The following is a 112,870-nucleotide window of genomic DNA, read 5'->3' as shown; positions in this document are numbered from 1 at the left end:
GCCGGACCTTTCTCACGGGCTCAACTGCGCTCGCCGCAGCCGCTGCGGGCGCGCCCGGCCCTGTCTTGGCCGGCGATCTCGATGTCGTCGTCATCGGCGCAGGCGCAGCCGGAATCGCAGCCGCACGCGAACTGAAAGCGGCGGGACGCCAGGTCGTGATCATCGAGGCCCGCAACCGGGTCGGTGGCCGTGCCTTCACCGACACCTCGCTTGGCGCCGCCTACGACGCCGGCGCGATGTTCATCCACTGGGCGGAGCGAAATCCCTGGGTGAAGATCGCCGCCGATCTCGGTATCCCGACGCCGAATGAATCCTGGGGCGGCGGCTTCCAGGTTTTCGCCAACGGGCAACCGATGTCGGATGCCGAGCGGGTCAAACGGCGCGGTGCCTTCAGGCAAATCGACCGCAAGCTCGAAACCGTCGATATCTCGAAGCGCGATCTCTCGGTTGCCGAGCTGCTCGGAGACCTCGGCCCGGATATGACGCCCGTCGCCACCTCCGGGTTGCTGCTCTCGATCGGGGAGGAATCCGATCGCATCTCGGCGCGCGACTACCAACGCCTGTGGAGCGGCGACGATTTCGTCGTCCCTTCGGGCTACGGCAATCTTGTCGCGCGCCATGGCGAAGGGCTCGATATCCGCCTTGGCGAACCGGTCGAAGCCATTCGCTGGGACGGGCCCGGCGTCGAGATCACGACGCGCTCGGGAACGCTGAAGGCACGCGCCTGCATCGTCACCGTGCCGGTCGGCGTTCTGAAGGCCGGCGACATTCGCTTCACGCCTGCACTGCCTGCCCGAACCCGCGACGCCCTGAATGGAATCGGCATGGGCGCCCTCACCAAGATCGCGCTCAAGGTCGAGGGTGATCGCTTCGGCATCAAGCCCGGCATGAGCTATCTTGAAGCCGGTTCACCCAAGGCGATGATGAATGTCGACCTCTTCCCGGACGACAAGGACATCGTCATCGCCTATTGCGGCGGGGACTATGCGCGCGACCTTTCCCGCGCGGGAACCGCCGCCGCACGGGATCATGTGACCGAGCTTTTGGCCAAGATGGTCGGCGCGAGCTTTCGCAAGGCCGTCACCGGCGTGTCATTCCCCGCCTGGTGGACCGATCCGTTCTCGCATGGCTCCTATTCGGTATGCCGCCCCGGCTTCGAGGCGGCCCGGGACAGGCTTGCCGAGCCGATCGGCGGTCGCATCTGGATCGCGGGCGAGGCGACGGCCGGCGGCGGTGCGATGACGGTCGGCGGCGCGACCTTGGCGGGGCGGGCGGCGGCGGCGGCCGTGGCGCGGCTGAAGGCTTAGCGTCCCAGTTCCAGCTCCCAGTTCTGCCCCACCAGATCCTGCCCGAAGGAATGGTGCGCCTCCTCGGCGATGAGCCTGAAGCCGGCGGCAAGATAGATACCACGCGCAGCGTGCAGGATATCATTGGTCCACAGGATCATGCGCCGATAACCAGCCGATTGCGCGAAGCCGACCGCCTCCTGCACCAGCGCCTTGCCGAGGCCGAGCCCCTGCCCGCGTTTCTCGACCAGCACGAGCCGAAGTTTGGCGACCTCGTCCGACTCTCGAACTACGAAGGCCGAGCCCACGGGCATCCCGTCCAGCTCCGCAATGAAGCAGCGCTCCTTGCCAGGCACGAAGTCCCGCAGGAATTTCGCCGCGATCTCCGCGACCAGCGCTTCGAAGCTGATGTCCCAGCCGTAGTCTTCCGCATAGAGCCGGCCATGCGCCGATATCACCCAACCGATATCGCCGGGTCTGTGCTCGCGGATGAGCGGTTGCCACTTCCGCTCGCAGGCTCCAGACAATAGCCGCTCGGCGGTTCCCAGCGCCTCGACCAGATCCGCCTGTTCAGCCTGTCCGAGCCGCGCCAGAATCGAGTCGGCCTGGTCGCGCGACGCTTCATCCAGCGGCCGAAAGGCGTCATGCCCCTCTCGCGTCAGCAGCAGGTGCGAAGCCCGCCCGTCGTCGGGAGAACGCTCGCGTCTCAGCCAGCCGGCAGCAGCAAAGCCCTTGAGGATGCGGGAGAGATAGGCGGGATCGAGGGCAAGCTCGCGTGCCAGCTCGCTTGCGAGCCAATCGTCACGTTGAGCCAACTCATAGAGCACGCGCGACTCGACCAACGCGAAACCGGAGCCGTGCAGGCTGCCACCAAGTGCTCCAATCCAGCGCGTGTGGAAGCGGTTGAAGCGTCGGATCGCAGCGATCGCGGGGCTGTCTTTGGCGGCCATGATGATCTCCGGGGATCAGGGTCGCGCCAATTAGTGGACAGAGTCAATTAAATTGAATCATGGCGGCCAGGAGTTCCTTGACCACTCCTTAACCGGGCTCTGGCCCAATGAAGCGCTCATCCATCTCCTGTGCAGGCGCCGACGCATGCAGGTCGATCTTCTGGCCGGAACAGCCTATGGCGCAGCCGTGATGCCACGCCGCCAACCCACCATTCTGGTCTTCGATTCCGGGCTCGGCGGCCTGACAGTGCTAGCCGAAACCACGCGCGCCCGCCCGGACGCGCGCATCGTCTACGCCGCCGATGACGCCGGCTTCCCCTATGGCCGGCTCAGCGAGGCGGAACTCGTCGACCGCGTCCTGCAGGTCATGGAGCGGCTGATCGCGCGCTGTCATCCTGATCTTGTGGTGATCGCCTGCAACACCGCCTCGACTCTGGTGCTGCCGGCGCTGCGCGCCCGCTTTACCATCCCCTTCGTCGGCACCGTCCCGGCGATCAAGCCAGCAGCCGAGACCACCCGCAGCGGCCTGATCTCGGTCCTGGCGACGCCTGGAACCGTCGCCCGCGACTATACGCGCGGCCTGATCGAGGCCTATGCGGCGCGCTGCGAGGTCACGCTGGTCGGCTCGACCGGCCTCGCCGGCCTCGCCGAAGCCGCGCTCAAGGGTGAAACGGTCGACGACGCGGCAATCCTTGCGGAACTCGAACCCTGCTTCGTCGAACGCGACAGCGTACGGACCGACGTGATCACCCTCTCCTGCACGCATTATCCACTGCTGCTCGAACGCATGCGCCGGGTGGCACCGTGGTCCGTCAGCTGGATCGATCCTGCCCCGGCCATCGCCCGGCGGATTTCCCAATTACTGGGCCCTGCGGCGCCCCCACCGTTCAGCGCGGCTGGCGACGCACCGGCGATCTTCACGAGCGGGGCCTGCATCAGCGGACCGCTGCGCATTGCCCTCGCGGGCTACGGGCTGTCCCAGGTCCTGATCGAGCCATTTCCACTGATGAACTGAGCAGCGATCCCCAGGCATAGCCCCAAGGGATTTGACTTGCGGGGGCTCCTGCGCCTATAGGGCTCTCGTCGCGCGGGTCCATCAGGGCCCGCGTGGCTTTTTCCGCACCCGTGATCCGCTCGTCGAGAGCCGGATCTGTCGCCCTGGAAACGGGGACAGGAGGGCGCGGTCCTCAACTCGCGAACCTAGAGGACACGCGATATGTCGAAGCGTCATGAGGCGAAATACAAGATTGACCGCCGCCTCGGTCAGAACATCTGGGGCCGCCCGAAGTCCCCGGTCAACCGTCGTGAATACGGCCCCGGCCAGCACGGCCAGCGCCGCAAGGGCAAGCCGTCGGACTTCGGCACGCAGCTGCGCGCCAAGCAGAAGCTGAAGGGCTATTACGGCTCGATCTCCGAGAAGCAGTTCCGTCGTTACTACGCCGAGGCGATCCGCCTGAAAGGCGACTCGGGTGAGAACCTCGTCGGCCTGCTCGAGCGCCGTCTCGACGCGGTGATCTACCGCGCCAAGTTCGTCCCGACGGTGTTTGCTGCTCGCCAGTTCGTCAACCACGGCCACGTCACGGTCAACGGCAAGCGCGTCAACATCGCGTCCTACCAGGTCAAGCCGGGTGACGTGATTGCGGTGAAGGAATCCTCCCGCCAGCTCGCCATCGTGATCGAATCGGCTGCGCTCGCCGAGCGCGACGTGCCGGACTACATCGATGCCGACCACACCAAGTTCTCGGCCACCTACACCCGCACCCCGACCCTGTCGGACGTGCCTTACGCGGTGCAGATGGAACCGAACCTGGTCATCGAGTTCTACTCGCGCTGATCCTGCATTGCAGGCTCGGGCTGCGAAGCTCCGATCGGAATCAGAAAAGGGCGGCTCTTCGGAGCCGCCCTTTTCATTTCGAGCCCTCGGCAGGTGCGTCCCGCGGCCTGCCCAGACGGGCGCGCACGACGCATGTACTGGGTCTTGCGCGTACCGGTCAGACGTCTTCCCCAAGCAACGCCTTCACTCCGATGGGATATCGATACCGCCCCACGCCGGATGTCCGGCGGGGCTCCGGGTCCAGAAGGCGATGTCATTGAACTGGATGGTCTGCGAGACATCGGGCAAAGCATCGCGATAGATGCCGAAGCGCGGCTGCGCGTCGATGACCGGCTTGCCTGCCTTCGTCATGCCGTAGCGCGGATATCCGAGTACGCCGCGATAGGCTGGGCAGGCGCGCCCATCGAGCCAGAGCTGCAGATGGCTCTCACCGGCCTTCTGGCTCGGCCGTATCGAAACATTGACCCGGTGCCAATGGCCCGGGGCGATTGGCCAGTCGCCACAGAAATGGACCTGCCCGACGCTGTCGCCACATGTCTCGGTGCCAGCACTCTTCGCGCGGAAGACCGGAGTCTTGCCGTCCGAATCCACCTCGATCTTGAAAAGCGGATTGCCGGGATCGCAGATCTCTTCTCCGCCCCTGCCCTTCTCGTAGCGCGGATCGATATTCTGCTTGATCTGCTGGATGACGGTGCGGTTCTTTCGTGTCAGCCACGGGGCCTCGACACGGAACTGAAAGCTGTACCAGGTCGTGGTATCGAAGCGGATGAGCTCGCGCGTCATCTGGATCTCGGCGCGCTCCGTCGCCGAAGAGCCAGGATCGGGATCATAGGCATCGCCCGGCTTGACGGTAACGCTGAGGACGCGCCCGCCATCTCCGGCCCCCCGTTCGCCGACGCATCGGATACGATCGGCACGAACGGATTTGTCCAGCAGCGACGAGATCTTCCAGTCCTCGGCCGCGATGCAGGCTGTCTCGAAATCCGCCTGGAACGCCGGAACGACTTCCTCCGCACGACCAAAGCCTGGGCAGAACAAGGACAGGGACGTCAACCCGGCCGAGGCAAGAACGCGAAGAACCACGGCGTCTCTCATGCGTTGCCCCAAACCCCAGACCCCGCATGGAAGCTATCTCAACCTTGCGCGGGATCAACATGTTTGATCCCGCGGTATTGAAGCGGAGGAGCTAATACAGGCTCCGGTTCAGCGTTGCAGGATTGGCCGCAAGGCCTGAGCAAAACAGCAAAAGGGGCGGCCCGCAGGAGCCGCCCCTCTATGAAGCACGCCCAGATGGCTGCGGCGCTGCCGGATGATCCTTCGTCAGAGATGCGACCCGACCTCGTCGCGAAAGAAATAGCAGCCCAGCCCGACGCAGCCGATCAGGATCGAAAGACCATACGGGCCGAACAGGCAGAGTATGAAAACGAAGGCGATGAAAATCCTCATCAGCCAGTTTGACGATTGAGCCTTCATGAGACGCCCCTCTCACGAGATTTACTGAGAGGACCCTAGGCGCTCAAAAATGAACTCAATTTGAAGGATTATGGTAAACTCCCGTTTTTCATGACCGCGGTCGCCTCAACCTTCGCAATCCAGCTCTTCCGCATCGTCACCCGGACCGCCCCCACCGGCAGCAGCACAGAAAAAGGCGGCTCCGAGGAGCCGCCTGGTGAAGGCGATCGCGCTGCGATCAGTTGTTGTCGTCGTCGCTATGGTAGCGGCCGCGACGCGAGCCGCGATCGTCACCGTCGCGATCCCGGCCGCCGCGTCGATCCTGCCAGCGATCGCGCATGTTCTCCCCCATCCGCTCCATGCGGGCGCGCCCCTCGGAGAATGCTTCGCGCACAGCCCGGCGCGCCACCGTCTTCTGTTCGTCGCTCAAGGTAGACCAGAGCGGACGAACGGCATCCGCGAGCTCCTTGCTGCGCGTGGCACGTGCGGCCTGACGGCTGGCCATCGCGTCCAGGCGCTCCATGATATCGGCGTGGCGGAAATTCTCGCGCTGCTCGCGCATGGCCGCAAAGCCCTGACGACGCTGCTCCATGCCCTTCTTCACCGTGTTCTCGACCGCATCGAACAACGGGACCTGCTCGGGCTTGAGCTTCATATCGGCGCGCAATTTGGCAAAGCGCTCGTTCATGCGTGTCTGCGCGCGTTCGAGCCGCTCCTTCATGCGGGCTTCCATCTGCTCGGTGCGGCGCTGGTCGCGCTGGTCGGTACGCTCCTGCTGCGTCATGTCACGCGAGGATCCGGAGCCGCCGGCAGGTGGAACCGGCTGCGGCTGCGCGACCGCGAACGTCGCAGCCAGGGCGGCTGCCGACGAAGCTGCGATAAGTGCGATGCGTTTCATCCTGGGTCTCCGTTTGTCGTATCGACAAGGTCAGGTCGCTGGCGGGTCTCGAAGCCGGTTCGCGATCATGGCAAGGCTGACCTCGCGCCCCTGACCCTGCGATGGCGCAAGCATGAAAAGATCGTAATGTAGCGATGACGCGCCAGCGAGCGCGAAGTTCCCCCACGCCCCCCGGTGTCATTCCCTCGTGATGCGCAACCTGATCACCGATGTTCGCGGCCTGCTCGTCGGGCAAGCCCAGGATATTGCCGCAGCGACCGGCGTCACCGTCGCCCTGTTTGACCGCCCCACCGTAGCCTCGGTGGCCATTCTCGGCGGCGCTCCCGGCACCCGCGATACCGCATTGCTGGAACCGGAAATGACTGTCGAGCATGTTGACGCCATCGTCCTCTCCGGCGGTTCCGCCTGGGGGCTGGCCGCAGCCGACGGGGTCATGGCGACGCTCGCCGCAAACGGTCGCGGCTTCCCCGTCGGCGGCATGCGCGTGCCGATCGTGCCGCAGGCGATCCTGTTCGATCTCCTGAATGGCGGCGACAAGGGCTGGGCCAAGGGCAATGGCGCAGAGGCCCCTTATCGGGCGCTGGCGCGGGCGGCAGCAGAGAATGTCGGCACTGAGTTTTTTCTCGGAAGCGCCGGCGCTGGCTACGGTGCGACCACCGCTACGCTCAAGGGGGGGCTCGGCTCGGCCAGCGCGCGCGCCGCCACCGGTCAGATCGTGGGCGCGCTCGTCGCCGTCAACGCCGTTGGCAGTGCCACGATCGGCGACGGGCCTTGCTTCTGGGCCGCCCCCTATGAGCAAGCGAGTGAGTTCGGCGGCCTCGGCTGGCCTTCCATGATCTCGCCCGATGATCTCGGACTGCGCTTCAAGGGCGGGGCCGGACAGAACACCACGATCGCACTCGTCGCGACCGACGCGGCACTGACCAAATCGCAGGCGAAGCGGCTGGCGCTTGCGGCGCATGATGGCTTGGCCCGGGCGCTCAGGCCGGTCCATGCGCCGCTCGACGGGGACGTCGTCTTTGCCGCGGCAACCGGTCATAGCGGCGCGCCGTCCGATGCCTTCGCCCTGGCAGAACTCTGCGCGACCGCCGCCGACGTCCTCGCTCGAGCCGTCGCGCGCGGCGTCCACGCTGCAACCGCCCTTCCCTTTGCCGGAGCCAAGCCCGCCTGGCGCGACAGGTTCGGGACCTGAGGCCCGGTCCGCTCCAGCGGCGTTTGCCACCTGGAAAGGGAAGATTCTGCATCATCCACGTGTCGTTGCACGGCCCTATCTTCGTTGACCGCGAGCAAGATCGCCGGCATCGCACGGGATGTGATCTCATCCGTGCAGACGGTCAGTGCCGCCGCCCAGCAAATGATGAGCGGCGCCACACAGGTCGCCGAACGCTCGAAGGCCGCCTCGGCCTCCTCGCTTCACACCTCTTCGAACGTGATCGCCCTGACACAGGCGACCAGCGAGCTTGCGGCCTCGATCAGGGAAAATAGACAAGCAGGTTGCCGAGACCACGCGTATCGTCGGCTCAACCACGACAAACGCGCAGACGGTGCTGACGACGGTCAATGAGCTTTCGACGAAGGCCGACAATGTCGGCACCATCGTCGGCATGATCTCGACGATTGCGGCGCAGACAAACCTGCTGGCCCTCAATGCCGCGATCGAGGCCGCTCGCTTCGGTCATTCCAGCAGTGGCTTTGCGGTCGTGGCCCAGGAGGTCAAGGCGCTGGCCCACCAGACCTCGCTGGCAACAGACGATATCCAGCGCCAGATCGAAGCGATCCGCAACTCGAGCGGTGAAGCCGTCCGCGCCATCGACACGATGAACACGACCATCGGCTCGCTCAATGAGATTTCGGCGGCAGTCGCGACCGTCGTCGAACAGCAGAACGCAGCCACCTCGGGGATTGCCCGCAACATCGAGGCTGCAGCACACGAGACTATCGCGGCCTCCGGCAATATCGAATTCGTCAGCAAGGTGGCCGCGGAAACCGGTCAGGCAGCGGCCTTCATAGCCGAATCCGCCGACAGGCTGGCCGCCCAATCCGCGCATCTCGGTACCGAGGTCGCGCAGTTCCTGGGCCGGATCCGGGCAACCTGATTCTGACGCATGCGCAGCCGCAGGACCCGGGCTCGTGCTCCTCAGGCTTCGCCTGCGTCGAACGCCGCGTGGTAGCGGACTTCACCCGCCGGTAGCGGGCCGCCAAAGCCAAGCACCAGGAAATACTCCTGCGGCACATCGGCAAGCCAGAGTCGGGGGTCCGCAGCGAAACCGAAGCGACCATAATAACCCGGCGCCCCCAGCAGGACGCAGCCCTTCGCACCGGCCGTCTTCAGCCTGTCGAGCCCCGCGCGCGCCAGAGCCTCCCCTATGCCTCTCCCCTGCATGTCCGGCCGAACAGCCAGAGGCCCGAGACCAAACCAGCCAAGCTCCTGCCCGCCGATCATGACCGGGGAGAAGGCGACATGGCCGAGCAGGGCGTCGCCATCGGAGGCGACAAGGGACAAGGCCAGCATACCGCCACGGCGCAAGCCATCGACGATCGCGGCCTCCGTCTGGTTGCTGTGGGAAACGTCCTTGAAGGCGTCGGTAATGAGCGCCTGGATTGTGGGAATGTCAGCGGGCTGCTCATCGCGGATGATCATGTTGCGTCCTCGGTTCTCGCGAGAGCGGGAGGGCCCATGACGGGCCCTCCCCTTGGTCTCACCGGTTGTCGGCCTGAGACCTCACTGCGAGCCGGCCCTGTCGCGAGATGCGATAGGGCCGCCCCTGCCTCGATTCGATCATCCGCTTGCGCCTGAGGCTCCCGAAAAGCTCGAGCGTGCAGTTGGTCAACACGTAGCCCTCATGGGTGAAGCAGTCGACATGGTGGATGCGGCCATCATCGCCGCGATGGTGACGGATATGCCCGCCCTGGGCCAGCACGTGCAGCACGCGCTGCTCGCCCCTGGAGATATTCATGTTTGTAGAGCCTGTGCATGAAACCATGACAAGCGCCTGAGCCCGATGCAGGCATCGAATGCTGCATTTCAGACCCGGCGCTGCATCACGTTCCGCCGAAGCGAAACGTCACCGGGTTCCCGCACTCTCAAACATGACATTCTCCAACACGTTCATTTCCGCGCGCATAGGCGCGGGAGGACGGGCGTTTAGAGCACGCTCCTCCTAACGTCAACCGGCGCCAGGACCGTTTCCCGCCTGCGCCGAATGCGCTATGGGACCCGCATGTCGACAGATGCATTTCTCCAGCGGTTCGGTGCGCCCGGCTCGCCTCAGCCCGATCCCGTTGCCGCGGCGCAAAGCGCGATGCGCAACGCCCTGCCCAAGCGCTTCTACGAAACCGCTGGTGTGCTCGAACGCGACGGGCTCTTCCATGTCGGGCTCGATGGCCGGACGGCCCGGACCCCGGCCCGGAATCCCTTGGCCATCACCTCGCGCCCGGTCGCCGAGGCACTCGCCGCGGAATGGCAGGCGCAGGGCGAGCGGATCGACCCCGCCGTCATGCCGCTGACACGACTGGTCAATTCCGCGCTCGATGGCGTGTCCGACCAGCATGAAGCCGTGCGCGCCGAGATCGTACGCTATGCCGGCAGCGACGCGCTCTGCTATCGCGCCAGCGAACCGGACAATCTGGTCGAGCGCCAGCGTGATGTCTGGGACCCGATCATCGCCGGCACCGAGGCCGCCCTCGACGCACGCTTCACCCTCACTGAGGGCGTGATGTTTGCCGCGCAACCGGCCGGCTTGCTCGACGCCGTCGCCCGGCGTGTTGCCGATCTCTCCGCGCCTCTGGCGCTCGCCGGAGCGCATAATGTGATGACACTTTCAGGCTCGGCCATTCTCATGCTGGCCCTCGCCGACGGACGGCTGGACGAAGAGCAGGCATGGACTGCCGCCCATCTCGACGAGGACTATCAGATCGAGATCTGGGGACAGGATGAGGACGCCGCCGCCAGGCGAACGATCCGCCGCCAGGAATTCGCGGCGGCCGTGCTTCTGCTCCAACACGGATAGCGCAAGCCCGAACGAACGGCTGATGGACAGCATGGCCTTCGCCCCTTAAGCCGGAACGCAGGCGTTCTGACCGGCGACGGGGCATTTCCATGAAGGACATTCTCGAGCAGCTTGAATCCCGCCGCGAGGGCGCGCGCAAGGGTGGCGGCGACAGGCGCATCGAGGCGCAGCACAAGCGCGGCAAGCTGACCGCTCGCGAGCGTATCGAACTCCTGCTCGATCACGGCTCCTTCGAAGAATTCGACATGTTCGTGCAGCACCGCTGCGTCGATTTCGGCATGGAGAAGGGTGAGAAGATCCCGGGTGACGGCGTCGTCACTGGCTGGGGCACCGTCAATGGGCGCACCGTCTTCGTCTTCTCCAAGGACTTCACCGTCTTCGGCGGCTCGCTCTCCGAAACACATGCCCAGAAGATCACCAAGATCCAGGACATGGCGCTGAAGATGCGGGCCCCGATCGTCGGCCTGTTCGACGCGGGCGGCGCCCGCATCCAGGAAGGCGTCGCGGCGCTCGGCGGCTATGGCGAGGTCTTCAAGCGCAATGTCACGGCCTCGGGCGTCATTCCCCAGATCTCGGTGATCATGGGCCCCTGCGCTGGCGGCGACGTCTATTCCCCGGCGATGACCGACTTCATCTTCATGGTCCGCGACACCAGCTACATGTTCGTCACCGGCCCGGAGGTGGTGAAGACCGTCACCAACGAGACCGTCACGTCCGAGGAGCTGGGCGGGGCCAAGGTCCACACCTCGAAATCCTCGGTGGCCGACGGCTCCTTCGAGAACGATGTCGAGGCACTGCTGCAGGTGCGCCGGCTGATCGACTTCCTGCCGGCCAACAACACGGTCGGCGTCCCGGAATGGCCGAGTTTCGACGTGCCGGACCGTGTCGACATGAGCCTCGACACGCTCGTACCCGACAATCCGAACAAACCCTATGACATCAAGGAACTGATCCTGAAGACGCTCGATGAGGGCGACTTCTTCGAAATCCAGGCGGCCTATGCCGGCAATATCGTCACCGGATTCGGCCGCATCGAGGGCCGCACCGTCGGCGTCGTCGCCAACCAGCCCATGGTGCTCGCCGGCGTGCTCGATTCCGATGCCAGCCGCAAGGCGGCCCGCTTCGTGCGCTATTGCGACGCCTTCGAGATCCCGATCGTCACCTTCGTCGACGTGCCGGGCTTCCTGCCGGGCACGGCGCAGGAATATGGCGGGCTGATCAAGCACGGCGCCAAGCTGCTCTTCGCCTATAGCGAATGCACGGTACCGCTGGTCACGGTCATCACCCGCAAGGCATTCGGCGGCGCCTATGACGTGATGGCCTCAAAACATATCGGCGCCGACGTCAACTATGCCTGGCCGACGGCGCAGATCGCGGTGATGGGCGCCAAGGGCGCGGTGGAGATCATCTTCCGCGGCGGCGATGCCGAGACCATCGCACGCCAGACCAAGGAATATGAGGACCGCTTCATGTCGCCCTTCGTCGCCGCCGAGCGCGGTTATGTCGACGAGGTGATCATGCCGCACTCGACCCGTCGCCGGATCGCCCGGGCCCTGGCCATGCTCAGAACCAAAAACGTCGAGCGGCCCTGGCGCAAGCACGACAATATTCCGCTGTGAGCTGACGCGAGCTACTGCCAGCGCCTGAATACCGCGCTCGCATTCACCCCGCCAAAGCCGAAACCGTTCGAGATGGCATGCTCCATCTGGAGCGGGCGGGCCTCCTTAGCCACGAGATCGAGCCCCGCCGCATCCTCGTCCGGATTGTCGAGATTGAGCGTCGGCGGCGCGATCTGGTCGCGCAGCGCCAGGATGGTGAAGATCGCTTCCAGGCCGCCGGCCGCGCCGAGCAGGTGCCCCGTCGCCGATTTGGTGGCGCTGATCGCGATGCTGCGCTCCGAACCGAAAAGCGCTCTGATTGCCGCCAATTCGCCTCGGTCGCCGACCGGCGTCGAGGTCGAGTGCGCATTGAGATGACGGATATCGTGCGGCTGCAGGCCGGCCTGTTTCAGGGCGATCTCCATGGCGCGCCGCGCGCCCGAACCATCTTCCGGGCCTGAGGTGATGTGATAGGCATCGGCACTGGTGCCATAGCCAGTGATCTCGGCCAGCGGCGCAGCCCCTCGCGCCTGCGCATGCTCCAGGGCCTCGATCACCAGCATGCCGGCGCCCTCGCCCATGACGAAACCGTCGCGGTCCCGGTCGAAGGGGCGTGAGGCACGCTCGGGCTCGTCATTGAAGCCGGTCGAGAGCGCACGCGCCGCGGCAAAGCCACCAAGCGCGACAAGATCGATGCAGGCCTCGGCGCCGCCGCAGAGCGCGATATCGGCCTCTCCCGCCCGGATCAGCCGCGCCGCATCGCCGATCGCCTGCACGCCAGCGGCGCAGGCCGTGACCGGCGCACCGATCGGCCCCTTGAAGCCGTGGTCGATCGAGACATGACCAGCCGCAAGATTGACCAGGAAGGACGGGATCGTGAAGGGCGAAAGCCGTCGCACACCGCGCGTATCGGTGATGCGCACCGCTTCGGCGATCGCGGGAAAGCCGCCAATGCCGGAGGCGATGACCGTCGCGGTGCGCTCCCGCTGCACGTCATCGGTCGGCGCCCAGCCGGCCTGCTCCAGCGCCTCCTTCGCCGCCACCAGCGCGAACTGAATGAAGCGATCCATCTTGCGCTGGTCCTTGGGAGCAATAGCGCTGTCGGGATCGAAGCCCCCCTCAGCGTCCTCCGCCTTCGTCGGCACGGCACCGGCAACCTTGGCCGGCAGGGTCTCGACAATGCTGTCGGGCAGGCGCCGCAGCCCGGAACGGCCGGCGAGCAGCCGCGACCACGTCAGTTCGGTTCCACAGCCCAGGGGCGAGACAACGCCCATACCGGTTACAACGACGCGGCGCATCGGCAGATCCTATTCGATGTGAGAGGGACAGAGCGGTCGCAAACCTCTCTGCGCGGCAATGTGCCGGCGCATCTGTTCGCTGGCTCGCGGACCGGGAATGAGAGCGACATTATCGGACGTGATCGGCGTCGCGCTGGCGGCATCGACCAGGATCGGTTCGAGCGGCTGGCCGGAAACGCGCCCTGCCAGCAGCACGGACACGCCCTCGGGGGCGAGATGCCGGTTGCCCCAGGCGAGCATTGCCGCAATCACCGGGAAGAAGTCCCGCCCCTTGGCGGTCAGCAGGTACTCATATCGCTTTGGCCGCTCGCGATAGAGCCGCCGCTCGAACAGGCCGCTCTGCGTGAGATGCTTGAGACGGCGAGCCAGCATATTGGGCGCAATGCCGAGACTCGCCTGAAACTCGTCGAAGCGCGTGAGCCCACGGAACGCATCGCGCAGGATCAGGAGGCTCCACCATTCGCAGACGGTTTCGACCGTCCGCGCGCAGGGGCATTCGGAGAGTGAAGCGGGCCTGGATTGCATGCTCACTCCGGCTAGACCAGTTACTATCATTTTGCAAGTAACGGATCGAACCGGAGTACGGGGTCTCTCTCGCTGGGGTGCTATCCCGGGGTTCGGAACGCCTCATCCGTCCAGTCGAGCAGCTTGCCCAGAAAGCGCGAGGCCGCCGGCATGAAGAAGCTGCCATGATGGTAGAACGGGTCGAGCGTGGTCACGATCATGCGCCCGGCCCCACCGCCAACATGACGGTGGTCGTAGAGGATCGAGCCGCCCTTGCCCTGAGGGTCGCCATCCGGCGTGATGTCCACCAGTGAGGTCGCCCCCGGCGGTGGCGTCAGCAGGCCGTGATAGTGCCAGACCAGCTCCTTCATCCCGACATGGCGAAAAAGTTCGTGATCGGGCGCGACGATGCGGTGGCCGGGATCGGCACCCTGCTCCAGCCACCACCAGAAATTGGTCGGACGGAACTCCCATGAGACGCCGGGCGCCCATTGCTGGGCGCTGTTCTCGCCAAGCACGATCAGGGTGCCGCCACCGGCCAGATAGTCGAGGAGGATCGGGCGCTTGCCCCGCAGAACGCCCGGATGAATGCGATCCGCCACCATCAGGGCGTCGCAGCCGGCAAGGTCGGCCGCAGCCAGTTCAGGCGCGTAGATCGTCCGGTCGAAGCGACCACCGAGCCGCTGACCATAGATTGCTTCCTGGTGGTAATAGGTTCCGCCGTCCAGCACCGCGAGTGTCATGCTGCCTCCGATGGCTTGGCGATCCAGTCGAACAGTTGCGGCATGATCCGCTCCGAGCTGTTGCCCGAGCCGAAATAGCCCCACAAATCCGCGCCGGCATGGACCAGCAACCGCCCTCCCACCGCCGGCCGGCAATCGAAATCGACCGGAGACCGGCTCGGTCCCAGGCTGTTGATGATGCGCGCACCGGGCGGTGGCGGGTTGGAACCGCGCCCATAGAAGCCCGCCACGCCGCGCCGCTTCGAGAGATCCGCAGGATCGACGCCGGCCCAGACCGGGTGCTCCGCCTCTCGGTTGACCGCGAGATCGTCGACCCGATAGCCGGGGATCGGCTGGAACCGCGAGAGTTCGGCCAGGAAAGGGTGCCCGATATGGCCGCAGACGACGATCGTGCCGCCACCGGCCAGGAAGGCTTCAAGCTGTCCCCGGCGCGAGGCAAGATAGCGCTGGTCCGAATGCAATCCGAGCAGCAGGCCGCGCGTGCGGGAAAGCGCGGTCCGTTCGAGATCGTAGAACGGCACGAGGTCGATTCGCGGGCCGAGCGCGAGATCCGTGATCAGGGCCTGGGCACCGGTCTCGCTCTGCTCGCAATCAAGGAGGATGGCGTCGATCACGGTTTGAACGCCATCGGATCGATGAGGTCGCGGCGCATGTCGATGGTCTTCTGCAACATGCCGGCCTCGATCATGAAGGATTGATCGGCTTCAAGGTTCTTCACATCGGCATCGGTCATGGCGAGCGTGAAATCATACCAGGGCAGTTGCTTGCGCGCGTCCTCGACCGAGATCTTCTGGTCCTCGGCCGCGATCTTCAGGGCTTCCTCGGGATCGGTCTTCATGAACGCGAGTGCCTTGCCGTGAGCTGCGAGATAGGCCTGCACTAGGTCCGGATGGTCCCGGAGAAAAGCTGTTCGCACAGCAATCACCGAGGTCGGAGCGATCAGCCCCTCGCCGCTCGCCAGGATGCGCCCGCCAGCAGCTTCGACCTGCAGGGCATTGGCGCCGGCCAGCGTGGCCGCATCAACCTTGCCCGCCAGAAGGGCTGCCCGCGCCGCCGGGATATCCATGTTGAGATACTCGACATCGCCGAGCTTCATGCCATTGGCGGCCAGCGCCGCGGCCAGGAGCTGGTTCAGCGTCGTCCCCTTGGGGCCGCCCACGCTCTTGCCCTTCAGATCCTTGACCGAAGCAGGGCCGTTCGCCGTCGTCATCACGAAGAAGGCCTTGGGCGAACGCGAATAGGCGGCAATCACCTTGAGGTCGATGCCGTTCGCCCGCCCGAGAATGGCCGAGGTCCCGCCCAGTACGCTGGCAATGTCGACCGCACCGGCGGCAAGCGCCTGGATCTGCGCCGCGCCCGAGGTGATCTCGGGATTCTCGACCTTGTTGATGCCCGCCGCCGCAAAAGCTTCCTCGAGAAAGCCCTTCTTGCGCATGACAATGGAGGGAACGTTGAAGGGTGACGCCACATAAGTAACGCGCACGCTCGATGGCTTGTCGGCAGCATGGACCGAGATCGCAGGTGCAGCCGCAACGATGACCGCAAGGGCGATCAGCTTCAGAAGTTTCACGACACAATCTCCTTCTGTAAGGGATGCCTGCTCGTTTCGAGCAGGCGCTCGAGCACGGCACGGCGATGGGCGAGCAGCGCGGGATCCGTAGGGTCTCGCGGGTAGGGAAGATCGACCCGGCGCAAACCGACGAGCCGGCCCACCGACAATTCGGCAATGGCCTCGCCAAGCAGAACCGCCTCCTCGACGTCATGGGTGACGAAGACGACGGTCGGCCGGCGCTTACGCCAGATTTCGACGAGCTCCTGCTGCATGGTGCGGCGTGTGAAGGCGTCGAGCGCGCCAAAGGGCTCGTCCATGAGCAAAAGGTCCGGTTCGAGGACGAGCGCGCGGGCAATCGCAACCCGCTGCGCCATGCCGCCCGAGAGCTGCTCGGGCGTTGCCTCTGCAAATCCCGAAAGCCCGACGAGGGCCAACGCTTCGCCGACGCGCTGATCGATGACCTCTTGCGGGATGCGGCCGCGGAGCCCGAACCCGGCGTTGCGCGCGACGCTGAGCCACGGCATCAGCCGCGGCTCCTGGAAGACATAGCCGATGCGCGGGCGCCCGCCGCCAGCAAAACTCAATGTGCCGGACGTCGGCTCGGCAAGCCCGGCCAGGATACGCAGCAACGTGGTCTTGCCGCAGCCGCTGCGCCCCACGATCGCTGTGAAGCTGCCGCGCGGCAGATCGAGATCGACGCCTTCGAGAGCGGCGACGCTGCGCCCCGCCACCGAATAGTTCATACCGAGATTGCGGGCCTCAAACACGGCCGAGCTCCAGATGGGAGCGCAGCCACGGCGCGCTGCGGCGGATCGCGGCCCGGGCCAGGGCATCGGCGATCAGCCCGAGCACGCCGATGACAAAGACCCCGACGAGAACAATGTCGGTGCGCGCAAGATTCTGGGCGTCGATGATCATGTAGCCGAGCCCCGAGCTCGACGCGATCAGCTCGGCTCCGACCAGAGCCCGCCAACTGTAGCCGAGCCCGATCCGCAGACCGACGACGAGGGCCGGAAGCGAGGCTGGAAGAACGATCCGACGCAGAATTTCCGAGCTGTTCAGGCCGCAAGCCCGGCCGACCTCGACGAGCTTCGGATCCGCCTGGGCAATCCCCCCAAGGGCTCCCAGGAAGATCGGAAAGAAGCAAGAGAGCACGATCACACCGATCTTCTGCACTTCGCCGATACCGAGCCACAGGATCAGCAGCGGCAGCAGCGCAAGCGGCGGAACCTGGCGCAGGAATTCGAGCGCCGGCTCGACCAGCGCGCGCAACCGCGGCAGCAGACCGAACAGCAGAGCCAGGGGCAAGGCAGTGGCGACGGAAAGGCCATAGCCGAGGATCACGCGCTGCAAGCTGATCGCCACATGCCTGACAAGGGAGCCATCGGCGATGAGTTGACGTCCCGCCTCCATGACCGCGACCGGCCCAGGCAGCAGGAAGGGCGAAACGAGACCGAGCGCACTGGCTACAGACCAGAGCAGTCCCAACAGCAAGAATATGGGCAGTCCTTTTGACACGGCTACTACGATTGTTTCAGAGCAAGGCGGCGGCGCCCGCGCGACTGACTAGCATTGTTTCGTAGCGCATCAACAATATTACGATATTTATCACGCGAATATTTATTATAATTATTCTAATGAGAAGAATACGCTTTCGACAAGCGACACAGAACGGCGCGCATGCTTTGCAGATCGGAATAACTGCGCGTTTGACGAGCATCTTCGTCCCAAAGCCCGCTTCACCGGGCCTCCCGGCCCGCGACCCCGGACATGACTCCTGGGAGATAATCGTCTAAGGCGGCGCTCGCCCCCAAGAGATTTCCCGCTCTCGATGCTGTTCAATTCCTTCGTCTTCCTGCTCGGCTTCTTGCCGCTTGCACTCGCCCTGCACTGGCTGGTCGAGCGTTTTCAGCCAAGCCTGCGGCTGCCTGTTCTGGCGCTCCTGTCCTTTGTCTTCTACGGCTATTGGGACTGGCGCTTCGTCCCGCTGCTGGCTTTCTCGATCCTGCTCAACTGGTGGATCGCCGAAGCCTTCCTGAAGACCAAGCGAAGCGGCCTGATTTCGCTGGCGATCGCACTCAACCTCGCCGTGCTGGCGCTGTTCAAATACTTCAATTTTTTCGCTGAGTTCGCAGGCATGGTTCCGGGATTACCCGTCCCCAAGCTTGATCTGGCGCTTCCGCTCGGCATCTCCTTCTTTACCTTCCACCATGTGATGTACCTGACGGATCTCAGGCGCGGCGAGGCCCCGCGCTACGATCTGGTGCGCTATGCGCTCTACATCGCCTTCTTCCCGCAGGTCCTGGCCGGACCGCTGGTGCGCTGGCGCGAGATCATGCATCAGTTCGACGAACGACCCTATTTGCGATCCGACGCGGCCGAACGCATCGCACGTGGGCTGATGCTCCTGACTGCCGGTCTCGCCAAGAAGGTGCTGCTCGGCGACCCGCTGGCCGAATACGCCAACCCCGTCTTCGCCGCGGCAGCTGCCGGACAGGTCGTTTCAGTAGCCGAGGCCTGGCAAGGCACACTTGCCTTCACCTTCCAGATCTATTTCGACTTCTCCGGCTATACCGACATGGCGCTCGGCCTGGCCCTTCTCTTCGGCATCGTGCTGCCGCAGAATTTCGATGTGCCCTATCGCAGCATCAGCATCCAGGATTTCTGGCGGCGCTGGCACATGACGCTGTCGCGCTTCCTCCGCGACTACCTCTACATCTGGATGGGCGGCTCGCGCCGGGGACTGCCGACCCAGATCTGGGCGCTCTTCGCCACCATGGCGCTTGGTGGCCTCTGGCATGGCGCCGGCCTCACCTTCATCGCCTGGGGCGTCGCCCATGGCGTGGCCCTGATCATCTGCCTGCTCTGGCGCCGTGCCAAGCTGCCGATGCCGGCGCTGCTCGGCTGGGCCCTGACCCTGCTCTTTGTGACGCTGTGCTGGGTCTTGTTCCGCGCCTCCTCCTTCCCGGCGGCGCTGACGATCTACAAGGGCCTCTTCGGCTTCGCGCCCTTCGGCTCCGGCTTCAAATGGCGCGCTTTGCTGCCCGCAGCCGCCTTTGCGATGCTCGGCCCGACCGCATGGGCCCTGGTGCACCGGCTGCCGCCGGCGCGGTGGATCGCCGTGCTGATGGCAGTGCTCTTCGTGCTTGTGTTGTTCAAGATCGGCGACGACGCCAATTATGAATTCATCTACTTCCAGTTCTGAACGGCTCAGCGCCGAGGCCAACCCGGCCGCAGGAATGCGCTGGCAGCGGTTTATCCGCGTCTCTCTGACTGCGGGAGGCCTCTTGCTAGCCGCCTTCTTCGCCGCAGCCATCCTGATCGACCCCTATGACAGCGGGCGCTCACCACTGTCATTGAAGCAGGGCGTTCGCCCGCAGGGACCGCGCACAGCCGCCGCCAGCCGCGGCCGCGACCCTGCATTTTCGGGAGCGATATTCGGCAATTCCCATATCCAACTGGTCAAACCCGACCTGCTGAAAACGCTGACTGGAATCCCCTTCGTCTCGCTGATCGCCCCCGCGACAGGCCCCAAGGAGACGCTGGTGCTGATCGACTGGTACCTGCGCCATAGGCAAGAACCGGCCAAGGCTCTGGTCATCAGCGTCGACCACACCTGGTGCACGCCCGACCCGGCCATGCCCGTCAGCAAACCCTTCCCGTTCTGGCTCTTCAGCCGCAATTTCGCGGAGTATCTCTTCGGATTGATGCGCTACGACGTCGTCGAAGAACTGCCACGCCGCATCCGATATGAGATCAGGAACGCACCGAAACGCGCTAGCCCGGATGGATACTGGGACTATGAGGCTGGCTATGTCGGCCTGGGATATGTCGAAAAGCCCGAGCTTCGACGCAGGTTGCTCGAGCACCAGGATATGAGTGGTGGTAACGAGACCGGACCTTTCCCGGCGGCCACCGCGCTCGCTGCTCTTCTTGAGGCAGAATCAAAGGGCGCTCCCGTGGTGCTGGTGCGTCCGCCGCTCCATATTACCGCGCTGCCGGCACCTGGCAGTCCCGAAGGGCGCGCCGAGGCGGCCTGCCGGGCCGCTTTCCAGGCGCTAGCCGACGAACGCCCTGCAACGAAGCTTGTCGATCTGCGTCGCGACACGCCCCTGATCCGTGAGCCTTCCAATTTCTTCGACCATAGCCATTACCGTCAGATTGTCGCCCGCGAGGTCGAAACGAGCATTGCGGCAGCGCTCACGTCTCTGCGATAAGCTTGGCAAAGATGCCCGGAGAACGACGGATTTCATTTTTATGACAACGACTTCGCGAGATTGGTTGAAACTGCATCGATCGCGATTGTTACTGTCTCTCTCCCTCGCTATAAGGGCGCCAAATCGGCGGCCCGACTAAGGCAGAGTCGGTAGGCACGCCGGAAACAGACACTCAGAGAGCGCGCCTATGTCGAAACAGATCATCCTGGACGCCGACTACCGACCCTCCGACTCCGAACCCTTCATGAACGAGCGTCAGCGCGAATATTTTCGCAGCAAGCTGCTCGCCTGGAAGGAGGAGATCCTCAAGGAAGCCAAGGAGACGCTGGTCACCTTGCAGAGCGAAAGCGAGAATCACCCCGATATCGCCGATCGCGCCTCATCCGAGACCGATCGCGCGATCGAGCTGCGCGCTCGCGACCGTCAACGTAAGCTGATCGCCAAGATCGAAGCTGCGATCGCACGGATCGACGAGGGCAACTACGGCTATTGCGAGGAGACCGGCGAGCCGATCTCGCTCAAGCGCCTCGAGGCCCGGCCGATCGCAACCCTTTCGCTGGAGGCGCAGGAGCGTCACGAGCGCAACGAACGTGTTTTCCGCGACGACTGAACCTTTTCCGCCATCCACAGTCTGAAGAGAGCCTTTCGCCGCCGGCGAAAGGCTTTTTTGTTGGAATGGAGGAAACCCCGCGCGGGAGGCGCGGGGTTTCACTGGATGCCAGCCATAAAAGCTGGGGGAGCGTGGCTGGCATCCAGGACAGGGGCTTGCCTCGGGAGGAAGCAGCCCGCCGGCCAGGGAGGGAAAGGCGGGGAGCGTACCTCGCCTGGCCGGGTTTCTCGAAGGGCCGTCAGAAGGGCAGCAGGATATCCATGACCTGCTGGCCGTAGCGCGGCTGCTGGACATCGGTGATCTGACCGCGGCCTCCGTAGGCGATACGCGCCTGGGCAATCTTGCTGGAATCGATCGTGTTGTCGGATTCGATGTCCTCGGGCCGGATCACACCGGCGACGATCAGCTCGCGCACCTCGAAATTGACCCGGATCTCCTGCTTGCCTTCGATAACGAGATTGCCGTTCGGCAGGGTCTGGGTCACCACGGCAGCGACATTGGTGGCAAGCTGCTCGGCGCGGCGGACCGAGCCCGAGCCTTCACTCGACCCCTCGGAATCGAGCTTGAGCAGTTCGCCTGCGCTGGAGCCGTCCGGCAGGAACTTGTCGAGCTTGTTCTCGAACCCCATGATCCTCGCTGCGCCGAAATCCTCGCCGTTCTTGCGGCTGCGCTTGGTGGTGTTGTCGAGCTGGGCCCGGTCGGTGACCTTGACCTTGACCGTGACGAGGTCCCCGACCATGCGGGCGCGCTGGTCCTTGAAGAAGGCGCGCGAGCCTGTGCGCCACAGCGAGTTCGGCGCGAAGGAGGCATGTTCGACTGCCGGCATCGGCATCTGCACGGGCTTGTAGCCCTTCACCGCGGTCGGATCCTCGATCGGCGAGAGCGCTGGTGCCTGGCCAACATTGGCGAGCCGGTCGGCAGCGCCGCAGGCGCCGAGCGCGAGACCGAGCGCAAGGATGCTCGAGAACCTGAGAAGCTTGGCCTGGGACATGATGATATTCCGCATCTTCGTGACTACTGCGCGTTGGCGACGCGGCCAATACCGGCCGATTTGACCGTGATCCGGCCGGGACCGCTGACCGTGCCCTGCAACACACGCTTGGATTGGGGATTGGTGACGCTGACGACATCGCCCTTCGCGCCAGCCTCTCCGGCGCGCCCACGCATGGTGAGAAGCAGGCCCGGCGCCTCGTAGACGATGGTGACGAGATCGCCGCGGCCGACGATCTCCTCGCGCTGCACATCGCCATTGCGCAGTGGCATTCCGGCCATCAGCGCACGTCGCGCAACCTTGTCGACCGCTCCCTTCATCTCGGCGATCAGCTCCCCCCCCTGGCCTTCACGCGGGCGCCGCTCGACAATCACGTCTGCGGCGGTCAGCGTCTCGCCGCGGGCAATCGCGCGGAGCGGAACCACGACTTCCGTCGTTTCGACCAGATGCCCCGAGATCCGCACCGGCTTCAGGCGCAGCGCGGCGCTACCGGGCACCGTCAGCAAAGCCTGGAGGCGACGCGACCGGGCGTCATAGCTCAGATCGACCACCGTCATGGCGCCCGTCAGTTCGGGCTCGACCGCAATCGAAGGCGTGCCCCCGTCCACGGCCAGCGCAAAGATGCGGCTATCGACACCGAAGCGTTCCAGCAGCCCGGTCTTCACCGCACCCTCGACATCGGAGGCCATGACGCGGCGAGCCGCGCGGGTAACGACGACCTGCGCGATGCCCTGGCTGTCGATATCGCTGGCCTCGCGGATGACGCCGCCATTTTTCGCGGCTTCGATGATGCGGGCGGCCTGGATCGTGCCGGTCTCGCCGAGCACCGGCGCCCGAAAGGCCGGCATGGCGGCGTCCTGCGGGGAAAGGCCGGCGATCAGATCGCCGAAGGTGACGAGGTCGCGCGACAGCGTGAGTTCGTTGCGCAACTGCATCCGGCGAAGGGCCGGGGCCGGATGCGCCTTTTCCGCCGGCAAGGCGGCCGTCGCGACAGACGCGGCCTGGTGCGGCTGAGCCGCCAGCGCAGATCCAGCGAAGAGCAGGGAAACAAGAAGGCTGGAGGAGCGGATCATGAGCATGGTCCTCACCCTCGGAACATCTGGGTCGTCGCCGACAGCATCTGGTCGGCGGCGGTGATGACCTTGGAATTCATTTCATAGGCACGCTGGGCCGAGATCAGCGACGACAGCTCGATGACGGCCTGCACATTGCCTTCTTCGAGCGAATACTGCTGGAGCGTGCCGAACCCCTCCGCCCCGCCGACGCCATCGATCGCCTGGCCCGAGGCAGCCGTCTCGATGAAGAGGTTGTCGCCGAGCGACTCAAGTCCGACCTTGTTGATGAAGCGGGCAAGTTGGATCTGCCCGATCTGCTGTGGCGCGGTCTGGCCGGGGAGCCTGACTTCGACCGTGCCCTGCGCGTTGATGCTGACGCTGGTCGCGTTGTTCGGGATCGTGATGCCCGGCTCGACCTGATAGCCGTCGCGGGTGACGAGTTGCCCCTGCGAGTCGAGATCGAACGAGCCGTCGCGGGAATAGGCGGTCCGTCCATCCGGCATGCGGATACGGAAGAAGCCCTCGCCCTTGACCGCGAGATCGTATTCCTTCTCGGTCGACGTCATGTTGCCCTGCGTCATCACGCGACCGGTCGAAACCGTCTTGACGCCCGAGCCGATGAAGGTCCCCGCCGGCACCTGCGTGTTCTGATCGGAGGTGGCGGAACCGGCCCGACGAAAGTTCTCGTAGAGGAGATCCTGAAAGTGGACGCGCTGGCGCTTGTAGCCAGTGGTGCGCACGTTGGCGATGTTGTTGGAGATGACCTGAACGTTGAGTTCCTGGGCCATCATGCCGGTCGCGGCGGTCTGAAGGGCGCGCATTGTGCTGGCTCCTTTTCCTGTCAGGCCTGCTGGTCAGCGAGGCGCGAGATCGCCCGGCTGCGCAATTCGTCGGATTTCGACATCAGGTTCGCCATGCTCTGGTAGGAGCGCTGGACCTCCATCAGCCGCGTCATCTCGATCACCGCCTTGACATTGGATGTCTCGACCGCGCCGGGCTCGAGGCGGGCCAGTGGCCCGGCCGGCTGAGCCGGAGCGGTCGAAGCGAAGAGATTGGTGCCGTCGCTGCTCAATGCAGCCGGATTGGCGAAACGCACCTGGCGGAGCTTGCCGCGCGTGCCGAGATTGGTCGACACAGTGCCGTCCGTAGCGATGCTGGCGCCGGTTTCGGTATCGCCGAACTGGATCGGGCCGCCCTCTCCCAGGACCGGCTGGCCACCCTGGGTGACGAGCTGGCCGCGGCCATTGATGGAGAGCGAACCGGCGCGCGTATAGCGCTCGCCCTGCGGGGTCTGCACCACGAGGAAATTGTCGCCGCGCAACGCCACATCGAGCGGATTGCCGGTGCGCTCGATCACGCCCTGAGACAGATCGACCGGGGTGCCCTTGTCGATGACATAGGAGAGCTTGCGGTCAGGCGCCTTGAAGCCCTCGGCACTCGCCTGGGGCATGAGAAACTCATTGAAGCGCGCCGAACGCGCCTTGAAGCCGTTCGTGCCGACATTCGCCACGTTATTGGCGATAACATCCAGCTCACGCGCCAGAGCCATCTGGCGCGACAGGCCGACGAGAAGCATGTTCTCCACGGCGGTAACTCCCGATCATGTCCCGCGAAAGCCTCGACGCTCCCCAGCGCAGCCTTCGCAGATCAGTCACCGCAACCCCCGTGCCAACGTGGTTAACTGATATCATCGCTTTGAAATATAAGAGATATTATTCAACCCGGACTGCGCCACCCGCTCGGCAACAGCGTGTCGACGGGCAGAAACGACCGGGCAAAAACTGCCGTCCTTAACGAGACGTTAACCCTGTTTCGGCAGATTTGCAGGAGTGAGCCGCCCAGAATGGAGCCGCGCTCCGGTACCCGGGCAGACAGGTATGGCCAAGAAGACCAAGAGCAGCGACGACGAGGCCGCAGACGGCGCCGGCGCGCCGAAGGCGGGCAAGAAGAAGCTCGTGATGATCGTCGGTGGCGTTGTGCTGCTGGCCGCTCTCGGTGGCGGTGGCTGGTTTTTCCTGAAGAAGCCTTCACCAGAGCAGCTTGCGGCAGCGGAAGCGGCCAAGAACGTCAAGAAGCCGGCAACCTTCGTCGAAATGAAGGACATGATGATCGGCATTTCAAGCGGCGGCCAGCAGGACCGCCAGCCGATCATGAAGATCAAGGTCGTGCTCGAGATCGCGGATGCCAAGGCCTCCGAGGAGATCAAGCCGCTGCTGCCGCGTGTCGAGGATGCCTTTCAGGTCTTCATGCGCGAGCTGCGCCCCGCCGATCTCGACGGCTCCGCCGGAATTTACCGGCTGAAGGAAGAGCTTCTGCGTCGCGTGAACGTCACCGTCTATCCGGCCAAGGTCGAAGCGGTGCTGTTCAAGGAACTGCTGGTCCAGTGAGCCGGCCTCTCCGATCCCTGACCATCAGCCGAGCGTCCCATGGCCGATAGCGAACTTGAACAGACCGGCGGCCTTCCCAAGGACCAGCCTCTGACGCCGGAGAACATGGCGGCGGAATGGGCCACCATGCCGGACACCGTCGAGGAGGAAGGCGAGGCCGAAGGCGGTACCGACCGCCTGATGAGCCAAGACGAAATCGACACGATGCTAGGTTTCTCGGCTGGAGACGACAAGGACAGTCGCAACGGCATCCAGGCGATCGTCGAATCCGGCTCGGTATCCTATGAACGCCTGCCGATGCTCGAAATCATCTTCGAGCGTCTGGTTCGGCTGCTCTCGACCAGCTTGCGCAACTTCTTCACCGACAACGTCGAGGTGTCCCTCGAGAGCATCCGCTCCGTGCGCTTCGGCGACTACATCAACTCGATCTCTCTGCCCGCCATGCTCTCGGTCTTCAAGGCAGAGGAATGGGACAATTTCGGCCTGATCACGATCGAGTCCTCCCTGATCTACTCGGTGCTGGACACGATGCTCGGCGGCAAGCGCGGGCAGCCTGCCCCGCGGGTCGACGGGCGTCCCTTCACGTCGATCGAATTCAATCTGCTGAAGCGGGTGATCGCGCTCGTCCTGAGCGATGCCGAAGCGGCATTCCAGCCGCTCTCGCCGGTGAATTTCAAGGTCGACCGGATCGAGTCCAATCCGCGCTTCGTCTCGATCTCGCGCCCGGCCAACGCAGCGATCCGGGTCGAACTGCGCTTCGACATGGAGGGGCGCGGCGGCTCGCTGCACATCCTCCTGCCCTATGCGACGATCGAGCCGATCCGTGAACTGCTCCTCGAGAGCTTCATGGGTGAGAAGCTCGGCCGCGACCCGATCTGGGAAAACCACCTCGCAACCGAGGTCTGGCAGACTGACGTCGCGGTGAAATGCGTGCTCCACGAAACCCAGATGCCATTGAAGCGCGTGATGAAGCTCGAGATCGGCGACACGCTGATGTTCGACGCGCGCCCGGATTCAGTGGTTTCGCTGCGCTGCGGGGACTTCATGGTCAGCGAAGGTCGCATCGGGCGCGTCGACGACAAGATCGCCGTCCAGGTCGTCAGCCCGCTACGCCGCTCCAAGACCACGATCGCAGCCTTCGACAGCGCCACAAGCCATCTCGGCTCGCCGATCTGACGCCCGGGGACAACGCCATGACGATTACCCTCATCGCCGATGCGCTGGTCGCCAGCCTCCTCGTCGCCACCATCATCACCTGCTATGTCCTGTCCAAGCGAATCGAGCGGCTCAAGGCGGATGAAGGCGCGATGCGACAGACCATCGGCGCCCTGATCTCCGCCACCGACACGGCCGAGCGCGCCATCGCCGGCCTGAAACTGACGCTCGGCGACTGCGACCGGACGCTGGCCGAGAGACTGCGTACGGCCGAGCGTTATGCCGCCGATCTCGCGGCCCAGGTCGAGGCCGGTCAGGACGTCATGGAACGCATCGCCCAGATCGTCAGCGCCGCCACGCTGGTTGCGCCCAAGGCCGCAGATGCTGTGCCCGAGGTTGCCGAAGAACCGACCGTCTCGCGCCTGACGAATGCCGCGCACGCCGCCGCCGCGATCCGGGCCCGCGCCGCCAAGCGGCTGGAAGGTCAGGCGGCGTGATCGAGAGGCCCCGCCTCATCCCGGCAGTGATCCTCGGCGCCATGGGCCTCCTGGCGCTGAAGCTGATCGCCTGGACGTCGGAGCCTTATCCCGCCAAGGGGCCTGCCAGCGCGCAGGCGCTTGCGAAGACCCAGCCCGCCGCACAGCCTCTCAAGACGGAACCCGAAGTCTGGGGCCTCGCCAAGGTCATAGCCCGCGCACACGCTCCCGATACGTTCCTCGATCCCGAAACCACCGGCACGATCGAGAAGCCCAAGGCCAAGCCGGAGGAAGAGGCGAAGGCCGAGGCTGCACGCGCGGCCAACCCGAACAACAAGGCCGATGTCCTCAATGGCACCGCCAGGACCACCTCGCCTGCCGAGCGCGCGATACTGGAGCGACTCGGCGAGCGGCGCGAGGAGATCGAGGCGCGCATGCGCGAATTGGAGATGCGCGAGCGCCTGCTCGACACGGCAGAGAAGAAACTCGACGGCCGCGTCGGTGACCTGAAGCAGCTCGAGGACAAGGTCGACGGCCCCAAGGCCAAACAGGCCGAGGAAGAGAGCAAGGCGATCAAGAACCTCGTCATCATGTACGAGACCATGAAGCCGAAGGACGCCGCAAAGGTCTTCGACCGTCTGAACCTCAGCGTGCTGGTTCCCGTGGTCCAGCAGATGAATCCGCGCAAAATGTCGGATGTGCTCGCTGCAATGTCACCGGATGCTGCGGAGAAGCTGACCGTTGCCTTGGCTACCCCGGCGCGCGCGCCCAGCCTCCCGCGTCTTGCCGCCGAATCAGCGCCCCTGTCGGGCAACGAGCTGCCCGCCGTCGCGCTGCCGCAGCGACGCTGACCCTCGCGCGTCCTTAACCCGCCATTATCCTTGACGCCTTACCGTCGATAGCGCTCGGGCTGCCGTCTTGCGGTCGTGCCGGGCACTGGTGTCGCGTTGCGTGAGTGTACCGGTTTGCGTTTCCCGCGTTCTCTTGCCTTTGGTGTCGGACTGGCCGCGCTTGGCGTTGCCGCCAGCCTGTCCATGCCCGCGCTTGGGGCAACGGCGACCTTGCAGGGTGCCGCCATGCCGCCCGGCTTCGGGCGCCTGTCGCTGACGTTCGACGAGCCGATGCCAGTGCGCGTCAGGGTCGCCAATGGCGTCCTGGTCGTTGCCTTCGGCGGCCCCGTGAAGATCGACGTCAACAAGATCGCCAAGGAACTCCCGGACTATGTCTCGATCGCGCGGATCGACCCTGATGGCCGCGGCATGCGCTTTGCTCTCGCTCGCCCCTACAAGGCGAACCTGATCGAGGCCGGCGACAAGGCCTTCATCGACCTGCTGCCGGAGACCTGGAAGGGCGTGATGCCCGGCCCTCCGCCCGAGGTCATCGCCGCTTTGGCCGAGCGTGTCCGGTTGGCGGAGGCCCGCGCTCGCGAGATCGACCGCCGCCCACCAACTGCCCCCAAGCCTCTCCTGCTGACCAGCGCCAAGCTGCCGACACTCGAGCGCCTGATCTTCCAGGCGCCCTCCGACACCAAGCTGGCGCATGAGCTTGTCGACGGCACGCTCAGGCTCACCTTCGACCAATCGCTCACGGTGGAGCCCTCCGCGATCCGGTCGGCCCTGCCAGAACGGGTCGGGTTCGTCTCGACCGAGACCGGTGCGGAGAATACCCAGCTCGACCTTTCCCTGCCCAAGGACTGGCAGGCTCGCAGCTTCCGCGACGACGACCGCCTCGTCGTCGATCTGCTGCCGCCGGCCAAGGCCGGCGTGCTCAGCCTGACGGGGCTCCCGGCGAGTGCCGCCGATCAGCCGGACAAGCCGCCCGCCCCTGCCGTCAAGCCGGCAGCTGCAAGCGAGGCACCGGCACCACAGCAAGCTGCTCCAGTCGCCAAGCCAGCCGCAGAGCCTACCGCGCCGGCCATCGACCCGACGCCTCAGCTCGTGAAGATCCAGTCATCGGCGGGCCCGGATGGCAGCCGCATCGATTTCCGCTTCCCGCGCCCGACCGGGGCTGCGGCCTTCGTCGATGCCGGCCTGGTGACTCTCGTCTTCGACACCCGCGACACGATCGACCCCGCGAGCTTTCGGCAGATGCTTCCGGAGCTGATCGAGGAAGCCGTTGTCACGCGCGAAGGCAAGGCCACGCTGGTCCGGCTGCGCCTGTCCAACCAGCAGTTGGTGCGCTTCAGCGATGACGGCACCGGCTGGACGCTCGGCTTCGGTGAGCAGGCAGGCAAGCCGACGAACCCTGTCGCCCCTGCACGCACGGTCGATGAGCGCGGCCAGACGATCCTCGCCATTCCCCTGCCCGGCATGACCGGCGTGCATTGGATCGAGGGCGGGACCGCGGGCATGCCCATGGCCATCGCAACCGCGCTGGGGCCAACGCGGGCTGTGACCAAGCCCTATCGCTTCGTCGAGTTTGGGTTGATGCAGACCGCCCATGGCCTCGCCATCATGCCGCGCTCCGACGACATCGTCGTCCGCGCCGGCACCGAGCAAGCGCTGATCGGGCGCGCCGGCGGCCTGACCGTCACCCTCGATCTTCCGCAGAGCGAGGAAGACAAGACGAAGACGCCGGTCGCGGCGCCCCCGCCCCTGCTGAGCCCGGAGCTCTGGGCGAAGCTGCGCGTTGCAGCCGTCCGTGAACGTGCGCGTGAGCTGCTGCGCGATGTCGCCGACGCCTCGCGCAGCCGCAAATCCGAAGCACGGCTGGCTCTCGCCCGCTTCTATGCCGCAAACGGGTTGATGCCGGAGGCCGCGGGGCCTCTCCAGGCGATGCTGGCCGACGATGCCGCCATGCGCGGCAATCGCGAGGCTCTGTTCCTGAAGGGTGTGATCGCGGCGAAGATGCACCGTAACCCCGAGGCTCTCGCTTCCTTCGAGGCCGGCCCGCTCAAGGAAGATGCCGAGGCGGGGCTCTGGCGCGCATTGATCGAACAGCGGCTCGGGCGCCAGGCCCAGGCGCTTGCCGGTTTCCGGCGCGCCGAGGCGACGCTCGACGGCTACCCGGATGATCTGCAGGTGCAGTTCCGCCCGGCGATGGCGCGCGCAGCCATGGCCATGCAGGATATGACGACGGCCGAGCGCCAGATCGAGCGGCTCTCGGAATTGCCGCGCGATCTTGTGGACAAGGAGGAGCTCGCACTCCTTCGCGCCATGCTCGATGATGTCAGCGGTCGCCCAGAGGCCGCGCTGAACGGCTACAAGCCGCTATTCGAGGCCGCCAGCAGGCCAGTCGCAGCGGAGGCGCAACTGCGTGCCATCCGGCTGGTGCAGACCGAGAAACGCCAGGACATTTCGCCTGATGAGGCGACCCGCAGGCTCGAGACGGTGTCGATCATCTGGCGCGGCGGCGAGATCGAGATCGAGGCTTTGTCCGAGCTCGGCCGGCTCTATACCGCGCAGCACCGTTGGCGTGACGCCTTCCAGATCGCGCGCCGCGCCAACAACAACTACCCCGACAATCCGCTGACGCGCCGCCTTCACGATGAAACGGCCCAGCGCTTCGCCGAGATCTTCAGCAATCGCGACGCAGCGCAGGAACAATTGCCGCGCATCGAAGCGCTGGCCCTGTTCTACGACTTCAAGGAATTCCTGCCGATCGGCCGGCGCGGCGACGAAATCGCCCGCCTTCTCGCCGACCGGCTGGTGGAACTCGACCTGCTCGACCAGGCGAGCGAGATTCTGCGCTATCAGATGCAGGCCCGCCTGACCGGCGCCGCGCGGTCGACGATGGCTGCACGCCTTGCGATGATCGCGCTGATGAACGGCAAGCCAGCCGAAGCGCTGCAGGCGATCTCCTCGACGCGGCTGATCGAACTGCCGGGAGACGTCAAGCGGGCGCGGCTCCTGCTCGAGGCGAAGGCCCTCTCCGATCTCTCGCGCACCGACCAGGCGCTCGAGATGCTCGAAATCGAGCGCGGTCCGGAAGTCGACCGGCTGCGCTCGGATATTTACTGGACGGGCCGCCGCTGGCGCGACGCTGGCGAAGCGCATGAACGCATTTTGGGCGAAAGCTGGCGCGGTAACGCGCCGCTGAACGAGCGTGAGCGCGCCGACGTGATGCGCGCCGCCGTCTCCTATGTGATGTCGAACGAGGCTCTGTCGCTCGACCGGCTGCGCACGAAATTCGCCGCCAAGATGGCCGAGAGCACGGATGCTCGCACCTTCGCCTTCGCGACCGGGGCCAACCGTGCCAATGCCGCCGATATACGCGAGATGGCGCGCGCCGTTTCCGGTGCCGACAACCTGTCGGAGTTCATGAGGGCCTATCGCGAGCGCTATCCGGCCTATTCAAGCGCTGTGCGCAGCCGGCCCAAAGCCGAGCCCGAACAGGCAGCACCACCCAGCTCGACCGGCGCCGAGGCGAGCCCGGGCGCAGCGCCAGGCCGCGGTTGACCGCTACGTTCCGTAACTCTTGATCAGCGATCCCGTGACGAGGCCCCAGCCGTCCACCAGGACGAAGAAGATCAGCTTGAACGGCAGCGCGACCGTCACCGGCGGCAACATCATCATGCCGACGGACATCAGGATCGAGGCCACGACGAGATCGATGATGAGGAATGGCACGAACAGCAGGAAGCCGATTTCAAACGCCCGGCGCAGCTCCGAGATCATGAACGCCGGCACGAGAATCTGGATCTGGATATCTTCCGGCTGCGTCGGGCGGGGCTCCCGCGACATCTCGATGAACAGCATCAGGTCCTTCTCGCGGACATGCTTGAGCATGAACGCCTTGAAGGGCACGACGCCGCGACTATAGGCCTCCTGGGGCTGGATCTGCCCGGCAACCAGCGGCTCGACCGAGACGCGATAGGCTTCGCGCAATGTCGGCGCCATCACGAAGCCGGTGAGGAACAGCGCCAGCCCGACGATCACGGCGTTGGGCGGCGCGGTCTGCGTGCCGATGGCCGAGCGCAGCAGGGACAGCACGACCGCGATCCGCGTGAACGACGTCACCATGATCAGGATAGACGGCGCCAGGGAGAGCACCGTGATGACGGCGATGAGTTGCAGCGCCCGTTCGGCGACGCCCCCACCCTGCCCGAGATCAAGCGAAAGCGTTTGCGCCCGAGCCGGCTCGCAGAGCGCAAGCGCGACCATCGCGCCGGCACAAGCGACGCGGCAACCGCGACGCCATCTCGCATCCGTCAGGGTCAGGATCACGCAAAGCCGCCATCAAAGCCCGACTCAACCGATCGGGCGAGACGACGCTAGGGCGCCCATGTCCGCCAGGGCAACCAAGCCGGCGGCATCAGGATCGTCGCAGCCCGACAATCCTGTTGATCACGCCCGTCCGGTCAGGACTTCGACTTCGGATCACGCCCGAGCAGTCGCGCGAACTCGGCTTCGATCGCATCGACCGAGAACGGATCGATCTGAATGGGCTTCTCCTCCGGCTTCGATTCGGCCTTCGGCTCTTCGGCGGCGGGAACAGAGGACGGCTCAGGCTTTGGCTCGGCCTCGGTCTCTGACTCGGCGATCTCTGCCTCGGCCTCCGTATCGGCCTCGTCCTCACTGACCTCCAGAGCGTCGTCCTCGTCCTTTGCCGAAAGCCTCTCCCCAAGCTCCGCCGGTGTCGGTTCGGGATGCATGACCGGTGCAGGCTCAGGCAGCTTGGCGGCTTCGGGAGGCTCGCGGAAGGGAGCGGGCTTCGGTTCGACGGCGGGCACCGGTGGCGTCACCACGTCCGAGGGCTTGGGCTTCAGGCCCAGGGCCATTTCGAGTTCGGCAGCGACATCCGGCGGCACGCCGACGGGCCGCCCGAAGACCGGCGGAGGGGCAGTCGGAACCGGAGCGAGAACCGGCGCGGCTGCTGCGGGCTTCGGCTCTTCAGGCTTGACCGGCGCAGGCGGCGTCACCGGCAGAACGACGTCCGGAACCGGGGTCGCCGGCGCCTGGGACGACCGGACAGCCGAATGCGGACGCTTCAGCGCCTCCTCGAGCTGACGGGCCATATCGTCAAGCTCATCGGAACTCACGCTTGGCGCGGGAGCCTGATTGCGCCCGAAATTCGGAGCCTGTGAGGCCACAATCGCAGCTCCTGCCGCGAGACCGGCCATGCCAGCCGCTGCAGCGCCTGCCGGTGCCACAGCCGGTTCGACGCGCGAAACAGGCCCAGGGGTACGATGCGGCAGCGGCGGCAGGCTATCCGGCTGCGGGGCGGCCGGCTGCGGCGGCGGAGAGGCGCGACGCGTTTCCTCCTGCAGATCGGCGCGAAGAGCCTCGAAACCGAGCGCCGGGTCGATCGCCAGAGGGCGTTCAAAGACCGGGGCCTCGGCCTGCGCCGGTACCGCAATCCGTCCGCCGCTGCTGCCGCGCACGATATTGGTCTCGACCACCACGTCGGACGCGCCGCCGATCATCACCAGATGCTCGACATTGTCGCGYCGGATCAGCACGAGCTGGCGCTGCCGGTCGAGGTCATGGATATCGACCACCCCGAGGCGCGGTTGCCGGGCGCGGCCACCGCCCTGCCCTCCTATCCTGAGTCGCCCGCCGGTGATGCGCCGCAGCAGGAAGGCGAAGAGCGCCACCAGAATCAGGACGATAGCGAATGCAATGATCCAGCGGAGGCCGGTCGAGAGTTCGAAGCCAAACAACGTCTGCAAGGTTTGCCTCATGTGCGACGGCGACAGCCCTTGGCGGACCGCAATTCCACCCAAGGTTCAACACGTTGGCTATAGCATAACGCCCGCAATTTCGGGAAACAGGGTTAGCATTTGGTTAATTTGGTTCACCGGATTCGTGAATCTTAACGCGAAATTAACCAAGCACCCGGCAATATTTTCCCAGTGGATCGACTGTCAGGACGGAATCGCTCCGCGGCTCCGATCACGGCCATCCCCTGAGAAAACGGGACAAACTCCATGTCTGGCAATGCCTTAGGCGCTGGCGGAAACCTGATGCAGGCGTTGAAGACGCGTATGCACTGGCACCAGTCCCGGCAAAAAGTGCTGTCCGAGAATGTCGCCAACGCCGACAGCCCCGGATTCCGCCCGATGGATCTCAAGGCGCCGGCCATCGGCACGGCTTCGTCCGGCGTCTCGCTGGCCCAGACCTCTGCCGGCCATATGGCCCCCTCCGGACAGCGCAATGGATTCGATACCGCCAAGGCACCCCGCTTCGAGGTCACTCCCAACGGCAACGGCGTCAATCTCGAGGACGAGATGATGAAGGTGGCCCAGAACCAGTCCGACTATCAGCTCGCCGCCTCGCTCTACAGCAAGGGCCTCGGACTGATGAAGATCGCGATCGGTAAGGGCCGCTAAGGCAGCGGACGCAGGAGCAGCAGCCTCATGGATCTTCTCAAGAGCATCGCGGTGGCGACATCGGGCCTGCGCAGCCAGTCCGGCCGCATGCGGATCATCGCCGAGAACCTGGCCAACGCCGATTCGGGACCGGATCGCGCCGGCGTCGATCCCTACCGCCGCAAGATTCCGACGTTCCAGCGGCGGGTCGACCGTGAGCTCGAAGCCCAGGTCGTCGATCTCGGCCGCGTCCAGCGTGACCAAAGCGCCTTCCGGACGAAATTCGAGCCCGGCAACCCCGCAGCCGACGCCACCGGCAATGTCAGCATGCCGAACGTGAACTCGCTGGTCGAGACCATGGACATGCGCGAGGCACAGCGCAGCTRCGAGGCCAATCTCAACCTGATCTCCTCCACGCGCCGGATGATCCAGCGCACCATCGACATCCTGCGCGTCTGATCGGCGCCAGCGGAACGGAACCTCGCACCATGGCCACATCCAGCTTCGCCGCCGGCGCTTACGCCTCGACGCAGGGTCTCGGCGCCGGCAACCTGATGCGCAAGCCGCTCGGTGCGGCCGCCGGCGCCAGCGCGGGCATGCCGGATTTCTCCTCGCTGATCGGCAAGGCGCTGGAAGCAACCGCCGATGCCGGCCGCAAGAGCGACATCCAGACCGCAAGCGTGGCCGCCGGCCGCTCCGATATCGTCGATGTCGTCACGGCCGTCGCGGAAAGCGAGGCCGCGATCGAAACGCTGGTTGCGGTTCGCGACCGCGTGATTGCAGCGTATGAGGAAATCATGCGGATGCCGGTCTGATTCCCGGCTCGATCAGGACGCAAACCATGACCTCAGGCGCCATCCTCGACGTCGCGCGCGACGGCATCGTCGTCTTCCTCAAGGCCGGCGGCCCGCTGATGATGGTCGCGCTCGGGGTCGGCCTCGCCGTCTCGCTCGTCCAGGCCCTGACGCAGATTCAGGAGCAGACCCTGATCTTCGTCCCCAAGATCGTTGCGGTCTTTGCCGCCATGATGCTGTTTCTGCCGTTCATGGGCGATGCGCTTGCAGGCTATATGGGGCGGGTCGCCGTCCGAATCGCCACGGGCGAATGAACCTTACGCTGCCGCGACCGGCTCTGGGGCTGCCGCAGTGGCGTCCCGAGTGGCGCAGGGGCCCAGCCGGCACGATGCAGATCGCGATCCTGCCCGAGATCGGCGCGCTCTTCGTGCTCGTCTTCGCGCGTGTCGGCACCCTCGTGATGCTGATGCCCGGCATCGGCGAACGCTTCATCTTCTCACGCGCGCGTCTGTCGCTGGCCTTCTTCATCGCATTGATGATCGTCCCCATGGCGCGCACGATCATCACCCCGCCCGGCGACATGCCTGCGCTGGTCGGCCTTCTCATCAGCGAACTCCTGATCGGACTGACCATCGGGCTCAGCGTGCGCCTTGTGATGGCCTGCCTGCAGAGCGCCGGCGCGATCGTGGCCCAGACCATGGGCCTGGGTTTCGCGATGACGGTCGATCCGACCGGAGGCATGCAGAACCCGTCGATCGGCAACTTTCTGACGATGCTCGGCATCACGCTGATCCTGGTCACCGACCTCCATCACGTCGCCATCGCGGCGATTCATGAAAGCTATCGGCTCCTGCCGCCTGGCGGCTTTCCGGATGTCGGAGACATGATGACCCTGGCGATCCGTGCGGCGACGCAGGGCTTCGCCCTCGCCGTTCAGATTTCCGCGCCCTTCATCGTCTTCGGTCTGCTCTTCAATCTCGGGCTCGGCGTGCTGGCGCGGATGATGCCGCAGCTTCAGGTCTTCTTCCTCGCCGTGCCGGCCTCGATCCTCGGCGGCATGCTCGTGCTGCTCGCCGTCGTCGGCGTGATGATGGGCGTCTTCCTCGAGGATCTCGGCAACTTCCTTCGCCAGTTCACCGGCAACTGAGGAGCGGCGATGTCAGAGGACGCCGACAACGAGGACAGGACAGAAGACCCGACCCAGCGAAAGCTGGACCAGGCGATCGAGAAGGGCGACATCGCCCGCTCGCAGGAGATCGGCACCTTCTTCGTCCTTTGCGGTTTCACACTGGCGCTGCTGGTCGGAGCCGGCTGGTCGGCGAGCAGTGCGGCGCTTTCCCTGCGCTCCTTCCTGATGAACGCGCATCAGGTGCCTTCCAGCGGCGAGGCCTTCTTCAACGTCACCAAGCAGGGCGTGATGACGGGCTTCATGGCGCTCGGCCTGCCCTTCGCCTTCATCCTCTGCGCCGGGCTTGCCGGTGCGCTGATCCAGCACAAGCCGCTCTGGACCTTCGAGCCGCTGATGCCGAAATTCAGCCGGATCTCGCTGATGGCTGGGGCCAAGCGGATCTTTGGCAAGGAGGCCTGGGTCAATTTCGCCAAGGGCCTCGCCAAGATCCTGCTGATCGGCACCGCCGTCGGCCTGACGCTCTGGAAGGAGCACGACCGGCTCGAGAGCTTCGCGCAGATGAGTGTCGCCGCGATGCTGCCGGCGACGCTGTCGCTGACGATCAAGCTGATGGCGAGCGTGCTCGCGCTCTTTGCAGTGATCGCGATCGGCGACTTCGTCTATCAGCGCTTCAGCTGGTACCAGCGTCAGCGCATGACCAAGCAGGAGCTCAAGGAGGAGTTCAAGAACTCCGAAGGTAATCCCGAGGTCAAGGCGAAGCTGCGGCAGATCCGCGCGCAGCGGGTCAGGAAACGCATGATGGCCGCGGTGCCCAAGGCGACCGTGATCATCACCAACCCGACCCACTTCGCCGTCGCGCTGCAATACGAGCAGGGCATGGGCGCCCCGCTCTGCCTCGCCAAGGGCGTCGACGCGCTTGCCCTGAAGATCCGCGAGGTCGCGGGGGAGCATCGCGTGCCGATCGTCGAGAACCCGCCGCTGGCCCGCGCGCTCTATGCGACGGTCGATATCGACGAAGAAATTCCTGTCGAACACTATCAGGCCGTCGCCGAAGTCATCGGTTACGTCTTGCGCCTGAAGGGTAGGCGCGCCTAACTCGCAATCTGCGCGACCTGCGCGCTAAGCCCCTCGCTGGCGGCGAGGAGGCGTGAAACGGGACGGACCAGCCGCATGAGCGGAACCACGGCGACAACCGCGATCGATCGCTCCGACAAGCCAGGCCGTATCGGCCTGATCCTGCTTGTCGCCGGCTTGCTCGTCGGAGCCGCGATCGCGCTCGGCTTCATCGCCAATGAATGGGCGCAGCCGCTGATCCTGGGCCTGCTGGCCCTGCTTTCAGTGATCGGTGTCTTCGGCCTCTTTGCCTTTTCTATTGGCCTTGTTCAATTTTCGGGCCGCGCAGCGCGCAATGACCTGACCAAAGCCATCGTCGACAGCGCCGATGACGGCGTCGTCGTCACCGAGGGCGAGAACCGCATCGTCTACGCCAACGAAACCTATCTGGCGCTCGCCGGAGCCCGCGGAGCCAGCGACATCAAGCCGGTCGAACGCCTGTTTACCGGCCGCCCGGAGGTCTCGGAAGCGATCTACCGTTTGGCGACCGCCGCGCGCGAAGGCCGCCGGCTGGCGGAGGAAGTCCGGCTCGAGCCCGCCCTCAACGGTCGCGACACGGTCGGTTGGTATCGAATCCGGGTATCCCCCGTGCGCCGCGAGGGCAAGGCCGCCATGCTCTGGAGCGTCTCGGACGTGACGCCCGAGCGTGAGCGTCAGGAGAACGCCTTCCAGGAACTCCAGCACGCGATCGACTATCTCGATCACGCACCGGCCGGCTTCCTCTCGATCGACGCCGATGGCGAAGTGCCCTATCTCAATGCCACGCTCTCGGGCTGGCTCGACTATGACCTCGCCCGCTTCGGCTCGGGCGGACTGCATCTCGACGACATCGCAACCTCGAACGCGGCTGCCCTGATCCAGGCCATTCGCGGGCAGCCCGGCGATGTCCGCGTCGAGGTCCTCGATGTCGATCTGCGCCGGCGCAATGGCACGACCCTGCCGGTCAGGCTGCATCATCAGGTTGCCTTCGGCAGCGACAGCCGCGCTGGCCCCTCACGCACGCTCGTGCTCAACCGGACGACCGGCGAAGCCGGGTCCGACGGGCGCAGCGATGCCGAAGTGCGCTTTGCCCGCTTCTTCCACTCGACACCGATGGCGATCGCGACTGTCGACCGCAACGGCGCGATCCTGCGCTCCAACGCCGCCTTCACCCGGCTGACGCAGCAGGGCCGCCAGCCCGCGACAATCCAGGATCTCGTCGCGCCCGGCAGCCTCGACGAGGCGCTCGCAGCGACCATGGCCGGCAGCAGCGACATCGCCCCGCTCGATGCCAATCTCTCGGGCGAGGACGGACGTTCGGCCAAACTCTATCTCTCTCCGGTCGCAGCGACCGAGGACAGCGATGGTGAGCGCGCCATCGTCTATGCGCTGGAGACCACCTCCGAGCGCAAGCTCAAGGACAATATCGACCAGGCCCAGAAGATGCAGGCTGTCGGCCAGCTCGCCGGCGGCATCGCGCACGATTTCAACAACGTGCTGCAGGTCATCATCAACGCGTCCGAGTTCCTGCTCGCCAGCCACAAGCCGACCGACCCGTCCTTCCCGGACATCATGCAGATCAAGCAGAACGCCTACCGGGCGGCCTCGCTGGTCCGGCAGCTGCTCGCCTTCTCGCGCCGCCAGACGCTGCGCCCGCAGGTGCTCGAGCTCGGCGACGTGCTCTCCGATCTCTCGTTGATGCTGAAGCGCGTCGTCGCCGACAAGGTCTCGCTCGACATTCGCCAGGGCCGCGACCTCTGGTCGGTCAAGGCCGATCTCGGTCAGCTCGAACAGGTCATCGTCAATCTCGCGGTCAATGCGCGCGATGCCATGCAGGACGGCGGCAAGCTGCAGGTCCGCACGCGCAACGTCGCAGCGGAAGAATGCGCCGGGTTCGGCCATCAGGCCCTGCCCACCGCGGACTATGTCATGCTCGAAGTCGAAGACAGCGGCACCGGCATCCCGGCCGAACATCTCGACAAGATCTTCGAGCCCTTCTTCACCACCAAGGAGGTCGGCAAGGGCACGGGGCTCGGCCTTTCCATGGTCTATGGCATCGTCAAGCAGACCGGTGGCTTCGTCTTCGTCGATTCGACCCTCGGCAAGGGCACGACCTTCCGCATCTTCCTGCCTCGTCACGTGCCGACGGAAGAGGAGATCGCCGCCGACAACGCTGCCAAGGAAGCGCCCAAGAAGGTCGCAGCCGATCATACCGGCGCCGGCGTCATCCTGCTGGTCGAAGACGAGGACGCGGTGCGTGCGCTCAATGCCCGCATGCTGATCTCGCGCGGCTATACCGTGCACGAAGCGGCCTCGGGCGTGGAGGCGCTCGATATCTTCCTCAAGCATGACGGCAAGATCGACCTCGTCGTCTCCGACGTGGTCATGCCCGAGATGGACGGCCCGACCCTGCTTGGCGAGCTACGTCAGCGCAACCCGGCCACCAAGGTCGTCTTCGTCTCCGGCTACGCGGAGGAGGCCTTCCGCAAGAACCTGCCGGAAGGCGAGCAGTTCCACTTCCTGCCCAAGCCTTTCACGATGAAGCAGCTGGTCGAGACAGTGAAGGCCGCGATGAGCTGAGGCGCGAGGCCGCGCAGGTAGCGAGGCGCGGCGTCCACGAACGATGCGGGCAGCGCGATGTCGGACGGGAACTCACGCAGATACCTGATCCTGCTTCTCGCCCAGACCCTGTGTGCGATCGTCGTGCTCGCCAATGTGCGGGGCATTTTCCTCCTGCTGATCGACAATATCGGAACGATCATGACTGCCACTCGCGGCAGCGCGTTGCAGACCGCGCTCGCGGTCCTGATCGGCCAGGCCTGCTACTGGTGGCGCCTGCGTCATGTGACCATCCCCGCCACCTATGGCGGCCTGGTGATCGGCCACTTCGTCTCCTTCGCAGCCCGGATCGGCTTCATCTTCGGCGGCGCTCTGTTCTCGCTCTATTATCTCCGGCACGTCCCGGAGCTCGATCTTGGCTATCTCGATCTGAGCTGGCGCGGGGCGCTCCTCATCGCCGTCATCTTCGCGCTCTACTGCTACACCCTGGAGCTGGAGCGGCTCGGCAACGCGATGCAGATCCGGGCCATGCAAGCGAAGGGCGACAGCCGGGCTTGAACAGCTCTGCAGGGAGGCGATGAATGAGAACAAAAAAAGAACTTGAAGACAGGAACAAACCGTGACCATATTTGCTCACGGCGCACATTGAGAAGTGATCGCGCCCCTGCCATAAGGAGCGCACGTTGTGAATCAGGCAAATCTCCGGCTCGTGGAAGGCTCTTCGATGGACAAGGCTAAGGCGCTCGATGCGGCGCTCTCGCAGATCGAACGGGCTTTCGGCAAGGGCTCGATCATGCGCCTGGGCAAGAACCAGCAGGCGATCGAGATCGAGACCATCTCGACCGGCTCGCTCGGGCTCGATATCGCGCTCGGCGTCGGCGGCCTCCCCAGGGGCCGCGTCATCGAAATCTACGGACCAGAATCCTCCGGCAAGACCACGCTTGCGCTCCACACCATTGCCGAAGCCCAGAAGAAGGGCGGCGTTTGCGCCTTCGTCGATGCCGAGCACGCACTCGATCCGGTCTATGCCCGCAAGCTCGGCGTCAATCTCGACGACCTCCTGATCTCGCAGCCCGATACCGGCGAGCAGGCGCTCGAGATCACCGACACCCTGGTTCGCTCCGGCGCCATCGACGTGCTGGTGGTCGACTCCGTTGCGGCCCTCACGCCCCGCGCCGAGATCGAAGGCGAGATGGGCGATGTCCAGCCCGGCCTCCAGGCGCGCCTGATGAGCCAGGCCTTGCGCAAGCTCACCGCGTCGATCTCGCGCTCGAACTGCATGGTCATCTTCATCAACCAGATCCGCATGAAGATCGGCGTGATGTATGGCTCGCCCGAGACCACGACCGGCGGCAACGCCCTGAAATTCTACGCCTCCGTGCGCCTCGACATTCGCCGCGTCTCGACGCTGAAAGAGCGCGACGAGGCCACCGGCAACCAGGTCCGCGTCAAGGTCGTCAAGAACAAGGTGGCGCCGCCCTTCAAGCAGGTCGAGTTCGACATCATGTTCGGCGAGGGCATCTCGAAGGTTGGCGAACTGATCGACCTCGGCGTCAAGGCCGGGATGGTCGAGAAGGCCGGAGCCTGGTTCTCCTTCGACAGCCAGCGCCTCGGCCAGGGCCGCGAGAACGCCAAATCCTTCCTCAAGGCCAATCCGGACGTTGCGGCGCGCATCGAGGCCACGATCCGGCAGAATTCAGGCCTCGTTGCCGATCGCATCCTCGATGAGGCGACACCGACCGACGATGATCTCGACGAGGGCGACGCCTGAGCCTTATCTCCGCGCCAGCGGCAGGGTATTTTTGGCGGGCGGCCCTTCGGGGCCGCCCGTTTCTTTTATGCGCCAAGGCCTTGTCACGGGAATTCTGGACAGGTGCAAAGCCGCTGACTAGAACCGATCCCAACCAGCAGGCCCGCCCGGCCACCCATCCTGAAGCAGAGTTCGAATTGCGATGAGCGGCGTCAACGAAATCAGGTCCACCTTCCTCGATTATTTCAAGGCGAACGGCCATGAGGTGGTGCCATCGAGCCCGCTCGTGCCACGCAACGACCCGACGCTGATGTTCGCCAATTCAGGCATGGTGCAGTTCAAGAACGTCTTCACCGGACAGGAAAAGCGCTCCTACCAGCGCGCCACGTCGGCGCAGAAATGCGTGCGCGCCGGCGGCAAGCACAATGACCTCGACAATGTCGGCTACACCGCGCGCCACCACACCTTCTTCGAGATGCTGGGGAACTTCTCCTTCGGCGACTACTTCAAGGAGCAGGCGATCACCCACGCTTGGACGCTGGTCACGCGCGAGTTCGGCCTGCCCAAGGAAAAGCTGACCGTCACGGTCTATTCCGAGGATGACGAGGCGCACGCGCTCTGGAAGAAGATCGCCGGACTTTCGGATTCGAAGATCATCCGGATTCCGACCTCGGACAATTTCTGGCGCATGGGCGACACCGGCCCCTGCGGCCCCTGCTCCGAGATCTTCTACGACCATGGCGACCATATCCCCGGCGGCCCTCCAGGCTCGCCCGATGAGGACGGCGACCGCTTCRTCGARATCTGGAACCTCGTGTTCATGCAGTATGAGGAGGCCGCCGGCGGCATCCGCACCAATCTGCCGCGGCCCTCGATCGACACCGGCATGGGGCTGGAACGTGTCGCCGCCGTGCTTCAAGGCACGCATGACAATTACGAGATCGACCTCTTCGCGACCCTGATCCGCGCCATCGCGGACATGACATCGGTCTCGTCCGACGGACCGATGAAGGCGAGCCATCGTGTCATCGCCGACCACCTGCGCTGCTCTGCCTTCCTGATCGCCGACGGTGTTCTGCCCTCGAATGAAGGCCGCGGCTATGTCCTGCGCCGCATCATGCGTCGCGGCATGCGCCATGCCCAGCTGCTCGGCGCCAAGGAGCCGTTGCTTCACCGGCTCGTGCCGGTCCTGACCCGCGAGATGGGCCAGGCCTATCCCGAACTGCTGCGTGCAGAGGCCCTGATCACCGAGACCTTGAAGCTCGAGGAGACCCGTTTCCGCACCACGCTGGCACGCGGCCTCTCGATTCTCGACGACGCTGCCAAGGATCTCGGCGCCGGCCAGAAGCTGAAGGGCGATGTCGCCTTCACGCTCTACGATACCTATGGCTTCCCGCTCGACCTGACCCAGGATGCGCTCCGCGCCCGCGATATCGGCGTCGATCTCGACGGGTTCGACGCGGCGATGCAGCAGCAGAAGGCGAAGGCGCGCGCCGCCTGGTCCGGCACCGGCGAGGCTGCGACAGAAAAGCTCTGGTTCCCGCTGCGCGACCGCGTCGGCGCCACCGAGTTCCTCGGCTACGACACCGAGACGGCCGAGGGCGTTGTCACCGGACTGATCCGCGACAATGCGGAAGTCGAGAGCCTGAAGGCCGGCGACACCGGTTTCGTCGTGCTCAACCAGACCCCGTTCTATGGCGAGTCCGGCGGCCAGGTTGGCGATACCGGCACAATCACCGGGGCGGGCTTCGCCGCACAAGTTTCGGATGTGCAGAAGAAGCTCGGCGACATCTTCGCCCACGCGGTCAAGGTCACTTCGGGCGAAATCAAGCTCGGCACACCGGCTGAGCTTACAGTCGATCATGCGCGCCGGAGCACGATTCGCGCCAACCACTCCGCGACCCACCTGCTGCATGAGGCGCTCCGGCTCGTCCTTGGCGATCATGTCGCCCAGAAGGGCTCGCTGGTCTCGCCTGAGCGGCTCCGTTTCGATTTCTCGCACCCCAAGCCGATCTCCGAGGCGGAGCTGGCCCAGGTCGAGGATATCGCCAACGCAGCCGTGCTGCGGAACGAGCCGGTGGCGACCCACCTGATGAGCGTCGACGAAGCCATCGCTTCGGGGGCCCGCGCCTTGTTCGGTGAAAAATACGGCGATGAGGTCCGTGTCGTCTCGATGGGGACGACCGAGGCCGGCAAGGCCTTCTCGGTCGAGCTCTGCGGCGGCACCCATGTTTCGCGCACCGGCGATATCGGCATCGTCAGCATCGCCGGCGAAAGCGCGGTGGCAGCTGGCGTGCGCCGTCTCGAGGCGGTGACCGGCACGGAAGCCCGGCGTCAGCTCAACACCGATGCCAGGCGTCTGCGCGACCTCGCCAGCCTGCTCAAGGTCCCCGCGGCCGAAGCCGAGGCACGGCTCGCCGCCCTGGTCGAGGAGCGCCGCAAACTGGACCGCGAACTCACCGAGGCGCGCAAGAAGCTCGCCATGGGCGGCGGCGGCAGCGCCGAGGATCCGATCCTCGAGATTTCCGGCGCCAAGCTCCTGGCCCGCGCCGTCACCGGCGTCGAGATGAAGGATCTGAAGAGCCTCGCCGACGAAGCCAAGTCTCGCGTCGGCTCGGGCGTCGTCGCCATTGTCGGCGTCGCGGAGGACGGCAAGGCCGGCGTCGTCGTCGGTGTTACCGAGGATCTGACCTCGCGCTTCGACGCGGTGGCGCTGGTGCGCGCCGCCTCCGAGCAGCTCGGCGGCAAGGGCGGTGGCGGGCGCCGCGACATGGCGCAGGCCGGTGGCCCGGACGGCTCCAAGGCGCAGGCTGCGCTCGACGCCGTCGCAGCCGCGATGAGCTGACCGGGTTCGGACGACGGAGAAGACGGGGTGCAGTATCGTCTCGCCGCCACCATTGCTCTTGCCCTGGTGGCAGCGAGCGCCTCAGGCTTTGCCCAGCAGGTGCGCCCCCGCCCCGCCGCACCGGCCCAGCCCGTCCAGCCAACCCTGTCGGCCTCGCGTAGCGCGATGGCCGGCTCCATGTTGACGGTGTTCGCCAGCAAGGCGCCGGCACAATCACAGCTCGCCATCGCGCGCCCCAGCGATCCTGCTGAAGCGGCCATCGTCTCGGTCATTCTCGGCGCCGTGTCCGCAACCGCGATCACGACGCCCGGCGAGCCCGGCAGCTATGAACTCCGCCTCGTTCGCCAGGATTCCGGCAAGCCCGAGATCCTGGCCAGGCAGCCCCTGGCAACCACATCCCCTTCGGCGACCTTGTCGGCGCCGGACCGCGCCAAGGCCAAGACAAGCATCCCGGTTCGCGGGATCGGTCCCAATGGCGAGCGCGATCGCGTCGTCATCACGGCGCCTGATGCAGCCGTGGACGCGGCAGGCCCATCCTTCTATCCGGCAGAGAATGTCGAAGCGCTGCTGGAAGCACCGGACAAGCCGGGCAGCTATGAACTTCGCTATGTCATGAACGCACCGCTGAGCGGCCAGCGTATCCTCGCTCGCCGCCCCCTCACGATCGAGTAGCGATCATCCCGGCCGCGTGCCCAGGCATCGCGATCGGCGTTCTCAAGGCGAGCGATAGCGCGGAGCTCTCCGAGACGGCTCCGCAGTGAGTTTGCTGGTCATCCCGCAGAGCCCGCCCAACCGAGCGACCAGGTTCCCTTCGTCGAGGACGGATGTCGGCCGCAGCACGTGCGGATCACCCCGCTGACGTTACGCCAGCGGCTGACCTGGTCTGCACGGCACGACACGCTGTGTCGTCGCATGCACCTTGGCCTCGACAGCAAAAAGCGCCCGGATCGGGATCCGGGCGCTTCAACTCATTCACTCAGGATCGCAGAGCTCAGGCAGACATCGCCTTGCGCATGTTCTCGCTGACCTTCTCGAGGAAGCCGGTGGTCGAGAGGAACTTCTGGTCGGGACCGACCAGCAGCGCCAGATCCTTGGTCATGTCGCCAGCCTCGACAGTGTCGACCGTGACCTTCTCGAGCAGCGTCGCGAACTTGGCGAGTTCGGCATTGTTGTCGAGCTTGGCGCGGTGGCTGAGGCCACGCGTCCAGGCAAAGATCGAGGCGATCGAGTTGGTCGAGGTCTCCCTGCCCTTCTGATGCTCGCGATAATGGCGCGTCACCGTGCCGTGCGCGGCTTCAGCCTCGACGGTCTTGCCATCCGGCGTCATCAGCACCGAGGTCATCAGGCCGAGCGAACCAAAACCCTGGGCCACGGTGTCGGACTGCACGTCGCCATCGTAGTTCTTGCAGGCCCAGACATAGCCGCCCGACCACTTCATCGCCGAAGCGACCATGTCGTCGATCAGACGGTGCTCATAGGTGATTCCGAGCTTGTCGAATTCGGCCTTGAACTCGGCCTGGTAGATCTCCTCGAAGATATCCTTGAAGCGGCCGTCATAGGTCTTGAGGATGGTGTTCTTGGTCGAGAGATAGACCGGGTACTTGCGGATCAGGCCGTAGTTCAGCGAAGCGCGTGCGAAATCCCTGATCGAATCGTCGAGATTGTACATCGCCATGGCGACGCCGGCGTCCGGAGCCTTGAAGACCTCCTTCTCGATCACGGCGCCATCATCTCCGACGAACTTGATCGAGAGCGTGCCCTTGCCGGGGAACTTGAAATCGGTGGCGCGGTACTGGTCGCCATAGGCGTGGCGGCCGATGACGATCGGCTGCGTCCAGCCCGGYACGAGGCGCGGCACGTTCTTGCAGATGATCGGCTCGCGGAAGATCACGCCGCCGAGAATGTTGCGGATCGTGCCATTCGGCGACTTCCACATCTGCTTGAGATTGAACTCCTTCACCCGGCCCTCGTCCGGGGTGATGGTGGCGCACTTCACCGCGACGCCATGCTTCTTGGTGGCGTTGGCGGCATCGATCGTGACCTGGTCATTGGTCGCGTCGCGGTTCTCGACGGACAGGTCGTAATAATCCAGCTCGAGGTCGAGATAGGGGAAGATCAGCGTGTCTTTGATCTTCTGCCAGATGATGCGGGTCATCTCGTCGCCGTCCATGTCGACGACGGGATTGGCGACCTTGATCTTGCTCATGTGATTTCGACCCCTGCTGCTGGCCAGTCTGGAACGTTTCCGGGCTGCAGCCATAGCTCCGCAGCCCGCCCGCGCGCTTCCTAGCGGGTTACGTGCCACTGGGGAAGCACGGCTTTTGGCCGAGTTGCCCAAGCCTCATGCCGCACTGCCTTCATGCTGCACTGCCGCAAAAACTGCACCTTCCCGTTCTAACTTCGATTTGAGATCGCCGCCGAGGAAGAATGCCGACTTTGTATCACCATCGCTGCAGTATTCGTGCTGGCCGGTCCATCGGGGCTCGGGCCGGCATCGTTGCCCTCCTGCTCGTCACGGGCTGGGCGGCGAAGGCCAATGACGACGGTGCCTACAGCCCGCGCTTCCCCATTCCCAAACCTATCCTCACCCACGAAGTGCCTGACGACGCGGTCGAACCACAGGCTCAAGAGGCGCAGGACGATCTGGACGCCGTGCCGTTCGATCCGGCTCTGAGCGCGCGCGCAAACTGGCCCGCCACGCCGAAGGCCAACCGGCAGTTGCCTAGGGAAATCCCGCTCAGCGTCATTCGCCAGGGCTTTTCGACACGTGGCCCGACAGGGTCTGCGCCCGAACGGAGCGTCGGCCTCCAGCTCGGCGCCGACACGTTCTCGATCTCGACCAAGCTGATCGCACCGCCCGGGCACGAGCAGGTCGGCGACGCACGCATCGACTGGAAATTGGCCCGGCCTGTCGCCAACAAGGGGCCCGGCTTCATCTGGACGATCTCGACGGGAGGCGGCAGCAGCACGGCGGGAAAACCCGAGCAGAACGCCAGTCTGCTGGTCGGGTTCCGCCACCAGCTCTTTCAGTACCTGACCATGAGCTCGCAGCTCTCCATGGCCGGCAGCTACGTCTTCGCTCCCGATGGTGGCCCGCACTCGACGCTTGTGCCGGAGGTCAAGTTGAGCGCCGATCTCGCAGCTCTGGCGAATCTCTCCTGGGAGGCCTCGCTCGATCTGGCGCTGGCACGTCAGATGCCGCTCGTCGCGAGCCAGTACGAGACGCGCGGCACCGCCCTGCTGCGCCTGAAATACAGCCTCGAATGAAGGGACCCTGCTCTGCCTTTGCCGGCCTTCCGTGATCGCCCCGGTCGCTCTAGCCTTTAGGCATGACAGATACTCCCGTTCCCAAATTCGCTCTCGTAACCGGCGGCACACGCGGCATCGGCGCAGGCGCTGCGCTTGCGCTCGCCCAGTCCGGCTACGAGGTCATCGCCACCGGCCTCACCGATGATGAGGTCGCGGCGTCCCCGCCTCACCCCACGATCCGTCACGCCAAGCTCGATGTGACCAGGGATGATCAGGTCGCGGCCATCGTCGCGCTCTGCCCCCGTATCGATGCGCTGGTGAACTGCGCCGGGATGATCCAGCGCGGCGGCAAGGAATTCGAGATCGAAGCCTTTCGCCTGACGATCGAGGTCAACCTCACCGGTTCGATGCGGATGTGCGTGGCGGCCAAGGACAAGCTCGCCGCCAATGGCGGGGCGATCGTCAACATCGCCTCCATGCTGACTTTCCACGGCTCGCCCTTCGCCCCGGGCTACTCCGCATCGAAGGGCGGCATCGGCCAGCTCACCAAGTCGCTCGCGGCCGCCTGGGCACCTGAAGGCATCCGCGTCAACGCCGTCGCTCCCGGCTGGATCGCGACCGAGTTGACCAGGCCCCTGGTCGAGGATGCTGCCCGTTCGGCGCCGATCCTGGCGCGTACACCACAGGGTCGCTGGGGCGAACCCAGCGATGTCGGCGGCGCCATCGCCTTCCTGCTCTCGGATGCGGCCAAGTTCGTGACAGGTGCCATCCTGCCCGTCGATGGCGGGTATCTCGCCATCTGACGCCATCCACATCAACACCAAAAACGCCAAACACGGCAACGGCATGCAACCGCTTCCGGAATCACTCCGGCAACGACTTGAATCAAGATCTCAGGCAGGAAACGCCATGACCAACCCGAACCCCATGCCAGTCGAGGCGAGCGCCGAGGACCGCTGGACGCCCTATCGCCACCCTCAGCCGAAGGATTCCCCACCCGAACTGATCGTGCCCAATGTCATTCCAACCGACGAGCGGGTCTGGGTGCCGGTCGATGACAATGTCTGGTTCCGTCCGCTGCTCTTCTGCGTGACGCGCGGATACTGGATGAACCTCCTGAAGGTACGCCGCGCCGGCGTGCTCTCGCGCCACCGCCACCCCCTGCCCGTGCACGGCTATGTCCTCAAGGGAAAGTGGCGCTACCTGGAGCACGACTGGGTGGCGACCGAAGGGTCCTATGTCTACGAGGCGCCGGGCGAGACCCATACGCTCGTCGTCGACCCTGACGTCGAAGAGATGATCACCATGTTCCAGGTCAATGGCGCGATGATCTATGTCGATCCCGACGGCAAGTGCCTGGGCTATGACGACGTCTTCACCCGCCTCGACAAATGCCGCGCGCATTACGCGGGCAACGGGCTCGGAGCGGATTACGCGGACCAGTTCATTCGCTGACGACCAGTTTCCGTGCCGGATCGACACGCGTCGGTTCGGCAGCACGGACGAATCCTAAACGGTCTCTCGGCTAGTTCCGGTCAAACCGACCGAAGCCTATGCCACCTCTGGAGAACCGTTCATGCGCGCCGTCCTCGCCCTGCTGATGTGGATGTCGGCGGCCGGCCTCCCCTCGCCAGCCGACGCGCAATCGGACTTCTATACGGCGACGTCTGCCGAGATCGCCGGAGGGCGCCCCGGAACGCTAATCCGGACCGAGATTCTGAACGGAACGCCCGAGGGCGCCAGCGCCTACCGGATGCTCTATCGCTCGGTCGGCCTCGACGGGCGGCCGATCGCCGTGTCCGGTGTTGCGATCGTCCCGCCCGGCCCCGGTCCGGCCGAGGGACGCCCCGTCGTCGCCTGGGCGCACCCGACGACCGGGGTCCAGCCGCAATGCGGACCGTCGCGCTCCGGCGGTATCTTCCAATCCATTCAGGGCCTGCGTCCGATGCTCGCGCGTGGCTACATCGTCACGGCGACGGACTATCCGGGCCTGGGCGCACCGGGGGTCCATCCTTATCTGGTCGGCGCCAGCGCGGCCCGCTCCGTAATCGACTCGGTGCGCGCGACCGGCCAGCTCCCCAATGCCTCCGCCGGGCGGCGCTTCACCGTCTGGGGCCACTCCCAGGGTGGGCACGCGGCGCTGTTCACCGGCATCCTGGCGAAGCGCCTGGCGCCCGAACTCGACCTCGTCGGTGTCGCCGCCGCAGCGCCTGCGACCGAACTCGCCACATTGCTGTCCGACGACATCGACACGGATGGCGGCCGGAACCTGACGGCAATGACCCTGTGGTCCTGGACGCGTGTCTACAAGGCGCCCCTGAACAAGATCGTGAGTTCGGGCGCGATTCCGGTGGTCGATCAGTTGGCCGCAGATTGCCTGGAGAGCCTGACGGACATCTTCAGCAGGCTGCGCCCGACCAAGGCGCTGGAGCGCCGCTTCCTCGTCGACAACGCCTTTGCTGAGCAGCAGCCTTGGCGCGCGCTTCTCAGCCGCAATACCCCCGGTCTCCTGCCGCGCAGCGTCCCGGTCTATATCGCGCAGGGCACGAGCGACACGCTCGTCCGGCCCCAGGTGACACGCGACTACGCAGACAAGCTTTGTCGCGCCGGCAGCGCGGTGCAATTCGATGCGTTGCCGGGCGTCGGCCATCTCCTGGCTGCGCGAGACAGCGCCGACGCGGCGATCGCCTGGATGGATCAGCGCTTCAAGGGCGTGACGCCGCCGAGCGTTTGCGCCCTGTCGCAGTAAGGGTCTCGCTGCAACCGCTCGGTCCTGATCGGACCGGCGGCAGGTTCGAAGGCCATTGCATCGGCCGGAAAAGTGGATTGCGGCTTTCGGGAAGGCCGATGCAAACACAAAGGGTTAGATCATCTGACCGGATACGATTTCTGGTCCGAGGATCTAACGCCCGAGCTTGGCGAGCTCGACCGCCGCCCGCAGCTCGATATGAGCCAGCACATCGTCGAGGCGCGGATCATCGGTGGTCTCGCGCCGCAACGAGAGCGTCGTCTTGAGGCGTTCCAGCTCGGCGATCTGGACGCGGCCGGAGAGGAGCGCAGCCTTCAGCCTGTCGAGCCCGTCGAGCAGGTCATGCCCGCGCCGTGCCTGACGCTTCTTGCGCTCCTGCGCATCGCCTTCGGCCTGGACCGCGAGCAGGAGATCGAGCGACCCCGCATTGCTGACCGTGCTGCCCTGTGCCGCCGTCGCGGATTCGCGGCCGGGCAAAGAGAACGACGCCGCGCCGGCCCGCCGGGTCTGGCTGGCCGAGCCTGCCCCGATAACGGGCGTGCGCGGGTCGATACGGATCATGACGGCCTCGGTTGACGATGCGCCAAGCCTTGGACCCGCATGGTTAACAAGCGGTAAATCGCCCGGCAAAAACTGCCGATCCGGCAGGAACGACATAGCGACAACGGCAAGCGCCAGACAGAGCCTACCTCACAACAGGCTGGCAAATAAGGGTTTTCATGAAATCGGCAGTTGGCACGCCCCTCGCAAGGCATGAGCCGCTACTGTCTCATTCCCGCCGGTGCCCTATGGTTCGCCTGCCCTCCCTGAAACGCCTTGTGACGCCGCTGGCCGCGCTGCTGGCCATCGGCCTGTCCTGGGCGGCCGAGCCGGCGCAGGCGCTCTCCCGCATCAAGGATCTCGCCGCCGTCGAAGGCGTGCGCAGCAACCAGATCCTCGGCTATGGCATCGTCGTCGGCCTCAATGGCACCGGCGACACGCTGAACAATACGCCCTTCACCAAGCAGTCGCTGCAGGCGATGCTGGAGCGGCTCGGCGTCAATACGCGCGGCGCCAATATGCGCACCGCCAATGTCGCCGCCGTGATGGTGACCGCGAACCTGCCGCCCTTCGCCACCCAGGGCACGCGCCTCGATGTCACGGTCTCGGCACTGGGTGACTCCAAGTCGCTTCAGGGCGGCACCCTGCTCGCAACGCCGCTGCTCGGCGCCGATGGCGAGGTCTACGCCGTCTCGCAGGGGCCGGTCGCAATCTCCGGCTTCTCGGCCGAGGGCGACGCCGCCAAGATCACTCGCGGCGTGCCGACGGTCGGCCGCATCGCCAATGGCGGCCTGGTCGAACGCGAGATCGACTTCGCGCTGAACAAGCTGAAGACGCTGCGGCTGTCGCTGCGCAACCCGGACTTCACGACGGCGCGCCGCGTCGCCGCTGCGATCAATGATTTCCTCGGCGGCGATGCGGCAGAGCCGACCGATCCCTCGACTGTCGTGCTGCAGATCCCCCCGCGCTTCCAGGGCAACATGATCCGCATGCTGACCGAGATCGAACAGCTGCGGGTCGAGCCCGACCAGCTCGCCCGCATCGTCATCGACGAACGCTCCGGCATCATCGTCATGGGCAAGGACGTCCGCGTCTCCACCGTCGCCGTCGCGCAGGGCAACCTGACCGTGACGATCAGCGAGCAGCCGGAAGTCAGCCAGCCCGAGCCTTTCGCCCGCGGCCGCACCACCGTCGTGCCCCGCACCAACGTCAAGGTCGACACCGAAGGCGGCAACAAGCTCGCCCTCGTCAAGGAGAGCGTGACGCTCGCCGAGCTCGTCGACGGACTGAACGCCCTCGGAATCGGCCCGCGCGACATGATCTCCATCCTTCAGGCGATCAAGGCCGCCGGCGCCCTCCAGGCAGAAATCGAGGTGATGTAATGACCGCCGCACTCGCCCTCCCCGCTGCGAAACTGGCGCTCGGCGTTGCCGGAAGCCTCGTCAGCGGCCTGGCAAACGCTCTCGATCCCGCCAAGGCGAAGGCCAAGAAGCAGGCCGACGAGTTCGAGACCGTCTTCCTCGAACAGGTCACGGACAAACTGATGGCCTCCAGCGAGACCGAGGGACCGCTCGGCGAGAACGGCACCGGCGGTGGCGTCTATCGCTCGATGCTGACCCAGGAATATGCCCGCAATCTGCAGCGCGCCGGTGGCATCGGCCTGTCCGATCCGATCATGCGCAGCCTGCTGCAGGTTCAGGAACAGGCCACCGCGGCGATGACTACCGGAGCTGCACGTGTCGCTGGCTAGGCGTGTACTGGACGAGCGGCCGCGGATCGCAAGCGCTCTCGAAGCGCAGGCGCTGATCGAAGCCGTGCTGGAGACGCTCGGGGCCCTGTCCCATGTCGTTGGCGAGGAAACCGAACTGGTCCGCGCCGGCAAATTGTCGGACGCAATGGAACGCGAACCGCGAAAGACCGAGCTTGCCGGCATCTATATGCGCGGCGTCGAGCAGGTGAAGCTGAATGCGGTGGCATTGGCGCGCTTCGTCCCCGATCAGGTCAAGCGCCTGAAGGCCGCCCATGTCGCATTCCAGGACCTGATCGAGATCAACCAGATCGTGCTTGCCACCGCGCGAGCCGTCTCGGAATCGATCGTCCGCGATCTCGCCTTCGAGGCAAACCGTCCGATGCGGGCCGCCGGCTACGGACCGACGGCAACTGTGGGAGCCGGCGCCTTTGTCCGCCCGAACTCCGGGCCGCTCGTGATCTCCCGCAGTCTCTGAGCCACGGGGAGCCAGCGTGCCAGGGGGGAGGCGGCGGCTGCCACGGCAATCGTCAAAATTTACCTAATCTCCTTACGGAAGATTCAATCTTCGCGGTCATTGTCGATATGATGCGAAGGGTGCGGCTTGGCCGCGCCTTTCGTACGACGGCCGCGAGGGGTGGCTGTTATCCGACTCCAGAAGGAGTGAGCGATGGATTTCGGGGCCTCGACGAGGGCGACAGCGGTCGGCGCCTATCACGTGACCGCCAGAAGCGATGCCGCCGCGACCAAGGGGAGCATCCCGGTCGAACTGCCGGCGGCGCAAACCGTCCAGTCGGCAACAGCGGGTGAAGCGGTCCAGCTCGATCTGCAGGCCCGCTCTGAACAAGCGCGGCGCGACGACGCCATGGCAAAGCAGAACGCCACCACGGACAGGCAGGCGGCGCGCCAGCGCGAACAGGATCTGCGCGATCTCATCGAGCGTCGCATCGTGATCGAGCCGCGCACCCGCGAAGTTGTCATCCAGAAGAAGAACAGGGTGACCGGCGAGACCGTTTCGCAACTGCCTGACGAGACGCTGCTCCGGCTGCGCATCTATTCACGTGAACTCGCCGAGAAAGCCCGGCTCGCCGACGAAACCAGCGCGCAGCATTATGTCGAGCGCACCGCCTGACAAGGGCTGCCTTCCCGAATTTGTATCCCAGCCGCCCGCTCCCGCGGGCGGTTTGCGTTTGGGCCGATGGAACCCAGCCACCGTCTTATCGCGCGCTTAACCATGCAGTGGCTTTGCCCAATCTGACGGCAATTCGACCGCTGAAATTTACCACTCGTTACGGGTTGGCGACCGAGTGTCCTCGGGTCGCGGCCAGAAGGCCATGACGCCAGAATGGCACCATACCAGAAGGTATAACGACTATGGCTATTACGCTCTCTTCGGCTGTCCGCAATTCGGTCGCCACTCTCCAGCAGACCGCTGCCGCCGCCCAGGCCACCCAGTATAAGCTGGCCACCGGCAAGAAGGTGAACACCGCGGTCGACAACCCGGTCAATTATTTCACCGCCCAGTCGTTGAACGAGCGCTCGGGACAGCTCAAAGGTCTGCTCGACGGCATCTCGAACGGCATCCAGACCATTCAGGCTGCCTCCAAGGGCATCGATGGCATCACCAAACTGGTCTCGTCGCTGCAGTCCACTGTGAAGCAGGCCCAGGCCGACGCCGCTCAGAACCGTCCGACCGTCGTCGGCACCGGCACCACGCTCGCCGGCGCAGCAGAAGCTGTTGCGACGAGCAAGAGCTTGAAGGATATCGCACTCGACAAGCGCATCGGCAGCGCCGGCGATACGGCGGTCTCTGCAGCCACTGCCGGCAGCGCCGGCGACCTGGGTGTTGACACCACGGCCGCTCCCTCGCTGACCATCCAGCTCACCACTGGCACGCCAGCCTCCCCAACTTCGACGACCAACGTTTCGATCGCCCTGACGGCCAACACCACTGTTCGCGATGTGGTCAACGCCATCAATGGTTCGGGTGTCGCTACTGCCTTCGTCGATGAAAAGGGCCTGCTGAACGTCAAGGGAACCGGTTCGGAGACACTGGGCGTTGGCATTGGCACCGGTGCCGATGCCACGGCCTCGACCACCGCAGCCTCGACCGGCGCTGGCAATGCTGCCTTCGGTCTAGCAGCGGCTGATCGCACCACCGGCGGCGTCTCATCTGGCGTGACTTCGGCGGTTCGCTCGAACCTCATCCAGCAGTACAACGACCTGCGCACGCAGATCGATGAACTCGCCAAGGATTCAGGTTTCAACGGCGTCAACCTGCTGGCCGGTGACAAGGTCTCGATCCAGTTCAACGAGAAGACCGGCAAGAACCAGTCCAAGCTGGAGATTCAGGGCTCGACGCTGACCTCCGACAACCTTGGCATCGTCCAGGCCGGCAACACCCAACTCGCCGGCTTCACCAACTTCCAGAACGACGCCGATCTGGAAGGCGCAACCAAGGCCCTGACCGGCGCCTTGACCTCGCTGAAGTCGCTTGCTTCGGGCTTTGGTGCAAACCTCTCGGTGGCGCAGACCCGCCAGGACTTCACCAAGGACCTCGCCGGCGTGCTGGCGGCTGGTGCCGATAGCCTCGTCAATGCCGATGCCAACGAAGAGGCCGCCAACCTGCTCTCGCTGCAGACCCGTCAGCAGCTCTCGCAGACCGCCCTCTCCATGGCCTCGCAGGGCGACCAGGCGGTCCTGCGCCTGTTCTGATCCTTCGTCCGCAGAAGCGGGCTCGCCCACAGAATGTGGGCCGAAGACAAAAAGAGGCGGAGCGAAAGCTCCGCCTCTTTTGCATTTGACGGACGGCATGAGGAGCACGCCGCATCCCTCGTTTAACCATTTGTTATCCCTAACAAGGGATTATCGGCCCAGAAAATTTGGCTCAGCGCCGAATCGCGCGTTCCAGGGGACCGAAGATGGCGAATACGATTCTTTCCAGCGGCGTGCGCAACAACCTCCTGACGCTTCAGCAGACCACCGCGCAGCAGAGCGTCATCCAGAATCGCCTCGCCACCGGCAAGAAGGTCAACTCGGCCATCGACAACCCGGTGAACTACTTCACCTCGGCCTCGCTGAACGACCGCTCCAGCCAGCTCACCGGCCTGCTCGACGGCATCTCCAACGGCATCCAGACCATTCAGTCGGCATCCAAGGGTATCGACGGCGTCACCAAGCTGGTGCAGTCGCTGCAATCGACGGTGAAGCAGGCCCAGGCCGACGCGGCCCAAAACCGCCCGACCAAGGCCGGCACGGCTCTCGCCAACGCTACCGAAGCGGCTGTGACCAGCAAGAGCCTCAAGGATATCGCGCTCGACAAGCGTATTGGCAGCGCCGGCGATACGGCTGTTTCCACCGCGACCCCCGCCTCCGCCGGCGACCTCGGCATCGACACGACAGCAACGCCGTCGCTCGGCATTTCGATCACCGTCGGCACCACCACCTACACAGCCTCCTTTGCGTCCGCGAACACGACTGTCCGGGATGTCGTTAACGAGATCAACAAGTCCGGGCTTGCCACAGCCTTCGTCGACGAGAAGGGCCAGCTCAACGTCAAGGGCACCGGCTCCGAGACCGTCGCCTTTGGTTTCGGCTCGGGCGCTAACGGTGGTGCTGCAATCACCGATGCCCAGGCAGGCGGAGACAACGCCGCGATCGGCTTCAGCGCGCTGGATGCCGTCGTCGGCACCTCGACGATCACCTCGTCGAACGTCACCTCGGCCGTCCGCTCGAACCTGATCCAGCAGTTCAACGACCTGCGCGACCAGATCGACAAGCTCGCCAAGGATTCGAGCTATAACGGCATCAACCTGCTCGCAGGCGACCGCCTCTCGATCGTCTTCAACGAGAAGACCGGCACGAACCAGACCAAGCTGGAAATCCAGGGTTCGACCCTGAGCGCCGCCAATCTCGGCATCGACCAGGCCGTCAACACCCAGCTGGCTGGCTTCGTCAACTTCCAGAACGACCTCGACCTGGAGAAGGCGACCCAGTCCCTGACCGGCGCCCTGACCTCGCTGAAGTCGCTGGCCTCGACGCTCGGCTCGAACCTTTCGGTCGCCCAGACCCGTCAGGACTTCACCAAGGAGCTAGTGAATACGCTGAAGATCGGTGCCGACAATCTCGTCCTTGCCGATCCGAACGAGGAAGGCGCAAGCCTGCTGGCACTGAACACGCGCCAGCAGCTTTCGCAGACCGCGCTCTCGCTGGCCAACCAGGCCGACCAGGGCGTGCTCCGGCTCTTCGGCTGATCGCGCCGAAGCACCCGACCTCCCCTCCCAAAAGCCAGAAGGCAGGATCGTCATGGCTCTCAAAGTCGAGCTCAAGCCGAACGAGCGCATCATCATCGGCCAGGTGGTGATCCGCAACGACGAGCAGCGCACGCGCTTCTTCATCGAAGGCGAGGCGCCGATCCTGCGCGAGAAGGACATCCTCACAGCTACCACCGCCAACACGCCGGCGAAGAAGATCTATCTCGCCATCCAGCYGATGTATCTGGCGCAGGATCCGACGCATGAGCACGAGACCTATTTCGCRCTCGTCCGCGATTTCATGAAGGCTGCCCCGAGTTCCCTGCCGCATATGACCGAGATCAATAACCGCATCTTAAGCGGCGATCTGTACAAAGCCCTGAAGGCAGCAAAGCAGCTGATCGCCTACGAAGCGGAACTCATCGAGAATGCAACACGGGTTTAACGCGTACGCCTCTGCCGCCAGGACTGCCCAGTCTGCCGTCTCCCCTCGCGAACTCGAAGCATCCCTGCTCCTGAAAGCCGCCGTCCGGCTTCAGTCCGTTGCCGATGACTGGCTCGGTCGCCAGCGCGAGCTCGACGATGCCCTGAACTACAACCGCAAGCTCTGGACCCTGCTGGTTTCTGCGGTGATCGCCGAGGACAACCCGCTGCCGGTCGAGATCAAGCGCAACATCCTCGGCCTCGCCAACTTCATCTTCAACCAGACCTTCCGCATCTCCGCCAACCCGGTCCCGGAATCCCTGACCGTGCTGATCGGCATCAACCGCGACATCGCCGCCGGCCTGCGCGGGCGCTGATCCGACGGCCCTTGCGTCCGACACCGACCAAACCCTCAAACGAAAACGGCGCCAGTTTCTGGCGCCGTTTTCGTTTTCACCAAGTCTCGGCTGGGTCAGATGTAGTTCGTCAGCGTCAGCTTCGAGAGAATCGCGGTCGTCTGGTAGCTCGCCTGCAGGCGTGTCTGTAGTGCCAGGATCTGCGTTGCAACCTCCTCGGTCGTGACCTCCTCGACCCCGGCGAGCGTCGTCGTCAGATAATTCTGGGTGGCGGTGTGGCGCTCCTTGGCGCTCGCCATCGCCTTCTGGGCCGTCCCGAGTTCGACGATGATCTCGGCCGGCTTCTGCACGCCGGTGCCGTAGCCGATCGTATTGCTGACGCGTTCGGCCAGGGCCTCGTAACGCCCCTTCGAGTTGGGATCGCCGGCCGGGAAGGTCTCGGCCGCGAATACGGCAAACTGCGCCAGCCCGACCTTGAAGGCCTCCTCATTGGCGCGTGCGCCTATGGCGACGGTCTCGCTCTGATCGACCTGCACCGTCGTCGTCGCGCGCGCCGAGCCCGGCGCATCGTCGCCCTGGTACCAGATCACCGTATTCGCCGGTGTTCCAGGCGCCGGCGCAGCCGTCGCGGTGGCGAAGGGCGGCCCCGGCACCCGCACCGGCGGATTGCTGGAACTGCCATCGAAGAAGTTCTTGGCCGCGACCTGGGCCGACGAGGCCGACAGCGTCGTCTGAGCCTCCTTGCCGAAGGCGGCCGAAACCGAAGCGCGCAGATTGGCAGCCGTGGCATTGACGTCGGCACCGATCTCGAACGTGTCCGTCGCGCTGCCATTGCTCCCGGCCGCCCGCGCCGTCAGGACGATCTCTTTCTGGGTGCCATCGGGCAGATCGACCTTGAAGCGCAAGGTGTCACCGGGCTGCGGCTGAGCCGCGACATTCACGGAGACATCGGCCGGCGGACCCGCAGTATAGGTCGGGACCAATCCCGCCGATGTCGTGGTGGCGGATTTCAGCTTGAAGCCGTAATTGGGATTGCCCGCCTCTTCCGCGATTGTCGCCGTCGTGCCGGCGCCACCTGCCGTGAGGCGCCCGAGCCCGGTCAGGCCGAGATCGGCTTCCTTGCGCTCGGCGATCAGCTGCTTCAGCCCGGCGCGGCCGGCGCCGTCCCCATCCATGATCAGGGAATAGCTGACCACCGGCTCGGTATCCGAGGTCCGCCCCGAGAACAGATAGCGCCCGCCGACATTGGTGTTGAGCAGGTCGAGCGCCTGCTTGAACTTTTCCTCGGCCAGAACCTGCGGCGCCGAACGGCCGCTGGCGCTCTCGACATAGCTGCCCGGACGCGCGTCGTTCTTGGTTTCGGCCGTCAGCTTGGCAAACCCCTCGACCGCCTTGGTCGAGAGCTTGAGATTGACGTCGGCAAGCTGGATTCCGGAGAGCCAGGAATCGAGCGAGGCCTTCTTGGCGTTGAGGTCGAGGCTGGTGCGCCGCTCGATCCCGAGATCGCCGTAGCTGGTGACCTTCTTGCCCGTATCGAGCTGGCGCTGAAGATCATCGAATTTCGCCCGCGTCGAGACGAATTCGCTCGGCCTAGCCGCGCGATAGGCTCCGGTGCCATAGGAGGTAATCGTCATGATGGCGTCCCTCAGACTCTCATCAGCATGTCCATCATCTCCTTCACCGTGGAGATGATGCGGGCATTGGCGGCGTAGGCGTTCTGCAGCTCGATCAACGTCGCCATTTCCTGGTCGACATTGACCTGTGAGGTCTCGGCGAAGCGGCTCTGCACGGAGGCGAGCGCCACCTGCTGGCCTTCATCGAGGCGCTTGGCGTTTTCGACCGCCTGCCCCTGCGAGGCGACGACGCGCTGCACGAAGTTCGAGACGGTGATGTTGGAGGTCGCCGTCGAGCCGTCGAGCGAGACCGCGTTGGTGACGCTCCGCAGGCCCTTGGTCAGCCGGTCGAGCAGCATCTGCGGCCGGGTGGCGTCGCCCTGCGGCGTCGCCGGCGTGGTGTTGAAGACGACGAGCTTCGAGCGGTCCGCGATCAGTCCAGGATTGATCGTGATACGGCCGGCAAAGCCCAGAGCCTGGGACTTGCCCTCGAACGAGCCGGTATAGGCGCCGTTGCCGTTCCCTGCATCGACGAAGAAGGGCAGTTCGGGCGATCCGTTGGCCCCGGACAGGCTTGTAGTGGTCGGGCGTGCCGTCAGGCCGAGCACGTCGCGGGTATTGCCCGCGCCATCGTCGACGATGCGCAGCATCGAACCGGTATTCGAAACCGTGAACCCACCGCCGATCGCGGCCTGGATCTGGGCTGCGACAGACGCCGGGCCGCCCGAGAAATCGATGCCGACCACGGTGTTGTTGGCATCGCCGCTGGCCGATGCCGGCAGCGGCAGCGATGCACCGGATTCCACGCGCACGAAGGTGAAACGCCGCGTCGCGCCACCGGGAGTGACCTGGTAGTCGAGCGTCACGCTGTTGCCGGACTGAAGCCCGGCGAGGTCGACATCGAAGCCTGAGGCCGCGCCTGTGGTGACGGCCGTTCCGGCGATCTCCCGATCGGACAAGGCGCTCGAGAGCTGCGCCGCCATCTCGTCGAGCTGGGCCTGCATCTGCACCAGCGTCTTGTCGCGAAGCTCGAGATTGGCTGCGATCTCGCCCGACCGGAACACCTTGTTGGCGATCGCGTCGATCTGGTTGCCGGAATTGTCGGTCATCGTAATGGTGCCGACACCACGCGTCGCCGCGTTGGGGCTCCATTGCGCTTCCGGGCCAAGCGCGGAGCGGCCGTCGAAGCTGAACTTCACCGCCGGTCGGCCGTCGAAGATCTGGGCACCCGATCCAGTGACGATGCTGAGCGAGCCGCGCGCATCCTCGCTGGTCTTGATGTCCATGTATTGCGAGAGTTCGGAGACGATACGGTCGCGCTGGTCTTTCAGGCCCGCTGTCGCCTGGTCGCTCTGCCCCTGCACGATCCGGGCATTGACGCTGGTCAGCGAGTCCAGCAGCTGGTTGATCTGGTTGACGGCACCGCCGATCTTCGTCTCGGCCTGGGTGCGCTCAGCCTGAACACCGGCGGACAGCCCGTTCAGGCGGTTTGCGAGCTGGCTGGCTGCATCGAGCACAGCCGTGCGGTTGGTATAGGATGACGGATCGTTCTTCAGCGCCTGGAGCGAGGTGGTGAAGGAGCTGTAGACAGAATCGAGCGCCGTCGCGCTTCCCGGCGCGCCGAACAGCTTGTCGAGATTCGAGAGCGCATCCGCCCGTGTCGACGTGTAAGCGGCGCCGGCACTTTCCTGCCAGAGCTGATGCTGGACGATCTTGTCGAGCAGGCGCTGAACAGCCGTGCTCGACGTACCGATCGTCGCGCCACTGAGCGTATCGGAGGTACTGACGACGCGCCGGACATAACCGGCAACGCCGGCATTGGCGACATTCTGCGAAACAACGCCGATACCGGTCTGCGTGACATGCAGCCCGGAAATCGCGGTGCCCAGGGAAGTACTCAGACCCATCGTCAACTCCTGCCGTCACCGGCGATCCTCCTGGATCGCCCGGAACCGCCTCCGCCGGCGGTCAAAGCCGCTCAGCGGATGATGCTGAACACATCGCGCAGCATTTCCTGCGCCGTGCTGATCACCTTGGTGTTGGCCGAGTAGGCCTGCTGGGTGACGATCATCTTCGAGAACTCGTCGGCGATGTCGGTGTTGGATTGCTCGACATTGCCGCCGATGAGCTGCGACGTACCCAGACCGATGATCGGAGGACCGGACTCGATCGTTTCCTCGAAGGCGCCACCGTCGAGGCGCTTCAGGGCGTTGCCGGCATTGAAGCGGGCCACCGAGAGTTGGGCCATCGCGACGACCTGGCCGTTGCTGAAAGTGCCGATCACCTGGCCTTCGGCCGAAACCGAGACGCGGTCGAGCGTGCCGGCCGTATAGCCGTCCTGACGGATGCTACGCGCGTCGATCTGGCCGCTGACATCGCCGTTCTGGGTCAGGCCGTTGCCGCCGGTCGTGAGATTGATGCCGGAGATCGCCGTGCCCGCGATCGTCATGTTCGGCAGCGTGATGTTGCCGCCGGCAGGGTTCACCATCTGGCCGGTGGAGCCGAAGGTGATGTCGACATTGGCATTACGATAGGCCACGGCGCCGCCCGTCGCGCCGGTGTTCTCGGCAACGAAGAGGTTCCAGGTGTCGACGGTCGCCGGAACGGCCGGCGGCCCCACCTGGGCCGGCGCCGCATTCGTGGTCTTGGCCCAGCGCAATTCGACGCTCGTCGCCTTGCCGAGCGCGTCATAGACGGTGACGGACCCGCCCGCGATGGAATCGCTCAGGAATCGGGTGACGTCGGCGCCGGTCACGAGGCCGGTTCCGCCGGCGGTCGTGGACAGCGGATTGGAGGCGTAGCCCGTAGCTTTCAACAGCTCGGATCCAGGCACGGTGGTCTTGGCGTTCGTCGTGCCGGGGAAGGCCGGGATATTGGCGCGATACTCGATCGAGGTCGTCGCCTTGGCCGGGAACTGTTCCTTGGTGATGCGCAGCACTTCTGGCTGGGTGCCGACCAACTGGCCCGTGACGGCGTCGATCTTCAGCCCTTTCAGATAGTAGCCCGCGCCATTCACCAGATAGCCATTGGCATCGAAATCGAAATCGCCGCGGCGGGTATAGAGATTGCTGTTGGTGAACTGGGTATTGGCGCCGAGGCCGCTCTGGCGCTGGTCGACGACGAAGAAGCCATCGCCGTTGATCGCGACATTGGTGTCGATGCGCGTGGCCTGGAGATCGCCCTGGATCGTGTTGGTCGCGCGGCTATAGGACGCGACAGAACCAGCGATCTGGCGATTGAGAGCCGAATCCGGGACCAGATCCGAGAACGTCGTATCGACACGCTTGAAGCCGGCCGTCCTCGAATTCGCGATGTTGCCTGAGATATTCTCGAGCGCATAGGACTGCGCCTGCATGCCCGAAACTGCCGTCGTCAGCGCGCTGAAGACACCCATGATACCCTCGCCTCAACCCTGGCACCCGGATGGGCGCCCAATACGTCGAGGCAACCACTGCAGGGCCCGTGCCATGCAGGAGAATTCTATTTTTCAATCACTTGGATAGTTTCGAAACCGTATCGCGGCGAATTCCGCCCGGCAGTTTCCGTGCCGGCCGGCAAATTTTGCCGAGCCCCAAGATCTTGCCGAGCCCGAAGGTCAGCTGGAAGCCGTGCCGCGCCAGGACGGAAGGTCGCTTGCCACATCCGACAGGGTGGGTGGCTTGGCTTCGATGAATGGCAGAGGCCGGCAAACGGCAAGCGCAGCGAGCCCGACGCGCGCCGTCAGCAGGCCATTGAGCACGCCCTCCCCGAGCTTGGCCGAAAGCCGAGCGGCGAGCCCCTGCCCGACGACCTGCTGGACCAGCGCGTCACCGGCCGCGATGCCGCCTGTCACGACCAGGTGGCCGAGCACCTGCCGCGCCAGACGCAGCAGGCCCAGCGTCCCGGGGCGGCCGGCATAGATGCCGGCGATCGCCCGCAGCAATCTCGCGCAGGCCACAAGCACGAAGACGATATCGATCAGGGCCCGCGGGCTGACGGCCGTGACCAGCGAGACCCGGCGCGCGGCCAGCGCGATCTGCGCCTGCGCCGCGGCGTCGAGCGGCGTCATCAGGCTCCGCTCTGCGACGGTCAGAACGTCATGCGGCGCAAAGAGCTGGGGCAGGCTGTCCGCCAGCTCTGCCCGGCTCTTTGCAGTCTCCGGTCGCGTCGCATAGAGGCGCTGAAGTTCGCCGGTGATCGCCTTGGCTTCGTCGAGACTGCCACCGGCAAGCACCGCCGTGGCACGCAGCCGCAACGACTCGACGCGCCGCTCGCGCAGGATGTCGCGCAGAACCTTGCCCAGCATCACCAGAAGGGCGAGCACGGCGAGCGCCGCCGAGGCCAATGCCGCATAACCCAGCACTGGGCTCTCATTCATCAGCGAGGAGATGGTCCGCTCGGCCCAGACGCCGATCGAGAGTGTCAGGAAGGCGGACAGACCCGCAACGAACACGCTGCCCCAGCTGAAGCCCTTTCGGCTCGCCACCGGGACGACGGCCGGCTCGACCGGGTCGAGCGGTTCGCTTTCGGGCAGGACCGCGACGCCCTTCGTCATGCGTGGAGCGTCCTCGCCCGGCACGGTGGCATCGAGACGAACGGCGCGGGGAGCCTTGTTCATGTATCTGCCTCCCTCCGTCACGCCAGCTTGTCACCGATCAGGAATTCGAGCGCACGGTCGAGGCGAATCTGCGGCGGAGGCTGGCTCCGCCCTCCTGCATCCGGCAGCACCAGCGGCGGCCTGAAGCGTGGCGCCCTCACCTGCCAGGACTGCGCCTTCGGATCGAAGATCGCCTCGGGACGCTCGGGCAGTTCACCCGGGAAGATCGCCGCTTCGGCGATGCCGTCGAATACCTCGTCGCCGACCCTTTCGCCCGCCTCCGGAACGCCCGCAATCGCCGGCAAATCCTCGCCTCCCTGCTTGATCCTGACCTCCCTCGTCGCCCGCACCGCAGCCAGCGCCATCGCCTCGACCTTGGCGCCGGCGCCTTGCGCCCGTGCGGCCGCCCGCGCCACGAGATGAGACATCACTGCTGCCAGCCGGTCATGGCTGGTGTGGTGGATATGGTCGGCTTTCGTCGCAGCGAAGAGGACGCGCTCGATGCGTGGCGCGAACAGGCTCGTCAGCCAGGAGTTGCGACCGACGGAAAATGCCGTGAGGGCCTGGCCCAACGCCGTTTCAAGATCGGCGAGCGCCGGTGGACCGGCATCGAGCGCCGCCAATGTATCGACCAGCACGATCTGCCGGTCCAGGCGGGCGAAATGATCACGGAAGAACGGCGTCACCACGACGCGCTTATAGGCCTCGTAGCGATCCGCCATCAGCCCCGCCAGCGTGCCTGGCGCGACCTCGGTATCGGGAGCGACGTCGAGCGGCGCGAAGGTCAGCGCCGGTGAACCTTCGAGGTCACCGGGCATCAGGAATCGCCCGGGCGGGGTCACGGCGACAGCCTCCGGATCGGCGCGCAGCCTCGCAAGATAGGCCTTAAACAGATCGCTCGCGAGTTCCGCGGCCAGTTCATCAGGAGGCCCCGACGGATCGCGGACAGCGAGGCCATCGAGCCAGGGCTTGGCCGAACCGATCCGGTGAGGCTTGCGCGCATCCACGATCGCCTGCCGCGACCACGTCTTGTAGTCGACGCCGATCAGCGCGAGATCGAGCAGCCATTCGCCGGGATAGTCGACGATATCCAGTGTCAGCGTCGCCGGCCCCTTGAACCAGCCGGCCGCTCGCTCGTAGTCGATCTCGACCCGCAGCTCCGCAATGCGTCGGGTCGACTCGGGCCAGCGCCGGTCGGGACCTGACAGGGCGGCGCGGTGAGCCTCATAGGGAAAACGCGGTATATCGGGATCCGGCTGGGGCACCAGCCGTACGCGCGTGATCCGTCCATCTGCCGCCGCCTTGAGCACCGGCAGCCTGGCGCCCTCGATGAGATTCTGGATCAGCGCCGTGGTGAAGACAGTCTTGCCCGAGCGCGACAGCCCGGTGACACCCAGGCGCAGGCGCGGCCGGGCAAGTCCAAGCAGGCTGTCACCGAAGGCCAGCGCGGCATTGCGCGCCTCGTCGAGATAGGAGGGGGAGCTCATGTGGCGAGGAACGGAGCAGGTCCGCTCATTCGTCCGGCCCTTCGCCCAGCGAGGCGGGCGTCACGAAACGATCGAGCCGCCCGCCGCGCGGTGCGACATCGCGCCAGTCTTCGACGGCGAAATCAAGCACGGCAAGCCCGCAGGTCGGGTATTTCTGTGCCATTCGCGCCGCCGCATAACGGTCGCCATGGCCGGTCAACTTTGCGGCCAATTCCTCAAAGCCGGGATTATGCCCGATCATCAGGAGCGTGCGGACATTGGCTTCCGTGTCATGGACGACCTGCAGCAATCGCTCGGGCTTGGCCTCGTAGATGCGTGGTTCGAGATGGCTCCCGGGGCGCTCCGGCAGCATCGGCCCGACCAGCTCCCAGGTTTCGGTTGTCCGTCGTGCTGGCGAGACCAGCACGAGATCGGGCAGCAGCATCTCCTCTGCCAGATAGCGCCCCATGACAGGGGCTGCTTCGCGGCCCCTGACCGCTAGTGGTCGCTCCCGATCGGTGAGACCGGTGGACCAGCTCGACTTGGCGTGGCGGAGAAGCAGAAGGCGCAGCATAATCAGAACCTAACCATCTGCTTCGGGTTTTGCGAGAGGCCGCGCACGACTCTCAAGCCTCTGCGCCTCCACCCTCCTCCTCTTCGCCCGGCTCGTAGCGCAGCAGGTCGCCGGGCTGGCATTGGAGCGTGTCGCAGATGCGCGAAAGCGTATCGAAACGCATGCCACGGACCTTCCCGGACTTGAGCTGAGACACCTGCTGCTCGGTCAGGCCGATGCGCTGGGCAAGTTCCTTCGAGCGCATCTTTCGACGCGCCAGCATGACATCGAGTTCGACGATGATCGGCATCGCCCTGTCCTACACGAAACTCTGATTCTCGTCAGAGAGGCGCATCGCCTCGCGCAGCACCAGCCCGAAGGCGACAAGGACAGCACCTGCAGCCAGCGCGCCGAACATGCCGGGATCGAGCGTGATCGCAAGCTGCCTGCGGCCGGCCGGATTGTCATAGGTCAGCGCCACGCTCTGCAGGGCGCGCGCAATCGGGGTCGCCGCACCAAACAGAATGAGCAGCCAGCCGATCCGGCTGAGCTCGACGGCATTGACGACTTCAAGGACCCGTCCCTTTCCGAAGCGCCCAAACAGGTTTGCGAGACGCAGCATCGCGTAGATAAACAAGCCAGCCGGAACGGTGGCGACAGACAGGGCGAGCCAGTAGCTGCGCATCGCCGTCGTCAGCGGCGCGACAGTTACGCCAATCGTGCCGCGCGCATGATTGGCGAGGCTTTCAGGGTCGCTCCACAGCCAGGCCATGCCGAATCCCATGAGCAATGCTGCGGCATAGCTGGCGAGGCGTGCTGCCATGCTGACGCGCTTCAGCGTGGCCAACGGCGCATCGCTCGACCTCAAAGTGTTCTCCGCGCTCATCTCATTCTGCCCTCGATTGACAAAATTAAACTAATAGATGAATTTTTGAATGTCCAGGCCATATTCCCATTTGAAATTGACGAGCCTCACCATGCGCCCTTCCCTGTTCGCTTCCATGATCGCAGCCGCCCTTGCCGGCGCGTGCGGCCATGTCCCGCTGAGTTCCCTGCCGAAATTGTCGCGCATCGACATGCGCAGCACGACTTTGGCCGATCTGCGTGCCGCCATCAGCCTGCCGTCCGACATCCGCCCCCTGCCGGGCGGCGTCACCATGACGATCGTGGTCTCCCCCAAGGGCGGCGGGCGCCATGAGCGCAAAGTGGTGCTGGAAGAAGTGCGCGACGCCACCGAGCTCGCCGCATTGCCGGTCATGACTTCGCCGGGACGGCGTCTGGCCGTGTTCCGGCTTAGCCCCGCGGATGCAACCAAGCTCTCGGTGTTCCGCGAGGAACTGCTTGTCGGGGTCGGCAACAGCGGCAATCGCGGTTCCCTGGCGCTAAACGCGGACAAGGCCTGCCGTACGGGAGAGCTCGGCGACAAGCCAATCCTGATGACGAGCTATCTGAAGACGTCGGAAACGCAGGACTACGTCGTCGTGGCGCGCGATTTCGATCTGCGCGAAGCCGTGCGCGAGGTCGATGCCAAGATCGATCTCGCGGTGGCGATCCCGCCTTGCAATCCCTGAGCGGTCAGCCGCTCAGCGGCTCTCCCGCCTCACCATGAAGGCGAGCTTCTCGAACAGGCTGACATCCTGCTCGTTCTTGAGCAGCGCTCCGTGCAGGGGCGGGATCAGCTTGCGCGGGTCGCGCTCACGCAGGACCTCGGGGCCGATATCCTCGGCGACCAGCAGCTTCAGCCAGTCGAGCAGCTCCGAGGTCGAGGGCTTCTTCTTGATTCCCGGAACTTCGCGCACCTCGAAGAAAAGGCGCAGCGCCTCCTCCATCAGCCGCTTCTTGATGCCGGGGAAATGCACTTCGACGATCGCCTGCATCGTCTTCGTATCGGGGAAGCGGATGTAGTGGAAGAAGCAGCGGCGTAGGAAGGCGTCCGGCAGTTCCTTCTCGTTGTTGGAGGTGATGATCATCACCGGGCGCTGCGCGGCCCGAACCGTCTGGCCCGTCTCGTAGACATGGAACTCCATGCGATCGAGCTCGAGCAGCAGGTCGTTGGGGAACTCGATATCGGCCTTGTCGATCTCGTCGATCAGCAGCACGGGTCGTTCGCCCGAGGCGAAGGCTTCCCAGAGCTTGCCGCGCTTGATGTAGTTGGAGATATCGGACACCCGCGGGTCGCCGAGCTGGCTGTCGCGCAGACGGCTGACCGCGTCATACTCGTAGAGACCCTGCTGGGCCTTGGTCGTCGATTTGATGTGCCAGGTGATCAGCGGCGCCTTCAGGGCCGATGCGATCTCCTCCGCCAGCACGGTCTTGCCGGTGCCCGGCTCTCCCTTGACCAGCAGAGGCCGCTCCAGCCGGATCGCCGCGTTGACAGCGACGGTGAGATCCTCGGTCGCGACATAGGAATCGGTGCCGGCAAAACGCATGGAAACCCCTTCGAACAATGCGGGCGGAAGCTACGGGCCGTCTCCGCCAACGGCAAGTTTTTTGCTGGGGTCCGCACAAGCGCTTGTATCGCAAGCTCTTGGACCGCAAACATGATTCGCCCCCTGAATCGGCAACGCGAGGATAGCTTGGCAGCCACGATCGACCCCTCGGCCTATAAAGACGCCATCGTCGTCCTCGCCACGGCCGGCGTAATCGTGCCATTTGCCAAGCGCTTCCGCGTCAATTCGATTGTCGCCTTCATGGCCTGCGGCGCGCTGCTCGGCCCCTTCGGATTGGGCGGCCTCGTCTCTTCGGTGCCGCTGCTGCGCACGATCACCGTGTCCGACTCGAGCACATTGACCGGCCCCGCCGAAATCGGCGTTGCCTTCCTGCTCTTCGTCATCGGGCTCGAGCTCTCCTTCGAGCGCCTGATGACCATGCGCAGGCTGGTCTTCGGCCTCGGGCTCGGGCAGGTCGCGCTGTCTGCCGCAATCATCGGCGGCGGCGCCTTCCTGCTGAAGCAGCCCGCTGCGGCGGCCTTGATCATCGGCTTCGGCCTCGCCCTGTCCTCGACCGCCATGGTCGTCGAACTGCTCTCGGCCAAGCGCCGCATGATGACCTCGGCCGGGCGCACCAGCTTTGCGATCCTGCTTTGCCAGGATATCGCGGTCGTGCCCTTGCTCTTCCTCATCGCCGTCCTCGGTGCGCAGAATGGCGGCTCGCTGATCGCCGGCCTTGCGCAGGCGCTCGTGCACGCCTTCGCAGCGATTGCCGGCATTGTGGTGGTCGGGCGGCTGGCGCTTCGTCCGCTCTTTCGCCTTGTCGCCTCGACGGACAGCTCCGAGAGCTTCCTTGCCGCAACTCTGCTGGTGGCACTCGGCACGGGACTTGTGGCGGCAACAGCTGGCCTCTCCATGGGCCTCGGCGCCTTCATCGCCGGCCTGCTCCTGGCCGAAACCGAGTATCGGCGCGCCATCGAAGTCACGATCGAGCCGTTCAAATCCCTGCTGATCGGCGTCTTCTTCCTGATCGTGGGCATGAGTGTCGATCCCGCGCAGCTTGCAGCCCAGCCCGCAATCATCCTCGGCATCGCGGCCGGCCTTCTCCTGACCAAAGTGCTGGTTGTGCTGGGCCTGGCCCGGCTGCTGGCTCTCTCCGTCCCGACAGCGCTCGAGACCGCGATCATGGTCGCTCCGGGCGGCGAATTCGCCTTCGTGCTGCTCAATGCGGCTGTCGGCGCGAAGCTTGTTGACCAGCACGCGGCAAGCCTCGTGCTTGCCGCGGTGTCCCTCACCATGGTGGCGCTGCCATTATTGGCTCGTGTAGCACGCCATATGGCGGCGCGTTTCGCGCCGCCGGTGATACTGCCTGAGGAGGCTACGATCCTGCCGCCCGACGATCATGCGGGGCGTGCGATCGTCATCGGCTGCGGCCGGGTTGGCAGGCTCGTCGGTTCGATGCTGGAAGAGCACAAGAAGCCCTATATCGCGCTCGACTCCGACCCGATCCTGATCGCCGGCCAACGGCGCGCTGGCCGACCCGCCTTCTTCGGCGACGCGACCAAGCCCGACTTCCTGAAACTCTGCGGCGTGGTCGACGCAAGCGCCCTGATCGTCACGATCCACAACCACCGTGCGGTCGATGAGATCGTCAAGGCGGCAAGGGCTCTGCGCCCCGATCTCGTCATCGTGGCGCGCGCCCGCGACGCCGCCCATGCCCGGCATCTCTATGAACTCGGCGTCAACGACGCAGTGCCGGAGACCATCGAGGCCAGTCTGCAATTGTCGGAGGCAGCACTTGTCGGCCTTGGCGTGCCAATGGGCCTCGTCATCGCCTCCGTGCACGAAAGAAGGGATGTGTTTCGGCGCGAACTCAAGCCCGCTGCCGCTCCTGCGCCTGCGCTTCCCCGGCACGGGCGTTCGCGAAGGTTGTAATGCTCTGGACCGGAGCGCGCCGGGAAATCCGCTGGATATGCCCGTAGAACTGCTCGGCACTGCTCTGCCAGCTATGGCCTGCGGCAAGTCCCAGGCAAGCTTCGCGCGGGATGCGCAAGGCCGCTAGCGCTGCGCGCCGCAGATCCTCGTCCAGCACGGCGGCACCACTGCCGGCAAAGACATCGCTCGGCCCCTGCACCGGAAAGGCGGCAACGGGCAGCCCGCTTGCCGCGGCTTCGAGCAGCACGATACCAAAGGTGTCGGTCAGACTCGGAAAGACGAAGACATCCGACGACGCATAGATCGCGGCCAGGTCGTCGCCCTCGCGCGTGCCCAGGAATGTCACATCCGGGAAGGCCCGCTGCAGATCCGCGCGCGCCGGGCCATCGCCGACGACGACCTTGCTGCCGGGCAGGCGCAGCGACAGGAAGGCATCCAGGTTCTTTTCGACCGCGACGCGCCCGACGCTGAGGAAGATGGGACGCGGCAGGTCGAGCACGCTTGCCTGGCGCGGATGGAACTGCTGGAGATCGACGCCTCGCCCCCAGCGCAGAATGCGCTCGAACCCGTTCTCCTTCAGTTCGGCCTCGACTGTCGCGGTCGAGACCATGACCCCGGCAGCCGCCCCATGGAACCGGCGCAGGAACTGGTAGCTCCAGCGTTCCGGGATGGGCCAGCGGGCCGCGACATATTGCGGGAACCTTGTGTGGTAGCTCGTCGTGAACGTCCGCTTCTGTGCGAGGCAGACGGCGCGGGTCAGCCAGCCGATCGGCCCTTCCGTCGCGATATGGATGTGGTCCGGCCCAAAATCGGTGATGCGCCGGGCGATGGCGCCCTGCGTTGCCAGCGCGATGCGGATATCGGGATAGGATGGCAAGCCGATCTGCCGAAATCCGTCGGGCGTCAGCATATGCGGCGTCACACCGAATGACGGTCCTGCCTCGACCATCTGCTCCAGCGACCGGACGACCCCATTGATCTGGGGGCGCCAGGCGTCCGTCGCGATGAGGACGCGCATCAGGCGGCCTCGCTGACCAGAGCCGGCAGCGGGATCGGCCGCACGGGCTCGCTCTTGAGCCGGTATTGCGGCCAACGAATGACCTCGAAGCGGCCGTCATGATGCTCGACCACAGCCGTGCAGCTTTCGACCCAGTCGCCCGTGTTGATGTAGGTGAGCCCGTCGATCTTGCGATGTGCGGCGTGATGGATATGGCCGCAGACGACGCCGTCTGCACCATGGCGGCGGGCCTCGGCGGCAAGGCAGGTCTCGAACTCGCCGATATAATTGACCGCATTCTTCACCTTCTGCTTGGCCCAGGCCGAGAGCGACCAGTGCGGCAGATGGAAGAGGCGACGGACCTTGTTGACGACCGTATTGGACGCAAGCGCAACCGTGTAGGCCCAGTCGCCCAGCAGGGCGAGCCATTTTGCGTTGCGCACGACCAGATCGAACAGATCGCCATGGATCACCAGCAGGCGCTTGCCGTCAGCGGTTTCATGCAGCGCATGGTCGGCGATGTGGATTCCGCCGAACTCGCTTCCAGTGAAGTCGCGGAGGAAATCGTCGTGGTTGCCGGTGATGTAGATCAGCCGCGAACCCTTGCGCACCTTGCGCAAGAGCTTCTGCACGACGTCGTTATGCGCCTGCGGGAAGTACCAGCCGCTCTTCAGCCGCCAGCCGTCGATGATGTCACCCACGAGATAAATCTGCGGAGCATCATAGGCCCGCAGGAATTCGAGCACGAGATCGGCCTGTGCTCCTCGCGTTCCCAGATGCAGGTCGGAGATGAAGATGCTGCGAACCTGCTTCGCCTCGTCCTCGTCGCTCATGCCGCCAGCCCATCTTGTTGCATTGCTTGCGGCGTGTGTCTGATTTGCATTGCGCTTTGATGACGCAGAACTCAATCCGTGGTTCTGCTCAGCTGAACATCAGCGAAAGCTCGGGAGAAACGCGATGGATTTGGGTATTGCCGGCCGTACGGCCATCATTTGCGCCTCGAGCAAGGGGCTTGGCCGCGGCTGCGCCGAGGCCCTCGCAGAGGCCGGATGCACCGTGGTCATCAACGGCCGCGACGCGACCACGCTGGAGGCCACGGCAAGCCAGATCCGGGCCAAGTATGGTGCAACCGTGATCGCGGTCGTTGCCGACGTCTCGACCCGCGCAGGTCAGGACGCGCTGCTCGCCGCCGCGCCGGAGCCGGACATCCTGGTCAACAACAATGGCGGCCCACCGCCGAAGCCGTTCCGCGAAGTCTCGCGCGAAGCGCTACTCGAAGGCGTCATCCAGAACATGGCGACGCCGGTCGAACTGATGCAGCGTGTCGTCGACGGCATGATCGCGCGCGGCTTCGGCCGCATCGTCAACATCACCTCGATGAGCGTGCTGACCCCCTTGACCGGGCTCGATGTCTCGTCGGGCGCACGCGCCGGTCTGACCGCCTTCTTCTCCGGCGTCGCCCGCGAGGTCGCATATGCCAACGTCACCATCAACAACATCCTGCCCGGCATGTTCGATACCGATCGGCTGAAGGGCTCGACCACCAAGATGGCGGCGATCAAGGGGATCACGCCCGAAGAAATGACGAAGGGCCGCATGGCCGAAATCCCGGCGAGGCGCTTCGGCAGCGCCGAGGAGTTCGGCAAGGCCTGCGCCTTCCTGGCAAGCGCCCATGCCGGCTACATCACCGGCCAGAACCTGCTGATCGACGGCGGCGTCTTCAAGGGAACGTTCTGAGACGCGGCAAGGCCAGCATCTGCCCCGGTGAGCCTTGCTGTCCGGGGCAGGAATTCTCTCCCAGTTCCTGCCGCGCAAGACCCGCATCCAGCACGCTTCCCCGGCACGCATGCGCCGCCGCGGGCATCAGGGTTGCAAGCATTGCGCTTGGACCGGACGCGCGAACGTGATCTAGAGGGACAAGTCTTTTATAAGACTCTCTCCCCCGACACGTACGCGCAGCACCGTTGTCTCCTCTCCTCGGCATCACGCTCAAGCTGATCTCGGCTTTGTCCTTCACCCTGATGTCGGCTGGCATCAAGGCGATCGCGGCCCGTTATCCGACAGGGGAACTCGTCTTCGTCCGGTCCTTCTTCGCGCTGATCCCGCTGCTGCTCTGGCTCGGCTGGCGCGGCGAAATTCCTGCTGCCCTGAAGACCAAGAATCTGCGCGGCCATTTCAAGCGGGGGGTGATCGGTTCGACCGGCATGTTCTGCGGCTTCGTAGCCTTGAGCTTTCTGCCGCTCCCGGACGCGGTCGCGCTCGGCTATGCCGCGCCGCTCGCAGTCGTCGTGCTTGCAGCTCTGGTGCTGAAGGAGCGTGTCCGCATCTATCGCTGGAGCGCGGTGACGATCGGCTTCATCGGCGTCCTGATCATGCTGTCCCCGCATCTGGGCAGTTTCCAGATCGCTGGCAGCAATGCACCGGCAATCGGCGCGGCCTTCGGCCTTGCCGGCGCCTGCTGCTCGGCTTTTGCCTCGATCGAGGTGCGGCAATTGACCATGACGGAGCGCACCGGCGCGATCGTCTTCTATTTCACGCTGATGACGACGACGCTCGGCCTCTTCACCATCCTGCTCGGCTGGCGCATGCCCGATCTTCAGGACGCCGCACTCATGGTCGCGATCGGCATTCTTGGCGGGCTCGGCCAGATTTTCCTGGTCCAGGCCTATCGCTACGGCGACGCTTCGCTGATCGCGCCGTTCGAATACTCGACGATGCTCTGGGCCGTTACGATCGGCTGGTTCGTCTTCGGCGACTGGCCGGCTTCAGCCGTGCTCATCGGCGCAGCCATCGTCATCGCATCCGGCATCTATGTGATCCTGCGCGAGAAGCAGCTCGGTCTGCTCAAGCGGGAGACGCGCGAGGTCGGCCCGACGCGGGCGACCTGAGAACACGGGCAGAATTGTGTGAAAGGCGCCCCGACGAAGCCGCCCTCGGCCGTCGCCCGCCCCTCTCCAGCTTGCTCCTTCCAACTGGAACAGGCATTGTCCGGTTAGACAAACGTTTGTTCGCTTCCGCAAACGATCAGCATTCGTGTGACAGGTATCAGGATGGGTATCGAGACCAAGGAACGTGGCGGGCGCGAGCTCGAATCCGGAGCCCAGGTCATCTCGGGCCAGCTCGGCAAGACGATCCAGCGCCTGCGCAAGGCCTATAATCTCTCGCTTTCCGAGCTCGCGGAGCAGTCGGGCGTTGCCAAGTCGATCATCAGCCAGATCGAGCGCAACGAAACCAACCCGACACTGGCGACGATCTGGCGGCTCTCGCAGGCCCTCGACATCTCGATCGAGCGCGTGCTGTCGAGCGGCGAAGAGGAAGCCTTCATCGACAAGACCACCCGCGCCGATACGCCGATTCTGGTCTCAGAAGACGGCAAGCTCAGGCTCGCCATCATCGGGTGGATCAAGACGGTCGAATGGCTGCAATGGTACGACGTACAGGCCGAGCCCGGCGGCGAGCTCGATTCCGAAGGTCATCAGCGCGGCTCGATCGAGTCGCTCTCCGTGACCTCCGGCGAGTTCGAGGTCGAGGTCGGGGACGTGATCCAGCGCGCCAAGGCGGGCGAGACGCTGCGCTACCGCTGCGACCGCCGCCATATCGTCCGCTGCGTCGGCGACCAGCCCGGTTCGGCGCTGATGGTCTGCATCCTCAAAGCGGCGGTGATGGAGTAGACGCTAAAGCACCGGCCTGAAGAGTGGATTGCGGTCTCGCGAAGGCCGATCCAAACGCAGAAGGTTGGATCATCCCGGGCGGCCAAAGGCAGACCGGGATGACAGTGCGAGCGTAACCGCCAACGCGCCAATGCGGCTCACTCGGCCTTCTTGGGCCGCGGCGGGCCGGCGACCGCCGGCAGCGACTTGATGAACTCCGCCATCGCCATCCGATCGGCATCTGACAGCTGTGCGGTGTTGCGCACCACCGCCGCCATGCTGCCGCCGACGCTGTCGAAGCTCGGAGTAAAGCCGGTCTTGAGCATCTCGGCGATCTCCGACTTCGACCAGTTCGCCAGCCCGTCCGCATGCTGCGTGATGTTCGGCACGAAGCCCTTGCCCTCCGGGTCTGGGCCACCGGCGAAGCGTGTCGCCGGAATGATCGCGCCCAGCGCATTGCGATTGGAATGGCATTCGGCGCAATGGCCCGGCCCCTGCACCAGATAGGCGCCCCGGTTCCACTCCTCGCTCTTCGTCGGGTCCGGCCGGAACGGCGTACCGTCGAAGAACAGCAGCTTCCAGCCCCCGACCGCGCGGCGGATGTTGAAGGGGAAAGGCAGATCGTGCCCCGGCGCACGTCCTTCGACCGAGGGCAGGGTGCGCAGGTAGGCGAAGAGATCGGCCAGGGCCTTGGGTGGCATCAGCCGATAGGAGGTGTAGGGAAACGACGGATAGTAATGCTGTCCCGACGGCGAGACACCGGTCGCCATCGCATCGACGAAATCCTTCACGCCCCAATTGCCGATTCCGTCCCGCGTGTGCGGTGAGATATTGGGAGCGTGAAACGTGCCGAAGGGCGAGGGCAAGGCAAGCCCGCCGCCAAGCCGGAGCTTGTCATCCTGACCGGGCGTTGCATGGCATGAAGAGCAGCCTCCCGCCGCAAAGAGCAGTTTGCCATTCTCGACATCCGGCGGCGGCAGAGTGCCGATCTCGGGCGCGGGCGAAACGACGCGCGGATCGGTGAGAACATAGAAGCCGGCTAGTCCCAACAGGATGAAAATGCCGAGCGTGAGAAATAGGCGGCGCATCAAGCGTTTCCCGGTTTGCTGGTGCCTCAACGCTCCGAGGATTCCAAAAGTTCGAAGCGCAGGTCTGACGAGAATGGGCGGGCCCATGGTGGAGCCCGCCCATCAACCCATGTTCGACCGCACGACGCAACCGCGCGGCGCAGCCGAGCTTACTTCTTGATGCGGTAGACCTCGTGGCAGGAGCCACAATTCTTGGTCGCGGCGCCAAAGGCCGCGCGGAAACCGTCAAGGTCCTTGGCAGCGGCAGCACCGGCCATGGCCTCGGTCTCGAACTTGGCGAGAGCGATCTTGAAGCCAGCCTGATCCTCCCAGATCTTTGGCGCGGCAGTGGTCTCGCCGCCGGTCTTGGCCGTCTCCGGGAACAGGGCAGGCAGCTTCTTGGCCGCGTCTGCATAGACCTTGAAGATATTCTGGACCTTGGCGGAATCGAAAGCTGCCTCGCCCTTGGCGATGGCCGCGCCCTCGCGCGTTGCCGCGCCAACGGCCTTCATCGCATCGCGGCGCTGGGCGATAGGGTCAGACTGCGCGACGACGGCCGAAAGGCCGAGAATGAGGCCAGCAGCAACGACTACGGTACGGATCATGCGCGACTATCCTTTTCGGGGAGATGCGGCGCCTGACAGGCACCGCTTAGAACCCTTCCAGATCAGCTCATTCGCATGACAGCGCCAAGTCGCATTTTCGTGAACGCACCGGAATTTAAGCAAATCTACCTGTCGCTGCCGCGGACAGGCGGCCGCCACGAACGTTGCGGGAGTTTGGAACGGCCGTAGTGCAGGGCAAAGACAAAAGGGCGGGCTCCAATATGGACCCCGCCCCTCACCTCATGTTCGACAAGGCGGCACCACCGCAGTGGCCCAGAGAAACCTATTTCTTGATGCGATAGACCTCGTGGCAGGCGGCACAGTTCTTGGTCACCGTTCCAAAGGCGGTACGGAAGCTGTCGAGGTCCGTGGTGGAGCTCGCCGCCGCAACGGTGGCCTCCGTATCGAGCTTGGCAAACCCAGCCTTGAAGCCGGCTGGATCCTCCCAGATTTTGGGTCCGGCCGTGCTCTCGCCACCCGTCTTGGCCGTATCAGGGAAAAGGCCCGGCATCTTCTTGGCGGCGGCCGCGTAGACCTTGAAGATCGTCTCGCTCTTGGTCGCGTCAAAGGCAGCCTCGCCCTTGGCCATGGCCGCGCCATCGCGCGTGGCGGCGCCGACCCCCTTCATCGTATTGCGACGCTCGGCAATCGGATCCGATTGGGCAATCACGGTCGAGAGCGTCACAACTAGGCCGGCAGCGACGAGTACGGTGCGTATCATGCGTAAGCCTCCTCCCGGAAAGCGCGGCGTCGAGCGCGCCGCTTAGAAGCGTTCCAGATCAGCCGATCCGCATCACGACGCCAAGTCGCATTTCCGTGATCACGTCGGAACGAGAGGGGCTTACGCCTGCGTCAGTGCTGATAGCCCGCAGCTCTCAATGCCCCGAAGACCTTCTTCGGCGTCGCGGGCATATCGATCGCCCGGATGCCGGCTGCACGGTCGAGCGCGTCCACCATCGCGTTCATCACCGCCGGGCAGGCCCCGATCGCCCCGGCCTCTCCGGCGCCCTTAACACCGAGCGCGTTGGTGACGCAGCGGACATTGCGGGTCTCGAAATGGAAGTTGGGAACGTCGACCGCGCGCGGCAGAGCGTAATCCATGAACGTCGCCGTCAGCATCTGGCCGGAGCTATCGAAGCGGATTTCCTCCATCAGAGCCTGGCCAATGCCTTGGGCGGCACCACCATGGACCTGGCCCTCGAGCATCAGCGGGTTCAGAGTCACGCCAAAATCGTCGACCACGACATAGTTGGCGATCTCGGTCGCGCCGGTACCGGGATCAACCTCCAGCTCGCAGATATGCGTGCCATTCGGATAGGTCGCTTCCGGTGGCGTCCAGCTCTGATGGACCCTGAGCTTGTCCGCCGTCGCTCCAGGCAGGGCGGCAATAGCCTTGAGGTCGAGCGCCTTGTCGGTGCCGACGATCCGCACCGCGCCATCGACGATCTCGAGATCACCGATACCGGCCTCGAGCTTTTCGGACGCGAGCTGCTTCAGGTTCTCGGTCAGGATCGAGGATGCCTTGTCGAGCGCAGCGCCCCCAACCGGAATGGAGCGCGAGCCGCCGGTGCCGGATCCGGTTTCGACCCGGTCGGTATCGCCCTGAACGACGCGGATGCGGTCCATCGGAATGTCGAGATGCTGCGCGACGAGCTGCGAGTAGGCCGTCTCGTGCCCCTGCCCGTTCGACTGGGTGCCGATCAGCACGGTCACCGTGCCGTCCTTCTCGAGGATGACGGTTGAACTCTCCGGGCCGCCGCCGCCGCAAGCCTCAATATAGCAGGCCATGCCGATGCCGCGGATCTTGCCGGCCTTGGTCGAGGCCTTGAGACGCGCCTTGAAGCCCTTCCAGTCGGCGACATCCATGGCGCGGCGCATATGCCCCTCGAACTCACCGGAATCATAGACTGGCCCGGTCTGGGTCGAATGCGGCATCTCCGCCGGCCTGACGAAGTTCTGCGCTCTGACAGCGTCCGGTGTCTTGCCGGTCTCGCGCGCGATGGCATCGACCAGCCGCTCGATCAGGTAGGCGGCCTCCGGACGCCCGGCTCCGCGATAGGCATCGACCGGCGTGGTGTTGGTGAAGACCCCACGGAAGCGCACATGCACGGCCGGGATATTGTAGCAGCCCGGCGTCATCGTCGTGCCGACCCAGGGGATGAAAGGCCCGTACTGCGAGAGATAGGCGCCCATTTCCGCAGCGAGATCGACCTTGAGGCCAATGAACCGGCCCTGCTTGTCGAGCGCCATCGTAGCCGTGGTCAGATTGGCGCGGCCATGCGTGTCGGCGAGGAAATGCTCGGTCCGGTCCGCGACCCAGCGCACCGGGCGTTTCAGCTTCTCGGCCGCCACCATGGTCAGGGGGTATTCGCGATACATGAAGATCTTGGTGCCGAAGCCGCCGCCGACATCGGGCGTGATGACGCGGATGCGCGAGGGGTCGACCTTCAGGATGTAGCCGGCGAGGATATCGCGCGTGCCATGGCTGCCCTGGCTGCCGAGCGTCAGCGTCCAGCGTTTCGAATCCTTGTCGTATTCGGCGATGCAGGCGCGCGTCTCCATGTAGTTGGAGGCGAGACGGTTGTTGACGATCGTGACGGAAACGATGCGATCGGCCTTGGCGAAAGCCTTCTCCGTCTTCTCCGCATTGCCCTGTTCGGCCTCGAACGCGACATTGCCCTCACGCCCCGGCCAGACCTGCGGTGCCTTTGGAGCGAGCGCTTCGGCGATACCGGTGATCGAGGGCAGGACCTCCCAGGCGATATCGATCGCCTCGGCTGCGTCGCGGGCCTGGCTCAGGGTCTCGGCAACGATGAAGGCGACCGCCTCGCCGACATGACGCACCGTGTCGGTCGGCAAGACCGGCACCGGATTCGGCTCCACCGGTTCGCCCGTAACCGTCGTGATCAAGCCTTTGCAGGGGATGTCGCCGAGATGCGCGACATCCTCGCCGGTCAGGATCAGCTTCACGCCCTTCATCTTGCGGGCGGTGTCCTTGTCCCGGATCGTGAACTTCGCATGAGCATATTGCGAGCGGAGCACGAAGGCATGCAGCGCTCCCTCGACGGCGATATCGTCGGTATAGCGCCCCGTCCCGGTAGTCAGGCGGTGATCCTCGACCCGGCGAATGGGCTGGCCGACTCCGAACTTCATGGGGCGCATGGGCTTACATCCTTGAAAGTACGAAAATCTCGAAACCGTCGCTTAGGAAACTGGAGCAGGATCGGCGTCGCGTCAGCCCCCCGGAGGCAGAAAGCTGCGATGCATGACGCGCAAGGCCCGGTCCTATTACTCGACGGGCTGGCCGTGCATCGCCCAGTCCTTGAAGCCACCGCGATAATGGCTGTCGATATCGAGCCCGGCCGACTGCGCGAATTCCAGAGCCCGCAGCGAGCGCACGCCGGCCGCGCAGGAGAACACGACGCGCTTTCCAGGCGGATTGGGCAGGTCGGCGGGGTTGAATTGGGACAGCGGCCGCGAGACCGAGCCGGGAATATGCCCGGCGGCGAATTCATGCGGCTCGCGCACATCCACGATCAGAATGGAATCAGCCGCAAGCCCGGCCTTGATGTCGTCGATATCGAGATCGTTCACGGTCACGGCTGCCATCCAGTCCAGGCTAATCCAGTAGCTTCACCAGATAGAGCGTGAGGGCTGGAAATGCCACCACGATGCCAAGCCGGATGATATCGGAGAGCACGAAAGGCAGCACCCCGCGATAGATCCGCGTGACCGGGACATCACGCGCCAGAGAAGCGACGACGAAGACGTTGAGGCCGATCGGCGGGCAGGTCATCCCGATCCCGACCACGATCAGGACGAGGATGCCGAACCAGATCGCGATATCGTCGACAGGCATGCCGAAATCGAGCGCGGTCACGATCGGGAAGAACACCGGCAGCGTCAGCAGGATCATGGCAAGTTCGTCCATGACGCCGCCGAGCACGATGTAGAAGACGAGCAGACCGACCAGGACCGAATAAGGCTGCCAGCCCGACGCCGCAATCATTTCGGCCGCAGCGGTCGGCACCTGGGTCAGCGCCAGGAAGGCGTTGAAGATCTCGGCTCCGAGCAGGATCGCAAAGATCATCGCCGAGGTCTCGGCCGTCTGCAGGATCGCCTCGCCGATCTCCTTCAGGCCCAGCGTCCGCCGGAACACGCCGATCATCAACATGACAAAGGCCCCGACCGAGGCCCCCTCTGTCGGGGTAAAGATCCCGCCATAGATGCCGCCGACCACGATCAGCGCGACTAGCATCGCCGGGATGACACCGAGCAGCGGACCAAGCCTGTCGCGCCAGGCGATCCGCTCATGCGCCGGACCAAGCGTGGCGTCGAGCCGGGTCATGAGCGCGATGGTGATGCAGTACATCGCGGCCGCCATCAGCCCCGGGATCAGGGCCGCCTTGAACAGCTTGGCAATGTTCTGCTCGGTCGAAATCGCGTAGACGACCAGGATCACCGAGGGGGGGATCAGGATACCGAGCGTGCCGCCGACGGCGGTGACACCACAGGCGAAGCCGGGGTCGTAACGGTAGTGCCGCAGCTGCGGCAGCGCCGCGCGCGCGAAGGTCGCCGTCGTCGCAACCGAAGACCCGCAAATCGCGCCGAAGCCCGTGCAGGCCCCGATCATCGCCATCCCGAGCCCACCACGGCGATGGCCGACAAAGGCCGACGCGGCCTTGAACAGGTCGGATGCCAGGCCCGATCGCTCGGCGAAAGCCCCCATCAGCACAAAGAGGGGAATCACCGACAGCGTGTAATTGGCGAAGATCTGATAGGGCGTCGTCTTGATGTAGTTGAGGAACGGCTCCAGCCCGTTGAGCTGGATGTAGCCGAGGCCACCAACCAGCATCATCGCCAGCCCGATCGGCAACCTGACGACCATCAGCGCGAGAAGCGCGACGAAGCCCGTGATGGCGAGGGTAAAGCCGCTCACGCGCGCGCCCTCACCAGCCGGCTGGCGCTGACGAACGAGGTCAGCGAAACCAGCGCGGCCAGCACGGCGCAGAGCGCGATCGGGAGATAGCTCGGCAGCTGCAGGACCATCGTGTTCTCGCCGCTCGCGAAGGCCGCCAGCGCACCGGCCGCGAGTCGCCAGGCGATCAACGCCATGACCAGCGCATAGACGATGTCCCAGAGCGCATCGATTGCCCTTTGCCAGCGCAACGGCAGTTTCAGCGTGAAGGTGTCGACGAAGATGTTGCCGCGCCGAAGCTGGCAATAGGGCAGAAAGCAGAAGGCGGCGATCGCCGTCGCCATCTGCACCAGCTCGAAATCACCCGGGACGCCGGCCGCGCCGATCAGGTCGCTGCGCAAGGTCACGCTGACGACCACCATGGTCGCCAGCGCAATCAGCAGAACGCCACCCGCGATGGCGATCCCACGCACCAGAGCATCGAAGCCCGGCATCGTTGCCTCCCGGCCGCTGACCGCCATGATGCGCCGTCAAGCCGCCTTCTCGTGCTTGGCAAGCGCCGCCTTGGCGCTCTCCAGCAGCTTCGCGCCGTCGAGCCCCTTGTCCTTGGCGGCCTTGATCCAGCCGTCGATCACCGGCTCGGTCGTCTTGCGCCAGCGCGCCGCTTCGGCTTCGTCGAGCATGGTGATGGTATTGCCGCGCTTGCGAACCATTTCGGATACCACGACCGCCTGCTCGTCCCAGACCCTGCCGGCCATGGCAGCCGCAACAGCCCCCGAGTTCTTGTCGAGAACCGCCTTCAGCTCGGGCGCGAGCGAATCGTATTTCGCGCGGTTCATCGCCAGGATGAAGGTCGCGACATAGAAGGTCGGCGAGCCCGGGATCTCGGTGTGATACTTCACCAGCTCCTGGACCTTGATCGACGGCACGACCTCCCACGGCACGACGCAGCCATCGATGACACGCTGCGCCAGCGATTCCGGCACCTGCGGGATCGGCATCCCGATCGCATTGGCACCGAGCGCCCGCAGCGCTTCGCCGGCAAGCCGGGTCGGGAAGCGCAGTTTCAGACCCTTCAGGTCCTCCATCGTCTTCACCTGCTTGTTGGCATGGATCAGCCCGTGATCATGCGCCCAGAAGCAGATCGGTTTGACGTCCTTGAACTCGTCCTTGAGGTTCTGCTCGGCGTAGTCCGTCAGCGCCAGCGAATTGACCAAGGCGCGCTTGTTCGAGACGAAGGGCAGCTCGAAGGCCTCGATGCCGGTGAACCGCCCAGGCGTATTGCCGGGCAGCGTCCAGACGATATCGGCAACACCGTCACGAGCCTGGTCGAACAGCTGCGGCGGCGTTCCGCCAAGCTGCATCGACGGAAAGATGTCGATCTTGATGCGGCCATTCGATTCAGCCGCGACCTTGTCGGCCCAGGGCTTCAGGAACTTGGAATGGCCATTGGCGACGGGCGGCAGGAAGTGATGCATCTTCAGCGTCACCTCCTGGGCATTGGCGCGACTGACACGCATCACGGCCGGCGCGGCAACGGCCGAGCCGGCAAGCGTCAGGAATTTGCGGCGATCAAAACTCATTCATCCCCTCCCCAGAGGCCTGCTCAGGCACAGCATGACGGGCCATTCCCATAAGGAATGCCCTGTCTGCCTTATTGGTATGACAGATGAGCGCCAAAGCGCGGCTGACGCAAGAGCCGTCCGCTTGAAATTGACGCGGTCTCGACGAGCATCAGAGCGGCATGCGGGCCATCCCGCATGCCGTTGCTTCAGTAACCCGAAAGCGGATCAGGCCTTGGGCGGAATACGCAGCACCCAGCCGGGCATGATTAGGTCGGGATTCTTCACCGGCGGCGTATTGGCCTTGACGATCTCGGTGTATTTCGCGCCCTGCCCCTTGCCGTAATGCTCCTCGGCGATCTTCCAGAGCGTATCGCCCTTCTTGACCGTGTAGAACACGGCAGCGGGCGCTTCCTTCGTGACCGCCAGCTCGGACTCGACCTGCGCGACGCCCGTCGTGTTGCCGAGCGCAAGAATGATCTTCTCGGCCTCTTCGGTAGAAACCGCCTTGCCGGACACCTTCACCTTGTCGCCATCGATCTGGATATTGACGTCGGAGGGCAGCCCGTGCCCGGCCAATTCCTTCTGCAGAGCGTCGGGCGTCGCCGCCTGTGCCGAACCACCGAAGATCTTCGCGCCGGCTTCCTTGATGAAACTGAACAGACCCATAGCTTATCCTCCAGTGTCGGGGCTGATATGAAGCCCGCTTGCCCCTGCAAGTTCAAGTTGAATTGCGTGATGCCGGCAAAGGGGGCGATATGCCGGCAGGTTTCACCATGACATGGCAGCTTGCGCGCTGCGGCAGCTTCCCTCCGTGCCCGCGGGCTGGCAAGAAGCTCGCGTCCTCAACGGAAGGCCCTTCCCATGCTTACCTTGGCCCAGGCCCAGACCATCCTCGCCAACACGCTCGCCCATGCCGAGAAATCCGGGTTTAAACCGCTCGCGATCGCCATCATCGATGCGCGGGGGGCCCAGAAGGCCTTTGCGGCGCAGGACGGCACCAGCCTGAAGCGCGGCGAGATCGCATTCGGCAAGGCGCATGGCTCCGTGGCGCTCGGCCTCGGGTCGCGCGCCCTGCACAAGATGGCGCTCGACCGCCCCTATTTCATTGAAGCAGCAACCCATGCGGTCGGCGGATCGCTCGTGCCGGTCCCGGGTGGTGTGCTCATGCGCGATGGGGCCGGCGTGCTGCTTGGCGCAATCGGAATCTCGGGAGACACCTCGGACAATGACGAGGCAGCGGCCATCGCCGGGATTATAAGCATAGGCCTTGTTGCTGACACGGGCGCCTGAAACAGGAAATTCTTCTCTTTTCCGGCTACCGCCTACGCTTGGGCGGGGGTTTTCATTGCATCGCAGCAGGATTTGCTGCATCGGCTCCCGCGCATGGCCGCAGGGAACACCCCGAGGGAATTCACGATGAGTGCCGAAATTGCCAACGAGAACGTCGCTGAGAGCGAGGTCATCGAAACCGACGTCGTGATCGTCGGCGCGGGTCCGTGCGGCCTGTTCGCGGTGTTCGAACTCGGTCTGCTCGATATCCGCGCCCATCTCGTCGACATCCTGCCGAAGGTCGGCGGCCAATGTGCCGAGCTTTATCCGGAAAAGCCGATCTATGACATTCCCGGTTTTCCGATGGTCACGGGACAGGGCCTGGTCGACAATCTGATCGAGCAGGTCAAACCCTTCGGCCCGACCTTCCATCTCAACCAGATGATCGAGTCGCTCGAGCCGACCGGCACGGCGGAGGCGCCGCGCTTCCGGGTGCGCACCGATGCCGGCACCGTCTTCAACACCAAGACGGTGCTCGTTGCCGCCGGGGGCGGATCATTCCTGCCGAAGAAGCCGCCGATCCCGGGGATCGAGGCCTATGAGGGCAACAGCGTCTTCTACGCCGTCCGGAAGATGGAAGCCTTCCGCGACCGCGAGATCCTGATCGTCGGCGGCGGCGATTCCGCGCTCGACTGGACCCTGAACCTGCAGCCCCTCGCCAAGCGAGTGACGCTGATGCACCGTCGCGACGATTTCCGCGCTGCGCCGCATTCGGTCGAGCAGATGCGGGCACTGGTCGCGGACGGTAGGATGGATCTGAGGATCGGTCAGGTCACCGGCCTGAAGGGCGACGGCACCGCACTGGAAGCCGCGATCTGTCGCGACAGTGCCAATGAGGCCTTCGAGGTCTCCTGCAATACCCTGCTGCCGTTCTTCGGGCTGACGATGAAGCTCGGACCGATCGCGAGCTGGGGGTTGAACCTGCACGAGAACCTGATCCCGGTCGACACCGAGAAATTCGAGACCAATGTGCCGGGCATCTTCGCCATCGGCGACATCAACACCTATCCCGGCAAGCTCAAGCTGATCCTCTCGGGCTTCCATGAGGCGGCACTCGCCGCCCAGAAGGTGCACCGTTATGTCTATCCGGAGAAGCGGTTGACCTTCCAGTACACCACCTCCTCGACCAGCCTGCAGAAGAAGCTCGGCGTCGCCTGAGGGCTAGGCGAGGCGAAACCCGCAAGGCTTCTCCTCGAGCAATTTGGGTCCGGCGATGCGTTCGTGTCGCCGGACCTTTCCTTTGGGGGGCGATCTGACGCATCGGCCCGAAAACTGGATTGCGACTTTCGGGAAAGCCGATCCAGTCGCGGAAAGGTAGACCATCGGACCGGATACGAAATCCGGTCCGATGATTTAGCGAACCAGGGTCGCAGTCTGCGGCGCTTGGCCGTGATCGCGGCTTTCGAACCAGCCGCCGTCTTCATAGAGACGTGGATTGGGCGTCGTGCCGGATCCCGCCGCCACGCGCGGCTCGGCAGCCGAAGGCGCCTCCTCGGGCACGATCGGTTCGACGCGATCGCGCAGCTCCGCGATGGCGCCCTCGACCGGCTTGAAACTGAAGCGCACCGTATGCGTCCCCGCCGGCACCTGCACGGCGCGAAACAGCACATTCGCCCTCAGGATATCGACGTCCGCGCCGTCGAGCTCCGCCCGCCACCATGGATGCCAGATGTCGTTGAGCAGGACGAAGCCAGGCCTGTCCGTCGTGACCGTGATCTCGACTTCGGTGTTCTGATAGCGCGTCAGCTTGACCTCGGCTTGCGCCGAAATCGGCCCTTCCGGCACCGCATCCGGCGGCACGCTATCGAGCAGCACAACCTGCTGCGGATCGATGTCTGGCCACTGGCCCGCAGATTTCATGCCGTCGAAATCGGCAAGCTGCCAGCCACCGACGAACATGGCGCGCGGCAAGGCCCGTGGGTTCTCGTAGATGTAGCCATCCCCCGTGAAGGCGACGAGCTTGAGATCATCGGATTTCAACGCGTGATCGACCTGGCCGATCGGAACCCGCGTCGCGATGTAGCGCAGGCCGAGGAGATCGGCGAGGCGGCAGCGATAGGAGGGAAAAAGCGGTGTAAACTTGCGCTGGTCCGGCGCAGCGATTGAGTCCCGCGTGCCGACCGCATCCGAGAAATCGGCCAGCCGCAACGGATTATAGCCGAGCGTATGGTCAAAGCCGTGAACCATCCCGACATTCGGCCATTCGAACCCCATGCCGAGCAACTCGACGCGGTCGCGGCGTGGCGAATCGGCCGGCTGGGCAACCAGTTGCTTGAGAATGTGGACGGTCTCGTTCTTCGTCTCCTGACGGAGCACGTCGTAGAGCTGCGGCGACAATGCAGTCGAGTCGTTGGGGCCGTTATTGACGCCAAGATCCGCGCCGACGACGCCGGCGACCAGGAGCACGCTGGCGAGCGGCGCCAGCGCGCCGCGCCAGCGCGTCAGCACGACCAGGACCAGCCCCGCACCCGCAAACCAGAAGGCCGCCGACAGGCTCGGCCACCAGGCGTCGGCAAGGTGCCCCTCGCGCTTCGAGATGAACAAGGCCGCGGCGACGAGCGCAGCGACGACCACTCCGGCAAAACCGAGATCGCGATACAGTGAACCGAGACGCTCCTCGCTCAGAATGCGATGCAGCACGTATCCTGCGAGCAGCGCACCAAGCGCGCCGATCAGGAAGGTCGCGTCGGCCGGGCGCCTGAAGACCTTCACGCCCGGCAAATACTCGTAAGCCGCCTGAAACAGCGGCGTGTAGCGCCCGAGCGCAAACAGAACCATGAAGACGAAGAGCAGCGTCAGCGGCCGGATGGCCTTGTCCCAGAGCCAGCCACGGCTCAGGCCCGGCGCGATCAGGAGCAACAGCGGCAGCGCCCCGACATAGACCTGCCCCATATTCTGCGACAGGAAGAGCTCCTTGGCATCCCAGGCCGGGCTGTAGGGGCCCCAGAAGTCCACGGCCGGATCGCGCGCGCCGAAAAGATCAGCCACGAAGGCGGTCAGCAGCGAGGCCGGATGCAGCGAGCCGCGCCCAGCTTCGATGAGATCGACCTCGGGACGAGTCGTCGCCTCGGCGAAAAGCCAGGTCCAGATCAGCGGCAGCAGAATCGTCGCTAGTCCCGCGATGCTCGCGACCGAAATCGGTGCGAGGCTCGCGCGGACGGCGGCCCAGCCGCCGGAGAACCAATGCGCGACGACCATTCCGATCAGCACATAGGCGCCCAGTAGGGCCACCTGGTCGGGCTCCAGCACCATCATGCCGGCGGCAAAGCCGGCGAGCGCGCCGGCGCGCAGCGACGAGCGCTGAAGCATGCGCGCCGTCAGCCAGAAGGCGATCGCAAAGAATGCGAGACTCGCGATCTGACCGACATGCTGCACACGCCAGGCCGCCGAAGCGCCAAAGGCGAAGGCGAGAGCGGCAAGCAGGCCGCCCGCCGGGTGCCAGCTGCGATCGCGGAAGAACATCAGGAAGGCGAGCCCGCCGGCGAGCAGGTGCGCCAGCACGTAGGCATCCACCATCCGGAAGCTCGGCGATGGCGTCAGCAGCGCGAGCAGGATGGCGGGCGAGAAGATAAGGGATTGCGGATCGGCAACCTGTGGCGAGCCGCCGAAGACATTATGCGTCCAGAATGGCGACTGGCCGCTATGCAGGGCCTGGGCGAGAAACTGAATCTGGGCCTGGAAATGCGCCTTGGCATCGAAGGGAATCGTGACCGCCCCCGAAAGCCAGGGCCAGCACAGGATGCTCCACGCACAAACAAATCCCAGGGCCGCCAGCCAATAGCCGGCGACCTGCCCTTCAAACCGCTTCACCCGGACCCCCAAGGTCCCCCGGCACGGACGGCCCCGTTGTGGGAACCTTCTTCCAGCCCAGTCAGTATTGCTGACCTTGCCAAGGCCCACGTGAACCGAAACTGAATGGGTTCACATTTTCGTGCGCCGGTCGAAAACAGGCTGAACGCTTTCGAAAGCCCGGAAGCCTCAGCGCTGCGCGGCGAGCCAGGCTCCGAGTGTGCGCCGCTCTGCATCCGTCATGCCGGTCAGGTTATTGGGCGGCATGGCATGGGTCATCACCGCCTGTGTCCGGATCGCGCGGGCCTGAACGGCGATCCGCTCCGGCTCATGCAGCCAGATTCCCTTGGGCGCAATCTGGATCCCGGGCCAGGATGGCTCCGGCGCGTGGCACATGGCACAGCGCCCGGTCACGATGTTGGCCACCTCGGCGGGCGGCAGGTTCATTCCCGCCAGAAGTGCCGGCCTGGCCGGTTCGATAGCCTTCAGGCCGAGCCGTTCGCGCCCGCCTGGTGACGATGCCATCGCCAACCAGAAGGCAAGCCAGAGCGCAACCAGTGCAACGGCCCAGGTCCACCATGGCGATTTCGCATGGTCGGCATGGCGGACATTGTAAAAATGCCGGATCAGCGCGCCGGCGATGATGATCAGCGCCACCAGGGCCGGAATGATCGCCGAATTCGCATAGGTGACGGGGTAATGGTTCGACAGCATCAGGAACAGCACCGGCAGGGTGATGTAATTGTTGTGCGTCGAGCGTTGCTTGGCCTGCTTGCCGAGTCTCGGATCGGGCTTCGCCCCGGCCGTCAATGCGGCGATGACCTTCCGCTGGTTCGGCATGATGATGAAGAAGACATTGGCGGTCATGATCGTCGCCATCAGCGCACCGGTATGGATCAGCGCGCCACGCCCGGAGAAGACCTGGCTGAAGGCGTAGGATGCGGCAATGACATAGCCGAAGCCGAGCAGGCCGAGCACGACCTCGTTCTTGCCCAGCGGGGACTTGCAGAGCCAGTCATAGAACAGCCAGCCCAGGGCCAGCGCGGCGATGCCGATCGCGCCCGCAGCGAAGGGCGATAGCGCCATGACCGCCGGGTCGATCAGATAGAGTTCCGACTGAGCGTAATAGACCCAGACCAGCAGGAAGAAGCCCGAGATCCAGGTCCAGTAGCTCTGCCATTTATGCCAGGTCAGCTCCTCCGGCATGCGCGGCGGGGCGACCAGATATTTGCGCATCTCGTAGAAACCGCCGCCATGCACCTGCCAGGCACGTCCTCCCTCACCTGCCGGGATATCGGCCTCGGGCCGCAGGGACGCGTCGAGATGGATGAAGAAGAAGGACGCGCCGATCCAGGCGATCGCCGTGATCACATGCAGCCAGCGCAGCAGCATGCCCCCCCATTCCAGCAGATAGGCGTCAAGCATGGGAAAGCCCCACTCCCCGAGGGCGCGCAATTGATTGACAGGGCCGAATCCGGGATGGAACCTTCATGATGCGTCCAGACTAGGGTTGGCCTTTTTCCGAACGCAAGCTTCGCCACGAGCAGCACACAGCATCAGCGGCTCGGCCCGCGCATTTTCAAGGGATTGGATGGGATGGGACGCCTCTCGACGCATGTGCTCGACACGGTCAATGGCAGGCCCGCAGCAGGTCTGACGCTCGCACTCGATCGCCTGACGCCCGATGGCAAGCGCGAGCGCATCATCGAGACCACGACCAATGCCGATGGACGCACCGACCAGCCTTTGCTCACCGGAGAGGCCGTCCTGCCCGGCACCTATGAACTGACCTTTGCGCTCGGTGCCTATTTTCGTTCACTCGGCACAACCATGCCGGAGCCGGCTTTCCTCGATGTCGTGCCGATCCGCTTTGGCATCGCTGACGCCGAAGGCCACTACCATGTCCCACTCCTGGCCTCGCCCTGGAGCTACTCGACCTACCGCGGCAGTTAAGGCATCGGCCCGAAAACCGGATTGCGGCTTTCGGTAAAGCCGATGCAACACAGAAGGCCAGACATCGCCGCCCGGCCTCAATCCTGGCGCCTCCCGCCAAATCAAGATCACCCTCGCGAGCATCAGCCATGAGCGACCAGACCTACCCCCGCGACCTCGTCGGCTATGGCCGCAATGCCCCGCATCCGCATTGGCCGGGCAATGCCCGCATCGCCGTGCAGTTCGTGATCAATTACGAGGAAGGCGGCGAGAACTGCATTCTGCATGGCGATGCGGCCTCGGAGGCCTTTCTCTCCGAGATCGTCGGAGCCGCGCCCTGGCCCGGCCAGCGCCACATGAACATGGAGTCGATCTACGAATACGGCTCGCGTGCCGGCTACTGGCGGCTTTGGCGCATGTTCACCGAACGCCACCTGCCGGTGACGGTGTTCGCCGTTGCGAGTGCGCTCGCGCGCTATCCCGAGATCGTCACATCGATGAAGGAGGCCGGCTGGGAAATCGCCACCCATGGGCTGAAATGGATCGACTATCGCAGCCTCCCCGCCGAGCAGGAGCGCGCCGATATCGATGAGGCGATTCGTGTCCAGCGCGCACTCACCGGCGAAAGACCGCTCGGCTTCTACCAGGGGCGTTCATCCGAGAACACGACGCCGCTGATGATGGAGGAAGGCGGCTTTCTCTACACCGCCGACGCCTACGCTGACGAACTGCCCTACTGGATCACCGGACCGAAGGGCCCGCAGCTCACGGTCCCCTATACGCTCGACGCCAACGACATGCGCTTCGCCACGCCGCAGGGCTTCAACACCGGCGAGCAATTCTTCACCTATCTCAAGGATTCCTTCGACACCCTCTACGCGGAGGGCGACGAGGCGCCGAAGATGATGTCGATCGGGCTGCATTGCCGGCTGGTCGGCCGTCCGGGCCGCGCCGCGGCGCTGGCCCGTTTCCTCGATTATGTCCGCAGCCATGACCGCGTCTGGGTCGCGACCCGGCTCGATATCGCCCGCCACTGGATCAGGCAGCATCCGCCGGCCGGGGGTTACCAGCCATCAAAGCTCCCGAAAGCCCTTTTCGCCGAGGTGTTCGGCCGGGTCTGGGAGCACTCGCCCTGGGTAGCCGAAACCAGCTATGACGCCGGTCTCTCGGCCCGCGAGGACAGCGCGGAAGGCCTGCACAGGGCAATGGCGAAGGCGATGCGCTCCGGTTCGCGCGACCAGCAGCGCGCGCTTCTCCTCGCCCATCCCGATCTTGCCGGGAAGCTCGCCGCCGCCAAGGAACTGACTCCGGAGTCGACGATCGAACAGGCCTCGGCCGGCCTCGACCGGCTGACCAGCGACGAGCGCGCACGCTTCACTGCGTTGAACGAAGCCTACAAGACCCGCTTCGGCATCCCCTTCATCATCGCAGTCAAGGGGCTCACCAAGAATGAGATCGTCGCTGCCTTCGAGGAGCGCCTGAAGAGCACCCCGGAGCAGGAATTCCTGACCGCGCTCGTCCAGGTGGAGAAGATCGCGCTGCTCAGGCTGCGGGATCTGTTGCCGGCGGGCTGAACTGCTCTACAGCCCGCTGACCAGATGGCCGCCATCGACGGCAACGACCGAGCCGGTCATGAAGCGGGCGGCGTCTGAGCATAGCAGCAGGAATGGGCCGTCGAGATCGGTGAGATCGGCGGCGCGGCGCATCGGGATGCGCTTGATCAGCGCCTTGCCCTCGTCGGTCTCGAAGAAGGCGCGATTGAGATCGGTGACGACATAGCCCGGCGCCAGCGCGTTCACCCTGATCTTGTGGCGCGCCCATTCCAGCGCCAGCGCCTTGGTCATCTGCACCAGTCCCGCCTTCGAAATCGCATAGGGCGCAACGCTGAGCGCCACGCGCTCGCCGAGGATCGAGGCGATATTGACGATGGCGCCGCCGCTTTCCTGCTGGGCCATCAAACGCGCGGCCGCCTGTGCGGCGAAGAAACAGCCCTTCAGATTGATGTCGAGATGCGCATCCCATTGCGCCTCGCTCAGGCTCAGCGCGCGCTCGGGATCGGCAACGCCGGCATTGTTGACCAGCAGATCGAGGCCGCCCATTGCAGCCTGCGCCTCCGGGATGCCGGTCTCGATCGCCGCGACCGATCCGATGTCGAGCGCGAGCGGCATCACCTTGCCCGGCAATCCGGCGCAGGAACGAGCCAGCTCGGACAACCGGTCGAGGCGGCGCGCAGCAGCAACGACATGCGCACCCCGCGCCGCGAGAAGCCGGGTGAAATACTCACCGAGCCCTGAAGACGCACCGGTCACCAGCACGCGCTTGCCCTGCAGATCCTCGAACATGCCGCTTCCTCACCGCTCCTCGATGCAACGCGAAGGGACACCGCCACAGTGCAGGGGTCAACCTGCCGATAGATGGCCCCTGGCGGCGGCGAACCGTGCTGCGCTGCGGAACAGGCCGGTCTCGCCTGCGTTCTGAACAAGGGTTCGGCCAGGAGGGATCACATGTTCCGGATTCTATTGATCATCGCCGTGATCGCCATCGGCTTTGACGCTGTCGTTCATCAGGGCGCCTATACCCGCGAGATATGGCTGGGCCTTGTCGGCCTGACCAACTCCCTGCTGGGCAGCATCAAACAGTGACACCTGGTTGCCGTGCATTCAGGCCGCGGCTCGCTCCTCGACGAGGGACGCGATCGCATCCAGCATCTGCGTGTCGTCCCCGGCCATTCCGTCCATCGCCGCCATGCGGATGATGACGGTGGCCGCAACCGTCTCCTCCACCGTATCCTCGGCATAGGCATAAAAGATCGTGGCGTGCTGACCGTCGCGATGGCAGCGGCCCTCGATCTGCTGCAGCTGGATCGCGCCGTGTCGCATGTCGTGGACGACCAGCGACCGCTCGCGCTCGCCGCCGGCCATCTCGCCTCGATGCAGGGAGATCGACTCCGTCACCGTAAAGACGACGACGTCGAGCGCCCCGGTCTGGAAGGCAAGCCGCGTCTCTTCATTGGCCTGCCCGGAATGCTCGCCATTGATCTCGCCGACCTTCCAGCCGCGCCCGCGCAGCATCTCCGTCAGCATCGCGCTGGTCTCGAGAAAGGCGACGGAGATCGCGACCTGTTCGTCATTTCCGAGCAGGTCTTCGACGAAATCGGCGGTGCCAGGAATACGCAGCAGGCTCGCCTTCTGGCGGAACCTGAGATCGGCCGCCCAGCCGGCCGGCTTGCGTGTCGAACCACCGGCCAGGCCGAGCTCCCGCCGGAACTCGCGCCATGTCGCGTCGTAGAGCCGCCGTGCCGACGCATCCAACGCGATCGGCGCCAGCTCACGCTGCACCTCAGGCCAGCCGGCGATCTCTTCCGGCCGCCGGCGCAATCCGATTGCGTTCTCGCCCCGGTACAGCAGATCCGACATGAGCTTCCGGTCCGCCTCGTTCGACTCCCAGCTCCAGTTCTTCCAGCGCCCCTTGGCCCGGCCAATCTTCAGGCGCTTCATCAGGGCGCGAAAAYCGTCGAGATCGGCGCTCGGAGCACCGGCGGCCTGGGCCAGCAGCGATCCGAGATAGGAGAGTTCGTGCGGGGATTGGCCCGCCGTCGCGCTCATATAAATCGCGAAGCGGGCCGCCGCGGCCATCTGGCGACAGACCAGTCCCTGCTGCGAGTTCGGATTGCGGATGCGATGCGCCTCGTCGATCACCACGATCGGCCAGACCCGCTTCGGCGTCCCGAGCTTCGCGAGCTCGTTGTTCTTTGCCCGCGTCGAGCGCTTCTTGCTGTCGGTGGGGGCTGCGAGCAATGACTTCGTCCGCTCGAAATTCATCAGCGTGATCTTCTTCGGCGGCAGGCCGGAATGCGCGATGGTGCGCCGCCATTGTGGGATCGCGCCCTTGGGGCAGATCACCAGCACCTCGTCCTCCTGCATCGCGGCAACGGCGAGCCAGGCCGAAAGCGTCTTGCCGAGTCCCGTCAGATCGCCGAGCAGGAAGCCCGGCTTTCCAGCCGCCCGCGCGGCAAGGATCGCATCGCGCGCGACAAGCTGGTGCGGGTGCGGGATCATGATCTCCAACGGCGCCACGCCTCTTCCGGTCGGCTTCGTCATGCTCCCTCGGCTCCTCTCGCTTTGGCAGGCATGGCCGCCTGCCCGGTGCGCGGCGTCGCCGCCGCAGCCACGGCGTCGGCGGCCTGCAGTTCCGCGATCAACATGGTGATGAAATTTGTCACCAGCCGCGGCAGCACGCGGCCCGACATGGTCTGCACTTGCAGACTGCGCGGCGGCAACTCGCCATCCCTGAGCGGCAGCGCGACCACCGAGCCATCGCGGACCGAGGCGCCGAAGGAGATGCTGCTGGCGAACATCACGGCACCGCCGAGCTTACAGAGATGTCTGAGGCTCGCGACATTGGTCGTGACCAGAACCGGGTCGACGGTCAGGCCCCGCGCCGAGAAGTAGATATCGACGATCCTGCGCACCGTCGCCTCGCCATCGAGCACCCCGATCGGATGGGCGAAAATGTCCTCGATATGGATCGGCGTCTTGGTCGCCAGCGGATGGTGCGGCGCAACGAAGGCATAGGTCTGGGCCGCACATTGCCAGTTGATCGTGACCCCGCGCTCCGGCTGCAGCACGAAGGTCAGGCCGATATCGATCGAACCGGTGCGAATATGCTCGGTCACGACCTGCGGCGAGATGACCTTGAGATCGAAAGCAACATTGGGGTGGCGCCTCCGGAAGTTGTAAATGACTTCGGGGATGAAGCTGACGGCAAAGCCCTCGGTGACACCGAGGCGGATCAGGCCCTTGCTCGCGCTGCGCAACTCTCGGATTTCGTTGACGATCTGCTCGCTCTCGAGCTCCAGGCGCTGGGCATAGGCGGCAAGCGTCTGGCCGGCCTGGGTCAGGATCATGCCGTGTGAGCGCCGCTCGAACAGGCCGGCGCCGAGTTCCTTTTCCAGATTGGCGATCTGTCGGCTGACGGCCGAGCCGGCAACGCGCAGCCGCTGCGCCGCAGCGCTGACGGACCCTGTTCGCGCCACTGCCAGGAAATATCGCAACGCCGGAGTTTGCATGATCGGGCTTTAGCGATGCTTTGCCGGTTCGGCAACGATCCCTTCTATTCATTCTTATGGCGGCAAGCGCTTTCCTTAGGCAGATTTCAAACTGCATGCAGAGCGACGGATGACCGTTGCCGCACGTGGCTACACCAAGACGAGCGATAACGCTGCGAGGGGAAGAAGTATGAGATTTGTCACGAAGGCCATCGCGTTGGCCCTGGCTTCGACGGCTCTGGCCGCAGCGGGAGCGGCCACGCCGGCATTCGCCCAAAAGGCCGCCAATACCGTCCGCTTCGCCTATGATCAGGCACCTGAGAACGTCGACCCCTTCTTCAACAACGTCCGCATCGGCGTGATCATCGGCGCCAATGTCTGGGATACGCTGGTCTATCGCGACCCGGTCACCAACGAGTACAAGGGCCAACTCGCCAAGAGCTGGAAGCAGATCGACGACAAGACCATCGAGTTCGAGCTCCGCGAAGGCGTGAAGTTCCACAACGGCGAGGAATTCGACGCCGATGACGTGGTCTACACCCTGAATTTCGTCGCCAAGCCCGAAAGCAAGGTCGTCACCCAGGGCAACGTCAACTGGATCGAGAAGGCCGAGAAGCTCGACAAGTACAAGGTCCGCCTGACCACCAAGGAGATCTTCCCGGCTGCGATCGAGTATCTTGCCGGTCCAGTCGTGATCCATCCGAACGAGTATTACGAGAAGGTCGGCCCCAAGGGGCAGAACGAGAAGCCGGTCGGCTCGGGCCCCTACAAGGTCACGAACTACGTCCCCGGCAAGTCGATCACCCTTGAGACCAACAAGGACTACTTCAAGGATTCGCCCAAGGCGCAGGCCAAGGTCGGCAAGATCGAAATCCGCTTCATCCCCGACCGCCAGACCCAGATGGCCGAGATGCTGTCGGGCGGTGGCGACCTGATCATGCACGTGCCCAAGGATCAGGCCGACCAGCTCAAGACCGTGCCGATGCTGCAGGTCGTCTCCGGCGAGACGATGCGCATCGTCTTCATGCAGATGAACATCCTCGAGAACACGCCCTCCCCGGCGCTCAAGGATGAGCGCGTCCGCAAGGCGATCATCCACGCCATCGATCGCGAGGCGATGGTCAAGAACATCGTTGGCGACGGCTCGCGCGTCATCAATACGATCTGCTTCCCCTCGCAGTTCGGCTGCACGGACGAGGGCGCCGCGCGCTACCCCTACGACCCTGCCAAGGCCAAGGCGCTGCTCGCCGAGGCTGGCGTCAAGGACCTCACGCTCGACATCGTCGCCTATCGCGAACGCAATCAGACCGAGGCGCTGATCGGCTATCTCCAGGCCGTCGGCATCAAGACCAACCTGCGCTTCCTGCAATACGCCGCCATGCGCGAGCTGATCGCCACCAACAAGGCGATGCTGACGCACCAGACCTGGGGCTCGTTCTCGGTCAACGACGTCTCGGCCAACACACCGAACTATTTCGCCTTCCGCAGCGAGGACATCACCCGTGATCCGCAGGTCCGCGACCTGCTGAACAAGGGCAACAACTCGGTCGCGCCGGAGGTCCGCAGGGAGGCCTATAAGGAGGCGCTGAAGATCATCGCCGACAAGGCCTATGCCGCGCCGCTCTATTCGCTGCCGGTCTATTACGTCGCGAACAAGGACCTGATCTTCAAGGCCTATCCGGACGAGCTCGTCCGCTTCTGGGAAATGAGCTGGAAGTAGCACGCTCTCCGCTCAGATCGAGCCAAGCGTCTTCCCGGATCGGTGCTGACCGCGCCGATCCGGAATCCATGCCTGAGCGTCTCGGAACAGGGATTCAGATGTGGATCCCCGCTTTCCGGCGCGCTCAGGCCGGGATGACCAGGGATTCCGTTCCCCATGAACATCATTGGAAGCACCACGTGTTAGGCTTCATTCTCAAACGGCTGGGTCTGGCGCTGCTTGTCGCGCTCGCCGTCTCGGCCATCGCCTTCTTCCTGTTGCGCCTGTCGGGCGATGTCGCGGTCGCGATCGCCGGCGAAGGTGCGCAGCAGGCCGATATCGACCTGATCCGTGAGACCTACGGCCTGAACCGGCCGATCCTCGTGCAGTATCTCGACTGGCTCTGGCGGACACTCTCCGGCGATCTCGGCACGTCGATCTATTTCAAGACGGACGTCGCCTCGCTGGTGATGGCCAAGCTCCCGGTAACGCTGATCCTAGGCCTGACATCGCTCGCCTTCGCGCTGCTGATCTCGATTCCGCTCGGCGTGCTCGCGGCGATCTACGCCAATAGCTGGATCGATCGCGTTGCGCTGGCGATCGCCGTCGTCGGCCAGGCGATGCCGAACTTCTTCTTCGCGCTGATCCTGGTGATGCTGTTCTCGATCACCCTGCGCTGGCTGCCGGTTTCCGGCTCCGATAGCTGGCTGCACTACGTCATGCCGACCGTGGCGCTCGGCTATTACGCCGCGCCTGCCTTCATGCGGTTGATCCGCGCCGGCATGATCGAAGTACTCTCCGCCGACTACATCCGCACCGCCCGTGCCAAAGGGCTGCCACCCGGCAAGGTCGTGTTCAAGCACGCGCTGCGCAACGCGGTCGTCCCCGTGGTGGCGCTCGCCGCCGTCCAGCTCGGCTTCCTGCTCGGCGGCTCGGTGGTGATCGAAACGATCTTCGCGCTCGATGGGCTCGGCTACCTCGCCTATCAGAGCATTACCTACAAGGATTTCCCGGTCATGCAGGTCGTCGTCCTGCTGCTCTCGGTCGTCTACGTCCTGCTTACGCTCGCGGCCGATATCGCCAATGCCTGGCTCGACCCGCGCATCAGGGTGGCTTGATCATGAGCGAAACCGCACTCTCCGCTCCCGACGCTCCCGAGCTTTCCGAAGCCCGCAAGCTGCTGCGCCGCATGCTCGGCCAGAAGGCCTTCGTCTTCGGCGTCGGCCTGCTGCTGCTCTTCATCACAATCGCGCTGCTCGCGCCGGTTCTGGCGCCACATGATCCCTATCTGCAGAACCTGACGGCCCGCAATGTGCCGCCGTTCTGGTACGAGAAGGGCAATTGGGCCCACCCGCTCGGAACCGATCCGCTCGGGCGCGACTATCTCTCACGCCTGCTCTACGGCGCCCGGATCTCGCTGCTGATCGGCATAAGCGTCGTCGTCATCTCGGGCCTGATCGGCACGACGATGGGCCTGCTCGCCGGTTATTTCGGTGGCCGCATCGACATGCTGATGACGTTCCTGGTGACGACGCGCCTGTCGATGCCGGTGATCCTGGTCGCGCTTGCGGTCGTCGCCATCGTCGGCTCCTCGCTCTGGATCGTCATCCTGGTGCTCGGCCTGCTGAAATGGGACCGGTTCGCGGTCGTCATGCGCAGCGCAACCCAGCAGGTCCGCTCGCTCGACTATGTCGCCGCCGCCCAGGCCGCCGGCGCCTCGACCACGCGCATCATCCTCGGCGAGGTGCTGCCCAACATCGCTCCGCATCTCATCGTCGTCGCCACGCTGGAAGCGGCGAGCGCCATCCTGCTCGAGGCGGCGCTCTCCTTCCTCGGGCTCGGCGTGCAGCCGCCCCTGCCCTCATGGGGGCTGATGATCTCCGAAGCCAAGGCCTACATGTTCTTCTCGTTCTGGCTCATCGCCCTGCCCGGCACGGCGCTCGCCGTGCTCATCTTCGCGATCAACCTCGCCGGTGACGGCCTGCGCGACGTGATCTCGCCGGAGGGTCGCACCTGATGCAGGCCGCCGACAACACCGTGATTCTGGATGTCGACGGTCTCACCGTCGACATCGCCACCCCGCGCGGCCCGCTCCATGCGGTCCGCGACCTCTCCTTCAAGGTCGAGCGTGGCAAGACACTCTGCCTCGTCGGCGAGTCCGGCTGCGGCAAGTCGATGACCTCGCTTGCGATCATGGACCTGCTGCCGAAGGCTGCGAAACGCAGCGCCCGCAAGCTCGGCTTTGCCGGCGAAGACCTCGCCAGGGCTGGTGCCAAGCGCATCAACAGCCTGCGTGGCAACCGCATGGCGATGATCTTCCAGGAACCGATGACGGCCCTCAATCCGGCCTACACCATCGGCGACCAGATGACCGAGGCCTATCGCCTGCACAAGAAGGCGAGCGAGACGGAGGCACGCGAGCGCGCGACCCATCTGCTCGACAAGGTCGGCATCGCCAATGCCGCCCAGCGTCTCGGCCAGTATCCGCACCAGCTCTCGGGCGGCCTGCGCCAGCGCGTGATGATCGCCATGGCGCTGATGTGCGGCCCCGAACTGCTGATCGCCGACGAACCGACCACGGCGCTCGACGTCACCATCCAGGCGCAGATCCTGAGACTGCTTGCCGACCTCCAGCAGGAGCTCGGGATCGCCATGGTGCTGATCACGCACGACCTCGGCATCGTCGCGCGCATCGCCGACTGGGTCGGCGTGATGTATGCCGGGCAGATCGTCGAGGAAGGCCCGACGGAAGCGATCTTCCGCCAGCCGCGCCACCCCTACACCCAGGGACTGATCGACTGCATTCCTGTCCCCGGACGCACGGAGCCGGGCGGCAAGCTCGGCGTCATTCCCGGTGTCGTTCCCTCGCTCATCGGCGAGATCAAGGGCTGCAGCTTCCGCGATCGCTGTCAGCACGCTGAAGCGGCATGTGCGCAAACCCCACCCTTGCGCCACCGGCCTGACGGCCAGAGTTGGCGCTGCATCCTGGAGGACGCGGCATGAGCGGCGCTCTCTCGCCTCCCAACCTCGCGCAACCCGAGATCCTGCTCGAGGCCCGCGAGCTGACCCGTTCCTTCTCGGTCAGCCAGGGCCTGTTCAAGGGCAAGCGCACGCTGCACGCGGTCAACGGCGTATCGCTGGCGATCGCCAAGGGTGAGGTGCTCGGCATCGTCGGCGAGTCCGGCTGCGGCAAGTCCACGCTGGCGCGCATGCTGCTCGGCCTGTTGCCGCCTTCGAGCGGCGAGATCGCGCTCTCCGGCGAGAATGTCGGCAAGCTCGGGCGGCTCGGCATGGCCAGGCGGGTGCAGCCGGTTTTCCAGGACCCCTATTCCTCGCTCAACCCGCGCCGGACGATTGCCTCGATCGTCGCGCTGCCGCTCGCGGTGCAGGGCCTTGGCACAGCGGCCGAGCGGCGCAAGCGCGCCATCGACATCCTCGAGAAGGTCGGCCTTCCCAGGCGCTTCGCGGACCGGTATCCGCGCGAGCTCTCGGGCGGCCAGCGCCAGCGCGTCGCCATCGCACGTGCGCTGATCCTAAACCCCGAGATGGTGGTCTGCGACGAGCCGACTTCGGCGCTCGACGTCTCCGTGCAGTCGCAGATCCTCAACCTGCTCAACGACCTGCGTAGCGAGCTTGGCCTGACCTATGTCTTCATCAGCCATAATCTCGTGGTGGTGGAGCATATCGCGACCCGTGTCGCCGTGATGTATCTCGGCCGGGTCGTCGAGCTGACCGATACCGCGACCCTCTTCAAGGCGCCGCGCCATCCCTACACCAAGGCGCTGCTCGCCTCGGTGCTGACGCCGGAGCCGGGCAAGGGCATCCCGGAAACCGGCCTCGGCCTCGCCTTTCCCGACCCGCTCAACCCGCCGCCCGGCTGCCCCTTCCATCCGCGCTGCCCGGCGAAGATGGCGCAATGCGCGACGGTGACGCCAAAGCTGCGCCAGGACGAGAGCGGGCTGGTCGCCTGCCATCTCTACGAATCCGCCGCCTCAGGCGCGACTGCATCCTGACATCCAAGGAGACGACCATGACCCGCGCCAAGGCGATTGCGCATGCATATGACTATTTCGACAGCGGCAAGTTCAAGAGCGACCTTACGCGCCTCGTAGCGATGCCGACCGAGAGCCAGAACCCCGAGCGTGCTCCGGTTCTGAGCGAGTATCTCGAGAGGGAAATGCAGCCGCTGCTGGAATCGCTCGGCTTCACCTGCAGGACGCTGAACCATCCGCGCGCCAAGGGCCCGTTCCTTTTCGCCGAGCGTATCGAGGACCCGAGCCTGCCGACGATCTTCGGCTATGGCCATGGCGACGTGATCCGCGGCCTCGACAAGCAGTGGAGCGAGGGCCTCTCTCCCTGGACACTGACCGAGCGCGGCGACCGTTGGTATGGCCGTGGCGTCGTCGACAACAAGGGTCAGCACGTCATCAACATCAACGCCCTGCGTGCCGTCCTCGAAACGCGCGGCAAGCTCGGCTTCAACGCCAAATATCTGATCGAGATGGGCGAGGAATGCGGTTCGCCCGGCCTGCGCGAGCTCTGCACCGAGCAGAAGGAGCTGTTCAAATCCGATGTGCTGATCGGCTCGGACGGGCCGCGCCTCAATGCCGAGCGCCCGACGGTCTTCCTCGGCTCGCGCGGCGGGGTCACCTTCGATCTCACCATCACTGCCCGCGAAGGCGGCCACCATTCCGGCAACTGGGGTGGCATCCTCTCCGATCCCGCCATCCAGCTGGCCCATGTCATCGCTTCGATCGCCTCCCCGACCGGCCAGATCCGCATCCATGAGTGGGTGCCGAAAGAGTTGCCCGAGCCGGTGCGCAAGGCACTCGCCGATTGCGAGGTCGATGGCGGCCCGGACGGCCCGACGATCGATCCGGAATGGGGCGAGCCCGGCCTGTCGCCCGCCGAGCAGGTGTTCGGCTGGTGCTCCTTCGACGTGCTGGCGATGAAGTCCGGCGTGCCGGAAACCCCCGTGAACGCCGTGCCCCCGAGCGCCTGGGCCCGCTGCCAGCTCCGCTTCGTGGTCGGCATCGACCCGCAGGAGGTGCTGCCGGCGCTGCGTCGTCACCTCAAGCGCCACGGCTTCGGCATGGTCGAGGTCACGCTCGCTCGTGACGAGATCTTCAACGCGACCCGCCTCGATCCCGAGGATGCATGGGTGCATTGGGCGCTCGCTTCGATCGCCAGGACCACAGAGAAGAAGCCCGCGCTGCTGCCCAATCTCGGCGGCTCGCTGCCGAACGACATCTTCTCGGAGATCCTGGGCCTGCGCACCATCTGGGTGCCGCATTCCTATCCCGGCTGCTCCCAGCATGCTCCCGACGAGCACCTGCCCGTCGCCATCGCGCGCGAGGGACTCGGCATGATGGCGGGCCTCTACTGGGATCTCGGCGAGGGCAACACGCCGGCACTCTGAGGCCTATTCGACAGGCTTACGCGGCCCCCTGTCGGGCGGCAGATCGAACGGTGTCGCCGGAGGCCTCTCCGGCGGCACATTCGGTGGCAGCTCCGGCGGCGGATCGCGCGGGACGCCGACCGGCTCTTCCTCTGGCGGCGATTCGACCGGCGGCGCCGGCGGGACTTCTGCCGGCGTCAGAGGCGGGGCCTCGGGCGGCGGAAATGGCGGCTGCGGCACGCCCGGTGAGTTGAGCCGATCGGTGGTCGTCGCGGACATCACGAACTCCTTGTTCGGTCATCAACGCGTCGAAGCCGCGAAGGTTCGCGGCCAGCCCACCAAACGCCCCGGCATTCCGAAAGCGCCGCTCGATGGCGGCGGCATCAGTGTCATCGTACGGAGGAGCGCGGAGGAACGGCCCGCCGGTCAGGGCCCCGAAGAATCTCCGGACTCGGTCCCTGCCTTGGATCGAGAGCCATCTCCCTCCGAGAATTGATCGTCGTTCGGCGGTCGTCCCTGCGCCCAACGCTCGATCGAATGGTCGATGGCGAGCAGGGCGAGCGCGATGGCCGTGCCGGTAAGCGCCACACGCCAGTGACCAAGCCCGGCCGCAGAACCGAGCGCCGCTGTCACCCAGACGGCCGCTGCTGTCGTCAGCCCATGCGGCATGCGGTCATTCTCGCGCCGAATGATGACGCCCGCCCCCAGGAAGCCGATGCCGGTCAGGACGCCTTGCACGACGCGGCTCGCGGCGTCGGGATGGGGCGCCCCGTAGAGCTCACCGCTGAAGATGGCCGCTGCGGCCGCCGCGCCAACACCGACAAGGCCGAAGGTGCGAATTCCTGCGCTCTTGTGCCTCAGCGTCCGCTGCCAACCCACAGCGATGCCGGCAAGCGCACCGCAGAGCAGTTTCAGGACAATGTCGAGTTCGGTCAGCATGCGAAGCGAATCCCGACGCCACGGCGAAGCCTCATTTCTCTACCCGGCAGCGGAACTGATCAACAGTGCAGGAAGAACCGGGCAAGACTTCTGGCGCCTGGGTCTCGCCCCGCTGCATCCAGCTCCCCGCCGCCAAATTAACGTACAATAACGTGAATTATAGCAATTTCCGTTGATCTGTGCGCAATGCTCATATTACAAGCAGCGCTCCCGACCGATCGGACCAGTGCGGGCAGCGTGAAACTCTTCAGTCCCATTCTCGCCGGCGCCACGATCTCGGAACGTCTGATCGCCTGTGCGGGCGCGTTCGTCGCCATTGCGTTGACCGCCGCAGCCGGCCTGCTCTTCCCGGCCCCTTCTCCCTTGGTTGTTGCGCCGATTGGGGCTTCCGCGGTCCTGATCTTCGCCGTTCCGACAAGCCCTCTTGCCCAGCCCTGGCCCGTCATTGGTGGCAACGTCATCTCCGCCTGCGTCGGCCTTTGCGTTGCCTGGGCGGTTCCTGACGTCACCCTCGCCGCGGCGCTCGCGGTGGCGCTTGCGATCGCCGTCATGTCGGTCACGCGGTCGCTTCATCCTCCCGGCGGCGCGGTTGCCCTGACTGCCGCACTTGGTGGCTCGGCTGTCGCCAAATGGGGCTCTCTGTTCCCGCTGATCCCCGTCGGGTTGAACTCGCTGGCCTTGGTTGCGCTCGGGGTGGCATTCCATGCCCTCTCGCGCCGCTCCTATCCCCATCGTGCAGCACGAACCGAGCTGAACAAACTCCCGACGGGCTCAGCTCCGCCCTTCATCGCGGCGGATATCGACGAAGCTCTGGCGCAAATGGGCGAGACCTTTGACATCGCGCGCGATGATCTGGACCGGTTGCTGCAATATGCGGAGGCAAATGCGGCACGCCGACAAGCCCGGACGTCCTGAACGTCAGCATCGAGCGCTGGATTGCACCGCCGCCGGGCTTGTCTATTGCTATAGGGCGCTTCGCTTGTCTCGCCATGCTCGGCGTCGCGGCGGCGCCCCTGCATTCTGGATCTGGACCACGTCATGCTGAGCGCGTTTCCGCGGATCGATCTCGTCGGCGGCCCAACGGCGCTTGAGCCGATGCGCCGCATCGGCCGTGTGACCGGGCATCCGCAGCTTTGGATCAAGCGCGACGATTGCATGCCGCTGGCCTTCGGCGGCAACAAGGTGCGCAGCCTCGAATTCTGGATCGGAGAAGCGCTCGCACGGAAGAGCGACATGTTGGTGGTGGCCGGCGGCCTGCCCTCCAACCAATGCCGGCTGGCCGCGGCGGCGGCGGCAAAAATCGGCATCGACATGCTCGTCCTCTATGCCGGCGACCCATCGGCTCCTCTGCGCGGCAACGCCCTGCTGACGAAGCGACTGGGGGCCGACATCCAGATGCTCGGCCCCGTTGGCGAGGAGGAGCGTGGGCGGCTGGCGTGGCAGACAATCGCCGAACTCGTGGCAGCGGGACGACGGCCCTATCTGATTGGCGATCCGGTTCTGGGGGCGTTGGGCTATGTCCGGGCGGCGCAGGAGTTATCCGAACAGGCCCAGGCGCTGAGTCTCGATCTCCGGCACATCGTACTTCCCGGCTCGATGGGCGTGACGGAAGCGGGAATGATCTTCGGAGCGGCCGTCCTCGGACTGCCGTGGACCTTCCATCTGGTCAGCGTCGAATACGACGCTTGTACCCTTCGGCGCCGTCTCGACGCTATCCTGCGCGACCTTGCTGGGCTTGTTGGCCGAGCCCTGCCATCAGGGTGTCTCGACCGCGTCCGCATCGACCTCGGACAACTCGGCGAGGGATATGGCACCCCCACGCCGGCATCGGTTCAGGCGGCAGCTCTCTTTGCCCGGCATGAGGCGCTGATCCTTGAACAGACCTACGTGGCCAAAACCTTCGCCGGGCTTCTGAAGCTGGCGGAAGACCGCATCATTTCGCCCGATGACGCGGCCTGCATCCTGCACACCGGCGGCACGCCGGCGATTTTCGAACAGGGCTGATCCGCGCACACGCCTTCGTTCAAACGGGGCGCTCGTCCGGCTGTGCGGAGCGCTGGAATCTGGCCGAAGTTGCCGCTGCTACGCTGGGTCGAAGATTTGGCCGGCTCGGCACGAATGCATACCGGAACATGCAGCACGAGCCGCAAAACAACCATGCCGGTCCCGGGCAAGGCCGGTCCCCAGGCGGGGCTAAATATCTGAACTTCAAGGAAGGTTCGTGGTGGGTGATGTAGGGCTCGAACCTACGACCCGCTGATTAAGAGTCAGCTGCTCTRCCAAYTGAGCTAATCACCCATACGCCACGAAGACGTTGCCTTTCTGCCGGCCGGAACCGCGTCAGGCAGGGGGCGTGTAACAAACGCCCCCTGCCCTGTCCACCCCGTTTGAGCAGAAAAATGCACTCCGGCTAAATGCCTGTGTGCAACTGCGAGAAATCCTCACGCAGTGCGGCGATTGAGCAGGTGGTAAAGTGCGATCGCACCGAAGGTAGCGGTGCCGATTCCGCCGAGTTCGAAGCCGAAAATCGGCAGTTTGAGATCGCCGGCGCCGAGGATCAGCGCGGTCGCAACCGTGATGAGGTTCTTCGGCGCAGAAAAATCGACCTTGTTCTCGACCCAGATCCGGCCCGCAGTCGCAGCGATCAGGCCGAAGACGACGACAGCGAGACCGCCCAGCACTGCGACCGGGATCGTGCCGATCACCGCGCCGAATTTGGGCGAGAAGCCGAGCACCAGTGCGATCACGCCCGCAGCGACGAAGACCAGGGTCGAATAGACCCGCGTCACCGCCATCACGCCCATGTTTTCGGCATAGGTCGTGACGCCCGTGCCGCCGCCCGACCCGGCGATGATGGTCCCCAACCCGTCGGCCATGAAGCCGCGCCCGATCAGCGGATCGAGGTTACGGCCGGTCATCACGGCAATGCCCTTGATATGCCCGAGATTCTCCGCGACCAGGATGATCGCGACCGGAGCGATCAGCGCCATCGCCTTGAAATCGAAGACCGGTGCGACGAAATTCGGCAAGCCGAACCAGGATGCTGCGGCGATCTTCCCGAAATCGATTGTCGGAGCGCCGAAAGATGAGGCCGTCGCAGCATAGACCACATAGGCCGTGAGGCCGCCGATCAACACCGGCAGCCGCTGCGCCAGCCCGCGCCCGTAAACCGCCACCAGCGCGACCGCGACGACGGTGAACAACGCGATCCATTTCGTATAGGGGCTCGCCGAGATCATGTTCATCGCGACCGCGGTCAGGTTGAGACCGATCGCGGCGACAACCGCGCCGGTGACCACGGGCGGCAGCAGTTTCTCGATCCAGTTGGTGCCGACGGCCTGCACGATCAGGCCGATGGCGAAATAGACCGCGCCGCAGGCGATGATGCCGCCAAGCGCCACCCCGATATTCGCGTTGGGGCCAGCCCCGGCATAGCCCGTCGCAGCGATCACCACGCCGATGAAGGCAAAGGAGGAACCGAGATAGCTCGGCAGCTGCCCCCTGGTGATCACGAAGAAGAGCAGCGTCGCGATGCCCGAGAAGAAGATCGCGACATTGGGGTCAAACCCCATCAGCAGCGGTGCCAGCACTGTCGAGCCAAACATGGCAACGACGTGCTGCAACCCCGCGACGATCGTCTGCCCGGTCGGCAGCCGCTCATCCGGCATCACCGCGCCGGTTGTTTTCAATGTCCATTTCGGAAAATAGCCAGCCATGCCTCACGCTCCCCAGCCAAGCCGCGACCATGCTCGCGTCACGAACGGACATAGAAGGCAAGCGCGCTGCCGCCGCCAAGACGGCGGCAGCGAAATCGCTGTGATTTCAGGGGAAAACCGGTTCTCCCCGGCAGCTCAGGAGGCGATCTGCGTTTGCCGATGGTGGCTCTGATCACCACGCTGGAAAAGACGATCCGCCGGCAGCGCCATTTCCGGATCGATATCGGCCCCGGCCCGCGCCTGGGACAAGGTCATCGCCAGCGATGTTTCATCAAGCGCCGGCATGGCGTCGAAGCCGGGCATCACGAAATAGCTCTGCTGGTAATCGTCGATGCGGTAGAGCGTACGCATCACGCGGACCGCATCGAAGGCGATGCGGTTGGGTGATGTGCTCTCGAGCGCGAAGATCGTCTCCCCCGGCGAGGAGGCGATGCCGGCACCGAAAATGCGCAGGCCGGACTTGGTCTCGATCAGCCCGAACTCGACGCTGTACCAGTAGAGCCGCGCCAGCCGCGCAAGATCGGCGGCATCATGCAGTCGCAATCCCGCCTCGCCATAGGCCGCGACGAAATCGGCATAGGCCCGGTTCATCAGCAGCGGCACATGGCCGAAGATGTCATGGAAGATGTCCGGCTCCTCGATGTAGTCGAACTCCTCTGGCCGCCTGATCCAGAAGCCCGCTGGGAAGCGGCGTGCCGCCAGATGCGTGAAGAAGACCCGGTCCGGCACCAGCCCCGGCACGGCCACCACCGTCCAGCCGGTCGCCGCTTCGAGCACGCGGTTCAGGTCGCGAAAATCGGGAATGCCATCGGCAGCGATGCCAAGCGCAGTGAGCCCCTCGAAATATTCGTCGCAGACGCAACCGCGGAGCAACTCGGCCTGGCGTCGATGCAGCCGCGACCAGGTTTCATGATCAGCCCGCGAATAGGCGTCGAAACGTTGATCGACGACGAAATCCTCTGGTATTTCATGCGGCTTCAAGCCGGAGCGGGAGAACGGATCGGTCGACATGGCGCACCTCCCTTGCATGCACTGAGCATGCGCGGAGCCGACGGTCATGTCCTGACCATTTCTTGTTCTTCGACACGTCTGTTGGCAGGATATGACCCGAGGAAATGGATTGAGGTCCGATGATGCCCCACCATCCTGCAAACCCGTCTCGGCTCGACGAGACCGATCGGCGGATCCTGCGCGCCCTGCAGCGTAATGGCCGGATCACCAACGCAGCGCTGTCCGAAGAGATCGGCATGGCGGCCTCGCCCTGCCTGCGCAGGCTCAAGGCGCTGGAGGAGGACGGCATCATTACTGGCTACCGCGCGGAACTGGACCGGCGCGCACTCGGCCACGGCGTCGAAGCCTATGCCTTCGTCAAGCTCTCGCAATCCGACCCGGACTGGCGGACAAGGCTGGTCGAGAAGCTCAAATCCTTCGAGGAAGTGATCTCCTGTCAGGCCATGACCGGCGAATGCGACCTGCTCGTTCATATCGTCGCGGACGATATCGAGGCCTATGGCGAATTCGCGATGCAGCGCCTGCTGACGCTGCCCGGCGTCGCGGACATGCGCTCCTCCTTCGTGCTGGCGACGATCAAAGCGGACGAGGGCTGGCCGGTGTGAGGGCGAGCGGACGTTTCGCTCCGATCGTGCTATTCTCAGGTACGATGCGCGCCGCGCGACCGCGGCCAAGCGGAGTGTAATGGGGAGGCCCGTTTGATGGCCGCATCCAGTGCCTTCGGGAATCTCGAGCAGACGGGCTGGGGCTCGGCGACGGTCGCGCTCGCCTATCATCGCAATCTGGGCGAAGTGACATCGGGTTGCATCCCCGAGTTGATCCGCGCCGCCGACCTGAATGCGGGCGATAGGGTTCTCGATGTCGCCTGCGGTGTCGGCTATGTGGCGGCCGCCGCGCGTGATCATGGCGCAGATGCCATCGGCCTGGACTTTTCCGCAGTCCAGATTCGGCTGGCACAGCAGACCTATCCAGATATCCGCTTTGTGGAGGGGGATGCCGAGGCCCTCCCTTTTGCCGATGGTGAGTTCGATGCCGTCCTCAACGCCTTCGGATTGCCCCACCTGCCCGATCCGGACAAGGCACTGGCCGAGGCCTGCCGCACTCTCAAACCCGCCGGGCGCTTTGCCTACGCCTCGTGGAGCGACGCGACGAAGTGCATCGCTTTCTCGATGGTCTATGACGCGATCCACGCTCATGGCTCACTGGACGTGGGGCTGCCTCCCGGCCCCAACTTCTTCAGCTATGGCGAACCGGGCTTCGCCGCCCAGTTGCCCGCCCGAGCCGGTTTCGTGAATATATCGACCATGGAAGTCCCGCTGGTCTGGCGCGTTTCATCTCCCGACGCGATCATCGACGCCATTTCATCCGGCACGGTCCGCGCCGCAGCTGTCCTGCGCCTGCAGCGTCCGGAGAACCTGGCCAGGATCAAGGAATATCTGCGCGAACGGGTCTCCGCATACGAGCGCAACGGCATCTATGCCGTGCCGTCGCCGGCCCTGGTCGCCAGAGGTAGCAAGCCCGGCTGACGCAGCATCACCGGTCTCGTTGCAAACCGCCGGAACATCACTTTACCGCAAGCCCCCGGGACGAACTCATCGTCTCGCCCGGGGCCCGCAGTTGAAGGGTGGCAGCTACTCCGCAGCCGCCTGCGCATGCACGCGCGCACCGCGCGCGATCAGCTTGTTGAGCGCCGAGAGATAGGCCTTGGCCGAAGCGACCAGAGTGTCGGGGTCGGCGCCGCGGCCAGTGACCGACGCACCGCCCTCGGAGAGCCTGACAGAAACCTCGGCCTGGGCATCGGTGCCCTCCGTCACGGCATGGACGTCGTAGAGCTCCAGATGGGCCTCGTGCGGCACGATCGCCTTGATCGCCTTGAAGACCGCATCGATCGGCCCGTTGCCTTCGGCTTCCTCGGCGACGACGCGCCCTTCGACATCCAGCTTCATCATGGCCCGCTGCGGGCCACGCGTGCCGGCGATCACCGTCAGCGAGACCAGCTTCACGCGGTCATGCGCGGTTGCGATGTTCTCGTCGACCAGCGCTTCGATATCCTCGTCATAGACGTGCTTCTTGCGATCGGCCAAGGCCTTGAACCGGGTGAAGGCGTCCTCCAGCTGGTTGTCGCCGAGATCGTAGCCCATGTCCTTCAGCTTGGAGCGGAAGGCGGCGCGCCCCGAATGCTTGCCCATCACCAGTGAGGTCTTGGTCACGCCGACCGAGGCGGGCGTCATGATCTCATAGGTCTGCTGGTGCTTCAGCATGCCGTCCTGGTGAATGCCGCTTTCATGGGCGAAAGCGTTCCGACCGACGATCGCCTTGTTGTACTGCACCGGGAAGGAACAGGCGGTGGAAACCGCCTTCGACGCACGCATCAGCATGGCCGACTCGATGCCGGTATCGTAGGGCAGGACGTCGCCACGGACCCGCAGGGCCATCACCACCTCTTCCAGCGCCGCGTTGCCCGCGCGCTCGCCGATGCCGTTGATCGTGCATTCGACCTGCCGCGCGCCGCCCTCGATGCCGGCCAGCGAGTTGGCGACAGCCAGGCCGAGATCGTTATGACAGTGCACCGAGAAGATCGCCTTGTCGGCATTCGGCACGCGCTCGCGGATCGAGCTGAACATGGTGCGATACTCGTCCGGCGTCGCGTAGCCGACGGTATCGGGCAGGTTGATCGTCGTCGCCCCCGCCTTGATCGCCGTCTCGACCGCCCGGCAGAGATACTCGATCGGCGTGCGCGTCGCATCCATCGCCGACCACTCGACATCCTCGACCAGGTTGCGCGCCTGGGCGACGGTCCTGGTGATGATCTCCAGAACCTCATCCTCGGTCTTGCGCATCTGATGCTGCAGATGGATCGGAGAGGTCGAGACGAAGGTGTGGATGCGCGGCTTCACCGCGTGGCGGACGGCTTCCCCTGCCCGAGCGATATCGGCGCTGATGGCGCGCGCCAGCCCGGCAACGGTCGCACGCTTGATCCGCTTGGCGATTTCCGAGACGGCCTCGAAATCGCCATCGGACGCGATCGGGAATCCGGCCTCGATGATGTCGACGCCCATGGCGTCCAGCACATCCGCGACCTCCAGCTTCTCCTCGAAGGTCATGGTCGCGCCGGGGCATTGTTCACCGTCACGCAGAGTGGTGTCGAAGATCAGCACCCGGTCCTTGGAGGATGCAGTCTGGGAAGCGTTGGTCATGGTCGTGATCCTGATTGGGTCGCGCCGCGGTCGTTGGGATGGGCGCGTTAGGTCTGGAAGGCGGTTCTCGTCACTCCCCTGAGCGCCCAGGCATGCATGCCCGGCCGGCCCTCAGGGGCGGCTAAGGAGAAGAAGCTGACCAAGGCCAAGCGGAGCGCGCATGCCGACCGTCCGCGCAGCGGCGCGGCTCAGGATCCAGGCATGGGTGGCAGATGCGGCCACGGGCGTTCCTCGTTCGACTGGACACGATGTAACCGAAAGCACCCGCGGTGCGCAAGCATGTGACGCATGCGAAGTTTGCAACGTCGTCCCGGCCGGAGTCTCGCTATCCTGACCGGGCCGCAACTGCTGGCGCGGCATGCATTGTCCGCTCCCCGCGAATCGCATTCGATCGCCGGGCAGGCTGGGGAGAGATATCCGATGATGCGCTACGACCGCCGCACGATCGGTCTTGCGGTCGGGCTGACCTGTCTTGCAGGCTATGTCGATGCGCTCGGCTTCATCAGCCTTGGCGGTTTCTTCGTGTCCTTCATGACCGGGAATACGACGCGGCTCGGGATCGAACTCGCCAACGGCCATCTCGGCGGTATCGCGCTGGCAGGCGGTATCATCATGCTCTTCGTCGGCGGCGTGGTGCTCGGCTCGCTCGTCGGACATTTTGCCCGGACGAGGCGGCATACCGCCGTGCTGGCAGCTCTGACGATCTGTCTCTTCATCGCTGCGCTGTCCGACAGGCTGGGAGAGGCCGGCATCAGCATCGCCATGCTCGCCGTCGCCATGGGCATGGAAAACTCCGTCTTCCAGCGCGACGGCGAGGTCACGATCGGCCTGACCTACATGACCGGCACGCTGGTAAAGATGGGGCAACGCATCGCCGGGGCCCTGCTTGGCGGCTCCCGCCTCGCCTGGCTGCGCCATTTCACGCTCTGGCTTGGGCTGCTGAGCGGAGCGGTTGCCGGCGCTCTTGCGCATCACATGATCGGACTCGACGCAATCTGGCTGGCCGCCGCTTTCTCGGGGTTCCTGACACTGGCTGCCTCCCGCCTCCTACTGACGGACTGACCTGCGAGCGGAGGCGATTGGAACCGCGCGGGGAATCGGTCATTGTCCCGGCCGTTCGCCAGCCGGAGCCTGCATGCGATGCGCGCCACTTCGTTCTTGATCCCCGCCCTCGCCGGCTTCCTTCTCGCCGCCTGCCAGACAGCAGGACCACCGCCCGCCCCGGCTCCGGAGCAGGCAGCACCGGGCGTGACGCCCAGCACCTTCCGCATGCCGAGCGGATCGGGCTGCTCGGGCGAGGTCGAACGTTTCCAGGCGGTGATGGATAACGACCTCGCGACCGGCCACACCACCAAGGGCGTGCACAGCCGCGTCAGTGCCGAGATTGCCAATGCCCGCACGAGTTGCGCCGCGGGCAATGACGCTAGGGCGATCTCCCAGGTGCGCGCCACCAAGTCACGGTTCGGTTATCCGTAAGGCTTCTGTAATGGGCCTTTGATCGTCAAGTCCCTCTGAACGATATCTCGTCGCCAGGATCATGCTTCTGTCCGTGGTCAGTACGAAGACCGCCACACCATGCCATCAGATCCAGAGCCGACAGGTCAATCTAGGGGTGCGTGATTTGCCGAGGCAATCACAGCCTTACACACGACCTTGCCAGGCTCTCGTCCCAGCGACGGGACCTCAGA

112 protein-coding genes and 1 tRNA gene (1 of these 113 cut by a window edge) are annotated in these 112,870 nt (G+C 64.9%); 62 read left to right on the top strand and 51 right to left on the bottom strand.

Going from position 1 to position 112,870, the window contains the following annotated elements:
- Positions 1–1,307, top strand: partial view of a flavin monoamine oxidase family protein gene (locus tag AC1DW9_RS14980; protein WP_476775896.1) — the 3' portion only. It extends 13 nt beyond the left edge of the window; 1,307 of the gene's 1,320 nt are visible here — the last part of the coding sequence; the start codon falls outside the window, past its left edge; it ends in the stop codon at positions 1,305–1,307.
- Here AC1DW9_RS14980 and AC1DW9_RS14975 read toward each other — a convergent pair.
- Positions 1,304–2,236 carry a bifunctional helix-turn-helix transcriptional regulator/GNAT family N-acetyltransferase gene (locus AC1DW9_RS14975; protein ID WP_476775895.1) on the bottom strand — a complete coding sequence of 311 codons (933 nt, stop codon included), beginning with the start codon at positions 2,234–2,236 and terminating at the stop codon, positions 1,304–1,306. The two genes, AC1DW9_RS14980 and AC1DW9_RS14975, sit on opposite strands and share 4 nt — an antisense overlap.
- Positions 2,237–2,381: 145 nt before the next feature.
- Here AC1DW9_RS14975 and murI point away from each other — a divergent pair, with 145 nt between their 5' ends.
- Entirely contained in the window at positions 2,382–3,251 is an 870-nt protein-coding gene (murI, locus tag AC1DW9_RS14970; protein ID WP_476775894.1) for a glutamate racemase, read from the top strand.
- Between the two features lie 201 nt (positions 3,252–3,452).
- On the top strand, positions 3,453–4,070 hold the full coding sequence (gene rpsD, locus AC1DW9_RS14965) for a 30S ribosomal protein S4 (protein WP_043237713.1): 618 nt from the start codon (positions 3,453–3,455) through the stop codon (positions 4,068–4,070).
- Between the two features lie 183 nt (positions 4,071–4,253).
- Here the strand turns inward: rpsD and AC1DW9_RS14960 are convergent, their stop codons facing one another.
- The gene (locus tag AC1DW9_RS14960; RefSeq protein WP_441491469.1) at positions 4,254–5,153 is read right to left on the bottom strand and encodes a heparin lyase I family protein; all 900 of its coding nucleotides are present in this window, start codon (positions 5,151–5,153) and stop codon (positions 4,254–4,256) included.
- A 192-nt stretch (positions 5,154–5,345) separates the two neighbouring features.
- Here AC1DW9_RS14960 and AC1DW9_RS14955 point away from each other — a divergent pair, with 192 nt between their 5' ends.
- Positions 5,346–5,528, top strand: coding sequence for a hypothetical protein (locus tag AC1DW9_RS14955; protein ID WP_441491470.1), 183 nt, complete (start codon positions 5,346–5,348; stop codon positions 5,526–5,528).
- Positions 5,529–5,760: 232 nt separating this feature from the next.
- On the opposite strand, the gene AC1DW9_RS14950 is transcribed toward AC1DW9_RS14955, so the two are convergent.
- Positions 5,761–6,420: a Spy/CpxP family protein refolding chaperone gene (locus tag AC1DW9_RS14950; protein WP_476775893.1), complete on the bottom strand. Its 660-nt coding sequence runs from the start codon at positions 6,418–6,420 to the stop codon at positions 5,761–5,763.
- 190 nt (positions 6,421–6,610) lie between these two features.
- Between AC1DW9_RS14950 and AC1DW9_RS14945 the strand changes: the two genes are divergently transcribed.
- The 3 genes from AC1DW9_RS14945 to AC1DW9_RS14935 all read left to right on the top strand — a co-directional run bounded on the left by AC1DW9_RS14945 (position 6,611) and on the right by AC1DW9_RS14935 (position 8,516).
- Positions 6,611–7,612 carry a P1 family peptidase gene (locus AC1DW9_RS14945; protein WP_441491472.1) on the top strand — a complete coding sequence of 334 codons (1,002 nt, stop codon included), beginning with the start codon at positions 6,611–6,613 and terminating at the stop codon, positions 7,610–7,612.
- Positions 7,613–7,696: 84 nt separating this feature from the next.
- Positions 7,697–7,984 carry a hypothetical protein gene (locus AC1DW9_RS14940; RefSeq protein WP_476775892.1) on the top strand — a complete coding sequence of 96 codons (288 nt, stop codon included), beginning with the start codon at positions 7,697–7,699 and terminating at the stop codon, positions 7,982–7,984.
- The gene (locus tag AC1DW9_RS14935) at positions 7,965–8,516 is read left to right on the top strand and encodes a methyl-accepting chemotaxis protein (RefSeq protein WP_476775891.1); all 552 of its coding nucleotides are present in this window, start codon (positions 7,965–7,967) and stop codon (positions 8,514–8,516) included. The genes AC1DW9_RS14940 and AC1DW9_RS14935 overlap by 20 nt, the downstream gene beginning before the upstream one ends.
- A gap of 41 nt (positions 8,517–8,557) precedes the next feature.
- On the opposite strand, the gene AC1DW9_RS14930 is transcribed toward AC1DW9_RS14935, so the two are convergent.
- Positions 8,558–9,061 carry a GNAT family N-acetyltransferase gene (locus AC1DW9_RS14930; RefSeq protein WP_476775890.1) on the bottom strand — a complete coding sequence of 168 codons (504 nt, stop codon included), beginning with the start codon at positions 9,059–9,061 and terminating at the stop codon, positions 8,558–8,560.
- A 58-nt stretch (positions 9,062–9,119) separates the two neighbouring features.
- Positions 9,120–9,377, bottom strand: a complete 258-nt coding sequence (locus AC1DW9_RS14925; RefSeq protein ID WP_441491474.1) for a YjhX family toxin — start codon at positions 9,375–9,377, stop codon at positions 9,120–9,122.
- A 264-nt stretch (positions 9,378–9,641) separates the two neighbouring features.
- Between AC1DW9_RS14925 and AC1DW9_RS14920 the strand changes: the two genes are divergently transcribed.
- Both AC1DW9_RS14920 and AC1DW9_RS14915 read left to right on the top strand, forming a co-directional pair.
- Entirely contained in the window at positions 9,642–10,430 is a 789-nt protein-coding gene (locus tag AC1DW9_RS14920; RefSeq protein ID WP_476775889.1) for an ATP12 family chaperone protein, read from the top strand.
- 89 nt (positions 10,431–10,519) lie between these two features.
- Positions 10,520–12,049: an acyl-CoA carboxylase subunit beta gene (locus AC1DW9_RS14915; protein WP_441491476.1), complete on the top strand. Its 1,530-nt coding sequence runs from the start codon at positions 10,520–10,522 to the stop codon at positions 12,047–12,049.
- 11 nt (positions 12,050–12,060) lie between these two features.
- Here AC1DW9_RS14915 and fabF read toward each other — a convergent pair whose 3' ends face one another.
- From fabF to AC1DW9_RS14880, 7 genes are all read right to left on the bottom strand, one after another.
- Positions 12,061–13,326 carry a beta-ketoacyl-ACP synthase II gene (gene fabF / locus AC1DW9_RS14910; protein WP_476775888.1) on the bottom strand — a complete coding sequence of 422 codons (1,266 nt, stop codon included), beginning with the start codon at positions 13,324–13,326 and terminating at the stop codon, positions 12,061–12,063.
- Positions 13,327–13,335: 9 nt separating this feature from the next.
- On the bottom strand, positions 13,336–13,851 hold the full coding sequence (locus tag AC1DW9_RS14905) for a winged helix-turn-helix transcriptional regulator (RefSeq protein ID WP_441491478.1): 516 nt from the start codon (positions 13,849–13,851) through the stop codon (positions 13,336–13,338).
- An 80-nt stretch (positions 13,852–13,931) separates the two neighbouring features.
- Positions 13,932–14,573 (bottom strand): hypothetical protein, encoded by a 642-nt coding sequence (locus tag AC1DW9_RS14900; RefSeq protein WP_441491479.1) that lies wholly within the window; start codon positions 14,571–14,573, stop codon positions 13,932–13,934.
- Positions 14,570–15,187, bottom strand: a complete 618-nt coding sequence (locus AC1DW9_RS14895) for a hypothetical protein (protein ID WP_441491480.1) — start codon at positions 15,185–15,187, stop codon at positions 14,570–14,572. Before AC1DW9_RS14895 ends, AC1DW9_RS14900 begins: the two co-directional genes overlap by 4 nt.
- Entirely contained in the window at positions 15,184–16,143 is a 960-nt protein-coding gene (locus AC1DW9_RS14890; protein ID WP_476775887.1) for an ABC transporter substrate-binding protein, read from the bottom strand. The genes AC1DW9_RS14895 and AC1DW9_RS14890 overlap by 4 nt, the downstream gene beginning before the upstream one ends.
- Entirely contained in the window at positions 16,140–16,892 is a 753-nt protein-coding gene (locus AC1DW9_RS14885; protein WP_441491482.1) for an ABC transporter ATP-binding protein, read from the bottom strand. The genes AC1DW9_RS14890 and AC1DW9_RS14885 overlap by 4 nt, the downstream gene beginning before the upstream one ends.
- Entirely contained in the window at positions 16,885–17,619 is a 735-nt protein-coding gene (locus tag AC1DW9_RS14880) for an ABC transporter permease (RefSeq protein WP_441491483.1), read from the bottom strand. Before AC1DW9_RS14880 ends, AC1DW9_RS14885 begins: the two co-directional genes overlap by 8 nt.
- A 337-nt stretch (positions 17,620–17,956) precedes the next feature.
- On the opposite strand from AC1DW9_RS14880, the gene AC1DW9_RS14875 reads away from it, so the two are divergent.
- The 3 genes from AC1DW9_RS14875 (at position 17,957) to dksA (ending at position 20,952) form a co-directional block, all read left to right on the top strand.
- The gene (locus tag AC1DW9_RS14875; protein ID WP_441491484.1) at positions 17,957–19,330 is read left to right on the top strand and encodes an MBOAT family O-acyltransferase; all 1,374 of its coding nucleotides are present in this window, start codon (positions 17,957–17,959) and stop codon (positions 19,328–19,330) included.
- A gap of 82 nt (positions 19,331–19,412) precedes the next feature.
- Entirely contained in the window at positions 19,413–20,342 is a 930-nt protein-coding gene (locus AC1DW9_RS14870; RefSeq protein WP_441491485.1) for a hypothetical protein, read from the top strand.
- A gap of 187 nt (positions 20,343–20,529) precedes the next feature.
- Positions 20,530–20,952 (top strand): RNA polymerase-binding protein DksA, encoded by a 423-nt coding sequence (gene dksA / locus AC1DW9_RS14865; RefSeq protein ID WP_113513504.1) that lies wholly within the window; start codon positions 20,530–20,532, stop codon positions 20,950–20,952.
- 238 nt (positions 20,953–21,190) lie between these two features.
- Here the strand turns inward: dksA and flgH are convergent, their stop codons facing one another.
- From flgH to flgF, 4 genes are read right to left on the bottom strand one after another with little or no spacing between them, the layout of a single operon-like run.
- Complete coding sequence (gene flgH, locus AC1DW9_RS14860; protein ID WP_441491486.1) at positions 21,191–21,943, bottom strand: flagellar basal body L-ring protein FlgH; 753 nt, start codon at positions 21,941–21,943, stop codon at positions 21,191–21,193.
- 23 nt (positions 21,944–21,966) lie between these two features.
- Positions 21,967–23,016, bottom strand: coding sequence for a flagellar basal body P-ring formation chaperone FlgA (gene flgA / locus AC1DW9_RS14855; protein WP_476775886.1), 1,050 nt, complete (start codon positions 23,014–23,016; stop codon positions 21,967–21,969).
- Positions 23,017–23,027: 11 nt separating this feature from the next.
- Positions 23,028–23,819 carry a flagellar basal-body rod protein FlgG gene (flgG, locus tag AC1DW9_RS14850; RefSeq protein ID WP_069879979.1) on the bottom strand — a complete coding sequence of 264 codons (792 nt, stop codon included), beginning with the start codon at positions 23,817–23,819 and terminating at the stop codon, positions 23,028–23,030.
- A 20-nt stretch (positions 23,820–23,839) separates the two neighbouring features.
- Positions 23,840–24,583: a flagellar basal-body rod protein FlgF gene (flgF, locus tag AC1DW9_RS14845; protein WP_069879978.1), complete on the bottom strand. Its 744-nt coding sequence runs from the start codon at positions 24,581–24,583 to the stop codon at positions 23,840–23,842.
- 292 nt (positions 24,584–24,875) lie between these two features.
- On the opposite strand from flgF, the gene fliL reads away from it, so the two are divergent.
- The 5 genes from fliL (at position 24,876) to AC1DW9_RS14820 (ending at position 31,413) form a co-directional block, all read left to right on the top strand.
- Entirely contained in the window at positions 24,876–25,385 is a 510-nt protein-coding gene (gene fliL, locus AC1DW9_RS14840; RefSeq protein ID WP_441491488.1) for a flagellar basal body-associated protein FliL, read from the top strand.
- A 39-nt stretch (positions 25,386–25,424) separates the two neighbouring features.
- Positions 25,425–26,561, top strand: a complete 1,137-nt coding sequence (gene fliM / locus AC1DW9_RS14835) for a flagellar motor switch protein FliM (RefSeq protein ID WP_113513509.1) — start codon at positions 25,425–25,427, stop codon at positions 26,559–26,561.
- 17 nt (positions 26,562–26,578) lie between these two features.
- Entirely contained in the window at positions 26,579–27,037 is a 459-nt protein-coding gene (locus tag AC1DW9_RS14830; protein ID WP_441491489.1) for a DUF6468 domain-containing protein, read from the top strand.
- Positions 27,034–27,867 carry a MotE family protein gene (locus tag AC1DW9_RS14825; RefSeq protein ID WP_476775885.1) on the top strand — a complete coding sequence of 278 codons (834 nt, stop codon included), beginning with the start codon at positions 27,034–27,036 and terminating at the stop codon, positions 27,865–27,867. Before AC1DW9_RS14830 ends, AC1DW9_RS14825 begins: the two co-directional genes overlap by 4 nt.
- A gap of 114 nt (positions 27,868–27,981) precedes the next feature.
- A complete protein-coding gene (locus AC1DW9_RS14820; RefSeq protein ID WP_476775884.1) occupies positions 27,982–31,413 on the top strand; it encodes a hypothetical protein in 3,432 nt (1,143 codons plus the stop codon).
- A 3-nt stretch (positions 31,414–31,416) separates the two neighbouring features.
- On the opposite strand, the gene fliP is transcribed toward AC1DW9_RS14820, so the two are convergent.
- Together fliP and AC1DW9_RS14810 are read right to left on the bottom strand one after the other, a co-directional pair.
- A complete protein-coding gene (fliP, locus tag AC1DW9_RS14815; protein WP_476769140.1) occupies positions 31,417–32,118 on the bottom strand; it encodes a flagellar type III secretion system pore protein FliP in 702 nt (233 codons plus the stop codon).
- 197 nt (positions 32,119–32,315) lie between these two features.
- Entirely contained in the window at positions 32,316–33,626 is a 1,311-nt protein-coding gene (locus tag AC1DW9_RS14810) for a hypothetical protein (protein ID WP_476775883.1), read from the bottom strand.
- A 258-nt stretch (positions 33,627–33,884) separates the two neighbouring features.
- Here AC1DW9_RS14810 and flgB point away from each other — a divergent pair, with 258 nt between their 5' ends.
- The 11 genes from flgB (at position 33,885) to AC1DW9_RS14755 (ending at position 45,106) form a co-directional block, all read left to right on the top strand.
- Positions 33,885–34,286: a flagellar basal body rod protein FlgB gene (gene flgB / locus AC1DW9_RS14805; protein ID WP_476775882.1), complete on the top strand. Its 402-nt coding sequence runs from the start codon at positions 33,885–33,887 to the stop codon at positions 34,284–34,286.
- Between the two features lie 27 nt (positions 34,287–34,313).
- Positions 34,314–34,724: a flagellar basal body rod protein FlgC gene (gene flgC, locus AC1DW9_RS14800; protein ID WP_476855121.1), complete on the top strand. Its 411-nt coding sequence runs from the start codon at positions 34,314–34,316 to the stop codon at positions 34,722–34,724.
- Positions 34,725–34,753: 29 nt separating this feature from the next.
- Complete coding sequence (fliE, locus tag AC1DW9_RS14795; RefSeq protein ID WP_441506233.1) at positions 34,754–35,080, top strand: flagellar hook-basal body complex protein FliE; 327 nt, start codon at positions 34,754–34,756, stop codon at positions 35,078–35,080.
- 26 nt (positions 35,081–35,106) lie between these two features.
- On the top strand, positions 35,107–35,373 hold the full coding sequence (gene fliQ / locus AC1DW9_RS14790; protein WP_069879968.1) for a flagellar biosynthesis protein FliQ: 267 nt from the start codon (positions 35,107–35,109) through the stop codon (positions 35,371–35,373).
- A gap of 74 nt (positions 35,374–35,447) precedes the next feature.
- Positions 35,448–36,206, top strand: a complete 759-nt coding sequence (gene fliR / locus AC1DW9_RS14785) for a flagellar biosynthetic protein FliR (protein ID WP_069882615.1) — start codon at positions 35,448–35,450, stop codon at positions 36,204–36,206.
- Positions 36,207–36,215: 9 nt separating this feature from the next.
- On the top strand, positions 36,216–37,283 hold the full coding sequence (gene flhB / locus AC1DW9_RS14780) for a flagellar biosynthesis protein FlhB (RefSeq protein WP_441491496.1): 1,068 nt from the start codon (positions 36,216–36,218) through the stop codon (positions 37,281–37,283).
- A 75-nt stretch (positions 37,284–37,358) separates the two neighbouring features.
- Positions 37,359–39,860 carry a cell cycle histidine kinase CckA gene (gene cckA, locus AC1DW9_RS14775; RefSeq protein ID WP_441491497.1) on the top strand — a complete coding sequence of 834 codons (2,502 nt, stop codon included), beginning with the start codon at positions 37,359–37,361 and terminating at the stop codon, positions 39,858–39,860.
- Between the two features lie 57 nt (positions 39,861–39,917).
- Complete coding sequence (locus AC1DW9_RS14770) at positions 39,918–40,397, top strand: hypothetical protein (RefSeq protein ID WP_441491498.1); 480 nt, start codon at positions 39,918–39,920, stop codon at positions 40,395–40,397.
- 166 nt (positions 40,398–40,563) lie between these two features.
- Complete coding sequence (gene recA / locus AC1DW9_RS14765; RefSeq protein WP_113514031.1) at positions 40,564–41,610, top strand: recombinase RecA; 1,047 nt, start codon at positions 40,564–40,566, stop codon at positions 41,608–41,610.
- A 181-nt stretch (positions 41,611–41,791) separates the two neighbouring features.
- Positions 41,792–44,434 carry an alanine--tRNA ligase gene (alaS, locus tag AC1DW9_RS14760; protein WP_476855120.1) on the top strand — a complete coding sequence of 881 codons (2,643 nt, stop codon included), beginning with the start codon at positions 41,792–41,794 and terminating at the stop codon, positions 44,432–44,434.
- 27 nt (positions 44,435–44,461) lie between these two features.
- A complete protein-coding gene (locus AC1DW9_RS14755; RefSeq protein WP_476769136.1) occupies positions 44,462–45,106 on the top strand; it encodes a hypothetical protein in 645 nt (214 codons plus the stop codon).
- Positions 45,107–45,425: 319 nt separating this feature from the next.
- On the opposite strand, the gene AC1DW9_RS14750 is transcribed toward AC1DW9_RS14755, so the two are convergent.
- The gene (locus tag AC1DW9_RS14750; RefSeq protein ID WP_441491501.1) at positions 45,426–46,640 is read right to left on the bottom strand and encodes an NADP-dependent isocitrate dehydrogenase; all 1,215 of its coding nucleotides are present in this window, start codon (positions 46,638–46,640) and stop codon (positions 45,426–45,428) included.
- 221 nt (positions 46,641–46,861) lie between these two features.
- Here AC1DW9_RS14750 and AC1DW9_RS14745 point away from each other — a divergent pair, with 221 nt between their 5' ends.
- From AC1DW9_RS14745 to AC1DW9_RS14730, 4 genes are all read left to right on the top strand, one after another.
- Positions 46,862–47,701, top strand: coding sequence for a hypothetical protein (locus AC1DW9_RS14745; RefSeq protein ID WP_476775879.1), 840 nt, complete (start codon positions 46,862–46,864; stop codon positions 47,699–47,701).
- A gap of 62 nt (positions 47,702–47,763) precedes the next feature.
- Positions 47,764–48,486 carry an SDR family NAD(P)-dependent oxidoreductase gene (locus tag AC1DW9_RS14740; RefSeq protein ID WP_476775878.1) on the top strand — a complete coding sequence of 241 codons (723 nt, stop codon included), beginning with the start codon at positions 47,764–47,766 and terminating at the stop codon, positions 48,484–48,486.
- A 106-nt stretch (positions 48,487–48,592) separates the two neighbouring features.
- A complete protein-coding gene (locus AC1DW9_RS14735) occupies positions 48,593–49,138 on the top strand; it encodes a 2,4'-dihydroxyacetophenone dioxygenase family protein (protein ID WP_441491504.1) in 546 nt (181 codons plus the stop codon).
- A gap of 121 nt (positions 49,139–49,259) precedes the next feature.
- Positions 49,260–50,432: an alpha/beta fold hydrolase gene (locus AC1DW9_RS14730; protein ID WP_476769133.1), complete on the top strand. Its 1,173-nt coding sequence runs from the start codon at positions 49,260–49,262 to the stop codon at positions 50,430–50,432.
- A gap of 153 nt (positions 50,433–50,585) precedes the next feature.
- On the opposite strand, the gene AC1DW9_RS14725 is transcribed toward AC1DW9_RS14730, so the two are convergent.
- Positions 50,586–50,993, bottom strand: a complete 408-nt coding sequence (locus AC1DW9_RS14725) for a flagellar assembly protein FliX (RefSeq protein ID WP_441491506.1) — start codon at positions 50,991–50,993, stop codon at positions 50,586–50,588.
- Positions 50,994–51,220: 227 nt separating this feature from the next.
- Between AC1DW9_RS14725 and AC1DW9_RS14720 the strand changes: the two genes are divergently transcribed.
- The 8 genes from AC1DW9_RS14720 to flaF all read left to right on the top strand — a co-directional run bounded on the left by AC1DW9_RS14720 (position 51,221) and on the right by flaF (position 57,772).
- Complete coding sequence (locus AC1DW9_RS14720) at positions 51,221–52,354, top strand: flagellar basal body P-ring protein FlgI (RefSeq protein WP_043237642.1); 1,134 nt, start codon at positions 51,221–51,223, stop codon at positions 52,352–52,354.
- Entirely contained in the window at positions 52,354–52,722 is a 369-nt protein-coding gene (locus AC1DW9_RS14715; RefSeq protein WP_441491507.1) for a rod-binding protein, read from the top strand. The genes AC1DW9_RS14720 and AC1DW9_RS14715 overlap by 1 nt, the downstream gene beginning before the upstream one ends.
- The gene (locus tag AC1DW9_RS14710) at positions 52,709–53,197 is read left to right on the top strand and encodes a hypothetical protein (protein ID WP_441506242.1); all 489 of its coding nucleotides are present in this window, start codon (positions 52,709–52,711) and stop codon (positions 53,195–53,197) included. The genes AC1DW9_RS14715 and AC1DW9_RS14710 overlap by 14 nt, the downstream gene beginning before the upstream one ends.
- Positions 53,198–53,389: 192 nt before the next feature.
- Positions 53,390–53,851 carry a hypothetical protein gene (locus AC1DW9_RS14705; protein ID WP_441506243.1) on the top strand — a complete coding sequence of 154 codons (462 nt, stop codon included), beginning with the start codon at positions 53,390–53,392 and terminating at the stop codon, positions 53,849–53,851.
- 242 nt (positions 53,852–54,093) lie between these two features.
- Positions 54,094–55,434: a flagellin N-terminal helical domain-containing protein gene (locus AC1DW9_RS14700; protein ID WP_476775877.1), complete on the top strand. Its 1,341-nt coding sequence runs from the start codon at positions 54,094–54,096 to the stop codon at positions 55,432–55,434.
- 206 nt (positions 55,435–55,640) lie between these two features.
- Positions 55,641–56,972 carry a flagellin N-terminal helical domain-containing protein gene (locus AC1DW9_RS14695; protein WP_441506245.1) on the top strand — a complete coding sequence of 444 codons (1,332 nt, stop codon included), beginning with the start codon at positions 55,641–55,643 and terminating at the stop codon, positions 56,970–56,972.
- A gap of 52 nt (positions 56,973–57,024) precedes the next feature.
- Positions 57,025–57,417, top strand: coding sequence for a flagellar biosynthesis repressor FlbT (flbT, locus tag AC1DW9_RS14690; protein ID WP_476855119.1), 393 nt, complete (start codon positions 57,025–57,027; stop codon positions 57,415–57,417).
- On the top strand, positions 57,401–57,772 hold the full coding sequence (flaF, locus tag AC1DW9_RS14685) for a flagellar biosynthesis regulator FlaF (protein WP_441506247.1): 372 nt from the start codon (positions 57,401–57,403) through the stop codon (positions 57,770–57,772). The genes flbT and flaF overlap by 17 nt, the downstream gene beginning before the upstream one ends.
- A 95-nt stretch (positions 57,773–57,867) precedes the next feature.
- Here the strand turns inward: flaF and AC1DW9_RS14680 are convergent, their stop codons facing one another.
- The 8 genes from AC1DW9_RS14680 to AC1DW9_RS14645 form a co-directional block, all read right to left on the bottom strand.
- A complete protein-coding gene (locus tag AC1DW9_RS14680) occupies positions 57,868–59,385 on the bottom strand; it encodes a flagellar biosynthesis protein FlgL (protein WP_441506248.1) in 1,518 nt (505 codons plus the stop codon).
- An 11-nt stretch (positions 59,386–59,396) separates the two neighbouring features.
- Positions 59,397–61,271 carry a flagellar hook-associated protein FlgK gene (gene flgK / locus AC1DW9_RS14675; RefSeq protein WP_476775876.1) on the bottom strand — a complete coding sequence of 625 codons (1,875 nt, stop codon included), beginning with the start codon at positions 61,269–61,271 and terminating at the stop codon, positions 59,397–59,399.
- Positions 61,272–61,342: 71 nt separating this feature from the next.
- Positions 61,343–62,758 carry a flagellar hook protein FlgE gene (locus AC1DW9_RS14670; RefSeq protein ID WP_441506250.1) on the bottom strand — a complete coding sequence of 472 codons (1,416 nt, stop codon included), beginning with the start codon at positions 62,756–62,758 and terminating at the stop codon, positions 61,343–61,345.
- 201 nt (positions 62,759–62,959) lie between these two features.
- Positions 62,960–63,961 carry a YcjF family protein gene (locus AC1DW9_RS14665; protein WP_476775875.1) on the bottom strand — a complete coding sequence of 334 codons (1,002 nt, stop codon included), beginning with the start codon at positions 63,959–63,961 and terminating at the stop codon, positions 62,960–62,962.
- A gap of 17 nt (positions 63,962–63,978) precedes the next feature.
- Positions 63,979–65,427, bottom strand: a complete 1,449-nt coding sequence (locus tag AC1DW9_RS14660; RefSeq protein WP_441506252.1) for a YcjX family GTP-binding protein — start codon at positions 65,425–65,427, stop codon at positions 63,979–63,981.
- A gap of 25 nt (positions 65,428–65,452) precedes the next feature.
- Positions 65,453–65,980, bottom strand: coding sequence for a SixA phosphatase family protein (locus tag AC1DW9_RS14655; RefSeq protein ID WP_441491519.1), 528 nt, complete (start codon positions 65,978–65,980; stop codon positions 65,453–65,455).
- Positions 65,981–66,032: 52 nt separating this feature from the next.
- Positions 66,033–66,269 carry a helix-turn-helix domain-containing protein gene (locus AC1DW9_RS14650; protein ID WP_069879946.1) on the bottom strand — a complete coding sequence of 79 codons (237 nt, stop codon included), beginning with the start codon at positions 66,267–66,269 and terminating at the stop codon, positions 66,033–66,035.
- A 9-nt stretch (positions 66,270–66,278) separates the two neighbouring features.
- On the bottom strand, positions 66,279–66,845 hold the full coding sequence (locus AC1DW9_RS14645; RefSeq protein ID WP_476775874.1) for a hypothetical protein: 567 nt from the start codon (positions 66,843–66,845) through the stop codon (positions 66,279–66,281).
- A gap of 91 nt (positions 66,846–66,936) precedes the next feature.
- Here AC1DW9_RS14645 and AC1DW9_RS14640 point away from each other — a divergent pair, with 91 nt between their 5' ends.
- Positions 66,937–67,530 (top strand): hypothetical protein, encoded by a 594-nt coding sequence (locus AC1DW9_RS14640; protein WP_476769128.1) that lies wholly within the window; start codon positions 66,937–66,939, stop codon positions 67,528–67,530.
- 12 nt (positions 67,531–67,542) lie between these two features.
- Here the strand turns inward: AC1DW9_RS14640 and AC1DW9_RS14635 are convergent, their stop codons facing one another.
- Positions 67,543–68,388: an AAA family ATPase gene (locus AC1DW9_RS14635; RefSeq protein WP_441506255.1), complete on the bottom strand. Its 846-nt coding sequence runs from the start codon at positions 68,386–68,388 to the stop codon at positions 67,543–67,545.
- Positions 68,389–68,535: 147 nt separating this feature from the next.
- Between AC1DW9_RS14635 and AC1DW9_RS14630 the strand changes: the two genes are divergently transcribed.
- A complete protein-coding gene (locus tag AC1DW9_RS14630) occupies positions 68,536–70,323 on the top strand; it encodes a cation:proton antiporter domain-containing protein (RefSeq protein ID WP_441506256.1) in 1,788 nt (595 codons plus the stop codon).
- Here AC1DW9_RS14630 and AC1DW9_RS14625 read toward each other — a convergent pair.
- Both AC1DW9_RS14625 and AC1DW9_RS14620 read right to left on the bottom strand, forming a co-directional pair.
- Positions 70,262–71,341 (bottom strand): glycosyltransferase family 4 protein, encoded by a 1,080-nt coding sequence (locus AC1DW9_RS14625; RefSeq protein WP_476775873.1) that lies wholly within the window; start codon positions 71,339–71,341, stop codon positions 70,262–70,264. The two genes, AC1DW9_RS14630 and AC1DW9_RS14625, sit on opposite strands and share 62 nt — an antisense overlap.
- Positions 71,341–72,153 carry a UDP-2,3-diacylglucosamine diphosphatase gene (locus AC1DW9_RS14620; protein WP_441506258.1) on the bottom strand — a complete coding sequence of 271 codons (813 nt, stop codon included), beginning with the start codon at positions 72,151–72,153 and terminating at the stop codon, positions 71,341–71,343. The genes AC1DW9_RS14625 and AC1DW9_RS14620 overlap by 1 nt, the downstream gene beginning before the upstream one ends.
- A 124-nt stretch (positions 72,154–72,277) precedes the next feature.
- Between AC1DW9_RS14620 and AC1DW9_RS14615 the strand changes: the two genes are divergently transcribed.
- From AC1DW9_RS14615 to AC1DW9_RS14605, 3 genes are all read left to right on the top strand, one after another.
- Positions 72,278–73,057, top strand: a complete 780-nt coding sequence (locus tag AC1DW9_RS14615) for an SDR family oxidoreductase (RefSeq protein ID WP_441491527.1) — start codon at positions 72,278–72,280, stop codon at positions 73,055–73,057.
- Between the two features lie 227 nt (positions 73,058–73,284).
- On the top strand, positions 73,285–74,208 hold the full coding sequence (locus AC1DW9_RS14610) for a DMT family transporter (RefSeq protein ID WP_441506259.1): 924 nt from the start codon (positions 73,285–73,287) through the stop codon (positions 74,206–74,208).
- Positions 74,209–74,370: 162 nt separating this feature from the next.
- Positions 74,371–74,991: a helix-turn-helix domain-containing protein gene (locus AC1DW9_RS14605; RefSeq protein ID WP_043237595.1), complete on the top strand. Its 621-nt coding sequence runs from the start codon at positions 74,371–74,373 to the stop codon at positions 74,989–74,991.
- Positions 74,992–75,128: 137 nt separating this feature from the next.
- On the opposite strand, the gene AC1DW9_RS14600 is transcribed toward AC1DW9_RS14605, so the two are convergent.
- The 9 genes from AC1DW9_RS14600 to lysM form a co-directional block, all read right to left on the bottom strand.
- Positions 75,129–76,058, bottom strand: coding sequence for a c-type cytochrome (locus tag AC1DW9_RS14600; protein WP_441491529.1), 930 nt, complete (start codon positions 76,056–76,058; stop codon positions 75,129–75,131).
- 149 nt (positions 76,059–76,207) lie between these two features.
- On the bottom strand, positions 76,208–76,642 hold the full coding sequence (locus AC1DW9_RS14595; protein ID WP_476769124.1) for a c-type cytochrome: 435 nt from the start codon (positions 76,640–76,642) through the stop codon (positions 76,208–76,210).
- A 283-nt stretch (positions 76,643–76,925) separates the two neighbouring features.
- Positions 76,926–77,363: a c-type cytochrome gene (locus tag AC1DW9_RS14590; RefSeq protein WP_441491531.1), complete on the bottom strand. Its 438-nt coding sequence runs from the start codon at positions 77,361–77,363 to the stop codon at positions 76,926–76,928.
- Positions 77,364–77,494: 131 nt separating this feature from the next.
- Complete coding sequence (locus AC1DW9_RS14585; protein WP_476775872.1) at positions 77,495–79,804, bottom strand: xanthine dehydrogenase family protein molybdopterin-binding subunit; 2,310 nt, start codon at positions 79,802–79,804, stop codon at positions 77,495–77,497.
- A 126-nt stretch (positions 79,805–79,930) separates the two neighbouring features.
- On the bottom strand, positions 79,931–80,251 hold the full coding sequence (locus AC1DW9_RS14580) for a rhodanese-like domain-containing protein (RefSeq protein WP_441506262.1): 321 nt from the start codon (positions 80,249–80,251) through the stop codon (positions 79,931–79,933).
- A 10-nt stretch (positions 80,252–80,261) separates the two neighbouring features.
- On the bottom strand, positions 80,262–81,581 hold the full coding sequence (locus AC1DW9_RS14575; RefSeq protein ID WP_441506263.1) for a TRAP transporter large permease: 1,320 nt from the start codon (positions 81,579–81,581) through the stop codon (positions 80,262–80,264).
- Entirely contained in the window at positions 81,578–82,054 is a 477-nt protein-coding gene (locus AC1DW9_RS14570) for a TRAP transporter small permease (protein ID WP_441506264.1), read from the bottom strand. The genes AC1DW9_RS14575 and AC1DW9_RS14570 overlap by 4 nt, the downstream gene beginning before the upstream one ends.
- 36 nt (positions 82,055–82,090) lie before the next feature.
- Positions 82,091–83,143, bottom strand: a complete 1,053-nt coding sequence (locus AC1DW9_RS14565; protein ID WP_441506265.1) for a TRAP transporter substrate-binding protein — start codon at positions 83,141–83,143, stop codon at positions 82,091–82,093.
- A 207-nt stretch (positions 83,144–83,350) separates the two neighbouring features.
- Positions 83,351–83,791 carry a peptidoglycan-binding protein LysM gene (gene lysM / locus AC1DW9_RS14560; protein ID WP_043237577.1) on the bottom strand — a complete coding sequence of 147 codons (441 nt, stop codon included), beginning with the start codon at positions 83,789–83,791 and terminating at the stop codon, positions 83,351–83,353.
- 195 nt (positions 83,792–83,986) lie between these two features.
- On the opposite strand from lysM, the gene AC1DW9_RS14555 reads away from it, so the two are divergent.
- Positions 83,987–84,415 (top strand): GlcG/HbpS family heme-binding protein, encoded by a 429-nt coding sequence (locus AC1DW9_RS14555; RefSeq protein WP_441506266.1) that lies wholly within the window; start codon positions 83,987–83,989, stop codon positions 84,413–84,415.
- Positions 84,416–84,541: 126 nt separating this feature from the next.
- Complete coding sequence (locus AC1DW9_RS14550) at positions 84,542–85,612, top strand: NAD(P)/FAD-dependent oxidoreductase (RefSeq protein WP_441506267.1); 1,071 nt, start codon at positions 84,542–84,544, stop codon at positions 85,610–85,612.
- Positions 85,613–85,807: 195 nt separating this feature from the next.
- Here AC1DW9_RS14550 and AC1DW9_RS14545 read toward each other — a convergent pair whose 3' ends face one another.
- Both AC1DW9_RS14545 and AC1DW9_RS14540 read right to left on the bottom strand, forming a co-directional pair.
- Positions 85,808–88,264 carry a hypothetical protein gene (locus AC1DW9_RS14545; protein WP_476775871.1) on the bottom strand — a complete coding sequence of 819 codons (2,457 nt, stop codon included), beginning with the start codon at positions 88,262–88,264 and terminating at the stop codon, positions 85,808–85,810.
- A gap of 168 nt (positions 88,265–88,432) precedes the next feature.
- Positions 88,433–89,668, bottom strand: coding sequence for a urate hydroxylase PuuD (locus AC1DW9_RS14540; RefSeq protein WP_476769351.1), 1,236 nt, complete (start codon positions 89,666–89,668; stop codon positions 88,433–88,435).
- Positions 89,669–89,839: 171 nt separating this feature from the next.
- Between AC1DW9_RS14540 and uraH the strand changes: the two genes are divergently transcribed.
- Complete coding sequence (gene uraH, locus AC1DW9_RS14535; protein WP_441491541.1) at positions 89,840–90,196, top strand: hydroxyisourate hydrolase; 357 nt, start codon at positions 89,840–89,842, stop codon at positions 90,194–90,196.
- Positions 90,197–90,324: 128 nt separating this feature from the next.
- A complete protein-coding gene (puuE, locus tag AC1DW9_RS14530) occupies positions 90,325–91,749 on the top strand; it encodes an allantoinase PuuE (protein WP_441506270.1) in 1,425 nt (474 codons plus the stop codon).
- 6 nt (positions 91,750–91,755) lie between these two features.
- Here the strand turns inward: puuE and AC1DW9_RS14525 are convergent, their stop codons facing one another.
- Positions 91,756–92,517, bottom strand: coding sequence for an SDR family NAD(P)-dependent oxidoreductase (locus AC1DW9_RS14525; RefSeq protein ID WP_441506271.1), 762 nt, complete (start codon positions 92,515–92,517; stop codon positions 91,756–91,758).
- 162 nt (positions 92,518–92,679) lie between these two features.
- On the opposite strand from AC1DW9_RS14525, the gene AC1DW9_RS14520 reads away from it, so the two are divergent.
- Positions 92,680–92,817: a hypothetical protein gene (locus tag AC1DW9_RS14520; protein ID WP_162768072.1), complete on the top strand. Its 138-nt coding sequence runs from the start codon at positions 92,680–92,682 to the stop codon at positions 92,815–92,817.
- 18 nt (positions 92,818–92,835) lie between these two features.
- Here the strand turns inward: AC1DW9_RS14520 and AC1DW9_RS14515 are convergent, their stop codons facing one another.
- Positions 92,836–94,275, bottom strand: coding sequence for an SNF2-related protein (locus AC1DW9_RS14515; RefSeq protein WP_476855118.1), 1,440 nt, complete (start codon positions 94,273–94,275; stop codon positions 92,836–92,838).
- On the bottom strand, positions 94,272–95,243 hold the full coding sequence (locus tag AC1DW9_RS14510) for a LysR family transcriptional regulator (protein ID WP_441506273.1): 972 nt from the start codon (positions 95,241–95,243) through the stop codon (positions 94,272–94,274). The genes AC1DW9_RS14515 and AC1DW9_RS14510 overlap by 4 nt, the downstream gene beginning before the upstream one ends.
- A gap of 169 nt (positions 95,244–95,412) precedes the next feature.
- On the opposite strand from AC1DW9_RS14510, the gene AC1DW9_RS14505 reads away from it, so the two are divergent.
- The 6 genes from AC1DW9_RS14505 (at position 95,413) to AC1DW9_RS14480 (ending at position 102,340) form a co-directional block, all read left to right on the top strand.
- Positions 95,413–96,942 (top strand): ABC transporter substrate-binding protein, encoded by a 1,530-nt coding sequence (locus tag AC1DW9_RS14505; protein WP_441506274.1) that lies wholly within the window; start codon positions 95,413–95,415, stop codon positions 96,940–96,942.
- A 179-nt stretch (positions 96,943–97,121) separates the two neighbouring features.
- Positions 97,122–98,039, top strand: a complete 918-nt coding sequence (locus AC1DW9_RS14500; protein ID WP_441506275.1) for an ABC transporter permease — start codon at positions 97,122–97,124, stop codon at positions 98,037–98,039.
- Between the two features lie 2 nt (positions 98,040–98,041).
- Positions 98,042–98,938: an ABC transporter permease gene (locus tag AC1DW9_RS14495; RefSeq protein ID WP_441506276.1), complete on the top strand. Its 897-nt coding sequence runs from the start codon at positions 98,042–98,044 to the stop codon at positions 98,936–98,938.
- Entirely contained in the window at positions 98,938–99,924 is a 987-nt protein-coding gene (locus AC1DW9_RS14490; protein ID WP_441506277.1) for an ABC transporter ATP-binding protein, read from the top strand. Before AC1DW9_RS14495 ends, AC1DW9_RS14490 begins: the two co-directional genes overlap by 1 nt.
- Positions 99,921–100,934: an ABC transporter ATP-binding protein gene (locus AC1DW9_RS14485; protein ID WP_441506278.1), complete on the top strand. Its 1,014-nt coding sequence runs from the start codon at positions 99,921–99,923 to the stop codon at positions 100,932–100,934. Before AC1DW9_RS14490 ends, AC1DW9_RS14485 begins: the two co-directional genes overlap by 4 nt.
- Before the next feature lie 17 nt (positions 100,935–100,951).
- Positions 100,952–102,340 (top strand): M20 family metallopeptidase, encoded by a 1,389-nt coding sequence (locus AC1DW9_RS14480; RefSeq protein ID WP_441506279.1) that lies wholly within the window; start codon positions 100,952–100,954, stop codon positions 102,338–102,340.
- Between the two features lie 3 nt (positions 102,341–102,343).
- Here AC1DW9_RS14480 and AC1DW9_RS14475 read toward each other — a convergent pair whose 3' ends face one another.
- Together AC1DW9_RS14475 and AC1DW9_RS14470 are read right to left on the bottom strand one after the other, a co-directional pair.
- A complete protein-coding gene (locus AC1DW9_RS14475; RefSeq protein WP_441491552.1) occupies positions 102,344–102,598 on the bottom strand; it encodes a hypothetical protein in 255 nt (84 codons plus the stop codon).
- A 147-nt stretch (positions 102,599–102,745) separates the two neighbouring features.
- Complete coding sequence (locus tag AC1DW9_RS14470) at positions 102,746–103,258, bottom strand: MgtC/SapB family protein (RefSeq protein ID WP_441506280.1); 513 nt, start codon at positions 103,256–103,258, stop codon at positions 102,746–102,748.
- Positions 103,259–103,495: 237 nt separating this feature from the next.
- Between AC1DW9_RS14470 and AC1DW9_RS14465 the strand changes: the two genes are divergently transcribed.
- Both AC1DW9_RS14465 and AC1DW9_RS14460 read left to right on the top strand, forming a co-directional pair.
- Complete coding sequence (locus tag AC1DW9_RS14465; protein WP_441506281.1) at positions 103,496–104,173, top strand: HPP family protein; 678 nt, start codon at positions 103,496–103,498, stop codon at positions 104,171–104,173.
- A 123-nt stretch (positions 104,174–104,296) separates the two neighbouring features.
- Entirely contained in the window at positions 104,297–105,262 is a 966-nt protein-coding gene (locus AC1DW9_RS14460) for a 1-aminocyclopropane-1-carboxylate deaminase/D-cysteine desulfhydrase (protein ID WP_441506282.1), read from the top strand.
- Between the two features lie 218 nt (positions 105,263–105,480).
- On the opposite strand, the gene AC1DW9_RS14455 is transcribed toward AC1DW9_RS14460, so the two are convergent.
- From AC1DW9_RS14455 to phhA, 3 genes are all read right to left on the bottom strand, one after another.
- Positions 105,481–105,556, bottom strand: a tRNA-Lys gene (locus AC1DW9_RS14455).
- Between the two features lie 143 nt (positions 105,557–105,699).
- A complete protein-coding gene (locus AC1DW9_RS14450) occupies positions 105,700–106,974 on the bottom strand; it encodes a solute carrier family 23 protein (RefSeq protein WP_441491556.1) in 1,275 nt (424 codons plus the stop codon).
- Positions 106,975–107,109: 135 nt separating this feature from the next.
- Positions 107,110–107,985 carry a phenylalanine 4-monooxygenase gene (gene phhA / locus AC1DW9_RS14445; RefSeq protein ID WP_441506283.1) on the bottom strand — a complete coding sequence of 292 codons (876 nt, stop codon included), beginning with the start codon at positions 107,983–107,985 and terminating at the stop codon, positions 107,110–107,112.
- Positions 107,986–108,107: 122 nt separating this feature from the next.
- Here phhA and AC1DW9_RS14440 point away from each other — a divergent pair, with 122 nt between their 5' ends.
- Together AC1DW9_RS14440 and AC1DW9_RS14435 are read left to right on the top strand one after the other, a co-directional pair.
- Positions 108,108–108,590 carry an Lrp/AsnC family transcriptional regulator gene (locus AC1DW9_RS14440; protein WP_441506284.1) on the top strand — a complete coding sequence of 161 codons (483 nt, stop codon included), beginning with the start codon at positions 108,108–108,110 and terminating at the stop codon, positions 108,588–108,590.
- Between the two features lie 96 nt (positions 108,591–108,686).
- Positions 108,687–109,511, top strand: a complete 825-nt coding sequence (locus AC1DW9_RS14435; RefSeq protein WP_476775870.1) for a class I SAM-dependent methyltransferase — start codon at positions 108,687–108,689, stop codon at positions 109,509–109,511.
- A gap of 105 nt (positions 109,512–109,616) precedes the next feature.
- On the opposite strand, the gene AC1DW9_RS14430 is transcribed toward AC1DW9_RS14435, so the two are convergent.
- The gene (locus tag AC1DW9_RS14430) at positions 109,617–111,182 is read right to left on the bottom strand and encodes a 2-isopropylmalate synthase (protein ID WP_069879891.1); all 1,566 of its coding nucleotides are present in this window, start codon (positions 111,180–111,182) and stop codon (positions 109,617–109,619) included.
- A gap of 420 nt (positions 111,183–111,602) precedes the next feature.
- Between AC1DW9_RS14430 and AC1DW9_RS14425 the strand changes: the two genes are divergently transcribed.
- Both AC1DW9_RS14425 and AC1DW9_RS14420 read left to right on the top strand, forming a co-directional pair.
- On the top strand, positions 111,603–112,244 hold the full coding sequence (locus AC1DW9_RS14425) for a YoaK family protein (protein WP_441491560.1): 642 nt from the start codon (positions 111,603–111,605) through the stop codon (positions 112,242–112,244).
- 78 nt (positions 112,245–112,322) lie between these two features.
- A complete protein-coding gene (locus AC1DW9_RS14420; RefSeq protein WP_441491561.1) occupies positions 112,323–112,658 on the top strand; it encodes a hypothetical protein in 336 nt (111 codons plus the stop codon).
- Positions 112,659–112,870 lie beyond the last annotated feature (212 nt).

The sequence above is a fragment of the Allobosea sp. P4_E12 genome, from assembly GCF_056401655.1.
Note: the sequence above shows the minus strand (reverse complement) of the source record. Positions and strands in the feature narration are given on the sequence as shown.

Coding starts and splice junctions, on each gene's coding strand:
- AC1DW9_RS14975 (WP_476775895.1), bottom strand. CDS start 2,236: ATGGCCGCCAAAGACAGCCCCGCGATCGCTGCGATCCGACGCTTCAAC.
- murI (WP_476775894.1), top strand. CDS start 2,382: ATGCAGGTCGATCTTCTGGCCGGAACAGCCTATGGCGCAGCCGTGATG.
- rpsD (WP_043237713.1), top strand. CDS start 3,453: ATGTCGAAGCGTCATGAGGCGAAATACAAGATTGACCGCCGCCTCGGT.
- AC1DW9_RS14955 (WP_441491470.1), top strand. CDS start 5,346: ATGAAGCACGCCCAGATGGCTGCGGCGCTGCCGGATGATCCTTCGTCA.
- AC1DW9_RS14950 (WP_476775893.1), bottom strand. CDS start 6,420: ATGAAACGCATCGCACTTATCGCAGCTTCGTCGGCAGCCGCCCTGGCT.
- AC1DW9_RS14945 (WP_441491472.1), top strand. CDS start 6,611: ATGCGCAACCTGATCACCGATGTTCGCGGCCTGCTCGTCGGGCAAGCC.
- AC1DW9_RS14930 (WP_476775890.1), bottom strand. CDS start 9,061: ATGATCATCCGCGATGAGCAGCCCGCTGACATTCCCACAATCCAGGCG.
- AC1DW9_RS14925 (WP_441491474.1), bottom strand. CDS start 9,377: ATGAATATCTCCAGGGGCGAGCAGCGCGTGCTGCACGTGCTGGCCCAG.
- AC1DW9_RS14920 (WP_476775889.1), top strand. CDS start 9,642: ATGTCGACAGATGCATTTCTCCAGCGGTTCGGTGCGCCCGGCTCGCCT.
- AC1DW9_RS14915 (WP_441491476.1), top strand. CDS start 10,520: ATGAAGGACATTCTCGAGCAGCTTGAATCCCGCCGCGAGGGCGCGCGC.
- fabF (WP_476775888.1), bottom strand. CDS start 13,326: ATGCGCCGCGTCGTTGTAACCGGTATGGGCGTTGTCTCGCCCCTGGGC.
- AC1DW9_RS14905 (WP_441491478.1), bottom strand. CDS start 13,851: ATGCAATCCAGGCCCGCTTCACTCTCCGAATGCCCCTGCGCGCGGACG.
- AC1DW9_RS14900 (WP_441491479.1), bottom strand. CDS start 14,573: ATGACACTCGCGGTGCTGGACGGCGGAACCTATTACCACCAGGAAGCA.
- AC1DW9_RS14875 (WP_441491484.1), top strand. CDS start 17,957: ATGCTGTTCAATTCCTTCGTCTTCCTGCTCGGCTTCTTGCCGCTTGCA.
- dksA (WP_113513504.1), top strand. CDS start 20,530: ATGTCGAAACAGATCATCCTGGACGCCGACTACCGACCCTCCGACTCC.
- flgH (WP_441491486.1), bottom strand. CDS start 21,943: ATGTCCCAGGCCAAGCTTCTCAGGTTCTCGAGCATCCTTGCGCTCGGT.
- flgA (WP_476775886.1), bottom strand. CDS start 23,016: ATGATCCGCTCCTCCAGCCTTCTTGTTTCCCTGCTCTTCGCTGGATCT.
- flgG (WP_069879979.1), bottom strand. CDS start 23,819: ATGCGCGCCCTTCAGACCGCCGCGACCGGCATGATGGCCCAGGAACTC.
- fliL (WP_441491488.1), top strand. CDS start 24,876: ATGGCCAAGAAGACCAAGAGCAGCGACGACGAGGCCGCAGACGGCGCC.
- fliM (WP_113513509.1), top strand. CDS start 25,425: ATGGCCGATAGCGAACTTGAACAGACCGGCGGCCTTCCCAAGGACCAG.
- AC1DW9_RS14830 (WP_441491489.1), top strand. CDS start 26,579: ATGACGATTACCCTCATCGCCGATGCGCTGGTCGCCAGCCTCCTCGTC.
- fliP (WP_476769140.1), bottom strand. CDS start 32,118: ATGGTCGCGCTTGCGCTCTGCGAGCCGGCTCGGGCGCAAACGCTTTCG.
- flgB (WP_476775882.1), top strand. CDS start 33,885: ATGTCTGGCAATGCCTTAGGCGCTGGCGGAAACCTGATGCAGGCGTTG.
- fliE (WP_441506233.1), top strand. CDS start 34,754: ATGGCCACATCCAGCTTCGCCGCCGGCGCTTACGCCTCGACGCAGGGT.
- fliQ (WP_069879968.1), top strand. CDS start 35,107: ATGACCTCAGGCGCCATCCTCGACGTCGCGCGCGACGGCATCGTCGTC.
- fliR (WP_069882615.1), top strand. CDS start 35,448: ATGCAGATCGCGATCCTGCCCGAGATCGGCGCGCTCTTCGTGCTCGTC.
- flhB (WP_441491496.1), top strand. CDS start 36,216: ATGTCAGAGGACGCCGACAACGAGGACAGGACAGAAGACCCGACCCAG.
- cckA (WP_441491497.1), top strand. CDS start 37,359: ATGAGCGGAACCACGGCGACAACCGCGATCGATCGCTCCGACAAGCCA.
- AC1DW9_RS14770 (WP_441491498.1), top strand. CDS start 39,918: ATGTCGGACGGGAACTCACGCAGATACCTGATCCTGCTTCTCGCCCAG.
- recA (WP_113514031.1), top strand. CDS start 40,564: ATGGACAAGGCTAAGGCGCTCGATGCGGCGCTCTCGCAGATCGAACGG.
- AC1DW9_RS14745 (WP_476775879.1), top strand. CDS start 46,862: ATGCCGACTTTGTATCACCATCGCTGCAGTATTCGTGCTGGCCGGTCC.
- AC1DW9_RS14740 (WP_476775878.1), top strand. CDS start 47,764: ATGACAGATACTCCCGTTCCCAAATTCGCTCTCGTAACCGGCGGCACA.
- AC1DW9_RS14735 (WP_441491504.1), top strand. CDS start 48,593: ATGACCAACCCGAACCCCATGCCAGTCGAGGCGAGCGCCGAGGACCGC.
- AC1DW9_RS14730 (WP_476769133.1), top strand. CDS start 49,260: ATGCGCGCCGTCCTCGCCCTGCTGATGTGGATGTCGGCGGCCGGCCTC.
- AC1DW9_RS14725 (WP_441491506.1), bottom strand. CDS start 50,993: ATGATCCGTATCGACCCGCGCACGCCCGTTATCGGGGCAGGCTCGGCC.
- AC1DW9_RS14720 (WP_043237642.1), top strand. CDS start 51,221: ATGGTTCGCCTGCCCTCCCTGAAACGCCTTGTGACGCCGCTGGCCGCG.
- AC1DW9_RS14715 (WP_441491507.1), top strand. CDS start 52,354: ATGACCGCCGCACTCGCCCTCCCCGCTGCGAAACTGGCGCTCGGCGTT.
- AC1DW9_RS14705 (WP_441506243.1), top strand. CDS start 53,390: ATGGATTTCGGGGCCTCGACGAGGGCGACAGCGGTCGGCGCCTATCAC.
- AC1DW9_RS14700 (WP_476775877.1), top strand. CDS start 54,094: ATGGCTATTACGCTCTCTTCGGCTGTCCGCAATTCGGTCGCCACTCTC.
- AC1DW9_RS14695 (WP_441506245.1), top strand. CDS start 55,641: ATGGCGAATACGATTCTTTCCAGCGGCGTGCGCAACAACCTCCTGACG.
- flaF (WP_441506247.1), top strand. CDS start 57,401: ATGCAACACGGGTTTAACGCGTACGCCTCTGCCGCCAGGACTGCCCAG.
- AC1DW9_RS14680 (WP_441506248.1), bottom strand. CDS start 59,385: ATGACGATTACCTCCTATGGCACCGGAGCCTATCGCGCGGCTAGGCCG.
- flgK (WP_476775876.1), bottom strand. CDS start 61,271: ATGGGTCTGAGTACTTCCCTGGGCACCGCGATTTCCGGGCTGCATGTC.
- AC1DW9_RS14670 (WP_441506250.1), bottom strand. CDS start 62,758: ATGGGTGTCTTCAGCGCGCTGACGACGGCAGTTTCGGGCATGCAGGCG.
- AC1DW9_RS14665 (WP_476775875.1), bottom strand. CDS start 63,961: ATGAACAAGGCTCCCCGCGCCGTTCGTCTCGATGCCACCGTGCCGGGC.
- AC1DW9_RS14660 (WP_441506252.1), bottom strand. CDS start 65,427: ATGAGCTCCCCCTCCTATCTCGACGAGGCGCGCAATGCCGCGCTGGCC.
- AC1DW9_RS14655 (WP_441491519.1), bottom strand. CDS start 65,980: ATGCTGCGCCTTCTGCTTCTCCGCCACGCCAAGTCGAGCTGGTCCACC.
- AC1DW9_RS14650 (WP_069879946.1), bottom strand. CDS start 66,269: ATGCCGATCATCGTCGAACTCGATGTCATGCTGGCGCGTCGAAAGATG.
- AC1DW9_RS14645 (WP_476775874.1), bottom strand. CDS start 66,845: ATGAGCGCGGAGAACACTTTGAGGTCGAGCGATGCGCCGTTGGCCACG.
- AC1DW9_RS14640 (WP_476769128.1), top strand. CDS start 66,937: ATGCGCCCTTCCCTGTTCGCTTCCATGATCGCAGCCGCCCTTGCCGGC.
- AC1DW9_RS14635 (WP_441506255.1), bottom strand. CDS start 68,388: ATGCGTTTTGCCGGCACCGATTCCTATGTCGCGACCGAGGATCTCACC.
- AC1DW9_RS14625 (WP_476775873.1), bottom strand. CDS start 71,341: ATGCGCGTCCTCATCGCGACGGACGCCTGGCGCCCCCAGATCAATGGG.
- AC1DW9_RS14620 (WP_441506258.1), bottom strand. CDS start 72,153: ATGAGCGACGAGGACGAGGCGAAGCAGGTTCGCAGCATCTTCATCTCC.
- AC1DW9_RS14615 (WP_441491527.1), top strand. CDS start 72,278: ATGGATTTGGGTATTGCCGGCCGTACGGCCATCATTTGCGCCTCGAGC.
- AC1DW9_RS14605 (WP_043237595.1), top strand. CDS start 74,371: ATGGGTATCGAGACCAAGGAACGTGGCGGGCGCGAGCTCGAATCCGGA.
- AC1DW9_RS14600 (WP_441491529.1), bottom strand. CDS start 76,058: ATGCGCCGCCTATTTCTCACGCTCGGCATTTTCATCCTGTTGGGACTA.
- AC1DW9_RS14595 (WP_476769124.1), bottom strand. CDS start 76,642: ATGATCCGTACCGTAGTCGTTGCTGCTGGCCTCATTCTCGGCCTTTCG.
- AC1DW9_RS14590 (WP_441491531.1), bottom strand. CDS start 77,363: ATGATACGCACCGTACTCGTCGCTGCCGGCCTAGTTGTGACGCTCTCG.
- AC1DW9_RS14585 (WP_476775872.1), bottom strand. CDS start 79,804: ATGCGCCCCATGAAGTTCGGAGTCGGCCAGCCCATTCGCCGGGTCGAG.
- AC1DW9_RS14580 (WP_441506262.1), bottom strand. CDS start 80,251: ATGGCAGCCGTGACCGTGAACGATCTCGATATCGACGACATCAAGGCC.
- AC1DW9_RS14570 (WP_441506264.1), bottom strand. CDS start 82,054: ATGCCGGGCTTCGATGCTCTGGTGCGTGGGATCGCCATCGCGGGTGGC.
- AC1DW9_RS14565 (WP_441506265.1), bottom strand. CDS start 83,143: ATGAGTTTTGATCGCCGCAAATTCCTGACGCTTGCCGGCTCGGCCGTT.
- lysM (WP_043237577.1), bottom strand. CDS start 83,791: ATGGGTCTGTTCAGTTTCATCAAGGAAGCCGGCGCGAAGATCTTCGGT.
- AC1DW9_RS14555 (WP_441506266.1), top strand. CDS start 83,987: ATGCTTACCTTGGCCCAGGCCCAGACCATCCTCGCCAACACGCTCGCC.
- AC1DW9_RS14550 (WP_441506267.1), top strand. CDS start 84,542: ATGAGTGCCGAAATTGCCAACGAGAACGTCGCTGAGAGCGAGGTCATC.
- AC1DW9_RS14540 (WP_476769351.1), bottom strand. CDS start 89,668: ATGCTTGACGCCTATCTGCTGGAATGGGGGGGCATGCTGCTGCGCTGG.
- uraH (WP_441491541.1), top strand. CDS start 89,840: ATGGGACGCCTCTCGACGCATGTGCTCGACACGGTCAATGGCAGGCCC.
- puuE (WP_441506270.1), top strand. CDS start 90,325: ATGAGCGACCAGACCTACCCCCGCGACCTCGTCGGCTATGGCCGCAAT.
- AC1DW9_RS14525 (WP_441506271.1), bottom strand. CDS start 92,517: ATGTTCGAGGATCTGCAGGGCAAGCGCGTGCTGGTGACCGGTGCGTCT.
- AC1DW9_RS14520 (WP_162768072.1), top strand. CDS start 92,680: ATGTTCCGGATTCTATTGATCATCGCCGTGATCGCCATCGGCTTTGAC.
- AC1DW9_RS14510 (WP_441506273.1), bottom strand. CDS start 95,243: ATGCAAACTCCGGCGTTGCGATATTTCCTGGCAGTGGCGCGAACAGGG.
- AC1DW9_RS14505 (WP_441506274.1), top strand. CDS start 95,413: ATGAGATTTGTCACGAAGGCCATCGCGTTGGCCCTGGCTTCGACGGCT.
- AC1DW9_RS14495 (WP_441506276.1), top strand. CDS start 98,042: ATGAGCGAAACCGCACTCTCCGCTCCCGACGCTCCCGAGCTTTCCGAA.
- AC1DW9_RS14490 (WP_441506277.1), top strand. CDS start 98,938: ATGCAGGCCGCCGACAACACCGTGATTCTGGATGTCGACGGTCTCACC.
- AC1DW9_RS14485 (WP_441506278.1), top strand. CDS start 99,921: ATGAGCGGCGCTCTCTCGCCTCCCAACCTCGCGCAACCCGAGATCCTG.
- AC1DW9_RS14480 (WP_441506279.1), top strand. CDS start 100,952: ATGACCCGCGCCAAGGCGATTGCGCATGCATATGACTATTTCGACAGC.
- AC1DW9_RS14475 (WP_441491552.1), bottom strand. CDS start 102,598: ATGTCCGCGACGACCACCGATCGGCTCAACTCACCGGGCGTGCCGCAG.
- AC1DW9_RS14470 (WP_441506280.1), bottom strand. CDS start 103,258: ATGCTGACCGAACTCGACATTGTCCTGAAACTGCTCTGCGGTGCGCTT.
- AC1DW9_RS14460 (WP_441506282.1), top strand. CDS start 104,297: ATGCTGAGCGCGTTTCCGCGGATCGATCTCGTCGGCGGCCCAACGGCG.
- AC1DW9_RS14450 (WP_441491556.1), bottom strand. CDS start 106,974: ATGGCTGGCTATTTTCCGAAATGGACATTGAAAACAACCGGCGCGGTG.
- phhA (WP_441506283.1), bottom strand. CDS start 107,985: ATGTCGACCGATCCGTTCTCCCGCTCCGGCTTGAAGCCGCATGAAATA.
- AC1DW9_RS14440 (WP_441506284.1), top strand. CDS start 108,108: ATGCCCCACCATCCTGCAAACCCGTCTCGGCTCGACGAGACCGATCGG.
- AC1DW9_RS14435 (WP_476775870.1), top strand. CDS start 108,687: ATGGCCGCATCCAGTGCCTTCGGGAATCTCGAGCAGACGGGCTGGGGC.
- AC1DW9_RS14430 (WP_069879891.1), bottom strand. CDS start 111,182: ATGACCAACGCTTCCCAGACTGCATCCTCCAAGGACCGGGTGCTGATC.
- AC1DW9_RS14425 (WP_441491560.1), top strand. CDS start 111,603: ATGATGCGCTACGACCGCCGCACGATCGGTCTTGCGGTCGGGCTGACC.
- AC1DW9_RS14420 (WP_441491561.1), top strand. CDS start 112,323: ATGCGCGCCACTTCGTTCTTGATCCCCGCCCTCGCCGGCTTCCTTCTC.